This window comes from Methylobacterium brachiatum, assembly GCF_020523825.1.
Classification (GTDB): Bacteria; Pseudomonadota; Alphaproteobacteria; order Rhizobiales; family Beijerinckiaceae; genus Methylobacterium; species Methylobacterium brachiatum.
Map to the genome: position 1 here is coordinate 111,934 of NZ_JAJALK010000001.1, position 112,870 is coordinate 224,803.

Consider the following 112,870-nt stretch of genomic DNA (forward strand, 5'->3'; position numbering starts at 1 on the left):
CCGCAGATGTCGGATCGGCCGCCGATGTCGAGGCCAGCGTCGCCGAGACCCGGGAGCGGTTCGGCATCCCGCACATCCTGGTCAACAATGCCGGCACCACGCACCGCAACAAGCCGCTGCTGGAGGTGACCGAGGGCGAGTTCGACCGGGTGTTCCGGGTGAACGTGAAGTCGATCTTCCACTACGTCCGGACGATCGCCCCGCTGATGCGCGACCAGGGCGGGGGCGTGATCCTCAACGTCAGCTCGACGGCGGCGCTCCGGCCGCGCCCGGGGCTGACCTGGTACAACGCCTCCAAGGGGGCGGCGAGCCTCGCCTCGAAGTCGCTGGCCCTCGAGCTGGCGCACTGGAAGATCCGGGTGAACGCGCTCTGCCCGGTGATGGGCGCGACCGCCCTGCTCGAGCATTTCATGGGCGTGCCCGACACCCCGGAGAACCGCGAAAGGTTCATCGCGACGATCCCCCTCGGGCGGATGTCGCGGGCCGAGGACATCGCCGCCGCGGCGCTGTTCCTGGCCTCCGACGAGGCCGAATTCATCACCGGCGTCGACCTGCCGGTCGATGGCGGCCGCACCGCCTGAGGCGCGCGATGGAAGCCTATACCGAGATCCGCGAGGCGGTTGCCAAGCTTTGCGCCGGGTTCCCCGGCCCGTACTGGCGCGCGCTCGACCGGGAGATGGCCTACCCGACCGAGTTCGTGAACGCGCTGACCGAAAGCGGCTACCTTTCGGTCCTGATCCCGGAGGAATATGGCGGCTCCGGCCTGCCGCTCTCGGCCGCCGCCGCGATCCTGGAGGAGGTCCAGCGGGCGGGCTGCAACGGCGGGGCCTGCCACGCGCAGATGTACACGATGGGCACGCTGCTCCGGCACGGCTCGGAGGCCCAGAAGGCGGCCTACTTGCCGGCCATCGCCGAGGGCCGCCTGCGCCTCCAGGCCTTCGGGGTGACAGAGCCGACCTCCGGCACCGATACCGGCAGCCTGAAGACCACCGCCCGGCGCGAGGGCGACCAGTACGTCGTCAACGGCCAGAAGATCTGGACCAGTCGCGCCGAGCATTCGGACCTGATGCTGCTCCTGGCCCGCACGACGCCCAGAGCCGAGGGCATGAAGCGCACCGACGGCCTGTCGGTGCTGCTCGTGGACATGCGGGAGGCGATCGGTAACGGCCTGACCATCCGGCCGATCCGCACCATGATGAACCACGCCACCACCGAGGTGTTCTTCGACAACCTCCGCGTCCCAGCCGAGAACCTGATCGGCGAGGAGGGCAGGGGCTTTCGCTACATCCTGTCCGGTATGAATGCCGAGCGGATTCTGATTGCCGCGGAATGCGTCGGCGACGCCAAATGGTTCATCGACAAGGCGAGGGCCTACGCGTCGGACCGCTCAGTGTTTGGCCGGCCGATCGGCGCCAACCAGGGCGTGCAATTCCCGATCGCCAAAGCCTACGCCAACATGCGCGCCGCCGAGCTGATGGTCCGGGAGGCCCTGACCCTCTACGAATCTGGCGCCAATCCGGGCGCGGAGGCCAACATGGCCAAGATGCTCGCCGCCGACGCCTCGTTCGAGGCGGCCAATGCCTGCATCCAGACCCATGGCGGGTTCGGCTTCGCCGAGGAATACGACATCGAGCGCAAGTTCCGCGAGACGCGGCTCTATCAGGTCGCGCCGATCTCCACGAACCTGATCCTCGCCTACCTGTCCGAGCACGTCCTCGGCCTGCCGCGGTCGTACTAACATGACCGCGCTCACCGACTGGATCGGCCGAAGCCGCGAGGCCTCGGACCTCGTCACGCCGCGGCTGCTGGCCGAGTTCCGCGCGACCTTCGCGCCGCATCTCGCGCCGAGCCCCGGGGGCACCGCGCCGCCGGCTCTGCACTGGTGCCTCGCCCCGGAGACGCCACCGGCCGACGCGCTGGGGCCGGACGGCCACGCCGCCAAGGGCGGGTTCCTGCCGCCGGTGCCGCTGCCGCGACGGATGTGGGCCGGCGGTCAGGTCGAGACCCTGTCGGAGTTGCGCGAGGGCGACCTCGTCACCCGCACCGAGACCGTGCGCGACGTGGCCTTCAAGGAGGGGCGCAGCGGCCGGCTCTGCTTCGTCACCGTCGAGCACGCGGTCGCCACGGCGCGCGGGCCGGCGATCCGGGAACGGCAGGACATCGTCTACCGGGAGGCCGCCGGGGCGCAGAGCGGCGCGGGGTCAGTGGCCGAGCGCGACGACGCGGCCGGCTACGAGCAGGTCTGGGCCGTGCCGGCGACGCCGACGCTGCTGTTCCGCTACTCGGCCATGACCTTCAACGGCCACCGTTTTCACTACGACCAGCCCTACGCGACCCAGGTGGAGGGCTACGCCGACCTCGTGGTCCACGGCCCGATCCAGGCGACGCTGCTGATGAACCTCGCCGCGACCCTGCAGGGGCAGGTGCCGCGGCGCTTCACGTATCGCGGCGTCTCGCCGATGACCGCGAACCAGATCTTCCGGGTCTGCGGGCGGCGGACAGGGGAGGGGTTCGAGGGCGTGACCCTGGATGAAGCCGGCCATGTCTGCATGCGGGCGCAGGCGACTTGAGAGCTTTTTTAAGACCGTCCACTTTTGGGGTCGAATCGCGTCGTCACCGCGAGCGTCGCGAAGCGACCCAGTGCAGCGCGCGATCTCGGACGGTAGCGCCTTCCTCGGTTGCTTCGCTGCGCTCGCAATGACGGGAAGGGCGCTGCCGACCCATAGATAACCCACCCGCGACCTCATCCTGAGGTGTCGCCGCCTGGTGGCGCCCTCGAAGGAGGGCTCCTTCGAGGCGCGCGTTTCGCGCGCGCACCTCAGGATGAGCGGGAGGGTTGGAGAAGGGCCGAAAGACGGCCCGGCTCAGGCGAGCTTCAGGCCGACATCGACGTTGCCGCGGGTGGCGTTCGAGTACGGGCAGACCTGGTGGGCGGCGTCCACGAGCTTCTGCGCGTCGGCGCGGTCGAGGCCGGGAAGGCTGATCGTCAGGTCGGCGGTGATGCCGAAGCCACCCTCGGAGCGCGGGCCGATGCCGACATCGGCGGTGACGCTGGTGTCGGCCGGAACCTTGAGCTGCAGGGAGGGGGCGACCGCCTTCATGGCGCCGAGGAAGCAGGCCGAGTAGCCGGAGGCGAAGAGCTGCTCCGGGTTCGCGCCCGGGCCGCCGGCGCCGCCGAGCTCCTTCGGGGTCGCGAGCTTCACCTCGAAGCTGCCGTCAGCGGTCTTGGCAGCGCCATCGCGGCCACCGGTGGCCGTCGCACTGGTGCGGTACTTCACGTCTACGGACATGGCGATCTCCGGTTACAAAAAGAGAGTCGGCATCTAGGGCCGGCGCACCCAACGCATAGTCCCGATGTAGATTGTGCGCAATCTATTTCACGGGTCGATCAGCGCGAAACGGTCGACATCCACAAGGCCCTTGTCGGTGATCTTCAGGTGCGGGATCACCGGCAGCGGCAGGAACGCCACCTGCAGGAACGGCTCGGGCAGGACCACGCCGAGGCCGCGCGCCGACGCCCGCAGGGTCACGAGCGCGGCGCGGATCGAATCGAACGGCAGCAGGCTCATCAGCCCGGCGACCGGCAGGGCGATCTCGGCGAGCACCCGGCCGCCCTCGACCACGACGAAGCCGCCCTCGATCTCGCCCAGCCGGTTCACCGCCACGGCCATGTCGGCATCGTCGGCGCCGACCACGGTGACGTTATGGCTGTCATGCCCGACCGAGGAGGCGATCGCTCCGCGCTTGAGGCCGAACCCCTTCACGAAGGCGACGCCGATGCCGCGCTCGCCCGGCGGGGTCTTCCCGTGGCGCTCGACCACCGCGACCTTGATGACATCCTGGTCGAGGTCGATCCGGCGCTCGCCGTTCGTATAGGGCAGCGACAGGTCGTGCCTCAGGGTGATGATCTTGCCCGGCATCACACCGATCACCGGCGTCGACGGCCCGGAGCCGGCGGCCGCGAAATCGGCCGCCGTCACCCGGCGCGCCCGCAGGCTCCCCCGGCCGATCGGCTGGATGGCCGGCCGATTCGCGAACAACGCTTCCTCCACGAGCCGCCCGGCGCTGAACACCTGCGCGACGCGACACTCCAAAAAATCGTCGAGCACGACGAGGTCGGCGCGCTGGCCCGGCGCCACGAGCCCGCGATCGTGCAGCCCGACCGCCCGGGCCGCCGACCACGACGCCGTCCGGTAGGCCGCAAGCGGCGGCGCGCCCAGCGCGATCGCCGTGCGGATGACGTAGTCGAGATGCCCCTCCTCTGCGATGTCGAGGGGGTTCCGGTCGTCGGTGCAGAAGGCCAGGAACGGCGCCGTGCGCTCGGTCAGGATCGGCGCCAGGGCGTGCAGGTCCTTGGAGACCGAGCCCTCGCGGATCAGCACGGTCATGCCCTTCGAGAGCTTCTCCATCGCCTCTTCGGGCGTGGTCGCCTCGTGCTCGGTGCGGATACCGGCCGCGATGTAGCCGTTGAGCGCGGTGCCGCGCAGCAGCGGCGCGTGGCCGTCGATCAGGCGGCCCTGGAACGCCGCGAGTTTTTCCAGGGCACCCGGGTCCCCGGCGAGCACGCCCGGAAAGTTCATGAATTCGGCGAGCCCGATCACCTTCGGATGGTCGGCGAAGGGCAGCAGGTCCGCTGCGCCGATCCGCGCGCCCGAGGTCTCGAGGTGGTCGGTGGCCGGCACGCAGGAGGAGAGCTGGACCCGCAAATCCATCGCCAGGGTCTCGGACGAGGCCAGGAACCACCGGAAGGCGTCGGTGCCGAGCACGTTGGCCATCTCGTGCGGGTCGCACAGACCGGTGGTGACGCCGTGGGGCAGGACGCAGCGCTCGAATTCCTGCGGCGGCATCAGCGAGGATTCGACGTGGAAGTGGGCGTCGATGAAGCCTGGCACCACGACCTTGCCGGAGACGTCCACCTCACGCCGGCCGCGATAGCCGCCGAAGGTCCCGACGATCCGGTCGCCGCAGATGGCGATGTCGGACGCGACGAGGTCGCCGGTGACGAGGTCGAGGAAGCGGCCGCCCTTGAGGACGAGATCCGCCTCGGTCCGGCCCTGGCCCTGGTCGATGGCCCGCCGCAGGAAATCCACTCGGTTCATCCTACGATTCGCCTCTCTCGCGTCCCGGTATCCGCCGGGAGCATGACACGGTCGCACCCGCTTGCGCGACGCTTGCAGCGGCGGCGCGGCGGGCGCAGAAGCCCCTACCTTTGAAAGATTCGCTTCTGAACCGATTGAACCGCGCGATGCCTGCCTATCGTTCCCGCACCACGACCCATGGCCGCAACATGGCCGGCGCCCGCGGCCTCTGGCGCGCCACCGGCATGAAGGACGGCGATTTCGGCAAGCCGATCATCGCCGTGGTCAACTCGTTCACCCAGTTCGTGCCCGGCCATGTCCACCTGAAGGATCTCGGCCAGCTGGTGGCCCGGGAGATCGAGAAGGCCGGAGGCGTCGCCAAGGAGTTCAACACCATCGCGGTCGATGACGGCATCGCGATGGGCCATGACGGCATGCTCTACTCGCTGCCGTCCCGGGAGCTGATCGCCGATTCCGTCGAGTACATGGTCAACGCGCACTGCGCCGATGCGATGGTGTGCATCTCGAATTGCGACAAGATCACCCCCGGCATGCTGATGGCCTGCCTGCGGCTGAACATCCCGACGGTGTTCGTCTCGGGCGGCCCGATGGAGGCCGGCAAGGTCCAGCTGCCCGGCATCGCTAAGAAGGTCGACCTGGTCGACGCGATGATCGCGGCCGCCGACGACCGGATCTCGGACGCCGATGTCGAGGTGATCGAGCGCTCGGCCTGCCCGACCTGCGGCTCCTGCTCGGGCATGTTCACCGCGAACTCGATGAACTGCCTGACCGAAGCCCTCGGGCTCGCCCTGCCGGGCAACGGCTCGGTGCTGGCGACCCATGCCGACCGCAAGCGCCTGTTCGTCGAGGCCGGCCACCTGATCGTGGACCTCGCCCGCCGCCATTACGAGCAGGACGATGCGAGCGTGCTGCCCCGCGCGGTGGCGAGCTTCACGGCCTTCGAGAACGCCATGACCCTCGACATCGCCATGGGCGGCTCGACCAACACGGTGCTGCACCTGCTGGCCGCCGCCCACGAGGGCGAGGTGGCGTTCACCATGGCCGATATCGACCGGCTGTCCCGGCGGGTGCCGGTCCTGTGCAAGGTCGCTCCGGCGGTGGCCAACGTCCACATGGAGGATGTCCATCGGGCCGGCGGGATCATGGCCATCCTGGGCGAGCTCGACCGGGCCGGACTGATCGACACCGAGACCGGCAATGTCTCGGCCGGGACCCTCGGCGCGGCGCTCGCCCGCTGGGACGTCCGCGGCGAACCGGCCGCCTCGGTCCAAAACTTCTACCGCGCCGCGCCTGGCGGCGTGCCGACCCAGGTGGCGTTCAGCCAGGAATCCCGCTTCGACGAACTCGATCTCGACCGGGAGGGCGGTGTGATCCGCGACGCCGCCCACGCCTATTCGCAGGATGGCGGCCTCGCGGTGCTGTACGGCAACCTTGCCGAGCAGGGCTGCATCGTGAAGACCGCGGGCGTCGACGCCTCGATCCTCACCTTCGAGGGGCGCGCCCGGGTGTTCGAGAGCCAGGACGCGGCGGTGGACGGCATCCTCAACGGCAAGGTCACGGCCGGCGAGGTCGTGCTGATCCGCTACGAGGGCCCGCGCGGTGGCCCCGGCATGCAGGAGATGCTCTATCCGACGAGCTACCTGAAATCGAAGGGCCTCGGCAAAGCCTGCGCGCTGGTCACCGACGGGCGCTTCTCGGGCGGCTCCTCCGGCCTGTCGATCGGCCACGTTTCTCCCGAAGCCGCGGAGGGCGGGCTGATCGGCCTCGTGCGCGACGGCGACACCATCGCCATCGACATCCCGGCCCGCAGCATCCGCCTCGACGTCGAGCCCGCCGAACTGGAGCAGCGGCGCGCCGAGCAGGATGCCGCCGGCTGGCAACCGGCGAGCCCGCGCAAGCGCAAGGTCAGCACGGCGCTGCGCGCCTACGCGATGCTGACCACCAGCGCGGCCCACGGGGCGGTGCGGCGGGTGTGATTGTTTGCCTGGCCGGACAATCCTGAAGGCAGCGGCCTTCGCTTAAAAAGCACTGTCATTCCGGGGCGCCGCAGGCGAGCCCGGAATCCAGAGCCGCGATCGGTGCAGGACTTGAGCCGTCGGCCGTTATGGATCCCGGGCTCCGCTTCGCGGCCCTGGAATGACGGGTTCGAAGCTTGAGCGGTGCTGCACTTTGCAGATGCGCGATCGGACCCGTTCTAGTCAGCGCAGCGCCAGCATGAGGGCCACGCCGGCGATTACGATGGCCGCCACGGTCGCCAGCATCGCAAGGCGTAGGCCTTTCAATCGCAGCAGCCTCCCACCGCCGGACGCCCGAGCCAAATCCACCGCCGGCGCCCGCCCCAGAGCCGACAGCATCAGCGGCTCGATCGCCTGGTAGCCGGCCGGGCTGAGATGCAGGCCGTCGGTGGTGTAGGCCCGGCGTAGCGCCCCGGATTCGTCGGCCAGCACCGCGTGATAGTCGATGAAGGTCGCGCCGTGCTCGTGGGCGTGGTCCCGCAGCCACGCGTTCACGGCGGCGATCATGGCCGGGGCATCCGGGACCTCCGGGTTCCAGGGGATCCGGGCGGCCGGCATGATCGACCCGACCCAGGCTTTCACGCCCATCGCTTGGGCCTCGTCGAGCATGCCGGCCAGCGTCCGTGCGATCTCGTCGGCGGGGACGAAGAAGCCCTCGTTGCGACCGATATCGTTGACCCCGCACAGGAGATGGACACCCTGCGCGCCGGTCTCCTCGAGGTCGCGGCGGAACCGCATGGTGATCCAGCGCGCCGTCTGGCCGGACCCGCCCCGCGGGATCAGGCCGTGGGCCGCGAAGGTCGCGGCGCGGTGGAAGCCCCAGGCCTCGGTGATCGAGTCCCCGATGAACACGATCGGCGTCACCAAGGCCTATCCCTCGGACGGAAGGCCGAGCACGTCCGCGACCTCCGCGGCCAAGCGGTCGGCCATCATCTGGCGGCCCTCGGAGGTGACGTGCACGATGTCGGTGAACAGGAAGCGGCTGTCGGATTCGAAGATCCGGCTGAGGTCGCGTGTCGTGAACAATCCCTGCGTCAGGCCATCCGCCTGGAGCCGGCCGAGCACCTGCTCGATCCGGGTGTATTGTCGGTCGAGATAGGCGAGGAATTCCCCCGAGGCGGCGCTCTGCTCGTCACCGATCCACTCGGTCTTGCGGACGACCGCCGGCTGCAGGAGGAACCGCACCGGCGCGCCGATGCCGCCGGAGAGGCGGGCGAGGCGCTTCAGCGCCAGCTCGAACTGGCGCACCACCTCCCATTCCCAGATGTCCGACTGCCAGTTCGTCAGCGCCCGCAGGTTGTCGAGCCGGCCGAAGATCAGCGCCTGAAGGCTGTCGTAGGACAGATCCTCGGCCTCCGCATTCACCTTCGTCGTGTTGAAGAAGTAGTCGTACAGGGTTTCCTGGGCGAAGTGATTGTACGGATAGCCGGCACGCGGATCGAAGCTCCACGGCTGGAAGATGTCCGTGGCGCCGCCCAGCACGAAGATCACGGCCGGCTGAAGGTCCATCAGCCGGGTGGTGATCAGCGCAATCATCTGGTTCAGGCAGGCCGAGGTCGCGCCGAAATTGTAGACCCGGGCGCCCTCGCCGTGGAGGCGCTTCAGCCCGGTCTCCAGGCGGCCCGGAATGGTGTCGGCGAAGACCTGGCCGTCGACCAGCGTGCTGTCGCCGACGACGAAGACGCGCAGGGTCTCGGAGGCGGGGCGCGCCTCGGGATGGCTGTCGTTCCGGTAGCCGAGCGCGTCGTACCGCCAGCCCTGTCCCGCCGCCGACGCGAGCGGCTTGCCGGCGAACTGGGTGTAGGGCGCCGGGAAGCGAATGTTCGAATCGAACGTGTGGAAGTCGCGCAGGAACTTGCGCCGTCGCGCCTGCTCGGCTTCGTCAGGGGCCCGCGGGGCCATGCTGGTTCTCCTGCCCGATTGGGATGTCGCGCCGTGGCCGTGATCAGCCGCGCAGCGTGGCGTGGTTCTCGAGGAACCAGCCATAGGTCTGGCGCAGCCCCTGCTCCAGGCCGATCTCCGGCTGCCAGCCCATGGCGCGCAGCCGCGACACGTCCATCAGCTTGCGCGGCGTGCCGTCCGGCTTGGTCGCGTCGAACTCGAGCCGGCCCTCGTAGCCGATCACCCGCGCCAGGGCCTCGGCCAGCTGGCGGATGGTGCAATCCGCGCCGGTGCCGACATTGATGTGCGACAAGTCCGGCCGGGTGTTGGCCGCGTAGACCGCGTCGTCCAGCTCCATCACGAACACGCCGGCACGGGCCATGTCGTCGACATGCAGGAACTCGCGCATCGCCCGACCCGTGCCCCAGACCGTGACGGAGGGGCGGCCCTCCTGCCTCGCCTCGTGCAGGCGCCGCATCAGCGCCGGCAGGACGTGGGCGTTCTGCGGGTGGAAGTTGTCGTTGGGCCCGTACAGGTTGGTCGGCATCACGCTGCGGTAGCGCCGCCCGTATTGGCGGTTGTAGCTCTCGCACATCTTGATCCCGGCGATCTTGGCGATCGCGTAGGGCTCGTTGGTCGGCTCCAGCAGCCCGGTCAGCAGCGCGTCCTCGCGCATCGGCTGCTCCGCGTGCTTCGGGTAGATGCAGGAGGAGCCCAGGAACAGCAGCCGGTCGACGTCGCTCGTGTGTGCGGCGTGGATGAGGTTCGACTGGATCAGCAGGTTCTCGTGGATGAACTCGGCCGGGTAGGTGTTGTTGGCGTGGATGCCGCCGACCTTGGCGGCGGCGAAGTAGACCTGGTCGATCCGGTGCGTGGCGAAGAAGGCCCGGACCGCGGCCTGATCGAGCAGATCCAACGCCTGCCGGTCCGCCGTGAGAATCCGCGTGTAGCCCAGCTCGCGCAGCCGGCGCACGATCGCCGACCCCACCATCCCGCGGTGCCCCGCAACGAAGATGGTCCTGTCCCGCCCGTCCATCACGCGTCCATTCTCTCCGGCCGGCGCTCGCTCGGCCCCTATACCCCCGGTCGGAGCCGATATCGCTGCGAAAAGGCGCGTTTTCTGAGGCGGGCGGACCCGCCGCCGCAGCGCGGCAGGAGATGCAGCGCGAGACGCGAAATTGCGATTACAAATACAACCGAAAGTTGGTGTTAAGCATTCTACCAGAAGCTGTGTCTGTACCAGCCTAGCGCCCGCCGGACTTCAGGACCGCGGCGGGATCTGCAGGGCCGCACGGCAATGGAGTCTCCAGATGCGTAAACTGACCGACGCCCTGACGGGGCAGCGGATCTCAAATGCTATCCTGCCCTGGTCGGCCGGCCGCATCGCCCCCCTGCTCGCCAGCACGTTGTTCGCGCTTCCGATGGTTGCGCCGGCACAGGCACAACTTCTCCGAGGTGCCCTCGATACAACCGGAGGCGGTATTCTGGGAACCGGCATCTCGGTCGGCACCACCAATCCCGGGACGGGCATCCTCGGCACCGGCCTGAACGTCGGTACCACCGGCGGCGGTGTTCTTGGGACCGGGGTGACCGTCGGCACCACTAATCCCGGCACCGGCGTCCTCGGCACGGGCTTGAATGTCGGCAGCACCAGCGGCGGCGTCCTTGGGACCGGCCTTCTGGTCGGAACCACGGGTCCCGGTGAGGGCCTGCTCGGGACCGGCCTGTACCTCGGCTCAGTTGGCGGAAGCGCCGGCGGCGGTGGCGGTGGCGGCACCGGCGGTGGCGGTACCGGCGGAGCAGGCGGTGCTGGGGGTGCGGGTGGCGCCGGCGGGGCCGGTGGCGCGGGCGGGACTGCTGGCGGTGGCAGCGGCGGCAACGGCCAAGGCATCTATATCGTGACCGGCAACGTCACGCAGTCCCAGGGCCAGACCTTAATTGCCGATCTGCGCCTTTCCCAGCTCTCCAGCGCCACGGGTGTCGCTGCCAACAACACCAGCGGTCAGGCCGCACCGAGCGCCGTGGGGGCCGACGCCCTCGCGGTGGGCTTCGGATCGAGCGCAGCCGGGACGGCTTCGACCGCCGTCGGCACCGGGGCGGCCGCGGTCAATACCGGCAGCGTCGCCGTCGGCTACGCGGCGAGCGCCCAGGGGCTCGGCGGCACGGCGGTCGGTACGGCCTCGGCGGCGTCAGGAGCCGGCAGCACGGCGCTCGGCTTCGTCGCGGGCGCCACGGGCACGGGATCCACGGCGATTGGTGCGGCGGCCTCGGCCGCCGGCAACAACAGCGTGGCGCTCGGCAATGGCGCGGCGGCCAACCAGGCGAACACCATCGCCATCGGCGCCAACGTCAAGACGACCCAGGCCAACCAGGTGGCGATCGGCAATGCCGCCAACACCTACACCCTGGCGGGCGTCGCCTCGCAGGCGAGCGCCGCGGCCCAGAGCGGTGCGACCAACTTCGTGACCACCGACGCCGCCGGCAATCTCGCCGCCTCGGCCTATGGCCCCTCCACCATCGCCGGCCTCGGCAACCGGATCGATTCGGTCCAAGCCCAGGTGAATAACTTGGAGGCCAAGACCGACACGATGCAGCGCTACGCGGTCCAGACCCGTAAGGAAGCCCGTCAGGGCGTGGCCATGGCGATCGCGATGGCGACCGCGCCGATGCCGTCCGCTCCCGGCAAGACCACCTGGGCGACCAACGGCGCGACCTATCGCGGGGAATGGGCCGGCGGCGTCGCCGTCGCGCACCGTCTGCCGACCTGCTGTGTGCCGATCGCCGTGACCGCCGGTGTCGCCTACGCGGGCGAGAGCAATGTCGGCGTCCGGGCCGGTCTAGCCGGCGAATTCTGAGGCTGAGACATCGGCGGGGGCGGATCGACGTTTCGCCCTTGCTTACGGAGAAATCCCCGGCATAGTGTCAAATTATGTTGACACTCGCGGTCGAGCAGTCGGAACGGCAGGAGACGGATCGGCGGCCCCACGCGGTCGTCGTCGGCTCCGGCTTCGGCGGCTTGGCCGCTGCCGTTCGGCTCGGGGCCCGGGGCTACCGGGTCACCGTGCTGGAGCGTTTGGAGCAGCCGGGCGGCCGCGCCAGGGTGCACCGGCAGGACGGCTTCACGTTTGACGCAGGGCCGACCATCGTCACCGCGCCGCAGCTCTTCGAGGAGTTGTGGCAGCTCGCCGGCCGCCGCCTGCCCGACGACGTCACGCTGGTCCCGATCGATCCGTTCTACCGGATCCGCTTCGCCGACGGCGCAACCTTCGAGTATAGCGGCGATCCCGAGCGGATGCGCGCCGAGGTGGCGCGCTTCGCCCCCGACGACGTCGCCGGCTACGACCGGTTCATGGCGCATAGCCGCGCGGTCTGCCGGATCGGCTTCGAGCAGCTCGGCCACGTTCCGTTCGGCAGCGTCGGCTCGATGCTGAAGATCGCCCCGGACCTGCTGCGCCTGTCGGGCCACCGCTCGGTCCATGCCGTGGTGGCGCGCTTCATCCGCGACGAGCGGCTGCGCACCGTGTTCAGCTTCCACCCGCTCCTGATCGGCGGCAACCCGTTCCGGGCGAGCGCGATCTACTGCCTGATCGCGGATCTCGAGCGGCGCTGGGGCGTCCATTTCGCCATGGGCGGGACCGGGAAACTGGTCGAGGGGCTGGTCCGGCTGATCCGCAGCCAGAACGGACGGGTCCGGCTGGGCGTCGACGTCGCCCGTATCCGGGTCGAGAACGGGAGCGCGACCGGGGTCGAACTCGCGGGCGGCGAGACGATCGCGGCCGACCTCGTGGTCTCGAACGCTGATTCGGCGGTGACCCATGCGCGGCTGCTGCCAAAACCCCGGCGCTGGAGCCCCGGGCGGCTCCGGCGGGCGCGCTCCTCCATGGGCCTGTTCGTCTGGTACTTCGGCACGAAGCGGCGCTACCCGGATGTCGCCCACCACATGATCCTGCTCGGGCCGCGCTATCGCGGGCTGCTCGCCGATATCTTCGACCGTAAGGTCCTGGCCGAGGATGCGAGCCTCTACCTGCACCGGCCCACCGCCACGGATCCGAGCTTGGCGCCGCCCGGCTGCGACGCCTTCTACGTGCTGGCCCCGGTGCCGAACCTGGCCGGCGGCCAGGATTGGCGCGCCCTCGCCGAGCCGTACCGGCGCCGGATCGCCGAGATGCTCGAATCGAGCGTCCTCCCCGGCCTGTCGGACGCCATCGTCACCTCGAAGGTGACGACGCCCCGGGAATTCCAGGACGATTTCCAGAGCTATCGCGGGTCGGGCTTCGGCCTCGAGCCGGTGCTGACCCAATCCGCGTGGTTCCGGCCGCACAACCGGTCGAGCGACGTGCGCAACCTGTACCTCGTCGGGGCCGGCACGCATCCCGGGGCCGGTCTGCCCGGCGTGCTCTCCTCCGCCCGAATCCTCGATCTGGTGGTTCCGGATGCCCGCGTTTCCGCCTGAATTCGCCAGAGCCGCGGATCGCACCGCCTGTCGGGTTGCGATCCGCGCCGGCTCGAAGAGTTTCTTCGCTGCCGGGAAGCTGCTGCCCGGCGAGGTGCGCGAGGCGGCCTACGGGCTCTACGCCTTCTGCCGCCTCTCCGACGATCTCGTCGACGAGGCGCCCAACGCCTCCGACCGACGCGACGCGGTCGCGCGCCTCGGCCGCCGAGTCGCACTGGCCTATGCGGGCGCACCCGCCGATACGCCGGCCGACCGGGCCTTCTCGGAGATCGTCGGCCAATATGCGATCCCGGAAGCGCTGCCCTACGCCCTGATCGAGGGGTTCGCCTGGGACGCGGAGGGGCGGCGCTACGCGGACCTGGCCGCGCTGCACGGCTACGCCGCCCGGGTCGCGGGCTCGGTCGGGGCCATGATGGCGCTGATCATGGGCGCGCGCGCCCCGGATGCGCTCGCCCGCGCCTGCGATCTCGGCGCCGCCATGCAGCTCACCAACATCGCCCGCGATGTCGGCGAGGATGCAAGGATGGGCCGGCTCTACCTGCCCCTCGACTGGATGGTCGCGGCCGGGCTCGACCCCGACGCATTCCTCGCCGATCCGCGGCCGAGCCCGGCGCTGGCGGGCGTCGTCGCCCGGCTGCTTGCCGAGGCGGATGGGCTCTACCGGCGAGCGGAGGCCGGCATCGCGGCGCTGCCGGCGCCCTGCCGCCCGGCGATCCGCGCGGCGGCGCTGATCTATGCCGAGATCGGCCGGGTCGTGGCCCGGCAGGACCACGATTCCGTCTCGAACCGCGCCCGGGTCCGGACCACCCGCAAGCTCGCCCTGATCGCCCGCGCCCTGCGCTCCGGTGCTGCGACGCCGGGCCTCGCGGCACCGCCCCTGCCGGAAGTGGCGTTCCTGATCGACGCGGTGATGGCGCATGTGCCGGTTCCCGACCGCAGGCGGACGGCGCTCCGGCCCTGGTGGGACGTGGGCGGCCGGGTGGTGCACGTGCTGGACCTGATCGAGCGGATGCGCGAGCGCGAGGCCTTCGGCCGCTCCGCACCGTCCTGAGGCCGGCACGTGAGCGACGGCCTGTTCGCGGCTTTCGATATCGGGCTGGTCTTCGCCCTGGCCCTCGGGATCGGCCTCTGGCAGCTCATCGCCGTCCGACGCAGCATCCGCCGGGATCGCGCTCAGGGTGACGATCGGGAGTGATCTCGTCGCGATAGCGAGACGGTCGCGATTGGCCCACGCATTCAGGCCTGGGCCTGATGCACCTCAGCAAGCGCCACGTCGCCGGCGAGCAGGCACCCAATAGCGCGGCCGTCCGCGAAGCCCAGGCGCACCCGGATCTCGGACAGGCGGCCCATGGCTCGGCCCTGGAAGATCCGGATCGGCCGGTCGTCCGGTGCAATCAGCCCATCCTGCAGCAGCCCGAAAGCCAGGGCGGCCGCCGCGATGCCGGTTGCGGCATCCTCGGGGTAGCCGGAGGAACGAGGGAATTGCCGCGCCTCGAACGTTCGGGCATCGCGGTCGAGCACTGCGTAGGGGTAGAGGCCGGTGGATCCGATCCGCGTGCACGCGGCCTCCACCGCGGCTTGGTCCGGTGCCAGGGCGTTCAGCGCGGTTTGATCGCGCATCGGCACCAGGGTCTTCACCCGGGATGTCACGGCGTTGTGGATCGGCCGGTCGGCGAGGGCGTTCCGGTTCAGGCCAAACGCCGCCAGCACCGCCGCTTCCGGCTCGGGCGCGAGCGGGGTCACCCGCCCCGCCGGCTGGGTAATCTCCACCGTCCACTGGCCGTCCGCGCGCGGCGCGACGAAGCCGGTAACCGAGCCGCTGCCGGTGGCGATCCGCACGGTCTCGCCCGATAAGCGGCCCTCCCGGGCCAGCACCCAGAGCGCGCCGATCGTCGCGTGCGCACACATCTCCATCTCGTGGTTCGGTACGAAGAAGCGCAAGCGCAGATCGTGCGCGGCATCCTCCGCCGGGAGCGCGAAGCCGGATTCGTGGCCGTAGCGCCCGGCCACCGCCCGCATGGCGTCGGCATCGAGATCCCGCGCATCCGCGATCACCGGGCAGGGATTCCCGCCCCGTCCGTCATGCGTGAACACGTCGACCAGGGTCACCGCCGGCATCAGCCGCTCCTCACTGCAGATGGCGCGTGTAGGTCTCTCCGGCCGCCTCCTTCAGCACGGCGCCGGCCTCGCGGCCGATGCGCTCGGCCTCCGCCGCCGGGCCCTGCCGGGAGACGGCCCAGTGCCGGCTGCCGTCGGGCAGGAACAGCAGCCCGTCGAGCTTGAGCTGGTCGCCGTCGATCTGCGCCAGGGCTGCGATCGGCGTCCGGCAGGAGCCGTCGAGTTCGGCGAGCAGCGCGCGTTCCGCAGCGATCGCAGTGGTGGTGCGGGCGCAGGCGATCGGCGCCAGCAGGTCGCGGATCGCGGCGTCGTCGGCCCGGCACTCGATCCCGAGTGCGCCCTGCGCCACCGCGGGCAGCATCTCGTCCACCGACAGGATGCTGCGGGCCATGTCCTGCAGGCCAAGGCGCTGCAGCCCGGCGAGCGCCAGCAGGGTCGCGTCGCATTCGCCGGATTCGAGCTTGCGCATCCGCGTGTTGGCGTTGCCGCGCAGGGGCACGACCTTCAGGTCCGGCCGGTGCATCAGAACCTGCGCCCCGCGCCGGAGAGACGAGGTCCCGACCCGGGCACCTTCCGGCAGGCCCGCGAGCCCGTCCGCGTGCGGCGACAGGAAGGCGTCGCGCGGGTCGTCGCGCTCCAGGATGCAGGCGATGGCCAACCCGTCCGGCAGCCAGGTCTCCACGTCCTTCATGGAATGGACCGCGACATCGACCTCGTCGGAAAACAACGCCTGCTCGAGTTCCTTGGTGAACAGGCCCTTGCCGCCGATCTCCGAGAGCGGGCGATCGAGGATCTTGTCGGCCACCGTGGTCACCACCACCAGCTCGGTCTCGAGCCCCGGATTGGCCGCCACGATCTTGTCGCGCACCATCCCGGTCTGGGCGAGCGCCATCGGGCTGCCGCGGGTGCCGATGCGCAGGGGGCGGTTCAACATGGGGGTCCGGACGTTTCTTGCGGCGTTGTCCGAGCGTTATAGCCCGCCCGCGGCCGCAGGCCATCGCCGGGTGCGGGATTCAGACTCGCTGAAGCGTCCGCATGTCAGGCTGGTGCCGCCCCGGTTTCGCCGGACTGCGCGCTTAGCGCCGTGCAGGTCACTTCGAGAGCTTCTGGACGCCCCATGCTGATCGTGCCGAGCCGACGGCAGTTCCTCACCGGACTCGGGGCCGGCGCCGGCCTCGTGGCGGCGACGGGGGTCTACGCCGTCGATGTCGAGCCGCTGCACCGGCTGGTGGTGACGCATTACGCGCCGACGCTGCCGCGCTGGGACCCGGCCCTACGGCTGCGCGTGGCCGTGCTCGCCGATTTCCACATCTGCGAGCCGTACATGCCGTTCGATCGGGTGGCCGAGATCATCGACGCCACCAACGCCTTGAAGCCCGACCTCGTGCTGATGCTGGGCGATTACCCGGCCGGCAAGATCGCCTGGCGCAAGCTGCCCCTCGAGCAATTCGCCCGGATGGTCGAGGGCCTGAAGGCGCCGCTCGGCACCCACGCGATCCTGGGCAATCACGATTGGTGGGACGACCATGCCGTCCAGCGCTCCCGGCGCGGCTCGCCGGCGGTCAAGCACCTGCTGGAGGCACGCGGCATCCCGGTGATGGAGAACGAGGCCGTGCGGCTGGTGAAGGACGGGCGGCCCTTCTGGCTCGCCGGGCTCGCCGACCAGCAGCCCTATTTCAACAGCTGGGACCAGGGGCTCGACGACCTGCCCGCGACCCTCGGCACGATCACCGACGAGGCGCCGGTGATCCTCATGGCCCACGAGCCCGACATCTTCGCCGACGTGCCCGACCGGGTCTCCCTGACGCTCGCCGGCCATACCCATGGCGGGCAGGTCAGGCTGTTCGGGCACTCGCCCGCGATCCGGCGGGTCCGCGGCCACGATTACGCCTACGGCCACGTCATCCAGGACGGGCGCCACCTGATCGTGTCCGGCGGCTTCGGCATGAGCCGGATCCCGGTGCGGTTCGGCGTGCCGCCGGAGATCGTTCTGTTGGAACTGGGCGGATCGGGCCCGGACGGCGCCGCCGCCTGAGCGGCCAGTGATCCGTCTGTCCGGCCTCATCCGTCGGCGATCCGCTAAGCGCGGCCGTCCCACGGATTGATCGTTTGAACACCGGCGGCCTCGAATGGACTGAGGTCCCGCGTGGCGACCATCATGTTCCGAGACGCGGCGGTGGCGGCGATATAACCGTCCGCCATGCCGATCGCGCGTCCTTGCGTCTTGGCGCGCGCCATCAGCTCCGCATAAGCCTCTGACGCGTTCAGATCGAATGCCAGGATGCGATCTGCGAAGGCCGGCACGACCTCGTTTTCCAAGCGCTCTTGATAGGTCGTACGCCGCCGACCTTTCGGCATGATCGCCAGGCCAAGCCGCAGTTCCGCAATCGTCACGACCGATAGATAGAGCGTCTCGATGACTTGAGCATCGGTCCAGACGAGCACCTTCGGTTCAGGATCGCGCCTCCACAGCTCCGAGATGACGTTGGTGTCGAGGAGGATCATTCGAAGCGGATCGGTTCCGCCGCACGCGTGTCGCGCAGATCGTTGATCTGCTCTACCTCGGCATCGCTCAGCTCGCCCGCATCGCGTGCGATGGATGTCAGGAGCGAACCCAGCGCCACGCGGCCTTCAGGCTGCGCGGCCTGTTCCAGGATGGCGCGAATCTCGGCTTCGGCACTGCGGCCATGCCGCGCCGCTCTGACCTTCAATGCACGATGAACGGCGTCGGGGACATTGCGGATGGTGATCGACGCCATGGTCCTTCCCTCCGTCTGATTCCGGGACGATGGCAGTCCGGCCATCCGCGATCAATATCCCCCGCGAGCCGCCCCGCGCCTGAACGCCGCGCCGCTCGTTTTCGCGTCGCCCGGCGCTACCTCGCCGGGATGCGTGCACTCCTCCCCGTCCTCACCCTGGCCGTCCTCAGCGCCGGATCACATTCCGCCTGGGCGCAATCCTGCGACACGTTGATCGACAAGGTCACCGCGGAGACGGCCGCGAAGGCGACCGAGCGGCGCAGCGATTACGCCAACTTCACCGCCGGCCCCGACATGACCCTGAGCCTCGCCTGCGGTGCGCCGGACCTGTCCTCGGTGGGGGCCCAGTATCGCGGCGCCAGCCCGCCGGACGTCTACTACGAGACCTTCGGCCGGGCCGGGCACGCCGTGACCGGCATCGATGCGGCGACCATCACGGAGGCGGCGCGCAAGGCCCAGGCCGCGGCCGTCCGGCTGCGGCACAGCAACGTCGATCTCGGCGGCGCCCGGATCACCTGCTCGGCGATGGTCTCGCCCGACAAGGGGCCGCTGACCCTCTGCGCGGTGATCGAGCACAGCGACCGGAGCTGAAGCGCGACGGGTCCTCCACAAGGCTGGCTCAGACGCGACGCGCGCCCTCTCGTGCATGGGAGAGGGCGCGCGCTCGGTCGGGACATGTGCGGACCCGTTGAGGTCCGCCCGTATCCCCGCCTCAGAGCGGGATGTTGTCGTGCTTCTTCCAGGGCTGCTCCATCTCCTTGGTGCGGAGCATGCCGAGCGCCCGGGCGATCCGGCGGCGGGTCGAGTGCGGCATGATCACCTCGTCGATGTAGCCGCGCTCGGCCGCCACGAAGGGGGACAGGAACCGGTCCTCGTACTCGCCGGTCCGCGCCGCGATCTTCTCCGGGTCGCCGAGCTCGCTGCGGAAGATGATCTCCACCGCGCCCTTGGCGCCCATGACGGCGATCTGGGCGGTGGGCCAGGCGTAGTTGAGGTCGGCGCCGACATGCTTCGAGGCCATCACGTCGTAGGCGCCGCCGAAGGCCTTGCGGGTGATGATCGTCACCAGCGGCACCGTCGCCTGCGAATAGGCGAAGAGCAGCTTCGCGCCGTGCTTGATCAGGCCGCCATATTCCTGCGCGGTGCCCGGCAGGAAGCCCGGCACGTCCACGAAGGTGACGATCGGGATCGCGAAGGCGTCGCAGAAGCGCACGAAGCGCGCCGCCTTGCGCGAGGCGTCCGAATCGAGCACCCCGGCCAGCACCATCGGCTGGTTGGCGACGAACCCGACGGTCCGGCCCTCGATCCGGCCGAACCCGGTCATGATGTTGCGGGCATAGGCCGCCTGGATCTCGAAGAAATCGCCCTCGTCGACCACCCGGCGGATCAGTTCGCCCATGTCGTAGGGCTTGTTCGGGTTGTCGGGGATCAGGGTGTCGAGCGACATGTCGAGCCGATCGACATCGTCGAAGCTCTCGATCTCGGGCACGCCCTCGATGTTGTTGGCCGGCAGGAAGTCGAGCAGGCGACGGATCTGGAGGATCGCCTCGACGTCGTTCTCGAACGAGCCGTCGGCGATGGAGGATTTCGTGGTGTGGACCTTGGCGCCGCCGAGTTCCTCCGCGGTCACGACCTCGTTGGTCACGGTCTTCACCACGTCCGGGCCGGTCACGAACATGTAGCTCGTGTCCCGGACCATGAAGATGAAGTCGGTCATGGCCGGCGAGTAGACGTCGCCGCCCGCGCAGGGGCCCATGATCACCGAAATCTGCGGGATCACGCCCGAGGCCATCACGTTCCGGCGAAAGACCTCGCCGTAGCCGCCGAGCGCCGCGACGCCCTCCTGGATGCGGGCTCCGCCGGCGTCGAAGATGCCGATGATCGGGGCGCGCATCTTCAGCGCCATGTCCTGGACCTTCACGATTTTCTGGGCGTGGGCCTCCGACAGGGAGCCGCCGAACACCGTGAAGTCCTTCGAGAACAGGAAGACCGTGCGGCCGTTGATCGTGCCCCAGCCGGTGACCACGCCGTCGCCGGGGATCTTCTGCTTCTCCATGCCGAAATCGGTGGAGCGGTGCTGCACGAACATGTCGAATTCCTCGAACGACCCGTGGTCGAGGAGGAGTTCGATCCGCTCGCGCGCCGTGAGCTTGCCGCGCTTGTGCTGGGCCTCGACGCGCTTCTCGCCGCCGCCCAGGCGCGCCTGGGCCCGTCGCTCCGCGAGCTTGTCGAGGATGTCCTTCATGGCTGTTCCCGCCCTTACCCTGCTCGTGCCGCCCTAGCCCGGTTGATGCCGGGTCGAAGCTTGTGCGTTCACCGATCACGCGGCCTTAGCACGGGCGTTTCGGGTGGCAAACCGACGCAAATGTCTCGCGCGTCGGACCTTCGGGGGGAGGGAGGAGAATGGTGGACGGTGCAGGGATCGAACCTGCGACCTTTCCCGTGTGAAGGGAACGCACTACCGCTGTGCTAACCGTCCGTGCCGCCAAGGGTCGAGACCCGGGGGCGGAACCAACGCGGTCGGCGACGCCTGGAGCAGGCGGCGACCGGATGCCGGGCCTTCTAGGGCGTGCCGACCCGAAACGTCAAGCACTGCTTGCGAGGTTGACAAGAACCGCGCCGCAATGCGCTGTGGCCGCATGCACGAGGAGCACGCGGCCGTGCGGCCCGACAGCGACGTGACGGGGGAGGGCGCGGCGCGCACGGCACGGCCGCGCGTCGCGATCACCTACTGCACCCAGTGCAACTGGCTGCTGCGCTCCGCCTGGATGGCGCAGGAGCTGCTCTCGACCTTCCGCGACGACCTTGGCGAAGTCGCCCTCGTGCCCGCCACCGGCGGCGCGTTCCGCATCGAGATCGCGGGCGTGCTGCTGTGGGAGCGGGTCCGCGACGGCGGGTTTCCGGATGTGAAGGCCCTCAAGCAGAGGGTGCGCGACCACCTCGACCCGGAGCGCGATCTCGGCCATATCGACCGGTCATGAAGCGAGGGAACGGCGAGGAGCCCGCGGGGCACCGCGTGCCGGGGACGGGCGCCGCTTGAGCCCGGAGCAGGAGGCCGAGGGTGTGAACGTCCCGGCGATCCAACCCGCACGCCGATCATGGCTGGCACGCCGGCTCTACCGGTTCGGCCGCAACGGCTTCTCGACCCAGGTCTACCTGATCGCCCTGGTGATCGCCCTGATCGGGCCGGGCCTGCTGTTCACCGGCATCCTGCTGATGCGCTACGCCTCGGCCGAGCGCGCCCGCTTCGAGCAGGATGCCCGCGAGAATGTCCGCGGCATCGGCCTGTCTCTGGATCGCGACACCGCCGGCCTGGTCTCGGTGCTGCAGACGCTGGCGACCTCGCCGCGGATCCGCCAGGGCGATTTCGAGGCGTTCGACGCGCAGGCCCGCCTGGTGCGCGAGTCGATCGACCTCGACGTGCTGCTGCGGCGGCCGAACGGGCAGGAGGTGGTCAATACCGGCGTGCCCCGCGGCGCGCCGATGCCGATGATGCCGCTGCCGTTCGACACCGACCTGTCCAAGGGCGCCCAGCGCGCCATGGTCAGCGGCTACATCCCGGGCCCGACCCCAGCCGAGGCGACCTACGCGGTCGGCGTGCCCGTGATGGTCGAGGGCGAGGTCGCCTACATCCTGAGCTTCACCGTGCCGCTGTCGCGGCTCCAGGGCATCCTGTCCCGGGAGGTGGTACCCGGCTGGACTACTGGCATCTCGGACCGAAACGGGATCGTCCTCGCCCGCCTGCCGGACCCGGATTCCGTGGTCGGCAAGCCCCGCCTCGCGAGCCTGCGCCAGGTCCAGACGGCGACGCCGGGGGTCTGGGAGGGGCAGGACCGCCAGCACAAGCCGGTGGTGGTGATCGAGGCGCGCTCGCGGCTGACCGGCTGGATGGTCGCCACCAGCATCCCGCAGGCGTTGGTCGATGCCCGGGTGCGCCGGTGGGTCTGGGCCTTCGCGGGGTTCGGCCTGCTGGTGCTCGCCACCTCGTCGGTGCTGGCGGTGAACCTCTGGTCCCGCGTCTCGCGCCCGCTGCGGCTGCTGGCGGCCTCCGGGCCGGCGCTGTCGCGGGGCGAGGCGATCCCCCGGGTGCCGTCGCCGGTCCACGAGATTCAGCGGCTCGGGGCGGTTCTGTCCGACGCGTCGCTGCGGTTGCGCACCCGCGAGGCGGAGCGCGACCGGGCGCTCGCCGACACCCGTCGCGGGCTCACGGCGCTCAGCGAGAGCGAGGCCCGGTTCCGGCACATGGCCGATTCCGCGCCGGCACTGATCTGGATGACCGACGAGAGCGGCGGCGTCAGCTTCGCCAACCTCCATTTCGAGCACATGTTCGGGATCCCGGCGGCGGATCTCACCAACGAGGGCTGGGAGCGGATCGTCCATGCGGACGACCTCGAGAGCTTCCGCGCGGCCTTCGCCGAGGCGTTCGAGGCACGGGCGCCGTTCCGCACCGAGGTCCGGGTGATCGACCGGGGCGGGGCCGTGCGCTGGCTTCGCTGCGAGGGCGTGCCGCGCCTCGACGACGACCAGAACTTCCTCGGCTATACCGGCTGCAACATCGACATCACCGACGCGAAGTTCGCCGAGGAGCACCTGCTGCTCCTGATTCACGAATTGAACCACCGGGTGAAGAACACCCTGGCCACGGTCCAGTCGATCGCCGGCCAGTCCCTGCGCAACCTCGAAGGCCCGGAGGCCGACGCCGCCCGGGCGGCGTTCGAGGCGCGGCTCCTGGCGCTCGCCCGTGTGCACGACGTGCTCACCCGGGAGAGCTGGGAGGGGGCGGAGCTGTCGGCCGTGGTGGCGGACGCGATCCGGCCGCTCGAATCCGGCGACGGTCACGAATCGCGCTTCTCGGTCGTCGGCCCGGCCTTGCGGCTCCCGCCGCGGCTCGCTCTGTCGATCGCCATGGCACTGCACGAGCTCGGCACCAACGCGGTGAAATACGGCGCCCTGTCGATCGAGGGCGGGACGGTGGAGATCTCCTGGACCGTGCGGCGCGAAGCCGAGATCCGCCTGTACCTGCGCTGGGCCGAGCGCGGTGGCCCGCCGGTCAAGAAGCCGACCCGTACCGGCTTCGGCTCCCGCCTGATCGAGCGCAGCCTCGCCCGCGAGCTGGCTGGCGAGGTGACGCTGACCTACGAGGAGACCGGCGTGATCTGCACGATCGACGCGCCCGTCCCGCCGCCGGGCCTGCTGGAGCGCAAGAGCGCCGCGGCGCCGGCCCGGATCGCGCCGCTGCCGCTGGCTGGGTAGGCCCGCGACCACGCCGCCGGCGTGGCACGAATCCCCTTTTCCGCTTTGGAGAGGGCGTCTTGACCCGGCGCGACGCGATGGGAAGACATCCGCGGGCTGCGCATAGGCGGCGTACCGAACCGCAGCAGGATTCGCGGAGGGAGGGGCGATCAGTGCCGATCGCCGCAGGGGGAGCTTTGCGCGGCTTGACTGGCATTCACACGGTCATTGCCTTCGCGCCACGTCCGTTCGCGATCGCGCTGTGCTTGCTCGCGCGCCAACGCAACCTGCTCCCGCTGGCTCGACGCGATGTCTTTCAAGACATTCAACTCACGCTCTCTATCGAAATCATATGCCAGCGCTGGAGCTGTTCCCGAAACGGCCGCAAGAGTCGCAACGATCAATGCGCGCATGGATGATCCCTCGTGATATGCTGAGATTCGTCAATCAAAAATCATTGGGAATGTCGAGAGAAGAAAGGTTCTCGAGATTTTGCTCGGCCGTCTCGGATATACCCAGCCTTTCGAATTGATTTAAGGCTTCGCAACATGAATGGGATCTGACGGATCGTATGTTTGTTGGGTTCAGTCTTCCTCGGCAGCGTCCGTTGTACGGGCGCTGACCTGCCGGTCCGGAATAACCGGGAGGACGATTCGCGGCCCCGGGATTTTCAATCACCGGGCACGCCGGGATGAAGGTGTGGATGGGATCGGCGTTCCAAACCCGATACCGCTCGCTAGTGATACGGATCCGCCGCGTCCCGCAGGCCGTCGCCCATGAAATTGAAGGCGAGCACCGTCACCAGCACCGGCAGGACCGGCAGCAGCAGCCAGGGATAGAGCTGCACCGCCGCCAGGTTCTGCGCCTCGTTAAGCAGCACGCCCCAGCTCGTCACCGGCGGGCGCAGGCCCAGGCCGAGGAAGGAGAGGGCGGTCTCGCCCAGGATCATCGTCGGGATCGACAGGGTCGCCGAGGCGATCAGGTGGCTCATGAAGTTCGGGATCAGGTGGCGGCCGATCACCCGGGCCGGCGAGGCGCCCATCAGCTCGGCCGCCTGGACGAAATCCTCCTCCCGCAGGGCCAACAGCTTGCCGCGCACCGCCCGGGCGAGCCCCGGCCAGTCGAGCAGGCCGAGGATCACGGTGATGCCGAGGAAGACCAGCAGCGGGCTCCAGTTCGGCGGCAGGGCCGCCGACAGCGCCAGCCAGAGCGGCAGCTCGGGCAGGGAGCGCACCACCTCGATCAGGCGCTGGACGCCGGCATCGACGATCCCGCCGAAATAGCCGGCGATCCCGCCGAACAGCATGCCCAGCGTGAATGAGATTGCCACACCGACCAGGCCGATGGTGAGCGAGACCCGCGCCCCGTAGATCATCCGCGAGAACAGGTCGCGCCCGAGCCGATCGGTGCCGAGCAGGAACAGGGTGCCGTCCTTCGGCGGGCAGACGAGGTGCAGGTCGGTGGGGATCAGGCCGAGCCAGACATAGCCGTCGCCGCGGCAGAGGAAGCGCAGGGGCTGCGGCTTGCCGGCATCGACCACGTAGTCGCGCCGGAACGTGTCGAGGTCGAGCTGCGCCCGGTAGGGATAGACGAACGGCCCGAGGAAGCGCCCATCGTGAAACAGGTGCACGCCCTGGGGCGGTGCGTGAAGGAAGTCGCCGTTGCGCCGCGCCTGCCCGTAGGGTGCGAGCATCTCGACGAACGGCACCGTGGCGTAGAGCGCGAGCAGGATCAGCGCCGAGGCCACGGCGATCCGGTGGCGCAGGAATTTCCGAACGATCAGCCGCCACGCCGAGGCGCTGCCGGCGGGGTTCTCGCCGAGCGCCTGCGGCTCGAACGGCGTCGGATCGACGAAGTGGCCGCGGGCCGTCTCTGGCATGATCGGTCCCGTCACCGCGCGCCCATGCGGATGCGCGGATCGAGCCAGACCAGGATCAGGTCGGAGATCAGCATGCCGACCAGCGTGAGGCCCGCGACGAACATCAGGATGAACCCGGCCATGAACTGATCCTGGCTGCGCAGGGCCTCGAGCAGCAGCGGGCCGACCGTCGGCAGGCTGAGCACGAGCGAGACCAGAACCGAGCCCGAGACGAGGTGCGGCAGCAGGTTGCCGATATCCGCCACGAACGGGTTCAACGACATCCGGAACGGGTATTTCAGCAGTGCCCGCATCGGCGGCAGGCCCTTGGCCCGGGCGGTGACCGTGTAGGGCTTTGCCAGCTCGTCGAGGAGGTTGGCCCGCATCCGCCGGATCATGGCGGCGGTGCCGCCGAGCCCGATCACCAGGGTCGGCACCACGAGATGCGCCAGGAGCGAGCGGATCTTGGTCCAGTCCCAGGGCTGGTTGGTGAGCGCCGAATCGTAGAGGCCCCCGATCGACAGGCCGAACCAGCGATTGGCGTAGAACAGCAGGATCAGCGCCAGCAGGAAGCCGGGCACGGCGAGGCCGACATAGCCCAGCAGGGTCACCACCGCGTCCCCGAATGTGTGCCGGTGGGTCGCCGAATAGATCGCCGCCGGGATCGCCACCACGTGGACGAAGACCACGGCCGTGAGGTTGATCAGCAGGGTCAGCCACAGGGCGTCGCCGACCACGTCGGCCACGGGCTTGTCGTACTCGAAGGACCAGCCCCAATCGCCCTGGAGGAGCCCCGAGAACCCGACCGGGCCGGGCATCAGGCCGATCCACATCAGGTATTGCTGCCAGACCGGCCGGTCGAGGCCGTATTGGCGGATGAGCAGCTCGGCCTTCGCCACCGAGCCCGCCTCGCCGCTGGCGCGCAGCTCCATGATCCGGTTGGTCAGGTAGTCGCCCGGCGGCAGCTTGATGATGAAGAACACCAAGGCCGAGATGACGAGCAGCGTCAGCGCCATCGTGACGACGCGCCGGAGGATCTGGACGATCACCGGACCTCCGCGCGCGTGTCGGCAGCCTTGTCCCAGAACACCTCGTCGAGGCGCTGCACGCCGATCAACGCCGTGGGATCCCAGGAATACAGGGCGCGCTTGGGGAGGTTGACGAGGCGGTCGGCTCCGACCACCGGCTGGAGCGCGCCCGCCACCGTGCCGATCACCCAGGTGTTCTGCGCATGGTTCATCAGCATCTCGCGCCAGATCGCCGCCTGTTTCTCCGCATCGTCGGTGTCGCGCCATTGACGGTCGAGGTCGAGCAGGCGCTGGACCTCCGGGATGTCGCAGCGTTCGCCGGACTTGCCCCGGCTCTCCACGTTGGCGCTCCAGAGCGGCCAGGTGTAGTGCTCGGGCTGGGCCGGGCTCAGCTCGGTTGGCGGCATGATCGCGGTCGGCACCGCGAGGTCGAGGCCTTGCGCGGCGACCATCACGGTCATGCCACCCACCGAGCGGCGGTGCAGGTTGGTCCGCTCCTGCGGCTTGGTCACCAGGCGGATGCCGATCTCGCGCCAGAACTCGGTGATCAGGAGCAGGGCGTCGAGCACCATCTCGGCCTCGCCGTCGCTGTCGACCACCAGCTCCATGGCGCGACCGTCGCGCATCAGGCGGATGCCGGAGCCGTCGCGGCCGGTCAGGCCGATCTCGTCCAGCAGATGCGAGGCCCTGGCCGGATCGTAGCCGGCATTGAGCGTGCGCAGCTCCGGCGCGTAGAGCGGGCTGTCGGACACGATCGTGTCGTTGCCCTCGGTGCCCAGGCCGAAGAGCAGCGTGTTGTTGAGCGTGCGCCGGTCGATGGCGAGCGATAGGGCGTGGCGGTAGCGCACGTCCCGGTTCAGCGCCCGCCAGCCGGAATCCTGCGTGGTCAGGTTCGGGTAGAGGGCGATCTCGGAGCCGCGGGCCACGGGCCACAGGTTGGTGCGGTACTGGTGGGCCTTCTCGCCCTCCTTGAGGCTCGGGATGTCGGGCATCGACAGGCCGCGGAACATCAGGTCGGCCTCGCCGGCATTGGTCTTGGCGACCAGCAGCCCCTGCGAGGCGACATCCATCACGATCGTGTCGACATAGGGCAGCTGCGTGCCGGCGGTGTCGACCCGGTGGTAGCTGCGGTTGCGCTCGAACCGGAACCGCGTCGCCGGCGAGCGGGTGCGCGGCACCCAGCCCTGCAGGGTCGGGCAATCCGGGTTGTTCAACTCGTAATTGTCGTCGAGCCGGTTGTGCAGGGCCGCCCAGCCGCGCAGCTTCAACGCCTTGGCCTTGGCGTCCGCCGCCTCCTTGCCGAGATAGCGGGCGTGGACGGTCTTCAGGTAATGCGCCGGCCGGTAGATCAGCGGATCGCGCGGCGCGGCCAGCGCCGGCAGGAACATCGGGTTCGGCCGGTCCCAGCTGTAGCGGATCGTCACCGGGTCGAGGAAGTCGACCTGAGGCGGCTTGCCGTCCACCAGAAAGAAGGCCGGCGGCCCCTCGGGGCTCAGCGCCTTCTCGTTGGCGACGTCCTCCCAGTAGTAGCGGAAATCCTCGCTCGTGAACGGGTGCCCGTCCGACCAGCGGTGGCCCTGGCGCAGCGTGAAGGTGAAGCGCCCGCCCTCGACATCGACCCGCTCGAGCAGGTCCGGCCGCAGCTGCAGGTCGGCATCGTAGCCGACCAGCCGCGTATAGCCGTAGACCGAGAGGTAGCGGACATCCCGGGCCTTCGCGATCAGCGTCCGGATCGTCCCGCCGGCGGTGCCGGTGCGGCGGCCCCGGGCGGCGAGGTCGATCACGAACGGTTTTTCGGGCGGGGCGGGGGCGTCCGCGGGCGGCGTGTCGGCGCGGGCATGGCGCGGGCGGGAGAGCAGCGCGGCGGCGCCGAGGCCGGCGATCAGGGCGCGGCGGGAGATGCCGGTTTCCCGCCCCACATCGGGATCGCAATTCGGGTGAAGCTGACCGCGACGGGCTCCCTCTCCCGTGCGGGAGAGGGTTGGGGTGAGGGACCAGGGTCTTCCGGAAAAGTTGTACCCCTCACCCTGTCCCTCTCCCGCACGGGAGAGGGGACCCGCGCCTCGTTCGCCGAGGTTTTCGGGCGATCCCGGCCTCAGAAACGAAGGCAAGTCGCCACGGGTCTCGAAATCGCTCACGACCCGCCCCCCGCCGGATGCAGCGCTACATAGGTCAGCCGTGCCGGCGAATACCCGGTGGCCCGGTGGAGATCGTCGAAGGCGTGGGCGCGGGCGATCAGCCCGGCGGCCTGACGCACCAGCGCGTCGTTGGCCGGCTGCTCGAAGTGGCGGCCGTTGCGGGTCCAGCGGATCGGCTCCGGGCTGTGCGCGGGGCCGGTGATCATCGCGATGGTCGGATGCGCCGGGCCGCCATGGGCGTGGATCCGGTGGCCGGCGGCGTCGTCGTCGAACAGCAGCCGGGTCAGGCCGCGGGCATGGGCCTCCACGACCCGGCGCCCCTGCGCGACGTGGTCGTCGAAGAACGCCACCGTTCGGGCCGGATCGATCCCGGACCAGTCGGCCGTGGACCAGTCGGCGGTGCTGTAGCGGGCCTGGGGATCGCGGTAGTGCAGGCCGGACAGGTCCGGATCGTGGCAGAAGATTTGTGCCGAGGGTCGCGCCATGCGGATCACCCAGGTGGTGAGCCCGCGGAACACACCGGATTCGATCACAAAATCCGGCTTCAGCGCCCGCATCGCCACGTAGAGCTGCAGCGCGCCGTTGAAGCCGCTGCCGCCCCGTCGCTGCCGGACCGGGGCGGTGGGGATCAGATCCCAGAAGGCCCGGACGCTGTCGAGGAGATCGCCATCCGGCACGATGCCGGACGCAGCGAAGTCGCGCTCCAGGATCGCGGCGGCGGATTCCAGCAGCGTGGCGACCTCCCGCGGCGAGGTCGGGCGGTGGCTCCAGTCGGGCGCGGCCGGCACGAGGTCGTAGCCGAGGCGGTCGAACAGGGGCGACAGCACCTTGCGGCGCAGGCGTTCCAGCATCACGGGGGGGCGCGGCTGCATCAGGCGGCCTCCGCGTCCTGCGCGGCGGAGAACCGGACCCGGTGGCCCGGCTCGATCGCCCGCATGGCGCCGGCCTCGTCGGGGCCGAGCCGGTAGGGCGCCGCCCAGCGGGTCGGATCGTTCTGGTCGCCGGTGATCGCGGCGAAATCGAGCGGATGGTCGAGGCTCGGATCCGGCACGGCGGCGAGCAGCGCGCGCGTGTAGGGATGGACCGGGCGGCGGAACAGGGCGGCGCGGGGCGCCTCCTCGACGATCCGGCCCCGGCACATCACGCTGATCGTATCCGCCATGTAGTCGATCACTGCCAGGTTGTGGGAGACGATCAGGTAGGACAGGCCGAGGGCCGCTTGCAAATCCTTGAGCAGGTTCAGGATCTGCGCCTGGACCGAGACGTCCAGCGCCGAGACCGGCTCGTCGAGCACCAGCAGCCGCGGCCGTGGCGCCAGGGCCCGGGCGATGCCGATCCGCTGGCGCTGGCCGCCCGAGAAGGCGTGCGGGTAGCGGCCCAGCCCGCTGGCCTCCAGCCCGACCATCGCCATCAGTTCCCGGCAGCGGGCGCGCCGCTCGGCCGCCGGCACGCCGTGGATCTCCATGGGCTCGGACAGGATCTGGCGCACGGTCATGCGCGGATCGAGCGACGCGTAAGGGTCCTGGAACACGAACTGGACGGTGCGCCGGTAGGCGAACAGAGCGTCGCCCGAGAGCCCGTGGACGTCCCGCGGGCCCCTGCCGTCGTCGAACAGGATCCGGCCGGAATCGGGCTCTAGCGCCCGCATCACCATCTTCGAGACCGTGGTCTTGCCCGAGCCGGATTCCCCGACGAGGCCGAGCGTTTCCCCGGCCGCGAGGCTCAGGGACACGTCGGAGACGGCCTGGACGATCCGCGGCTTCTGCCAGAAGCGGCCGGACCGGAGCGTGTAGCTCTTGCTGACGCCCTCGACCCGCAGCAGCGGCCCGGCGGGCTTCGCCTGGGGCTGGACCGGCGGGATCTCGGCCCGGGCCGGGCGGATCGGCGTCAGGCGCTCGCCCGGCGCCATGTCGAACCGCGGCACCGCGTGCAGCAGCGCCCGGAGATAGGCGTGGCCCGGCGCGCGCATCACCGTATCGCGGGGCCCGGCCTCGACCAGCCGGCCCCGGTAGAGCACGGCGACGTCGTGGGCGATGTTGGCGACGACGCCCAGATCGTGAGTGATCAGCAGGATCGCCATGCCGGTCTCGTCCTGGAGCCGGGCCAGCAGGGCGAGGATCTGCGCCTGGGTGGTCACGTCGAGCGCCGTGGTCGGCTCGTCGGCGACCAGCAGGGCCGGCTTCAAAATCAGCGCCATGGCGATCATGGCGCGCTGGCGCAGGCCGCCGGACAGCTCGAACGGGTAGGTCTTCAGGGCGCGCTTCGGGTCGGGGAACCCGACCCGGGCCAGGGCCTCCTGGGTGCGGGCATCGGCCTCCTTCCGGTCGGCGCCGGTATGGATCCGCAGGGCCTCGCCGATCTGGTCGCCGACCGTGTGGAGCGGCGACAAGCAGGTCATCGGCTCTTGGAAGATCATCGCGATCCGCTGGCCGCGGATCGCCCGCATGGCCGCGCCCTCGGTATCCAGCCGGGCGATGTCGGTCTCGGCAGGGCCGTCGCGGAACAGGATCTGCCCGCGGGTGATCGCGGCTGATTTCGGCAGGATGCCCATGATCGCCTGGGCGGTGACCGACTTGCCCGAGCCGGATTCGCCGACCAGCGCCAGGGTCCGCCCGCGCATCACGTCGAGCGACAACCCGTGCAACGCCTCGAACGGTCCGGTCTCCGTGCGGAACGCGACCGCGAGGTCGCGGATGGACAGGAGGGAACTCAACCATTCCTCACAGCGGATGAGCCGGGAAGAGTAGATGCCGCCGCGCCGGAGTCCACTGCGGCAGCGGAAAATAGAGTTTGCGGATCGACAAGCGTCACGGCCGGATGGGCGACGAGGATCGACAGCAGATCGCCGATGAAGGACCAGATCGCGTCGTCGTGGACGCGGTGGTGGGTCAGCAATCCGATCGGGCGCGCGGGGTCGGACGCGAGGTCGGCGGCGACGTCCCGGAGCAGCACCTCGGCATCGCGGAGCGACCGGGTGCCGCGCCAGTCGATCGGGTCGAGGGTCGCGTCGGCGCGGGCGAGGCCGGGGATCGCCGGCCCGGGCACCGACGACAGGCCGCGATAGCCGAGGCCCGGCAGGGCGGCGGCGAGATCCGGAGCGAGCCGGTTCCAGGGCGGCACGAAGACCGGCAGCAGCGCTGATCCGGGCAGGCGCTCCCGGGCGATCCGCAGGCCCGCGGCGGCATCGTCGCGCAGCGCGTCGAGCGGGCGATGCGGGCCGAACTCCGCCTGTTTCTCGCCCGGTGGGGCGTGGTTGTGGTGGGCCAGGCCGTGGACGGCGATGCGCACGGCTTTTGCGGACGCCAGGCGGGCGCCGAGGGACGGCTCAATCCCGGCCGGGATGGCCGCGAGCAGGATCGGCACGCGATGGGCCTCGGCGAGACCGATCAGCCGGTCGAGGGCCGGGGACGCCGCGACGGCATCGTCGTCCCGCCACCAGAACCGCACGCGCTGGAAGCGGGTGCCGGCTTCGTCGAGGGCGTTGCGGAGGAGGCCGAAAGCGGGATGCGCACGCTCCCGCACGGGAGAGGGCACCCGCGCCCGATCCGGCGGCATGCGGCTCTGCACGAAAAGATCCTCGACGATCGCGACCGTCCGCGCTGCCCCGCCCAGATCGATCCCGTGCGGCGCCGGCGGCGCGGCCTGGAGCTGGGCGTCCACCGCTTGCAGGAGTGATGCCGCGGTCAGCTCCGCCTCCGGAAGCACCCGGGCGAGGCCGCGCCCGGCGAGGCATTCGGCGCGCAGCCGCTGCTCGGTCTCGCCGCCAGCTTCGAACGGCACGAGCACGGCCGGGGTCGCGCTCGCCAGGAGATCGATGGCGGTGTTGTAGCCGCATTGGCTCACCGACAGGGCCGCGCCGGCGAGCAGGGCGCGGTAATCGGGGCGGGCCCGCTCGATCGTGCCGTCCGGCAGGTCGTGGCCGATGGCGGCCAGGTCAGCCTCGGGCACGCCGTGCCCTGCCAGGATCCGCCAGCCGAGCCCCGGCTGGAGCCGGGCCGCCTCCGCTGCGGCCCGCAGCAGGCCGAGCCCCGCCGGCCCGGACCCGGCCGCGACCAGCACGCCGCTTCGCACCGACTTCGGAACGGCCGCCATGCCCTCGTCGACATAGCCGGTGTAGCGGAGCTTTTGCGCGGTTTTGGCGTCGAGGGGCCAGGAGGCGTCCAGCGGCACCAGGGCCGGGTCGCCGTGGACGAGCACGGCATCGTAGAGCTGCGCCACCCGCGCATGCGCCTGCGCGATCCGCTCCGGCTTGGCGGACGCGACCAGGATGTCGCGCACGGAGGCCAGGACCAGCGGGCGTGGCCCGCGTGCCTGCGCCGCCTCGACGAGGGCCAGGAACTCGGTGGCCAGCGCCCGGCGGCCGAACGGGAACAGCTCGGTAATCACGGCGTCGGGGGCGAAATCCGCCAGGGCGTCCAGAAGCAGGGCGCGGCGCTGCGCGAACAGGGCCGCATCGGCCGGGCCACCGTCCGGTCCCAAAGGCCGCGCGAAATCGGTGCCGGCGACATGGAGCGGCGGCAGCTGCACCCAGCGCAGGCCTTCCGCCCGCACCATCGGGGCCGGCCTTCCGCCCGAGACGAGCAGAGCCTCGTGGCCCGCGGCTGCGAAAGCCCGTGCCAGGGCGGCGGCGCGGGTGAGATGGCCGGCTCCGAGGAGATGCGTGACCGCGATCAGGACGCGCACGCGGCCAGCTCCGGTTCCGTGGCCACGACCGGCGGCGGGAGGCCGGCCGAGGCGCGCAAGGCCTCCGCGATCAGCGCGACGGCGGCGGCTTCGGAAAAATCCTCGACCAGGCGCACCCGCGCCGCCGCGCCGAGGCGCAGGCGCAGGGCCGGATCGGCGGCGAGGCGGGCCAGCGCAGCCGCGAGCGCGGCCGGATCGCCCGGGGCGACGAGGATGCCGTGGGTGCCGTCGGTGATGAATTCCGGCGTGCCCGCGAAGGCGGTGGCCAGGATCGGCAGGGCCTGGCTCGCGGCCTCCATCAGCACGTTGGGCAGCCCGTCGCGGTCGCCCCCCGGGGCGGGCTTGGTCGGCAGCACGAACAGGTCGGACGCGCGCATCGCCGCGATCACGGCCGGCTGCGCCAGGGCGCCCCGGAACGTCACGCGTTCGGACAGGCCCCGATCGCGGATCCGGGCTTCGAGGGCGCCGCGGAGCTCGCCGCCGCCGATCAGCTCGAGGCGCCAGTGCAGGCCCGGGGGCAGGGCGGCGAGGGCGTCGATCAGGTCGTCATGGCCCTTCTTGGCGACAAGCCGGCCGACGCAGACGAGCCGCAGCGGCGCGTTCGGATCGGTCCCGTCCCGGGGCTCGCGCGGCGGGGGCGGGGCCGGGAAACGGGCGAGGTCGAGACCGTGATAGGCGAGCCGTGTCCGGCCCGGCGCCAGGGATTCGAGCCGGGCGAGCCCGTCTCGGGTGCAGGTCACCCCCCAGGCCGCGTCGCGCAGCTTCTCGGTGAGCTCCCAGGCGGGCGTGGTCCAGATGTCCTTGGCGTGGGCGGAGAAACTCCAGCGCCGCCGGGTCAGCAGCGCGGCGTAGCGGGCGACGCTGGCTGGCGTGTGCAGGAAATGCACGTGGATATGGGCGACCTCGGCCGGCAGCTCGCGCGCGAGGACCAGCGCCTGACCCAGCCGGCGCAGGCGCGAGGCCGAGGGATCGCGCCAAAGGTCGCGGGCGAACAGGGCGAGCAGCGCCGGCAGGCGCGGCCGCGTCAGCGCGGCGGCGAGGCCGCGCAGCACCCGCAGCGGCGCCTCGTGCAGGTATTCGGGCAGATAGGCGGCCGGCGCCCGGATCGCCGCGTGCATCGGGTGGCGGGCGCGGTCGGTGGGCCGGCGCAGGGACCAGATCTCCAGGGGCAGGCCGCACCGCTCGAGCGCCAGCAGCTCCTGGGCGATGAAGGTCTCGGACAGGCGCGGGTAGCCCTTCAGCACCACCGCGATCCGCTTGCCCGTCACGGGCATGTCCGTCACGAGAAGGCCCGGGCGCGGGCGCCCATCGTCCCCGCGGCGGACAGCGCCCGCACCCGGCGGCCGACCGCGTCGAGCCCGTCGAGCAGGCCCGGCACCAGCACCCGGGACGGCTCGCTCTGGCCTGGCAGGGCGCGGAGCGCCGCCGCCATGCGCTCGGGCGCGCGGCCGTCGGCCTCCAGCAGGACCCGGGCGAGGCCCAGCTGCTCGGCCGCCAGCGCCCGGATCGCCTGCTCCCGGCGCGGCTCGGTGCGCGGCACCAGGATCGCCCGCAGGTCGAAGGACAGGATCTCGCAGAAGGTGTTGTAGCCGCCCATCGCCACGACCCCGGCCGCCTTGCGCATGAGGAACTCGATCTGGCTGTCGAAGGTGATCGCCGCGATCCTGCCGCCCAGCCGGTCGATCCGCGCGGCGAAGCCGTCCCGGGTCGCCCCGTCGAGGAACGGCCCGAAGGCGATCAGGGAGGGCAGGGGAATGCCCGGATCGGTCTCGTAGGCGGCGATCACCCAGTCGATCAGGGCGGCGCCGTCGCCGCCGCCGCCGGGCGTGACCAGCACGAACGGCCCCCGGGCGATGGCCGGCTCCTCACGGCCGGCGGACATCTCCGGCACCTCCCGGCGGAGATAGCCGGTGTAGATCAGCCGCCCGGCGATCCGCGCCGCCATCTCGGGCTCCATCGGCAGGGCCGCGAGGGGCTCGTGAATGCGGCTGAGGCCGTAGACCCAGATCTCGTCGTAGAACCGCGCCATGGTCTCGGCCGCGCCCTTGCGCTCCCATTCGGGCACGAGCCGGTCGGCATCGTCGAGCACGTCGCGCAGGCCGAGCACCAGGCGTGTGCCCCGGGCCGAGGCGGATTCGAGCACCGGCATCAGCTCGCCATGGAAGCCCGCCGGCTCCTTGTCGACCAGGATCAGGTCGGGGGCGAAGCTGGCATCGGTCCGGGCGATGATCGCTGCCCGGCGCTCCACCGTGTGGGCCAGCGGCGTGGTGCCGTCGAGGCTCGCATAATTGCCGTCGGCGAACTTGGTCACCGGCGGCAACCGCACGGTGTAGACCCCGGGCGCGAAAGCGTAGCGGTCGATCACCGGCGAACCGGAGATGATCATCGCCCGCGCGCCGCGGTTGCAGGCCACGATCGCGTTGGCGATCGCCCGCGAGCGGCGCAGATGGCCGAGCCCGAACGTGTCGTGGCTGTAGATCAGGATACGGGGCGCGGGGGAGACCTCGTCCGCTCGCATCGTCATCGCCGCCCCCGTTGACGGCGCGAATGTCGCAGCCGCGCCCCTCTCGCACAAGCCGCGCCGTTGGGCAAACCCCACGTTAACGGCGCCGGAACCGGCCTCGCCTAGGCTGAAACGGCACCGCATCGCCGAAAGCCGCCATGTCCGCGCCCATCCCGATCGAAGCGCCGGCCTCCCGCCCCACCGCGCTCTGGGCGGACCTGAAGGACCTCGCCGGCAGCGATGCCCGGCTGTTCGCCTTCGCCAAGCTGGCCGCCTGGGTGCTGGTGCCGCTGACCCTCGCCGTCGTCGCGGTGGTGTTCGGCACCGGCCCGGAGCCGCGCCGGAACTGGTACGGCGACATGCTCGGCAACGATTTCAGCCAGATCTGGGTGGCCGGTCTGGCGGCGCTAGAAGGGCGCGGCGGCGAGCCCTACGATCTGCCCGTCCATCTCGCGAACCTGAAGGCCGCCTTCGGGCCGGATTGCCGCTTCGCCTGGCACTACCCGCCGGTCTTCCTGATGCCGGCCGCCGCCTTCGCGAGCCTGGAGCCGCAGCCGGCCTTCTGGCTCTGGACCGCCCTGTCGCTCGCGGTCTTCGCCGGGGCGATGCGCTTCGCCGCCGGCCGGGGCGACGCGGCCTGGATCGCGCTCGCCCATCCGCTGGTGTTCTGCAACCTGACCTACGGCCAGAACGGCCTCTTCACCGCCGCGCTCCTGACGTTCGGGGCGCTCCTGGTCGACCGCCGGCCCTGGCTCGCCGGCCTGTGCTTCGGCCTGCTCGCCTACAAGCCGCATTTCGCCGCCCTGGCGCCGCTGCTCCTGCTGATCACCGGCCGGAGAGCCTGCCTGGCCTCCTGCCTCGCGACCGTTCTCGGCCTGTGCGGGGCCTCGCTGGTCCTGTTCGGCACCGCGCCCTGGCTCGGCTTCCTCGGCACGTTGGGCGAGACCAACCGGATCATCCTGGAGAACGCCGCGGCCGGGCTCGAACTCAATGCCAGCGCCTTCGGGGCCGTGCGTTTGCTCGGCGGCCCGATCGCAGCGGCCTGGGCGCTCCAGGCCCTCGTCGCCGCTCTGGCCCTCGCCGTCGCCATCCGCGCCTGGACGCGGCCCGCCGCGCCCGCCCTGCGCGCCGCAGCCCTGCTGACCGCCGCGCCGCTGCTCTCGCCCTACCTGCCGGTCTACGATCTCGTCCCGCTCGTCCCGGCGACGCTGCTGCTGGTGCTTACGGCCCAAAGCGCCGGCGGCCTGCGCCGCCATGAGCGCGCGCTTCTGCTGGCGACACCCCTGTTCGCGCTCCTGCGCGAGGGCGCCGGCCTCACGGGTTTCCCGCTCGGGCTGATGCTGGGCCTCGCCACCCTGGCCTGCATCGTCGACCGGATCCAACCCCTGGGGTTTTGTCGCCGGCGGCAATCGATCCCGGCGTGAGGCTGCGTTCGAGAGAACGCCCCGGCCATTCTGCGCCGCCGCAGCTGAGCCCGGACCCGAAGGGGCCGCCAGAGGCGGCAATCCGGAAACGCCGTCGGTGGACGAGCCTATCGCGTCGGGGGTTCTGGATCACGGGCGCCACTGCGCGGATCCGGGGATAGCAGGGCGTGCCCGTATCGGTCTTGCCTTCGCTTCCAGACAAAGCGTTGGCCTCCCGCGACCGGGAGCGATGAAGGGTCCGACCTGTTTTGCCCGTAGCAAGCACGGTGAAGCGGTGAGGGGCGCTTTGCTTGACACCGACGCCACGTCATGGCCGGATGTCAGCCAGTTTACGGGGCCAGATCGGCGTACATCCGTTTCAATTGCAAATTTTATCTTAGATTACTCATTGAATACGGACGCAAAATAATCGCGGCGCCGGCATATTTTTAGTCCAAGCATCATCGACGGGGAATCGGCATGTTCTCGGCATTCGTGAAATACGTCGGCAGATCCTATCATTCCCACGCGGAGGCGACGAGATCGGCGGCCGCGTCGATCTCGGATCGGTCCGGCCGGGCGACATCCACGGGGTCGGCCGCCACCGCGGATGCGGACAAGAAGTCGTTCTCCCAGGTGGCGGTCGACACCCGGAAGTTCCTGGATGCCGCCTACCAGAAGCTCGGAAAGGTCGCCGATGCCGGCACCTCCGACCAGGAATGGCACGGCGCCATCCGGATCCAGACGCTGGACCGCCGGGCGCTCTACGCCATCACCACCAATCACGGCGGCCTGTTCTCGGCGACCGAGGTCAAGGCGGCCAAGGCCGAGGTGGCGTCGATCGAGGCGCGCGCGTCCCGGGCCGCCAACCCGCGCGGCACCGATGCGGCGGGGGCGGCCAAGGCGACGATCACCGTGCTGGACGGCGCCGGCCCGGAGGAGAAAGCCTCCCTGGACTGGGCACAGAAACGTGCCGCCGCGCAGGTCCAGTATCAGGGCCTCGCCAAGGAGCGGCACCAGGGACGGGCGGCCGTGAGCGCCGAGACCGACAATCCCGTCGTCAACCACTTCGTCAAAGCCTACGGCGAGGCCGAGAAGGCGAAGCGCTACGCCCAGGACGGCGCATCGATCCGTGTCGAGGACATGCCGTCCTGGTCCAAGGGCGTCTCCCTGTGGAATAGCCTCCACGAGCCGCAGGCGAAGGTTCTGGGTCACCTGTGACGGGATTGGGATGAGGCGACGGCGCATCCGAGCGGTGTATGGCGATGTCCTGGCAAGTACATTGGCTTGAGGCCTCGGGCGATCTGCGGCCCTGGCGCGAGACGATTGCGGCGGAGATCGCCATCGCCCGCGACGCCATCGCCCGCGTCCTGCCCCCGCCGGCCCTGGACATCGTGGTGGATCGCAATTCCGACGCGGTCATCCCGGAGATCGGCACGGCGGCCCAGGCCCATCGTCCGACCGTCGTCTGGCTGACCCTGGATCCCGACAACGCCAACTTCGCAACGTCCCTGCGCACGGGAGACATTCGCCGGACGATGGTGCACGAGGTGCATCACTGCCTGCGCATGACCGGGCCGGGTTACGGCACGACGCTCGGCGAAACCCTGGTCAGCGAGGGCCTGGCCGGCCGGTTCGCCAGCCACCTATTCGGCACGCCGCTCGAACCGTGGGAATGCGCCGTCTCCGACGCCGTGCTGGCGGCCAACCGTCCCGATGCCGCTGCGCTGGCGGCGACGGATTACGATCATGCCGCGTGGTTCTACGGGACAGGCGGGCGCTACCCGCGCTGGCTCGGCTACACGCTCGGATACCGGATCGTCGGGGATTGGCTCGCGGCGGGTCCGGCGCCCGATGGGGACTTGTGGGTGAACGTCCCGGCCGACACCGTGCTGGCGGCGGCGCGGGGGCGCACGTTGGCGGCATGACCGGCGCGCCTTTCGCCGTGATGCGCCTGAGCGGTGCAGACGCGACCGATTTTCGTGAGCTTCGGCTGGACGGTCTGCGCAGGCATCCCGAAGCCTTCGGGGCGTCTTACGAGGAAGAGGTGCGTCAAACGCTCGACGATTCGCGGCGTCGCTTGGAGAACGGCATCGTCTTCGGCGCGCGCCGAAATAACTTACCCCCTCTCGACGGCATCGCCGGGCTGTTCATTCCGGAGGGGATCAAAACCCGGCACAAGGGTGTGCTCTGGGGCATGTATGTCCGGCCCGAAGCTCGCGACTTGGGCCTCGGGTCGGCGCTCCTGGCCCGGGTTATCGAGCACGCCGGCGGTGTGGTGGAGGAACTGACCTTGGCGGTCGAAGCGTCTAACGATCAGGCGCTTAGTCTCTACAGACGTGCCGGCTTTGAAGAATATGGACTGGAAGAGCGAGCACTGAAAGTCGCGGACCGGTACTACGGTGAAATTTTGATGCGCCTGATGTTAGTATCGTAAGCCGCTGTATTTTCGAACTTGCTCGGAAATTCAACGCAGAGTCCAACCCCCGCCCCCATCCTGAGGCCTTCGCGTCGCCGCGGCACCTGGGGATGAGGTGGAGGGTGGGAGGTTCGAAGCCGATGGGCTGCGCCTGAGCGACGACGAACCCGGACAACGCAGGGACGGCGACAGGCTGTTCCAAACCCAAAACCTCACCCCGCATAGGGCCGCGGCATGCGGAACGGCAGCATCAGCTGCACCAGCGGGTTGCGGAAGCGATCGAGCGACAGGCTCTCATGCACCGCCCGCACCGGCTCGCCGGCGAGCGTCGAGGCGAGCAGGGAGCGGGAATAGAACGGCGTGTCTTCGAAGGTGGTGAGCACCCGGGCGCGGCCGTCGTCGCTGCGGGTCTCCCGGGGCATGCGCCAGAACGATGTGGACGGCAGGGGGGCAGCCAGCGGCGGGCGGATCTCCCGGCGGTTGCCGTCGTGAGAGAAGCGCAGCGACAGGTTCTGGCCGCCGCCGTCGCGGTGGCGCACGTCGTACAGAATTGCGGCGCCGTCCGGCAGGTCGGCCCGGCACCAGGTCCAGCGGGTGAAGGCCGCGGCCAGCGGCTCGTCGCCGTCATTGGTGTCGAAATAGCCGCTGCCGGTCCAGCGGAGGTTCGGCTGGTCGAGCTCGACTTCGACGCGGGAGGACGGCGCCATCGGCCACCAGCGGTGCCGGCCGTTCGGGTCGAGCTGGAACGGGCCGGAGGTGAAGCCGCGCGGGGTGAGCCGCACCGTGCCGCGCACCCGCCGGGGGAGGGGGGCGCCGCGCTCGTCGATCTGGATCGTCAGCGTCGTGCCGTCCCACGCCATGGCACTCGGACCGATGGCGATGGAATGCCGGCTTCGGGACAAGCTGGCGGCGCCGCGCTCGGTCATGGCGAAGCGTGTCCGGTCGCCGTAGAGCACGACGTTCATCGCGCAATGCGCGAACGGGTCCTTGTCGGCGCGCCAGCCGTAATAGGGCGAGAACACGCTGCCGATGAAGGCGATGATCGTCAGCCCCTGGCGGCCGTCGTCGCTCACCGCATCGACGTACCACCACGCGTAGCCGTTCTGCGCGACCGGGCCGTCGAATCGCGGTCCTGCAGGATCGCCGCCGCCGCCAGCCGGCCCGATTGCGCCGCCATCGGCACGCCCGGGCCGGGATGGATCGAGCCCCCCGCCAGGTACAGGCCGGGCAGGGCGGTCCGGGCCCCCGCGCGCTTGAAGGTCGACGCCCAGCCCTGCGGCGCCCTCCCGTAGAGCGCTCCCGCGCTCCCGGGAAACCGGCTCTCGAACCCCGCCGGATCGGTCAAGACCGGGGGCGAGGCCATCGCCAAGGTCAGACCGCAGGCTTCCAGGCGGCGGCTCAGATTCGTCGCGCATGTCTCGATCTCCGAGGGCGTCGGCGGGCGGTCCCGGCCGTCGGCCGGGGCGTTGACGAGCAGGAGCAGGCGCTCCGGCCCGGTGGGCTCCGCACCGGACTCGGTCCGGTCCTGGGCGCAGAGGTAGACCGTGGGGTCGTCGGGCAGGCGCCGCCGGCGCAGGATCGTGTCGAACTCGGCCCGGTAATCGCCCGAGAAGAACACGTTGTGATGGGCCAGCGGAAAGCCGCTGGGCTTCGCGACGGCCGCGAGGGTCAGCGCGGAGAGCGAGCGCTCGGAAGGCGCCAGGCGTTCGCCCATCGGCGCCGCCTCCTGGCCGAACAGACCGGTGCCCAAAGCCGATGCATCGGCGTTGCAGACGACGCAGTCGGCGGAGATCGTCTCGCCATCCGCCAGGATCACGCCCGAGACCCGACCGCCCGCGGTGACGATCCGGTCCACATGCGCGCCGTAGCGGAACGTCGCCCCGCGCTGCGCCGCCAGGTCGGCCACCGACTTGGCGAGGGCGCTCATGCCGCCCGCCACCGTCCAGATTCCGGCCTGCTCGACATGGGCCACCAGCATCAGGGTCGCCGGCGCGGTGAACGGCGAGGCGCCGCAATAGGTGGCGTAGCGCCCGAACAGTTGCAGTAACCGGGGATCGCGGAAGAACGTGCCGAGCGCCGACCACAGGGTGGCGAAGGGCTGGATCCGCCACAAATCGCCCAGCCCCGAGATCCCGACTCGCTGGGCCAGCCCGGTGGGACTGGTGCGACCCTCGCGAATGAACGGCCCCTCCAGGGTCCGGTAGACCTCGGCGGAGCGGGCGCAGAACCGGCGGTATCCCTCGGCCTCCCGGGACCCGGCAAAGGCCTCGATCGCGGCCGCCGAGGTGTCGAGATCGGCGGACAGGTCCAGGCGCTCGTCGCGCGTCCAGGCGTGGCGGGCCAGGAGTCCGGCGGGCGCTAGCGTCGCGTGCTCCTCGAAGGCAGCGCCGGATTCGGCGAACAATTCCTCGAAGACCCAGCGCATCGTGAACACGGTCGGGCCGGTTTCGACGCGGGAATCGCCCACCCGGACGCTCGCCATCTTGCCGCCCGGCCGCGCGGCCCGCTCAACCACCGTTACGTCCAGCCCGGCATGGGCCAACCGTAAGGCGGCGGCCAGACCGCCGATCCCGGCCCCGATCACGACGACGCGTTCCTGCGCCACGCTGAACCCCGCCTCCAACCGCACCATCGGGATTGATCTGCGGCCCGACAAGTGTCAATAAGAAATGACACTTGTCGCTGACAACCGATGATAACACGGGAGGCGCGTCATGGAGTCGGGCCGGCGGATCGAACAGGCGCTGGACCGCGCCGTGGCCTATGCCGAGGCGCCGGGCGCGCCGCCCCTGCTGGCCGAGGCCCTGCGCTACGCCGTCTTCCCCGGCGGGCACCGTATCCGGCCCCGCCTCTGCCTGTCGGTCGCCCGGGCCTGCGGCGACGACGACCCGGCCTCCTCAGAGGCCGCCGCCGCCGCGATCGAGCTGCTGCACTGCGCCTCCCTGGTCCACGACGACCTGCCCTGCTTCGACGACGCCCCCCTGCGCCGCCAGAAGCCGACGGTCCACGTCGCCTACGGCGAGCCGATCGCGGTGCTCGCCGGCGATGCCCTGATCGTCCTGGCCTTCGAGACCCTGGCCCGCGCCGCCGGACCCTATCCGGTCAGGCTCGGGCGCCTTGTCAGCCTTCTCGGCCGCGCCGCCGGCTCGCCCAGCGGGATCGCGGCCGGGCAGGCCTGGGAATCGGAGGCCCATATCAGCCTCAGCGACTACCAGCAGGCCAAGACCGGCGCCTTGTTCGCCGCCGCCACCGTGCTGGGGGCCGCCGCCGCCGGATCCGATCCGGAGCCCTGGCGCCGCCTCGGTGAGTGCCTGGGCGAGGCCTATCAGGTCGCCGACGACCTGCGCGACGTCGCCTGCCGCCAGGAGGAGATCGGCAAGCCCGCCGGCCGGGACGCCACCCTCGGGCGCCCCAACGCCGCCGCCCTGCTCGGCACCGACGGCGCCCTCGACCGCCTGGCCCGGCTCACCCGCGACGCGGTGGCGGCGATCCCGGCCTGCCCGGGCTTGGCGCAGCTCAAGGCCGAGATCGAGGCGCAGGCGCGGCTGTTCCTGCCGGCGAGCCTGCGCGCGGTGGCGGCCTGACCGCCGGCTCGGTTCCCCGCTCCGGCGCGACCTTGGCCGCGCCGGCCTCGCTGCGCGACCGCTGGCTCGGCTGGCGCAACCGCCTCGTGGCGAGCCCGCGTTTCCAGCGCTGGGCGGCGGGTTTCCCGCTGACCCGGGGCATCGCCCGGAAGAACACGCGGGCTTTGTTCGATCTCTGCGCCGGCTTCGTCTACGCCCAGGTGCTGACCGCCTGCATCCGGCTCGACCTGTTCCGGATCCTCAGCGAGGGGCCGCTGCCCCTCGAGGTGCTGGCCCGCCGGCTCGATCTCCCGCTCGAGAACGCGCGCTGCCTGCTGCGCGCCGCGGCTTCGCTGGATCTCGTCCGGGCGCTGCCCGGCGACCGCTTCGGCCTCGCCGATCTCGGCGCCGCGCTCACCGGCAATCCCGGGATCGCCGCGATGGTCGAGCACCACGCGCTGCTCTATGCCGATCTCGCCGATCCGGTCGCGCTGCTGCGCGGCGCGGCGGGACCGACCCGGCTGGCGGGCTACTGGCCTTACGCGTCCGGCGCGATCGGCGATGCCGCGTCGGTCGCCCCCTATGGCGGCCTGATGGGCGCCTCGCAGGCGCTGATCGCGGACGACGTGCTCGATGCCTGCGACCTGTCCCGCAGCCGGCACCTCATGGATGTCGGCGGCGGCGAGGGCGCCTTCCTGCAGGCCGTCGCGGCCCGTCACGCCGCGTTGGGCCTCACGCTCTTCGATCTCCCGGCGGTCGCGGACCGCGCCGCCGAGCGACTCGCGCAGATCGGGCTGGCCGAGCGGATCGCCTGCCGCGGCGGAAGCTTCCACGATGGCCTGCCCACAGGCGCCGACACGATCACGCTGATCCGCATCCTCCACGATCACGACGACGCCCCGGCCCAGGCCCTCCTCGCGGCCGCGCACGCGGCACTGCCCCCCGGCGGCACGCTGATCCTCGCCGAGCCGATGGCCGGCACGCCCGGCGCCGAGCCGGTCGGCGATGCGTATTTCGGCTTCTACCTCCTGGCCATGGGATCGGGCCGGCCGCGTCGCGCCGAGGAACTGCACGAGATGCTGCGCCAGGCCGGTTTCACCGCGTCCAAGGAGCGGCCGACGCGCAGACCGCTCCTGACCCGCCTGATCGTCACGCAGAAAGACGCCCGCTAGTGTAAGAATAACTTGACGCAGGTTTGTGTCTATCTAGGATGACACAAGGCGGCCCCAGAGCGGCGAGAGTCGCGAGACACAGGGCGGAACATTCCAGTCATGGACGCTCTTGCCGTCATCCTCGAACGTCCGGAAAGCTTGGCGCTCAACCGCCTGCCCTTGACGCCGCCCGCCGCCGCCGACGCCGTCGTGGCGATTGCCTGGAGCGGGATCAGCACCGGGACCGAGCGTCTCCTCTGGTCCGGCCGCATGCCGCCCTTTCCCGGGATGGGCTACCCGTTGGTCCCCGGCTACGAGTCCGTCGGCACGGTGGTCGAGGCCGGCGCCGATGCTGCGGTTTGGGTCGGCCAGACTGTCTTCGTCCCCGGCGCGCGCTGCTTCGGCGCTGTCCGCGGCCTGTTCGGCGGCGCCGCCTCGCACCTCGTCGCCCCGGCGGCCCGCCTCGTGCCCGTGGATGCCGCGCTCGGCGACCGCGCCTGCCTGATCGCCCTCGCCGCCACCGCCTACCGGGCGCTCGGCGGCCTTCGTCCCGGGGCGACGCCGCTCATCGTCGGGCACGGGGTGCTCGGGCGGCTCCTCGCGCGTCTCACCGTGGCGGCCGGCGCCGAGCCGACCGTCTGGGAGCGGGACCCCGCCCGGCGGGAGGGTGACCCCAGCTACACGGTTCTGGCGCCCGAGGAGGATGCCCGGCGCGACTACGCGGTCATCACCGATGTCAGCGGCGACGCCTCCGGCCTCGACGGCCTGATCGCCCGCCTGGCGCCCGGCGGCGAGATCGTGCTCGCCGGCTTCTACGAGGCGCCCCTGTTCTTCGCCTTCCCGCCCGCCTTCATGCGCGAGGCGCGAATCCGGATCTCGGCCGAGTTCCGCCCCGACGATCTCGCCGCCGTCACGGCTCTGATCGAGGGCGGCCGGCTCTCCCTCGACGGGCTGATCACCCACCGCGTCCCGGCGGCGCAAGCCCAGGACGCCTACCGCACCGCCTTCGCCGATCCCGCCTGCCTGAAGATGATTCTCGACTGGAGGGACGCCGCGTGAACGTGCAGCTCAGCAAGGCCGCCCTCGACCAGGCCACCCAGCTCCGCGCCGAGGCGGCGATCGAGCCGGATGCGGTCGCGACCGCCCCGGTGACGAAAGAGACGCAGATCATCGCGATCTACGGCAAGGGCGGCATCGGCAAGTCGTTCACGCTCGCCAATCTCAGCTACATGATGGCCCAGCAGGGCAAGAAGGTCTTGCTGATCGGCTGCGACCCGAAGAGCGACACGACCTCGCTGCTGTTCGGCGGCAAGGCCTGCCCGACGATCATTGAGACCTCGACCCGGAAGAAGCTCGCCGGCGAGCCGGTGGCGATCGGCGATGTCTGCTTCAAGCGCGATGGCGTCTACGCCATGGAGCTCGGCGGGCCCGAGGTCGGGCGCGGCTGCGGCGGGCGGGGCATCATTCACGGCTTCGAGCTGCTGGAGAAGCTCGGCTTCCATGAATGGGGCTTCGACTTCGTCCTGCTCGATTTCCTGGGCGACGTGGTCTGCGGCGGCTTCGGCCTGCCGATCGCCCGGGACATGTGCCAGAAGGTCATCGTCGTCGGCTCGAACGACCTGCAATCGCTCTACGTCGCCAACAACGTCTGCTCGGCGGTGGAGTATTTCCGCAAGCTCGGCGGCAATGTCGGCGTCGGCGGCCTGGTGATCAACAAGGATGACGGCACTGGGGAGGCCGAGGCCTTCGCGTCCGCCGCCGGCATCCCGGTCCTGGCCTCGATCCCGGCCGACGACGACATCCGCCGCAAGAGCGCCAATTACGAGATCATCGGTCGGCCAGAGAGCCGCTGGGGCAGCCTGTTCTCGGACCTGGCGGCCAATGTCGCCGAGGCGGCCCCGCACCGGCCGACGCCGCTGACGCAGGACGGGCTGCTCGGCCTGTTCTCCAGCGACGTGACCGGCCGCGACGTGGTCCTGGTCCCGGCGACCCACGAGGACATGTGCGGCGTCGCGCACGTGGCCAAGCCGTCCCTCGAAGTCGTCTACGACGAGGTCTAGGGCATGGCCGTCTCCCTCGACATCGCCGATCTGCGGGCTCGCCAGGCGGCCACGCCCGTCGACCTCGCCGCCACCAAGGGCGACGGGCTCGGCTGCCATGCCGGCAAGGACGCGATGCGGGCCGCCGCCGAGGCGGCCGGCATGTCGGAGACCCTGGCGCAGCTGCGCAGCGACTACCCGCAGGGGCCGCACGACCAGCCGCAGAGCATGTGCCCGGCCTTCGGCTCGCTGCGGGTCGGCCTGCGCATGCGCCGGACCGCCACGATCCTCTCGGGGAGCGCCTGCTGCGTCTACGGCCTGACCTTCACATCGCATTTCTACGGCGCAAGGCGCAGCGTCGGCTACGTGCCGTTCAATTCGGAGACGCTGGTCACCGGCAAGCTGTTCGAGGACATCCGCGAGGCGGTCCACGCAACCGCGAAGCCGGAAGATTACGACGCCGTCGTCGTCATCAATCTCTGCGTGCCAACCGCTTCGGGCGTCCCGCTCCGCCTGCTCCCCAAGGAGATCGACGGCGTCCGGGTGATCGGCATCGACGTACCCGGGTTCGGCGTGCCGACCCATGCCGAGGCCAAGGACGTCCTGGCCGGCGCCATGCTCAAGGTCGCCCGCACCGAAGCCGAGCAGGGCCCGGTCGCGACCCCGCGCGGCGGCCGGTCGGAACGCCCGAGCGTGGCGCTGCTCGGCGAGATCTTCCCGGCCGATCCGGTTGTGATCGGCGCTTTGCTGGAACCGCTGGGCCTCGCTGCCGGGCCGGTTGTGCCGACCCGCGAATGGCGCGAGCTCTACGCCGCCCTGGATTGCGCCGCGGTGGCGGCGATCCACCCGTTCTACACCGCCGCGATCCGTGAGTTCGAGGCGGCGGGCCGTCCCGTGCTGGGCTCCGCCCCCGTGGGCGTCGACGGCACAGCGGATTGGCTCGGCCGGATCGGCGAGGCCTGCGGCGTCGCGCGAGCCACCGTCGAGGCGGCCAAGAACCGGCTTCTGCCCGGTATCCGCGGGGCGCTCGCCGCCATGCCGATCAAGGGCCGGATCACGCTCTCGGGTTACGAGGGCTCGGAATTGCTGGTGGCGCGCCTGCTGGTCGAGAGCGGCGCCGAGGTGCCGTATGTCGGCACCGCCTGCCCGCGCACGCCGTGGTCCGAGGCGGACCGCGACTGGCTCGAGGCCCGCGGGACGCAGGTGCAGTACCGCGCCTCGCTGGAGGACGACCTCTACGCGCTGGATTCTCTGAAGCCGGATCTCGCCATCGGCACGACGCCGGTGGTGCAGCGGGCCAAGGAGCGCGGAACGCCCGCCCTCTACTTCACCAACCTGATCTCGGCGCGCCCGCTCATGGGCGCGGCCGGCGCCGGCTCCCTGGCGCGGGTGATCAACGGCGCGCTGGCCAACAAGCCCCGCTTCGACGCCATGCGCGACTTCTTCGAGGGTGTCGGCACCGGCCACGCCGCCGGCGTCTGGCAGGACACGCCGCAGCGGCGGCAGGGCCCGAAGATCGAGGGCCCGAAGAAGCCGATCGGGGAGATGGCGTGATGCTGATCCTCGATCACGACAGGGCCGGGGGCTACTGGGGCGCCGTCTACGTCTTCACGGCGATCAAGGGGCTGCAGGTCGTCATCGACGGCCCGGTCGGCTGCGAGAACCTGCCGGTCACCTCGGTGCTGCACTATACCGACGCGCTGCCGCCGCACGAGCTGCCGATCGTCGTCACCGGGCTGGCCGAGGAGGAGCTCGGCCGCCACGGCACCGAGGGCGCGATGAAGCGCGCCCATGCCACCCTCGATCCGGGCCTGCCCAGCGTGGTGGTGACCGGCTCGATCGCCGAGATGATCGGCGGCGGCGTGACGCCCGAGGGCACTGGCCTGCAGCGCTTCCTGCCGCGCACCATCGACGAGGATCAGTGGCAAGCCGCCGACCGCGCGATGCGCTGGCTCTGGCAGGAATACGGGGCGCGAAAGTTCGCCAAGACAGGCATCCCTACCCGGCCCGAGAAGAAGCCCGGCGAGAAGCCGCGGGTCAACATCATCGGGCCGGCCTACGGCACCTTCAACATGCCCTCGGACCTCGCCGAGATCCGGCGGCTGGTCGAGGGGATCGGCGCCGAGGTCAACCTGACCTTCCCGCTGGGCTCGCACCTCGCGGACGTGCCCAAGCTCGTTAACGCCGACGCCAATATCTGCCTCTACCGGGAGTTCGGGCGCCTGCTCTGCGAGGCGCTGGAGCGGCCCTACCTGCAGGCGCCGATCGGCGTGCTCTCGACCACCAAGTTCCTGCGCTCCCTCGGCGAGATCCTGGGCCTCGATCCGGAGCCGTTCATCGAGCGCGAGCGCCACACCACGATCAAGCCGGTCTGGGACCTCTGGCGCTCGGTCACGCAGGATTTCTTCGGGACCGCCAGCTTCGGGATCGTCGCGACCGAGACCTACGCCCGCGGCGTCCGGCACTTCCTCGAAGACGAAATGGGCCTGCCCTGCACCTTCGCGTTCAGCCGGTCGGCCGGGCAGAAGCCCGACAACGACGCCGTCCGCAGGGCCGTCGCCGAGAAGCCGCCGCTGGTCCTGTTCGGCTCGTTCAACGAGCGGATGTACCTCGCCGAGTGTGGGGCCCGGGCGACCTACATCCCGGCCTCGTTCCCCGGTGCGATCATCCGGCGCCACACCGGCACGCCGTTCATGGGGTTCGCGGGCGCGACCTACCTGGTCCAGGAAGTCTGCAACGCCCTGTTCGACACGCTCTTCCACATCCTGCCGCTCGCCCGCGACATGGACGCGGTCGAGGCCACCCCGGCGCGCCACCACCGCGAGTTGCCCTGGGACGAGGCCGCGCGCGCGGCCCTCGACGAGCTGGTCGAGGCGCAGCCGGTGCTGGCCCGGATCTCCGCCGCCAAGCGCCTGCGCGACGCCGCCGAGCGCGCCGCTCGCTCAGCCGAAGCCGCCGCCGTGGCCACCGCCCATGTGGCCCGCGCTCGCGCCGATCTCGCCGGCGGGATCCCCGCATGAGCCGCCTTTCCGTTCCCCCCAGAGGAGACCTGCCGATGCGCACGATGGTCCCGACCGCCCGCCTGCACCAGGAAGCCCTTCAGTTCCGGCTGATCCTGGCTGCCACCTACCCGTGCTTCCTGGCCGCCGCCGCCTTCGCCCGGTTCAAGCCGGCCCGGGATGCGTCCCGCTCCGGCCTCGCGCCGGCGCGCCGCTCGGTGTTCGGCGAGGCCCGGGCCATGGCGGTCCAGGCGATCCCCTTCGCCTTCATGGGCTGAACGCCCTGATCGAGACGCTTCCGTCCGGTGACGCGGGGGAAGTCAAGCCGTGACCGCCGCGCGCGCCACGGCAGAACCCGTCGCGCTTCCTCCGGGGGCGCGGCCAACACACGGAGGTCTGAACGATGGCCGGTGGACCCGTTGCAACAGAAAGACCGAGCAGCCTGTCCGGGCTGACGGAACCGGAAGCCAAGGAGTTCCACGCGATCTTCCTGACGAGCTTCCTGATCTTCACCGCGATCGCCGTGGTCGCCCACATCCTCGTCTGGCTGTGGCGTCCGTGGCTTCCCGGACCGCAGGGCTACGCCTCCCTCGAGGGCGTCGGCGATGCGGCCCGCGCCGTCGTCACGCTGATCGGCTGAGGAGGATCGGATGCACAAGGTCTGGTTACTGTTCGATCCGCGGCGCACTCTGGTGGCTCTGTTCACCTTCCTCTTCATCCTGGCGCTGCTGATCCACTTCATCCTGCTCTCGACCGACCGGTTCAACTGGCTGGAAGGTCCGCGGCAGAACAAGGCCGCGAGCAACATCACGCTCGCGCTGCCGAGCATGCCCGCCTGATCCAGGCCGGCCGGGACCGCGGCACGCGACGGCCGCGGTCCCAAAACCACAAACCGTTCCGGCCGGGCTGAGGAGTGTCCGCCATGGCGATGCTGAGCTTCGAGCGAAAGTACAGGATCCGCGGCGGCACGCTGCTGGGCGGCGACCTGTTCGACTTCTGGGTCGGACCGTTCTTCGTCGGATTCTTCGGCGTCACCGGTCTGTTCTTCACCGTGCTCGGCACCGCGCTGGTGATCTACGGGGCGGCGATCGGGCCGACCTGGAACATCTGGCAGATCAACATCGCGCCCCCCGACATCACCTACGGGCTGAAGCTCGCGCCGCTCAAGGAGGGCGGGCTCTGGCAGATCATCACGATGTGCGCGCTCGGCTCGTTCCTGTCGTGGATGATGCGCGAGGTCGAGATCTGCCGGAAGCTCGGCATCGGCTACCACGTGCCCTTCGCTTTCGGGGTGGCGATCTTCGCCTATTTCACCCTGGTGGTGATCCGGCCGTTCCTGATGGGCGCCTGGGGTTACGGGTTCCCGTACGGCATCCTCAGTCACCTCGATTGGGTGTCGAACACCGGATACCAATACCTACACTTCCACTACAATCCGGCGCACATGCTGGCCGTGACGTTCTTCTTCACGACGACCCTGGCGCTGGCGATGCACGGCGGCCTGATCCTCTCGGCGACCAACCCGAAGCCGGGCGAGACGGTGAAGACCCCCGAGCACGAGGACACCTTCTTCCGCGACACGATCGGCTACTCGATCGGCACGCTCGGCATCCACCGGCTCGGCCTGTTCCTGGCCCTGTCGGCGGGCTTCTGGAGCGCCGTCTGCATCGTGATCAGCGGGCCGTTCTGGACGCAGGGCTGGCCGCAATGGTGGGGCTGGTGGCTGAACCTGCCGGTCTGGCGCTGAGACACCCGTCGCCCGCCGAGAATCGGGCGAAGCGACACCAATGATCCAAGCCGGCGCCGCACGACGCGTGCGGCACGCCGCGGGGAGGGCGGGCGATGGCCTATTACCAGAACATCTTCACCCAGGTTCAGGTCCGCCCGCTGGAGCCGGAGCACGGCATCCCGGTGAGCTCGAACGACCGGGTCGGCCGGCCGTTCAACAGCTACCTGTTCGGCCTGCTGGGCAACAGCCAGGTCGGCCCGATCTACATCGGCTACGTCGCCGCCCTGTCGATGGTCTGCGGCCTGATCGCCTTCGAGATCATCGGGCTCAATATGTGGGCCTCGGTGAACTGGGATCCGGTGCAGTTCGCCCGGCAATTGCCCTGGCTCGCCCTGGAGCCGCCCCTGCCGAAATACGGGCTGAAGGTCCTGCCGCCGCTCAACGAGGGCGGCTGGTGGCTGATCGCCGGCTTCTTCCTGACGGCCTCGATCCTGCTCTGGTGGGTCCACCTCTACCGCCGGGCCCGGGCGCTCGGGCTGGGCACCCACGTGCCCTGGGCCTTCGCGTCGGCGATCTGGCTCTACCTCGTCCTCGGCTTCATCCGGCCGCTGATGATGGGCTCGTGGTCGGAAGCGGTGCCGTTCGGCATCTTCCCGCATCTCGATTGGACCGCGGCGTTCTCGCTCCGCTACGGCAACCTGTTCTACAACCCGTTCCACATGCTCTCGATCACGTTCCTGTACGGATCGACGCTGCTGTTCGCGATGCACGGGGGCACCATCCTGGCCTGCTCCCGCTACGGCGCCGACCGCGAGATCGACCAGATCGTCGACCGCGGCACCGCCACCGAGCGCGCCGCCCTGTTCTGGCGCTGGACCATGGGCTTCAACGCCACGATGGAATCCATCCACCGCTGGGCCTGGTGGTTCGCGGTGCTCACGACGCTGACCGGCGGCATCGGCATCCTGCTCACCGGCACCGTGGTCGACAACTGGTACCTCTGGGCGGTCAAGCACGGCGTCGCCCCGTCCTATCCGCAGGTCTACGGCCCGATCGTCGACCCCGCCCATCTCGCACCCGGCATGAAGCCGTGAGGAGGCCGTCATGAAGACGATTCTGGCGGTGGTCGGCGGGGCGCTCGCCCTGTTCCTCACCATCGCGATGTTCGGGGGTGCGGGCTGGACCCATCCCCCCATGGCGGCCAAGCAGACCGGCTTTCGCGGCACCGGCATGGACCTGATCCGGACCCGGTCCGGCAACGCGGCGCTGGCGGCGGCCAACGTCGCCCCGGCCCCCGCCGACCCGGCCGAGGCCGGCGGCGAGAAGGCCTCGGCGGTCTACGAGAACGTGCAGGTTCTGGGAGACCTCTCGGCCGAGCAGTTCAACCGGCTGATGGTGTCGATCACCGAGTGGGTGGCGCCCCAGCAGGGCTGCACCTACTGCCACAGCACCGAGAACATGGCCTCCGACGAGCTGTACCAGAAGCGGGTCGCCCGGCGGATGCTGCAGATGACCCAGACGATCAACGCGTCCTGGAAGGAGAACCACGTCCACGAGGCGGGCGTGACCTGCTACACCTGCCACCGGGGCAATCCGGTGCCGGCCAACATCTGGTTCGACCGGCCCATCCAGGGCGAGGGTCGGTTCATCCCGCGCAACAACAGCCAGAACGTGGCGTCCGCGGAGGTCGGCAACACCTCGCTGCCCTACGACGTCTACCAGGCCTTCTACCAGCACAAGGACACGCCGGAGGACGCGGTGCGGGTCAACGCGACCACGGTGCTGCCCGAGACCAAGGGCAAGCCGATCCAGGATGCGGAGAAGACCTTCGCGATCATGATCAGCATGTCGCAATCGCTCGGGGTGAACTGCACCTTCTGCCACAACACCCGGTCGGTGGCGCAATGGGACACCAGCACGCCCAACCGGGTCCATGCCTGGTACGGCATCCGCATGGTGCGCGACCTGAATCAGGACTTCATGGAGCCGCTCACCTCGACCTTCCCGCGCAACCGGCTCGGGGCGATGGGCGACGTGCCGAAGATCAACTGCGCCACCTGCCACAACGGCGCGAACAAGCCGCTCAACGGCGCCAACGTGATCGGCCCCTATCCGGAGCTCGCCCACCCGACCATCGAGGCGAGCCTGCCGACCGGCGAGGCGAAGGATCCGATCCCCGGCACCACCATGCCGGCCCTCAAGCCGTCGAAGCCGTGAGGTGATTCTGTGAAGCGCCGGAGCGATCCGGCGCTTCGTCATGCGCCAGCTACAGGGAACCGCGATACGCTACGGGCGTCGACCGTCAACGGCCGAGCTCGGCCCTGGAGGCGCCCGTGACCATCACCATCTCGAACCTGCAGCCGCTCATCGCGATCCTGGCCGGGATCCTGATCCTGATCGCGCCCCGTCTGCTCAACTACATCGTGGCGATCTACCTGATCGTGGTCGGCGTGATCGGTCTCGGGCTGCTGCGCGGCCTTACCTAAAGTCGATTCACCGGCGCGAATCCTGACAGACTGCGCTGCGCGTCAGCCGCGTGCGCACAAGCCCGCAATGCGTTCATCTTGCGTTGCGTTGCGGGATGGTCCAACCCGCGCCCATCAGCTCGGCCTGTGCCGGGCATCAGATACGGACGGGTTCGATATGGCGACCGGCAGCGCGAAGTGGGTCTATGCCTTCGGCGACGGCAAAGCGGAGGGCAAGTCGCAGATGCGCGACCTCCTCGGCGGCAAGGGGGCCAACCTGGCCGAGATGTGCAACCTCGGCCTTCCGGTGCCGCCCGGCTTCACCATCACCACCGAGGTCTGCACCTACTATTACGATCACGGCAAGGCCTACCCGCCGGAGCTGAAGGACCAGGTCGCCGCCGCGCTGACCCAGATCGGCAACCTCACCGGCCGCAAGTTCGGCGATGCGTCGAACCCGCTGCTGGTCTCGGTCCGCTCGGGCGCCCGGGCGTCGATGCCGGGCATGATGGATACGGTGCTGAACCTCGGCCTCAACGACCAGACCGTTCTGGCGCTGGCCAAGGAGGCCGACGACGAGCGCTTCGCCTACGATTCCTACCGCCGGTTCATCACCATGTACTCGAACGTGGTGCTGGGCGTTGAGCACCACGCCTTCGAGGAGGCGCTGGAGCACTACAAGGAAGGCAAGGGCTACGACCTCGACACCGAACTCGGGGCCGAGGATTGGAAGACCCTGATCCAGACCTACAAGAAGATCGTCCGCGACGAGCACGGCTCGGACTTCCCGCAGGTCGCGGAAGACCAGCTCTGGGGCGCGATCAGCGCCGTTTTCAATTCCTGGATGATCCCGCGGGCCAAGAAGTACCGCGAGTTGAACAGCATCCCGGAGAGCTGGGGCACTGCCGTCAACGTCCAGGCCATGGTGTTCGGCAATATGGGCGACACGTCGGCGACCGGCGTCGCCTTCACCCGCAACCCCTCCACCGGCGAGAAGGCGCTCTACGGCGAGTTCCTGATCAACGCCCAGGGCGAGGACGTGGTGGCGGGTATCCGCACGCCGCAGAACATCACGGAAAAGGCCCGGCTCGAGGCCGAGAGCGACAAGCCTTCCATGGAGAAGGCCATGCCCGAGAGCTACGCGGAGCTGACCCGGATCTACGGGATCCTGGAAGCGCATTACCGCGACATGCAGGACATGGAGTTCACCATCGAGAAGGGTAAGCTCTGGATGCTCCAGACCCGCAACGGCAAGCGCACGGCCAAGGCGGCCCTGCGCATCGCCGTGGATCTGGCCGGCGAGGGGCTGATCTCCCGCGAGGAGGCGATCGGCCGGGTCGAGCCCTCGGCCCTCGACCAGCTCTTGCACCCGACGATCGACCCGAAGGCGGACCGCAAGGTCATCGCCTCCGGACTCCCGGCCTCCCCGGGGGCGGCGACCGGCGAGATCGTGTTCAATTCCGAGGATGCCGAGGCGCTGCGCAAGGCCGAGCGCAAGTGCATCCTGGTGCGGATCGAGACCTCGCCCGAGGACATCCACGGCATGCACGCCGCCGAGGGCATCCTGACCACCCGCGGCGGCATGACCAGCCACGCGGCCGTGGTCGCCCGCGGCATGGGCAAGCCCTGCGTCTCCGGCGTCGGCTCGATCCGGATCGACTACAAGGCGCAGACCCTGAAGGTCGGCGACGCCACCCTGAAGGCCGGCGACCGGATCACCATCGACGGCTCGACCGGTCAGGTGATCCAGGGCGAGGTGAAGATGCTCGAGCCCGAGCTGTCGGGCGACTTCGCGACGCTGATGGAATGGGCCGACCAGTTCCGCGGCATGAAGGTGCGGGCCAACGCCGACACCCCGACCGACGCCCGCACCGCGCGGAATTTCGGCGCCGAGGGCATCGGCCTGTGCCGCACCGAGCACATGTTCTTCGAGGGTGACCGCATCATCGCGGTCCGCGAGATGATCCTGGCCGACGACGCCGAGGGCCGCCGCGCGGCGCTGGCGAAGATCCTGCCCTATCAGCGGCAGGACTTCGTCGAGCTGTTCACGATCATGTCCGGCCTGCCGGTGACGATCCGCCTGCTCGATCCGCCGCTTCACGAGTTCCTGCCGCACACCGATGCCGAGGTGGCCGAGGTCGTGAAGGCCACCGGCGTCTCGGAGGACAAGATCCGCCACCGGATGCGGGAATTGTCCGAGCACAACCCGATGCTCGGCTTCCGCGGCTGCCGCCTGGCGATCGCCTTCCCGGAGATCGCCGAGATGCAGGCCCGGGCGATCTTCGAGGCCGCCGTCCAGGCCGCCGCCGATACCGGCAGCCCGGTCACCCCCGAGGTGATGGTGCCGCTGGTCTTCACCCGCACCGAGTTCGACATCGTCAAGGCGCGGATCGACGCCATGGCCAAGGCGGTGTCCGAGGAGAAGGGCGCCACCCTGAATTACCAGGTCGGCACCATGATCGAGCTGCCGCGGGCGGCGCTGAAGGCCGGCGAGATCGCGCAGACCGCCGAGTTCTTCTCGTTCGGCACCAACGACCTTACGCAGACGGCGCTCGGCATCTCCCGCGACGACGCCGCGACCTTCCTAGGGCCCTACACCCAGAAGGGCATCCTGGCGGCCGACCCGTTCATCACCATCGACCAGGAGGGCGTGGGTGAGCTGGTCCGCATCGGCGTCGAGCGCGGCCGGGCCACCCGTCCGGACATCAAGCTCGGCATCTGCGGCGAGCATGGCGGCGACCCGGCCTCGATCGGGTTCTGCCAGGAGGTCGGGCTCGATTACGTGTCCTGCTCGCCCTACCGCGTGCCGATCGCCCGCCTCGCGGCGGCCCAGGCCGCGCTCGGCAAGGTGCTCGGCAAGGAAGGCTGAGCCGACCGGATGCACGGATATCGGGGGCGGTTTCCCGCCCCCGATACCGTCAATCAACCAAGCCTAGACGAAAGGCCGTTGATAATTGCTGTCGACGGTTGAACTCGGTCCACAGCTGCACGTTTATTGATCGAGCCGACAGGCGGCGTGCGGTGCCCATCGCTCCGTCCCGGGCCCAGCGTCAGGCGCCAGAATCACCGGCCATGATTCCACGCAGCTCCGCTCCGCTCTATGCCGGCACCGCCAACGCGGCCCCCGTTCCGCGCGCCGCCTTGCGGGCCTATCTCGCAACGGTCGCGGGCCTCGGCGCGATGGTGACCGCCGTGATGCTGATGATGTCGGTGGCGGCCAATAGCGGCGGCGAGGCCGAGCGCATCGCCGACACGCAGGATGACGGCTACGCGGCGACCCTGGTCTCCGCCCTGGCGATCAACCTGTCCAAGCCGCTTCGCTAAGCGCGGCCTCTTCCCACCTTCAACGCGTCCCGCGCGTCGCCGAGCCGGTGAAGCGGGCGGCGGTGAGCTCGTCGCCGGGGCTCTTCGCGCTGAACCGGGTCGCGACCGGTCCGGGCTTCGCCGCCACGACCGCGTCCGGGGCCGCTTCGCGGATACGGGTGGCCGCGACCCGTACCGGCACGCCCCGGCCGGCCGGAGCCGCCCCAGGGCCGGCGGAGGCGGCCTCGAACAGGGAGCGCAATTGCGCTTTCGCGTCGGCATCGGCGGCCACCAGCGGACGCCGCGGCGCCGGCTCGGCAGGCACGTCGCGGATGAGCGCGCGGCCTGCGCCCGGCGCGGCCAGGTTGGCCATCCCGCCATCGAGCGCGGCGAACTGGACCGGACGCGGCGGCGGCAGCGGCATGGTGATGGCGGCGGCCGCGACCGCGCTGAAATCGGAGGGCCGACGGGGCGGCAGGGGCGCCAGGACCGCGGACGCGACCTCGTCCGCGGCGGCCTTCTCGACGGTGAGCAGGGCGCGCGCATCGACCGGCTGGCTCGCGCCGGCATTGGCCTGATCGGGGCGGGCGAGGGTGTTGCGCAGCGTGTCGTCGGCGGTCGGCGCCGCGTAGGCCAGGGCGGCGCGGGTGCCGACCGGATCCTGCGGATCGGCGCTCGCCACGGCGACCACTGGGGCCTGCCGGCCGCGCTTCGCCACCGGCGCGGGCGGCGGTGCCGCGGCCGGCTCGGGTGCCGAGGAGCCGCCGCCGAACAGGCTCGCCAGGAACCCGAACAGGCCGGGCCCGTCCTCCTCCTCGCCGCTCGCCATCTGGGTGGTGAGGCCGGCCACGGTGCCGCCCCGGGCCAGGATCTCGGCCTTCGCCTCCTCGTAGCGGGGGAAGGGGCGGTTGTCGCTCGCCAGGTGGACCGTCTTGCCGTCCGGGAACAGGCGGGCGAGCTGGTCGTGGGTCATGCGCGGCCACATCCGCACCGAGCCGACATCGAGATGGACGAAGGGCGTGCCGGCATGCGGGTACCAGCCCACGCCGCCGCGCTGCATCTGGAGCCCGACCTCACGGATCCGGTCGATCGAGACCTCCGGCAGATAGAAGTCCATCGCCTTGCCGAGCATGTGCTGGCTGAACTCGGCGACCATCCGCGACCGCCGCCGCAGCATCGCGTTGGTGCCGGGCGAGCGATAGGCCGAGACCACGTGGATCGGCTGGGTCGCGCCGACCTGCCGGTAGGCCTCCCAGACCGTGTCGAACAGGCGCGGGTCCATCTTGATCGGCTCGTTCACCCGCCAATCGCGCAGCAGCCAGTTCAGCTGCTCGAGCGCCGCACGGTCGTAGCGGCCATCGCGCTTGAACGTGATGGTCGCGCTTTCCTTGGTGTGGGTGTGGAAGATCGTGAGCGAGCGGGTATCGCCGTTGGCCACCGCGTTCTCGGTCTCGGCCGCGCCGGCAATCAGGCCGAGCGTCGCGCCGCACAGGGCGAGGACGAGGTGTCGGGCGGTTCTGCGCAGGCTCGGCACGATGGTCCTGATCCTCTCCCGAACCCGCGAAGGGCATGCGGCGGATATGCGGTCGAGGCGGTCGGCCCGCGGGGCCGAAGCCATGTCCCTTCGCCGAATGTGCGAGGGAAACGGCTAAGGCTGGACCGTGGCGAAATCGTGCCCGGCTGTGCGCCTGCGCACCCGAGAGTTGAGGGCGCAGGCTTCGAGTGAACCTACCACCAGCCCCGCGAGACCGGCGCCGGCGCGGGCGTCCACAGACCGGGCTCGCCGTATTCCGGCGCGCTGTCGGCGCGGGCCGCCCGGCGGACGTGACGACCCGGCGAGTCGTAATCGTCGTAGCGCGCGCTCGGCTCCGGCTCGGCGTAACGGCGTGGACGTGCGGCCTCGCGGCGGGGCGCCGGACGGGCCTGGGCCACCGGCGCAGCGTCGGGCTTGCGGCGCGCCTTCTCCTCCGGGAGCTTGGCGATCGCCGGCCCGCCACCGCCGGGGAGGCCCAGCGCCGCGCGCATCGGGGCGTCGTAGCCGTAGAGGTCCGGCAGGGTGCGGAACGTGCCGCCATCGTCCACGTAGGCGGTGAAATAAGCGAGGTGCACCGGCAGCTTGGCCGGCAGCCGGATCGTGCGCTCGCCCTTGCCGATCAGCTTCTTCAGACGCGCCTCGGACCAGTCCGGCAGGACCGCGTCGGCGAGGCGGAACGGATCGTCGACGCGGACGCAGCCATGGCTGAAGTCGCGCTTGGCCGCTGAGAACAGCGAGCGGTTCGGCGTATCGTGCAGATAGACCGCGTGCTGGTTCGGGAACATGAACTTGATGAAGCCGAGCGCGTTGCGCTCCCCCGGCGGCTGGCGCAACGAGACGTGGCCGCCGCGGCGCACCACCTCGTAGCCGCCCCAGGTCTTGCCGCCGTAGCCCGCGAGCTTCGGCGCCATGGTCTTGAGGATGGAGGGCGGCACGTACCAGGACGGGTTGACCACCGCGTATTCCATCAGCCCCGAGAAGAGCGGCGTGCGCGATTCCGGCTTGCCGACGATCACCCGGGCCTCGTCGCGCAGGCTGCCGCCGCGATAGGCGCGCAGGCGGTATTCCGGGACGTTGACCAGGATGTAGTCCGATCCGAGGTCTCCCGGCAGCCAGCGCCAGCGTTCCATGTTGACGATCAGCTCGGCCTCGCTGCCGCTCGCCCGCGCTGGGCGGCCGGCATCGGCGAGGGCCAGGACGGTCTGGACGTTGAGCACGCCGTTTCCGGGCAGACCGCGGCCGCGCTGGAACTTGGCGACCGCGTCGGACACGACGGAATCGTACTCCTCCGGCTCGCCCGGCGGGCGGTCGAGGGTGCCGGCCGGGCGCGTCTCGAGGCCGAAATGCGCGCGCAGCAGCGGCACGCGCGGATCGCGCATGCCCACCCGCAGCGCGGGACCCGAGGGCAGGCGCAGGGGCTTCACGGCGGCGGCAGGCGCCGGCCCGCGCAAGCTCGCGAGCCGCGCCTTGAGGGCCAGATAGCCGGCCGTGGCCGGGTTGTAGCCCTGCAAGGCGTCGCCCGCCTTCGCGCCGGCATCAGCGAGCTTGGTCAGCACCGCGTCGGCATTCGGCAGGTCGAGCTGCGGGGTGATGAGACGGGAGATCGACGCGAGGTTGACCCGGCCGCCGCGGGCGTCCCGGGCGTAGACCAGGGCCGCCGCCGAGAAGCGGAGATCGGCATCGGCCACGGCCTTCTCGTCGGGTTTCTCGGCGAGGTTCGGGACCGCATAGGCCCGGGCATCGAGCCCATCCTCGCCGGCGGCGGCCAGGCGCGCCGAAACCGATTTGGCGGCTTCCGTCCAGGCCCCGTCGGCGATCCAGAGCGGCTTGTAGGCGCGGGCCTCATAGAAGGCCCGGATCCCGTCGCGGTCCTTGCCGGTGAGCCGCAGCAGCAGCGGCGCGGATTCGCCGAACCGCGCCAAGACGGCCGCGGCCAGGGGATCGGTGGGAACGACCGGTGTCGTCGCCACCGGGGCCGGGGCCGGCTCGGCCTTCGGCGCCTCTGGCTTGTAGTCGGGCAGCGCGGTCGAGACCGGATCGGCCCCGGCCGGCTCCGGCTGCGGAGCCGGCTGCGAGGCCGGTACAGGCGCGGGCTCGGGCGGGCTCGCCGGGGTGCCGAGGGTCGCCGGATCGAGCGCCGCCGTTTCGGCGCTGAGCGCGCCTGCCGAGGCCAGCGTTCCGGTCATAAGGGCGGCCAGCGCGACGAGGCTGGAGCGCGGGACGCGCATCGTGATCTCCCGGGACGCGGCGGCAGAGCCGCACGCTCAGATTGTGATTATCCGCTCAAGCGTGGCGTTGAGCAACTGCAGTCTTCGTCAGGTTAAATTCAGTTCTGATGTTGTGACATCTCATGGAAATGCCACACGAAGCGTAATGGATTGGTCGTGGCCGCGAGATCGGCAGATCCGCGGAGGTGTTCCGAACGCCATCGCGTCCCGAACGGCACGGTGCGCTAGCACACCCGGCCGCTCAGGCGACGTCCTCGGTCTTCTCGTCGCCCTCCAGACCGAGGTCCTTCAGCTTGCGGTAGAGGGTGGATCGGCCGATTCCGAGGCGGCGCGACACCTCCGACATGCGTTGCCGGTAGAATTGCAGCGCGAAGCGGATGATCTCCGCTTCCAGCACATCCATGGTCTTCATCTCGCCGGTCTCCTCGGTGACCAGCGACATGGCGTGGGGATCGCGAACCTCGACGCGGACGATCTCGCGCACCGGTTCCGGTGCGTAGGCCGGCATCTGCGGTTGGGTGGGCGCCGCCGGAATGCGGACATCGAAGCCATCGACCTGGGCGGCGATCTGCGGAAACTCGGCCACGGTCAGCTCGTCGCAATCGGCGAGCACGACGGCGCGGAACAGGGCGTTCTCCAGCTGGCGGACATTGCCCGGCCAGGGATAGCGCGTCAGCAGGGCCATCGCCTCCGGGGCGATCGCCCGCACCCGCTTGCCTTCCTCGGCGGAGAACCGGGCGCAGAAGGAGCGCACCAGATCCGGGATGTCCTCCCGGCGGGCGCGCAGGGGCGGCAGGGTCATGGGGAAGACGTTGAGGCGATAATACAGGTCCTCGCGGAATTTGCCTTCCTTCACGAGGTCGAGGAGCGACCGGTTCGTGGCCGAGATCAGCCGGATATCGACCCGGACCGAGCGCTTGCCGCCGACCGGATCGACCTCGCCCTCCTGGAGCGCGCGCAGCAGCTTCACCTGGGCGTCGAGGGGCAGCTCGCCGATCTCGTCCAGGAACAGGGTGCCGCCCGAGGCCTCGACGAACTTGCCGGCGTGTTTCTCGGTGGCGCCGGTGAACGCCCCCTTCTCGTGGCCGAACAGGGTCGACTCGACGAGGTTCTCCGGGATCGCCCCGCAATTGACCGTGACGAACGGCTTGCCGCGCCGGTCGCCGGAGCCCTGGATCGCGCGTGCCAGCACCTCCTTGCCGACGCCGGACTCGCCCTCGATCAGCACCGGGATGTTGGATTTGGCCGCCCGCTCGGCGAGGCGGATCACCCGCTCCATGTCCGGGCTCTTGGAGGTCAGGTCCTTGAAGGTCAGCGCCCCGGAGGCGCGGCGGCGCATGCGGCGCACCTCCTCCTCCAGCACGTCCACCCGCAGCGCGTTCTTGATCGAGACCTGCAGGCGCTCGGCGCCGGCCGGCTTGACCACGAAATCGACGGCCCCCGCCCGCATGGCGGTGACCACGGCGTCGATCGAGCCGTTCGAGGTCTGGACGATCACCGGGGTGTCGAGGCCGCCGCTGCGCATCTCGGCCAGCACCCCGAGCCCGTCGAGGCCCGGCATCACCAAGTCGAGAAGCACCACGTCCGCGCCCTCGGTCTTCAGCACCGTCAGGGCCTCCGCCCCGGTCTCCACAACCCGCGCGTTGAAGCCGAACCGGCGCACCGCCGCCTCGGCGAGGCGACGCTGAACCGGATCGTCGTCCACGATGAGGATTGTGGTGGACATGGCGGCTCCCTGCACGGCGCGTCAGGCCCGATACGGCGCGGGACCGGCCCGCGCCGCACCGCCTGAGTCGGCGAGTGTTTCGTTTCGAACCGTAGGGTGACCCAGAGACGTAAAGTGGCGCTTAACGACGTTTGCGCCGTGTCGTCACCGCGCCGGATGCGTCCGGGCGACCGGCCACGTTGAACGCGTGGCCGCGCGAGCGATATCAGGGTACGGGTCTGACACCCCCCAAAAGGATCGCGAGACATGATGCCGAGCACCACCGCTTCGCCGGTGAACGTCCGTCTGCCGGAGGGCGTGAGCGCCGCACGCGCCGCCGCCAAGGCCGTCGACCTCGGCCATCTTCCGGAATGGGATCTGTCCGACCTCTATCCCGGCATCGAGGCGCCGGAATTTGCCGCCGACATGACCCGGGCCGAGGAGGAATGCCGGCGCTTCTCCGAGACCTATGCCGGCCGCATCGCCGCGCTGGCCTCCGCGCCGGACGCGTCGGAGCGTCTCGCCGAGGCGGTCCGCGCCTATGAGGGGATCGAGGATCTGCTCGGCAAGCTGATGTCGTTCGCCGGTCTGGTCTATTCCGGGGATACCACGGACGAGGCCCGGGCCAAGTTCTACGGCGACACCCGCGAGCGCCTGACCGACGCCTCGGCCGACCTGCTGTTCTTCGCCCTCGAGCTGAACCGGATCGATGACGCCGTGATGGATGCGGCGATGGCCCAGGGACCGCTTGCCCATTACGCGCCCTGGATCGAGGACCTGCGCCGCGAGAAGCCCCATCAGCTCGACGACCGCACCGAGAAGCTGTTCCTCGAAAAATCCGTCACCGCGAACGCGGCCTGGGACCGGCTGTTCAACGAGACGATCGCGGGCCTGCGCTTCACGGTCCAGGGCGAGCAGATGCCCCTCGAGCCGACCCTGAACAAGCTGCAGGACCCGGACGGCGCCGTCCGCAAGGAGGCGGCCGGGGCGATCAGCGAGGTTCTACGCAGCAATCTGCGCGTGTTCACGCTGATCACCAACACCCTGGCCAAGGACAAGGAAATCTCGGACCGCTGGCGCGGCTTCAAGGATGTCGCCGACGCGCGCCATCTCGCCAACCGGGTCGAGCCGGGGGTGGTGGCGGCCCTGGTGGATGCCGTGCGGGAGGCCTATCCGCGGCTCTCGCACCGCTATTACCGGTTGAAGGCGAAATGGTTCGGGCAGGACGCGCTGCCCTACTGGGACCGGAACGCGCCGCTGCCGAAGGTCGAGCAGCGCACCATTCCCTGGACCGAGGCCCGCGATACGGTCCTGTCGGCCTACGATGCCTTCTCGCCGAAGATGGCCGGCATCGCGAAGCGCTTCTTCGACGAGAGCTGGATCGACGCGCCGACCCGGCCCGGCAAGGCGCCGGGCGCCTTCGCGCACCCGACCGTGCCGTCGGTCCATCCCTACGTGCTGGTCAATTACCAGGGCAAGCCGCGGGACGTGATGACGCTCGCCCACGAGCTGGGCCACGGCGTCCACCAGGTGCTGGCCGGACCGAACGGCGCCCTGATGGCGCCGACGCCCCTGACCCTGGCCGAGACCGCCAGCGTGTTCGGCGAGATGCTGACCTTCCGCAAGCTGCTCGCGGCGACCACGGACACGACCCAGCGCCGGGCCATGCTCGCCGCCAAGGTCGAGGACATGATCAACACGGTGGTGCGCCAGATCGCGTTCTACTCGTTCGAACGGAAGGTCCACCTGGCCCGCGCCAAGGGTGAGTTGACCAGCGACCAGATCAACGCCCTGTGGCTGTCGGTCCAGGCCGAATCCCTGGGGCCGGCCATCACGCTGGATGCGGGTTACGAGCCGTTCTGGGCCTATATCCCGCACTTCATCCACTCGCCGTTCTACGTCTACGCCTACGCGTTCGGCGATTGCCTGGTGAACTCGCTCTACGGTGTCTACGCGCAGGCGGAGCCGGGCTTCGTCGATCGCTACTTCGCCCTGCTCGCGGCGGGCGGCTCGAAGCCCTACGGGGAGTTGCTCGCCCCGTTCGGGCTCGACGCGAAGGACCCGGGCTTCTGGCAGATCGGCCTCGGGATGATCGAGGGGATGATCGTCGAGCTGGAGGGGATGGAATAGTTCCAACCGCGAATTGTCAACGTTGCATTGTGCAACGTTGACAATTCCGACGGAGGCGATACATGGGAGTGGAGGAGAATCCCATGAATGCGAGCCACGCTGCCTTCTTCGAGCGGCCTGAAGCTGCCGCGCTCAAGCAGATCCTCACACAACCGGAGAAAATCCCACAATACGAGCTTCTGAGCCGCCTGGAGATCCCGGCAGTACAGGCCGTGATCTGGGATATCGAGCCGATCATCGAAGGGTTCGATCCGGCGATGCGCAATCATGCGATTCAGTCAACAGGCGCGCTGATCGGTGATCTGCTGACGGCACGCGGCTTCAGGGTCGCCCGCGACGCCCGTGGCGAGAAGCGTCGCGGCCGTGTGCGGAAGGCCAAGTTCGTCAAATCGGGTACGATCTGGGAATTGCCCGCGGAGCCGAACAACGGGCATGCCGAGAAGGTCGCGTCCATTATGGACGGTATCATCAATCGGTATCGACATACGCTTGCCGAGTTGGCGAAATGACGGATGACGAATCTGCGGACGAACCGGAATGGTTGACTGTCGCTGACGTCGTCGATGCACATGCCAAGCAGCTTCGTATCTTCGGCGGAGCCCCTGGGCTCCGGGATCCGGGCGCGCTCGAATCCGCTCTGGGTCGCCCGATCAACCGCTGGCGATACGAAGGTGCCGAGCTTCCCGAGCTCGCGGCGGCCTATGCCTTCGGCATCGTCCGCAATCACCTGTTTATGGACGGGAACAAGCGGGCGGGCTTCCTGGCCATGCTCGGTTTCCTGATCCTGAATGGCGTCCCCTTCGCTCCGGACCAAGCCGAGGCGACCGCGGTCATCCTCGGCCTCGCCGCCGGCGAGATCGACGAATCCGGCCTGACCCGGTGGATCCGGGACAACTGGCCCGCCGGCTGAGCTGCCGCGGCGCAGCGACCCGGCGGTCTGGTACGCCGACCGCAGACGCTTATGTCCGGACCAGCATCGAGGAAGATCCTGGACAATGGCCGAGACCGATCGCGAAGCCAATCGCTTCTCCGCGCGCGCGGGGCGCTACGCCAGCGTGGGCGCCAATGTCGGCGGCGTCGCCGCCCGCATGGCCATGTCCCGGCTGTTCGGCAAAGAGGGCACGACCAGCGCCGCCGCCCTGGCGCAGGCGCTCGGCGGCCTGAAAGGACCGATCATGAAGGTGGCGCAGCTGCTCGCCACGATCCCGGACCTGCTGCCGCCCGAATATGCCGCCGAGCTCCAGAAGCTGCAGGCCGATGCGCCGCCCATGGGCGCGGCCTTCGTCAAGCGGCGGATGCAATCCGAGTTGGGACTGGGCTGGCAGGGCCGGTTCGGCAGCTTCGACCTGAAACCCGCCGCCGCGGCCTCGCTCGGCCAGGTCCATCGCGCCTCCACCAAGGAGGGCGAGCGGCTGGCGTGCAAGCTCCAGTACCCGGACATGCAATCGGCCGTGGAGGCCGACCTCAAGCAGCTGGAGATCGCCTTCGCGCTTCATCGCCGGATGAACAGCTGGCTCGACACCCGTGAGATCGCCAAGGAGATCGGCGCGCGGGTGCGCGAGGAGCTGGATTACGAGCGCGAGGCCAAGCATGCGAGCCTCTACGGCGAGGTGCTCAAGGATATCGATGCGGTGCGGGTGCCGCGGGTCTTTCCCGATCTGTCGACCAAGCGTCTGCTGACCCTCGGCTGGCTCGACGGCGACAAGATCCTGGGCTTCGCCGAGGAGCCGGTGGAGGTGCGCAACCGCATCGCGCAGGCGATGTTCAAGGCGTGGTGGCACCCGTTCAGCCGCGCCGCCGTCATCCACGGCGACCCGCATCTCGGCAACTACACCGTCTTCTCGGAGGGCGGCGAGGCGGCCGGCATCAACCTGCTGGATTACGGCTGCGTGCGGATCTTCCATCCCCGCTTCGTCGGCGGCGTGGTCGACCTGTATCGCGGCCTGCTGGAGGAGGACGCGGCCAGAATCGTCCATGCCTACGAGGTCTGGGGCTTCAAGAATCTCGACAAGGAGAAGATCGAGATCCTGAACATCTGGGCGCGCTTCATCTACGGGCCGCTCCTGGAGGATCGCACCCGCACCGTGGCGGACGGGGTCAAGCCCGGTGAATATGGCCGGCGCCAGGCGTTCCAGGTGCACCAGGCTCTGAAGGAGCGCGGCCCGGTGACCGTGCCGCAGGAATTCGTGTTCATGGATCGCGCCGCCGTCGGCCTCGGCGCCGTGTTCCTGCATCTGCGCTCGGAGCTGAACTACCACCGCCTGTTCGAGGCCGAGATCGAGCATTTTTCGCTGGAGACGCTGGGCGAGCGGCAAAGCCAGATCCTGGCCCAGGCCGGATTGCCGAAACCGGCGTAATCGCCCCCCGGAAGTCCACCGAGAGGGCGATCAACTTGCGTGCGTCCGATTGCGGCAGGAAAACGCTTGAGCTACATCCCGGGGTGACCACAAGAAGTCGCATCCAAGGGAAACGAGCGCACGATGGCCGACAGTGAGACGGTGGCCGGGCACACCTACAGCCCGGCGATGGACGCCAACACCCACGAGCAGACCTACCGCGGCTTCGTTCGCTTCGTCGAGATCGGCACGGGCGTCGTCATTTGCTGGGTCCTGGCGCTGGCCGTGGGCGGTATCCGCGAAGCCTGGCTGCTCGCGATTCTCAGCGTGATCGTATCGGGTGCGGCCGGCGCCGTCGGCGCCCTGGCCCCGGCCATCGGCTGGCGCGGCCCCCTCGTGGTCGGGATCCTGCTCTTCCTCTATCTCGCCTTCGCCTGAGGCCGCGGGACCGGCCGCTCGCCCCTGGCCCTCCTCCGGAAAGGCGGTTGCCGGCTTTCAGGGCGCGATGCGGCGCCCGGCGGTCGAGCGGTCCGATGACGCATTGAAGCGTGGCAGTCTGAGCGACGTGCCACGGGTTACATTCGCTCTGGTTCCATCAGCGCAACCTTCATTCGCGTCTCGAAAAGCCGTGCCGGTTCGCGCATTCGAGAGGCCAAGCTTATTCAGGGGAAGCCTCGCATGCGCATCGCTGTGCTGTCCGAGACGGACTCTGCGGAATCGCGGGTCGCTGCGGTTCCGGAGACCGTCAAGAAGTTCAAGGGGCTCGGCGCCGACATCACCGTGCAGGCGGGCGCCGGGCTGAAGGCCGGGATCCTCGATAGCGAGTACGAAGCGGCCGGGGCCGAGATCGCCGGCAGCGCCGCCGATGCGGCGCGCGATGCCGATCTCGTCCTCAAGGTCCGCCGCCCGGCGGGCGAGGAGCTGTCGCTGCTCAAGCGCGGCGCCACCGTGATCGCGATCATGGATCCCTACGGCAACGAGGCCGCGCTGAAGGCCATGGCCGAGGCCGGGGTTTCGGGCTTCGCCATGGAGCTGATGCCGCGCATCACCCGCGCCCAGGTGATGGACGTCCTGTCCTCGCAGGCGAACCTGGCCGGCTATCGAGCCGTCGTCGACGGTGCCGCCGAGTACGGACGGGCCATGCCGATGATGATGACCGCCGCCGGCACCGTGCCGGCCGCCCGCGTCTTCATCATGGGCGTCGGCGTCGCCGGCCTCCAGGCCATCGCCACCGCCCGGCGCCTCGGCGCGGTCGTGACCGCCACGGACGTGCGCCCCGCCACCAAGGAACAGGTCGAATCGCTCGGCGCGAAGTTCGTCGCCGTCGAGGATGACGAGTTCAAGCAGGCCGAGACCGCGGGCGGCTACGCCAAGGAGATGTCCGCCGGCTATCAGGCCAAGCAGGCCGAGCTGGTGAAGGGCCACATCGCCAAGCAGGACATCGTTATCACGACGGCGCTGATCCCCGGCCGCCCGGCGCCCAAGCTCGTCTCCGAGGAGATGGTCGCCTCGATGAAGCCGGGCTCGGTCCTGGTCGATCTCGCGGTCGAGCGCGGCGGCAACGTCGCCGGCGCCAAGCCGGGCGAGGTCGTGGTGACCGATCGCGGCGTGAAGATCGTCGGCCACACCAACGTCCCGGGGCGCCTGGCCGCCACGGCCTCGAGCCTCTACGCGCGCAACCTCTACGCCTTCGTCGAGACGCTGTTCGACAAGGAGACCAAGGCGCTGGCGATCAACTGGGACGACGAGCTGGTGAAGGCGACCAACCTGACCCGCGACGGCTCCGTGGTTCACGCCTCCTTCCAGGCGAAGACCGATGGCCCGGCCTCGGAAGCCGCAGCGGTCGGCCTGGCGAAGTCGGAGACCGGCAAGGCCGAGGCCGCCCCGGCCCCGTCGGGCGCGCACTGAAGATCGGTCGAGAGGAGAAGCAGAATGGCAAACGTCGTCGTCCCTCCCGATCAGGCGGCTGATCAGACCCGCGTGCTGGCCGATGCCGCGCGTGCCGCGGCCGAGGTCGCACGCAACGCCGCCGACCAGGCCCAGGCGATCGCCGCCGGCATGGGCCACGGGCTGAGCGCCGCCACCGGCGGCGCCGTCGATCCGTTCGTCTTCCAGCTGGCGATCTTCGTGCTGGCGATCTTCGTCGGCTACTACGTGGTCTGGTCGGTCACCCCGGCCCTGCACACCCCGCTGATGTCGGTGACCAATGCTATCTCGTCGGTGATCATCGTGGGCGCGCTCCTGGCGGCCGGCGTTCCGCTGCTGGAGAAGGGCACCGGCTGGGCCCGCGCCTTCGGCTTCCTCGGCATCGTGCTCGCCAGCGTGAACATCTTCGGGGGCTTCCTCGTCACCCAGCGCATGCTCGGCATGTACAAGAAGAAGGCCTGAGACGATGTCCCAGAACGTCTCCGCCCTTCTCTACATCGTCGCCGGCGTCCTCTTCATCATGGCGTTGCGGGGGCTGTCGCACCCGACCACGTCGCGCCAGGGCAACCTCTACGGCATGATCGGCATGGCTCTGGCCGTGCTCACCACCCTGGTCGGCCATCCGCCCGCCGGGTTCGGCGCCTGGATCCTGGTGATCCTCGGCATCGGGATCGGCGGCGGCGCCGGTGCGGTCATCGCTAAGCGCGTGCCGATGACGGCGATGCCGCAGCTCGTGGCCGCCTTCCACTCGCTGGTCGGCCTGGCGGCCGTGGCCGGCGCCGCGGCGACGCTCTACGCCCCGCAGGCGGTGGGCATCCTCGAGAACGGCCACATCCACAAGCAGTCGCTGTTCGAGATGGCGCTCGGCGCGGCCATCGGCGCGATCACCTTCACCGGTTCGGTCATCGCCTTCGCCAAGCTCGACGGGCGGATGTCCGGCAAGCCGATCATGCTGCCGCAGCGGCACCTCATCAATATCGGCCTCGCGGTCGCCCTGGTTCTGCTGCTCGTCCTGTTCATCGGCAACGAGAGCAAGGCGATCTTCTGGCTGATCGTGCTGCTGTCCTTCGCGCTGGGCGGCCTGCTGATCATCCCGATCGGCGGCGCCGACATGCCCGTCGTCGTGTCGATGCTGAACTCGTATTCGGGTTGGGCCGCGGCCGGCATCGGCTTCACCCTGGGCAACCTCGCGCTGATCATCACCGGCGCCCTGGTCGGCTCCTCGGGCGCGATCCTGTCCTACATCATGTGCCACGCGATGAACCGGTCGTTCGTCTCGGTGATCCTGGGCGGGTTCGGTGGCGACCCCGCCGCGGCCGGCCCGGGCCAGGTCGAGACGCGCCCGGTCAAGCAGGGCTCGGCCGACGACGCGGCCTACATCATGAAGAACGCCGAGCGCGTGATCATCGTCCCGGGCTACGGCATGGCGGTGGCGCAGGCGCAACACAGCCTGCGCGAGATGGCCGACCTCCTGAAGAAGGAGGGTGTCGACGTGAAATACGCCATTCATCCGGTGGCGGGCCGCATGCCGGGCCACATGAACGTCCTGCTCGCCGAAGCGAACGTGCCCTACGACGAGGTGTTCGAGCTGGAGGACATCAACGGCGAGTTCCCGCAGGCCGACGTGGCCTTCGTGATCGGCGCCAACGACGTCACCAACCCGGCCGCCAAGACCGACAAGGCCTCGCCGATCTACGGCATGCCGATCCTCGACGTGGAGCGGGCCAAGACCGTGCTGTTCATCAAGCGTGGCATGGGCTCGGGCTATGCCGGCGTCGAGAACGAGGTGTTCTTCCGCGACAACACCATGATGCTGTTCGGCGATGCCAAGAAGGTTGTCGACAACATCCTCAAGGCGTTCTGAGACCAGTCGAAAATCGGATGGGGCAGGGGGCGGGCAGCGATGCCCGCCCTTTTGTTTTGCCGGCCCCGCGTCGAGCGCCGCCGTTGTTGCCGTGGCGCCCGCGATTCTGCCGCCGACCCGGTGTAGAGTGCCGCCCGTGTCCGCCGCCGCCGCCTCGTTGCTCGCCGATCCGCCGCCGTTCCTGGGCGTCGCCGCCTCCGTGACCGGCCGGCGGTGGCAGGAGCGCTGCGCCGGCATGGCGGTGCAGAATCACATCGCCAAGATGGTCCAGGCGCACGGCCTGCCGGAATTGCTGGCGCGCGTGCTGGCCGGCCGGCAGGTGGCGCCGGACGAGGCGGCTCGCCATCTGGCGCCGCGGCTGCGCGATCTGATGCCGGATCCAGACACGCTGCTCGACATGGATGCGGCGGTGCGCCGGCTGGTCCGCGCGATCCGCCGCGGCGAGGTGGTCGCGGTGTTCGGCGATTACGACGTCGACGGCGCGGCCAGCGCCGCGATGCTCGCCGGTTATCTCCGTCAGCTCGGCCTCCGGGCGCCGATCCACATCCCCGATCGGATCACCGAGGGCTACGGCCCCAACATCGCGGCGATCACCGCTTTGGCGGCCGAGGGCGCGACCCTGCTGGTCTGCGTCGATTGCGGCACGAGCGGCCACGGTCCGCTGGAGGAGGCTGAGAAGCTGGGGCTCGACGTGATCGTCCTCGATCACCACGCGGCCGCCGAGCTCCTGCCCCCGGCCCGGGCCGTAGTGAATCCCAATCGGCTCGACGACCTGTCGGGGCTCGGGCATCTCTGCGCCGCGGGCGTCGTGTTCCTCACGCTGGCCGCCCTCAACCGCACTTTGCGCCGGGAGGGCTTTTTCGGGCCGGATCGCCCGGAGCCGCCCCTGACCGACGCCCTCGACCTCGTCGCCCTGGCGACGGTGGCCGACGTGGTGCCGCTGATCGGCCTGAACCGCGCCTTCGTGACCCAGGGCCTGACGGTGATGCGCCACCGTGGGCGCACCGGTCTGGCCGCCCTGCTCGACGCCGCCTCGCTCAGCGAGCCCCCCGAGGCGTGGCATCTGGGCTTCGTGCTCGGGCCGCGGATCAATGCGGGTGGGCGGATCGGCGATTCGGCCCTCGGCGCGCGCCTGCTCACCACGGCGGATCCGGTCGAGGCGACCCGGATCGCGGCCGATCTCGACCGTCTCAACCGCGAGCGCCAGGCGATCGAGGCCCATGCTGTGTCCGAGGCCGAGGCCGAGATGGACCGCGCCCTGACGCTCGACCCCGCGCGGGCCGTGCTGGTGACCGGCAATGCCGAATGGCATCCCGGCATCGTCGGGCTGATCGCGGCGCGGCTCAAGGAGCGTTTCAACCGGCCGGCCTTCGCTTTTGCGATCCGGCCGGATGGCACCGCCACCGGCTCGGGCCGCTCGATCCCCGGCGCCGATCTCGGCCTCGCGGTCCGTGCCTGCGTCGAGGCCGGGCTCGCCAGCAAGGGCGGCGGCCACGCCATGGCGGCGGGCGTCACCCTGTGGGCCGATGACATCCCGCGTTTCGAGACGCATCTCGCCGCTTTGCTCGGCGCCAGCGTCGCGGTCTCGCGGGCGGCCGACGCCCTGATGATCGACGGCGGCCTCAGCGCCGGCGGCGCAACCGCCGAGACCGTCCGGCTGCTGCAGCGGGCCGGCCCGTTCGGGCAGGGGGCGCCGGAGCCGGTCTTCGCGCTGGGCCGGCACCGGCTGGTCGATGCCGCGGTGGTCGGGTCGAGCCATGTGCGTGCTCGGCTGCGCAGCCGCGACGGTCAGGCCGTCGGCGCGATCTGCTTCCGGGCGGCCGAACGGCCGCTCGGGCAGGCTCTTCTCAAAGGGATCGGCCAGGAGATGCATGTGGCCGGCACGCTGTCCTGCGACCGCTGGCGCGGTGCCGAGCGGGCGCAACTGCGGATCATCGATCTGGCGCCGGCCGAGGGCTGACCGCTCAGCCGCCGGCCATGACCAGCGCCCAGAACCGTTTGTAGCGAGTATTCGGGGCATCGACGCGGGCGATGCCGATCCGCCGGATCTGCGGAAGCAGCATATTCTTGTTATGCTCGGGGCTGGCCTTCCAGCGGGCAAGCACCTGCTCGAAGGTTTCGGAGCCGGCGCTGAGGTTCTCGGCGGCGTAGGACCGCGCCAGGCCAGCCGAGGCCATGCGTGACGTGAAGCTGCCGCCGACATCGTGGCTGAGCTGTCCGTGCCGGGCATTGTTGCCGGCCTGGAAGGCGGCGGCCTTCACCAGGCCGGTATCGACGATGACCGGGCTCAGCCCGTGCTGGACCCGGTAGGCCGAGATCGCGGCCGCGGCGGCGACCTCGTCGAGGATCGCGGTATGGGTCGCGTTCTCCACGGTCGGTTCGGGCGTGAAGGACAGGCCGCCGCAACCGGCGAGCGACAGCGACAGGGCGGCGGCGAGGGCGGGGAGGATTTTCGACACGGGGACAGGGATTCCGGAGGGGATGGGTCTCCCTCCGGCTCGGTTGCGGCGAAACCGCGGCGCCGGTGGTGGCTCCGGTGCCGCGACGCCGGACCGTGGCGCCGCGGCCACGGCGCTTACGCCGCCAGAGCGTCGCCCCCGAGCATGACCGGCGCGAAGACCCGCAGGAGGTCGGGGTCGAGATGGCCCACCCCGTCGGTCATGATCGCCAGGGCCTCGGCGGGGCTCGCGGGCTTCCGGTAGGCGCGGCGCTCGGTCAGAGCCGAGAACACGTCGCAGATCGCCACGATCCGCACGAGATCGGAGATCGCCCGGCCGGAGAGCCGATCCGGGTATCCGGTCCCGTCGAGACGCTCGTGATGATGCAGGACGACGTCGATGACCTCGTCCTCGAACGTGCCCTGCGCCCGAAGCAGGTCGGCCCCGATGACGGGATGGCGCTGCATGAGCCGCAACTCCTCGGGATCGAGATGGCCGGGCTTGTTCAGGATCTCGCCCGGGATGCGGCACTTGCCGATATCGTGGAGGAGGGCGGCGCGGACCACCCGCCCGAGATCGACCCGGCCCAGCCCGATCTGCGCACCGAAGCTCGCAGCGTGGCCGGCGACCCCGAGCGTGTGCTGGTAGACCCCGACGTCGTGGCGCCAGACTTCGGCGAGCCACGCCGTGATCCCGGCTTCGGAGACGGCGGCGAGCACCAGATCGGTTCCGCGCTCGACATCGGCACGCTGCAAGCCGGCAGCGAGGGCCGCGCTGTCGAACAGCTCGGACACGATCGCGGTGGCATCCGAGACCTGCCCGACGAGCTTCTGCCGGCGCGTCTCCGCCGAGCGGGTGACCGCCTCGATCATCGCGAAGACGTTGGCCAGCACCACCTGGCGCGGGGCCGCGGCGGGCAGCTGGCGCAGGTGTGGGGCCGGTTTGGCGGGCTCGCCGCGGACAAGCACGAGGCGCGGGACCGGAAGCCCGCGATGGGTCAGCGCCGGCTCGAGGGCCGCGGCCTGGGCCGGATGCAGATCCAGGACGATGAGATGGGGGCGGCCCTGTGGAAGCGCCGCATTTGCCGGGACAGCCCGGCAGTCCATCACCAGAGCGATGGCCCGTTCCAGGGCGGCCCGTTCCGTGGGGCGATCCGAGATCAGCAGGACGAACGGACCATTCGTGGTCCGCGAAGAGGTGCCGAGGGCCAACGCGGTTGCTCCCTCGCCCGCATGGTCAACGATCCGTTGACCTTAGCGGGAACCTTTGAGGAAAGCGTTAACCCTACGCAGTTTGCCAGCGTATAGACGCCGGAATAGCAATCTTCAGGCGAGGCTGACGGCGCCGTCCTGACGGGTCTGCTGCGTGGCGACCTTGCCGGCATCGGAGGCGGGGCTCAGGACGTCGGCCAGCTTGACGGCCAGCAGGGCCTGGCAGGCGGCGAGGGCGACGAACACGACGAGGAAGCTGGCGATCATGGTGAGGCTCCGGTGCGGCCCGAATGGCCACGCGATGTTGCGATGCCAGAGATGCCATCTCGCACTGCAAACTGGTATACCAGATGCCGAATGCCACTCATGTTTCGGACGCATAAGCGACGGGAACCATGGGCGAAAGCCCGGCCTCGGTGCCCGACCCTGGCCCGAAACCCGATTGCCGCCTGCACAAAACGGTTAGTAGCCTCGCCGGCCTATGGTGCGCTGCAAGCGCGGCCGTGCACGCGCCGTATCGGCGTCGCCGGCGGTGCATCCGGGGTTCGACGCAGAAGGCTCCGGCCGGGCGCGGTGCTCAGTCCAAGTAGTCGCCGTAGGTGTCCACGTGCTGAGCCAGGCCGAGGCCGTGTTCGCGCACCAGCCGCTCGGCCTTGTCGGCGTCCCGCGCTTCCAGGGCCGCGATGATCGCCACGTGCTCGCGGATCGACCGCTCGGCCCGATCGCCCTGGCGGAGCGCGGTGCTGCGGATCCCCCGCACATGCATCAGCAGGTTGCTGGTGAGCTCGGCGATCGGCTCGCAATGGCCCAGCGCGATGATCCGCTGATGGAAACGGATATTGGCGTCCGAATACTCGTCGATGTGCTCGGCCGGTTGCCCCTCGTAGAATTCGGGGAACGACTCGCGCAGGGCGCGCAGCTGCGCGTCGGTGGCGCGGGTGCAGGCGAGGCGGGCCGCCATGCTCTCCAGCGCCGTCCAGGCGTGGATCATACCGACGATCTCGCGCTTGTTCTTCTTGATGACGAAAACGCCGCGCCGCGCTTCCGACCGGACGAACCCTTCCTGCTCCAACACGGTGAGCGCCTCGCGCACGGGCGTGCGGCTGACCCCGAGATCCTGCGACAGTTTCCGCTCGTCGAGCCGGACCTCGTCGGGCCGCCCGTAGATGTCCATGTTGGTAATAGCAGTCTTGAGCGCTTCATAAGCCAGGGTCCGTAAACTGGAGCTGGCCACGATCGGTTTAACGCTCAACGGTTCAGAGTTCGACATGCCTCGTCCAGTCGGCCCATGCCCATAATTTCTCGCACGTGTTGTCTGTCGTGCGCTCATAAAACGAACTAGCCCAAACCTTTTCCCGATCCTAGCCAAATGCGCGGCGACTCCACAGAGCGCTCGTCGGCAGGTTCCCGGACACGCCGACCATGATCGGCCCTTTCCGGAACGGTAATGCCGAAAACCCGCCCCACGTCTGACAAGACGCGGTAATCCTGCGGCGTATTCGTGTATTTTTGTGCAGGATCGATTGACAGACTCGCCGGACCTCAGCACCATTCTGCTGGCATACCGTAGACCAGCGGGGTGCAAGAGAGACCTTTCGGCGGTGAAGGGCGGAACCGCCGAGACTTCATTTGTCCGCCAGACAAGAATTTTTCAAAGCACGTCGCGCGCTTTGTACTGCCAAGGGCGGCTCCGCCGCGCCATAAACACAGCCGGCGTTCGAGAGAAAATAATAAATCCAATCTGGAGGGAAGCGTATGTCCGAAACCACCAAACCGGTTGGGCGGGGCCGATGGCTCCAGCTGACATTCGGCGTCGTCTGCATGTGCATGATCGCCAACATGCAGTACGGCTGGACGTTCTTCGTGAACCCGATGCAGGAGCGGCACGGCTGGGACCGCGCCGCGATCCAGGTCGCCTTCACGCTGTTCGTGGTCACCGAGACCTGGCTCGTGCCGATCGAGGGCTGGTTCGTCGATAAGTACGGCCCGCGGATCGTCACCCTGTTCGGCGGCCTGCTCTGCGGCATCGCCTGGGTGATGAACTCCTACGCGGAATCGCTCACGATGCTGTACGTGGCCGCGGCCATCGGCGGCACCGGCGCGGGCGCAGTCTACGGGACCTGCGTGGGCAACTCCCTCAAGTGGTTCCCGGACCGGCGCGGTCTGGCGGCCGGCATCACCGCGATGGGCTTCGGCGCCGGCTCGGCGCTCACGGTTGTGCCGATCCAGGCGATGATCAAGTCTCAGGGCTACGAGGCCGCGTTCTTCTACTTCGGCATCGGCCAGGGCCTGATCGTGATGCTGATCGCCCTGTTCCTGCGCTCGCCGGTCAAGGGCCAAGTCCCGGATGTCGCCCGGGTCAGCCAGTCCAAGCGCGACTTCAAGCCGGGCGAGATGGTGCGCACCCCGATCTTCTGGGTGATGTACGCGATGTTCGTCATGATGGCCGCCGGCGGCCTGATGGCGACTGCGCAGCTCGGGCCGATCGCGAAGGACTTCAAGATCGCCGACGTCCCGGTCTCGCTGCTTGGGATCACGCTGCCGGCGCTCACCTTCGCGGCGACGCTGGACCGGGTGCTCAACGGCGTGACGCGGCCGTTCTTCGGCTGGGTCTCGGATCATATCGGCCGCGAGAACACGATGTTCATCTCCTTCGCCATCGAAGGCCTGGGCATCTACGCGCTGAGCCAGTTCGGCGAGAACCCGATCGCCTTCGTGCTGCTCACCGGCCTGGTGTTCTTCGCCTGGGGTGAGATCTACTCGCTGTTCCCGGCGACCTGCGGCGACACGTTCGGCTCGAAATACGCGGCGACCAATGCCGGCCTGCTGTACACGGCCAAGGGGACCGCGGCGCTGATCGTGCCCTATACCAGCGTGCTCACCACGATGACCGGCAGCTGGCACACGGTGTTCCTGGTGGCGGCCGGGCTCAACATCCTGGCGGCGTTCCTGGCCCTGTTCGTGCTCAAGCCGATGCGGGCGGCCTACACCAAGGCGCCGCAGACGAACCTCGCGCCGGTGCTCGCCCAGTAAGGCGCATCCGAGCGATCGACAGGAGGCCCGGCGCCGGCTTTACGGCGCCGGGCCTTCGTGCGTACCCGGTACCGGGTTCATCCGAGGATCGGGCATGGATACGGACGAGCGGAACGCACGCGCGAGCGTCGTGGCGGCGGCGCGGGATCTCGACGCGCAGGGGTTGAACCGCGGGACCTCGGGCAACGTCTCGGTGCGGTTCCGCGACGGCCTCCTGATCACGCCCTCGGGGCTGCCCACGGCGCGCATGCGCCCGGAGGACATCGTGCCCCTGGCCTTCGACGGGACCCACCCGGCAGGGCTCAAGCCGTCCTCGGAATGGCGCTTCCACCGGGACATCCTGGCGGCGCGACCCGAGATGGGCGCCGTCGTCCACGCCCACCCGATCCATAGTACCGCCTTCGCCCTGTGCGGCCGGGAGATCCCGGCGGTGCATTACATGATCGCGGCCTTCGGCGGCCCGAACGTGCGCTGCGCGCCCTACGCGCCCTACGGCACGGCCGAGCTATCCGAACTCGCTCTGGTGGCGCTGAAGGACCGGAACGTCTGCCTGCTCGCCAATCACGGCATGATCGCCGCCGGGGAGAGCCTGGAGAAGGCGCTGTGGCTCGCCGTCGAGCTCGAGACTTTGTGCTGGCATTACGCCGTGGCGCTCCAGGTCGGCGCCCCGAACATCCTGTCCGACCATGAGATCAACAGCACCGTGGAGCGCTTCCGCGGCTACGGGCTGAACGCCGCCGACAAAGGCTGAACCGCCGCCCGGACGACCTGCAACGTTCACGCAACGGCCCGTCCAAAGCGTGACGCGCTCTCCTCCCCCTCATGGCTACGGGCTACACAGGTTTCGACCGGAACCGTGATCAACCCGTCGGCGCAGAAGGCGCGGGTCCCCTCTCCCGTGCGGGAGAGGGACAGAGTGAGGGACCAGGCTTTTCCGGAGAGGTCGCATCCCTCACCCCAACCCTCTCCCGTTCGGGAGAGGGGGCACGTCGCAGCCTACAACAGCGCTTGTGCTTCAGACCTGTGTAGCCCGTAGCCCTTATGGGGCGGGGAACACGCGAATCCGCCCCGCTCAGCGGCCGAGGACCTGCCCGAGCGCGATGCCGCCGGAGGCCGCGAACTCGGCGGCCGCGATCTTCTTGCCGTCCTCCGGCTTGACCTTGCGGATCTCGATCCGGCCGCCCTGCGCGCAGACGCTGAACCCGTCCGCATCCACGGCGATGACCTCGCCGGGCTTGCCCTTCACGTCGCCGAGGCGGCGCACCGGGTGCAGGCGCGCGTCGAAGATCTGGAGCTTCTTGCCGTCGAGCGTGGTCCAGGCCCCGGGGGCCGGGTTAGCTGCGCGGATCAGGTTGTAGATCTGATCGGCATGGGCCGACCAGCGGATCTCGGCTTCCGCGGCCCGGAACCAGCCCTCGTAGCTCGCCGCGTCCTCGTCCTGGTCGATCTCGATATGCTCACCGGCGACGACCAGATCGGCCGCCTCCAGCATCGCCTCGACGCCCATCGGGAACAGGTTATTGAAATAGATGTCGCCCAGCGTCGCGTCGGCGCCGATCTCGCAGGTCTTCTGCAGGATCACCGGGCCCTCATCGAGACCGTCCGTGGGGCGGAAGATCGTGAGCCCGGTCTGCAGGTCGCCCTTGGCGATCGGCCAGTTGATCGAGGACGGGCCGCGATAGCGCGGCAGCAGGCTCGGATGGTACTGGATCGTGCCGTGCTTCGGGATGGTGACGAAGCTCTGCGGGGCGAATTGCAGCACGTAGGCCATGATGCCGAGATCGGCATTCAGGTCACGCATCGCGGCCTCGGCTTCGGGGCTCTTCAGGCTCGGGAACTGGAAGACCGGGAGGCCCTTCTCAAGGGCGGCGGTCTTCAGGACGTCCGGCTTGGCGCCGGCCTTCTCGGGCGCGCAGAACACCCCCGCCACGGTATCCCCGCGCGTCAGGAACGCGTCCAGGACGGCCTTGCCGAAATCCTGCTGACCGATGACGGCGATGCGCATGGGAAATCCCTGGCGTCGTCCGGCCCCGAAGCGGGGACGGATTCGTTCTGGTTGGACGGCGTGGTCGTGCAGATCGGTTGCGGCGATCCCGGACGCGTGGCCCGGGATCGCCCGTCGGCGTCACTCGGCGGCGATCTTCTGGACGGCGCCGATCGCGCCGGACCCGGCGATCTCCTCGACCTCCTCGGCCGAGTACTTGAGCACGTCGCGCAGGATCTCGTCGTTATGCTCGCCTAGCAGGGGCGAGCGCGCGACCTCGGTCGGGCTCGCCGACAGCTTGATCGGGTTGCCCACCGAGAGGTAGCGGCCGCGGGTCGGGTGATCGACCTCGACGATCGTGCCGGTCGCCCGCAGCGCCTCGTCCGCGGCGATCTCCTTCATGGACAGGATCGGGCCGCACGGGATGTCGTGGCCGTTGAGGGTGTCCATGGCCTCGAACTTGGACATCTTCATCGTCCAGGCTTCGATGCGGGTGAAGATCTCGTTGAGATGCGGCAGCCGCGCCTTCGGGGAGGCGTAGTTCGGATCGGTCTTCCAGTCCGGCTCGCCGATGATGTCGCAGATCGGCTCCCAGACCGCGGCCTGCGTGATCACGTAGATGTAGGCGTTCGGGTCCTGTTCCCAGCCCTTGCAGCGCAGGATCCGGCCCGGCTGTCCGCCGCCGGAATCGTTGCCGGCGCGCGGCACGGCCTCGCCGAAGGGGATCCCTTCGCCGAACTGGCTGTATTCCTTCAGCGGGCCGTGCTCGAGGCGCTGCTGGTCGCGCAGCTTCACGCGGCAGAGGTTGAGCACGCCGTCCTGCATGGCGCAGTCGACCTTCTGGCCGAGCCCGGTCTGCGTGCGGTGGTAGAGCGCCGTCACGATGCCGAGCGCCAGGTGGAGGCCGGTGCCGGAATCACCGATCTGGGCGCCGGTCACCATCGGGATGCCGTCCCGGAAACCGGTGGTGGAGGCCGAGCCGCCGGCGCATTGCGCGACGTTCTCGTAGACCTTGCATTCCTCGTAGCGGCCGGGCCCGAACCCCTTGACCGAAGCCAGGATCATGCGGGGGTTCTTGGCGTGGATCTTCTCCCAGGTCAGACCCATCCGGGCCAGCGCCCCGGGGGCGAAGTTCTCGACGAGGACGTCGCATTCCTCGATCAGGCGCCAGAGCACCTCCTTGCCCTTCGGGTTCTTCGAATCGAGCGTCAGCGAGCGCTTGTTGTGGTTCAGCATCGTGAAATAGAGGCTGTCCACATCCGGAATGTCCTGGAGCTGCTGGCGGGTGGCGTCGCCGACCCCGGGCCGCTCGACCTTGATCACGTCCGCTCCGAACCAGGCCAGGAGCTGGGTGCAGGTCGGGCCGGACTGAACGTGGGTGAAGTCCAGGATGCGGACGCCTTCAAGGGCCTTGCTCATGGTCGGTCTCGGATCTCGGGTCGGGTTTCGGGATTCAGGGTCGGGAGGCGGTTCAGGTCGGTCTCACGGGCGCCGCGCCACCCTGGGGCCTGCGCGGCGCTTCGACCGAGGACGCGCGTCTGGTGTTTGCGGACGGACCATGCCGACACTCTCTCCCGATACGCGGCCCCGTTGAATCGCGGTTCCGTCACCTTGGCCCGGTCAGGCGGGCCTTCCTGTTTGTATACCACATGCCATTAGCGGGAAGCGAGTACAAAGAAACTCTCGCGAAGGTTGTGGTCAGCGCGTCAGCTTAGACCCAAGAGTTTTATGGCTCAACGCGGATGGGCCAGAGCACAGGGGGAACCGGGTCCCGCCCCCTTGGCATACGTCTCAAGGCAGTCCATCATTCCGCCAAAATCGGTACTCCGCGACGCGGAAGACCGCGCAACAACGCTGAACGAGGAACGCCCATGCTCGCCAGCACTAGCCTGATCAAGTCCTCCTGGATCGCCGTCGATGTCGATCGCGACCGGGCGGAGCGCGTGCTCGTGGTCGAGACCTACATCGCCGTGAGCCCGCTGGAGCCGAACTTCGACGCCGCGCAGTACGACCGCGTGCTGTGCTGCGTGCAGAAGGTCCTGAAGGCGCATCCCGAGATCGACCGGGCCTCGATTCTCAGCATGCATCGCGGCTCGGGCTGCACGGCCCTGTTCCGGGAGCCGCCCGCGGATGCGGCGCGGCCGGCTGCAGCGTGAATCCCGTTTTTCGGCGGTTGCGCCGCGCCTGAAGGGTGCGGGCGCATCCTGCCGCGTGTTCGAGGGCTGGCCGATCGCGAGCTGATTCAGGAACGGTCCGGTTCGGCCTTGGCCGGCGGCTCTATCGCTTCCAGCGCGACCCGGGCGGCGTGGAACCACCAGAGCGGGATGTCGCGGTTGGCCTTCGTCAATTCCGACGCCCAGCCCTCCTTCGGCATCACCTCGGCCCGGTCCGCGAACAGGCGAAGCGCGCTCTCGGCCCGCTCCCGCCGGCACCGCTCGCGGATCGCGGTGCGTTCGGCCTCCGCCCGGGCATCGGTCTGCTCGATCAGCCGCCGGGTCGCCAATTCGTCGGCGTCGAAGGCGAAATGCTGCCAAAACGCCTCCGCCTCCCGGGCGACGTCCCGTTCCCGCTGCGCGACGGCGAGAGCCGCCTCGGCAGCCTCCTGGGCAGCCTCCGCAGCATGGGCGCGTGCCAGGAGGCGGTTGTTGGCCTCGAGCAACTCGCGCTCGCGCTCCGGCGCCATGCGCTGACGCCGCAGGACACGCAGTTCCTCGTCGCGCGCCGCGCGATCGTCCGCGGCGGCGATCAGTCCCGCGAGGGGCCCGTCCGCCAGGGCGTCGGCGAGGTGGAGATAGCGTTCGCGCAATCCCGGATGGTCCCTGTCCAGGGCCGGACCATCCCAGGCCGGATGGTCGGCGATCCCGGATCCGTCATGTTCGTAGAGCGACCGAGCCACCGCACGGCGCAGGTCGTCGGCAGGCGAAGTCGCGACGTGTTCATTCATGACGCTACGCTGGCGGCGAGTAACGGGACGGCAATCAACGCGCTTGTGCAGCCGGAGGAGCCATGGGCGCATGACGATCCGGTATCGAGGCGGGGGCCATCGTCACGCCCATGCATTCGTCCGATGGCCTGACGATCCGACACGCACGACTCTTACCGTGCGCGGTCGTTCCGGCCATCCTGTAAAGACGCCGTCGCAGGCTTTACGCACCGGTCGCTGTCGATCCATCGCGACATCTTCGCCGATCCCGCTGCCGGTGCGGAAGGTCCATCGGGTCTTGAGAGCCGACGCGACTTTCGGTGGCTCGGACTTACCCTTCAGACTTCCGGGCGATCCGCTCCAGCGCCTCGAACATCGGCTCCAACTCAGCTTTGTCCAATTGGTGGAAGCCGAGGGTCCGGCCCATGATCACGCCCAGGATCGCGAAGAAGAGGATCGAACCCTCGCCCGGGCAGGCGCTGTTCATCCCGGCGAGCCGCTCGAGCTGGCCCGTCACGAAGGCACGGTAATCGTTCAGGGCCTCGGGATACTCGATCGAGGCGAGGAGCAGGGCGCGCGAGGATTCGTCCTCGTCGCAATAATGCTTCCGGACATGCTCGACCATGGCCAGCGGAAGCTGCGCCGGTCCGGGCTGGATGGCCGCCTCGCAGGCGGCGATATCCGCGCGCATCGCGGCAAGCTTGCGGGCGACGAGCGCCAGGATCAGCGCATCCTTCGAGGCGAAGTGATGCAGCACCCCGCCCTTGCTCAACCCGGCCTCGGCCGCGACGGCGTCGATCGTCAGCGCCCGCGCGCCGCCCTTGCGCAGCACCGCGTCGGCCGCCTCCAGGATGATCTCCGGCCGTTCAGCCAGCCGCTGGCGTTTGACACGCATGGGTCACCAAATTAAAAACCGACTGGACGGTATGTAAGCGATGAAGTAGGAGGACGTCACGCCGGTGGCCCGATTTTGCCGCGACGGCTGACGGCAAGATTCTCATGATCGTTCCTCGATACACAGCCCTGCTGCTCGCGACGATCACCTTCGCGTCCGCGGCGCGGGCCGCCGAACCGGCGGACGAGCCCGATTCGTCCCTGGCCCGGGTCCGAATCGTCGAGGCGCGGCGCACCTCTGTCGCGTCCGAGGTCGTCCTGACCGGCGATATTCAGGCCCAGGCCCAGGTCAACGTGTCGTTCCGGACGAACGGCAAGGTCGCCGAGCGGCGGGTCGAGGTCGGCGACCATGTCGAGGCCGACCAGGTGCTGGCCGTGCTGGAGCCGCTCACCCAGCGGGCCAATCTCGACAACGCCAAAGCCGCCCTGGTGTCGGCCGAAGCGCTGCTGACCCAGGCTAAGATGGCCTACGAGCGCCAGAAGCAGCTCCTGGCCGGCGGCTACACCACGCGGCCGAGCTACGACAATGCCGAGCAGGAAGTCCGGACCACGCAGGCCGCGGTCGATTCCGCCAAGGCCGCCCTCGGGACCGCCCAGGAGCAGTTTTCCTACACGGAGCTGCGCGCCGGCGTCGCGGGGATCGTGACGAGCCGGAGCTTCGAGGTCGGCCAGGTGGTCCAGTCCGGCCAGACCGTCCTGGTCATCGCGCAGGACGGACCGCGGGACGCGGTGTTCAACGTCTACGAATCGCTGACCGCGCGACCGCCGGGGGACAAGACCATTACGGTCTCGCTGCAGGCGAATCCGGCGATCACGGTCCGCGGGACCGTGCGCGAGATCTCGCCGACCGTGGACGCGTCGAGCGGAACGGTGCGGGTGAAGATCGGTCTGGAGAACACCCCGCCCGCCATGGGGTTGGGCGCCGTGGTCATCGGGCATGGTCGCTTCGCCCCCCACGACGCGGTGATCCTGCCCTGGTCGGCGCTGTATCGCTACGACGGGCACCCGGCGGTCTGGATCTACGATACCGGCCGCCGGACGGTCGCGGTCCGCCCCGTGGACATCGACCGGTACGGGCCGGATGTCATCGCCCTCAGGGGCGGCGTCGAGCCGGGCGAGCGCGTCGTCATCGCGGGCATTCAATTTCTGCGTCCCGGGCAGGAGGTTGCGGCCGCCCTCGTCGAGAGCAACCCATGAAGACGCGCGCGGTTCTGATCCTGGCCGCCTGCGCGGCTTTCCTCGGCGGCTGCGGCGGCCACGACGACGCGCCCAAGGATGCCGCGGCGCCGGTGCGCCCGGTGCTCACGCAGGTCGCCGTGCCGGGCGACACGATCACGTTCGGGCCCTTCGCCGGCACGGTCGAGCCGCGCTACCAGTCCCAGCTCGGGTTCCAGATTCCCGGCCGCATGGTCGCGCGGGACGTGACCGTCGGCGACATCGTCAAGAAGGGCCAGCGCCTGGCCGCCCTCGACACCGTGGTCACGCGGTTCGACCTGACGCGGGCCGAGGCCGATTTCGCCGATGCGCGCGCGCAGGCCGAGAACGCGGAGGCCGCCGAGGCCCGCAGCCGCCGCCTGATGTCGGGCAACAACGTCTCGCAGGCGACCCTCGATCAGGCGGTCGCCAAGCGCGACACCGCCCGGGCGCGTGTCGATCAGGCCGCCGCGAGCCTCCAGAAGGCCCGGGATCAGATGGGCTACACCGAGCTCAAGGCCGAGTTCGACGGCGTCGTCACCCAACGCCTGGCCGAAGTCGGGCAGGTGCTGAGCGCCGGACAGGGCGTCGTCACCGTCGCCCGGCCGGAGATCCGCGAGGCCGTCGTGGACGTGCCGGAGCAATATGTCGGCGCGCTGCCGGCCGACGGGGTGTTCACGGTCTCGCTCCAGAGCGCGCCGGAATTGACCGCCCGGGGCCGCGTCCGCGAGATCGCGCCCCTCGCCGAGACCGGGACGCGCTCGCGGCGCATCCGGATCACCCTGGACAATCCGGGCCCCGCTTTCCGGCTCGGTGCGACCATCGACGTGTCGCTCACGCGCAAGGTCCCCCGCCGCTTCCTCCTGCCCGAATCCGCTTTGCTCGTGGAGGGTGAGCGCCGTTCGGTCTGGATCGTCACGCCGGACGGCAAGTCGGTGACGCGCCGAGACGTGACTGTGGCCTCCGCCCCGGAGACGGTCGAGGGCGGGCGCGTCGCCATCCGTGACGGCATCGAGCCGGGCGAGCGGGTCGTCGTCGCGGGGGTCCATGCCCTGCGCGAGGGCCAGGCCGTGCGCCTGACCGACGATGCCCGTTGAGCCGGTCGAACGAGAGTTTCCCGTGAAGGATTTCAACCTCTCCGACTGGGCGCTCGGGCATCGCTCGTTCATCTGGTTCCTGATGGCGGTCTCGCTCGTCGCAGGCGTGATGGCCTATAGCCGCCTCGGCCGCGAGGAGGATCCGCCGTTCACGATCAAGACCATGGTCGTGCAGACGACCTGGCCGGGCGCGACGATCAAGGACACGCTCGATCAGGTCACCGACCGGGTCGAGAAGGAATTGCAGCAGCTCAACGCGCTGGATTACGTCCGCAGCTACACCACGCCGGGCTCGTCCACGGTCTTCGTGCAGTTCCGCGACACGCTGAAGAAGTCCGAGGTCCAGCCGGCCTTCTATCAGGTCCGCAAGCGGCTCGGCGACATCAAGGGCCAGTTCCCGGACGGCGTGCAGGGGCCGTTCTTCAACGACGAGTTCGGCGATGTCTACGGCAACATCTACGCCTTCACGGCCGACGGCCTGACCTACCGGCAGCTGCGCGACTACGTCGAGGGCATCCGCACCGAGGTCCTGCGGGTGCCCGATATCGGCAAGACCCAGCTGATCGGGACCCAGGCCGAGACGATCTATCTCGACTTCTCGACCCGCAAGCTCGCCGGCTACGGCATCGATTTCCAGGCCCTGATCAAGGCGCTCCAGGCCCAGAACGCGGTCTCGGCCTCCGGCGTGGTTCAGGCCGGACCGGAGCGCGTGTCGCTGCGGGTCACGGGCTCCTTCACCTCGGAGGCCTCGCTCCAGGACGTGAACCTGCGGGTCAACGACCGCTTCTTCCGGCTCGCCGACATCGCCGAGATCAGCCGCGGCTACGAGGATCCGCCGGCGCCGATGTTCCGGGTCGACGGCAAGCCCGCGATCGGTCTCGCCATCGCCATGCGGCCCGGCGCCAACCTGCTGCATTTCGGCGAGGCCCTGAAGGGCGAGATGCGCCGGATCGAGGCGACGCTGCCGGTGGGCGTCGGCGTCCACCTGGTCTCCGATCAGCCCAAGCAGGTGGAGCACGCGGTCGGCGGCTTCACCGAGGCGCTGGTGGAGGCCGTGGTGATCGTGCTGGCGGTCAGCTTCGTCAGCCTCGGCGTACGGGCCGGGCTGGTGGTCTCCGTGTCGATCCCGCTCGTGCTCGCGATCGTCTTCGTCGTCATGCAGATGATGGACGTGACGCTGCAGCGCATCTCGCTCGGCGCGCTGATCATCGCGCTGGGCCTGCTGGTCGACGACGCCATGATCACAGTCGAGATGATGGTCGCCCGGCTGGAGCGGGGCGACACTCTGCGCAAGGCCGCGACCTTCGCCTACACCTCCACGGCCTTCCCGATGCTGACCGGTACCCTGGTAACGGTGGCGGGCTTCCTGCCGATCGGCTTCAACGGCTCGGGGGCGGGCGAGTACACCTATTCGCTGTTCGTCGTGCTGGCGGCCTCGCTGCTGGTCTCCTGGGTGGTGGCCGTGCTGTTCGCCCCGCTCATCGGCGTCGCCCTGCTGCCGAAGACCGTGAAGCACCATGCGGAGAAGCGCGGCTTCCTGACCCGGCTGTTCCTGGCCATGCTCCGGCTCGCGATGGCCTGGCGCTGGACCACGGTCGTGCTCTGCCTGGGGCTGATGGCGGTGGCGATCGTCGGGATGGGCCATGTCCAGCAGCAATTCTTCCCGTCCTCCGACCGCTCCGAATTGCTGGTCGACCTTACCCTTCCGCAGAACGCGACCATCGCCGAGACCAAGGCGCAGATGGACCGGTTCGAGGCTAAGCTGAAGGACGATCCGGACGTGACGAGCTGGTCGTCCTATGTCGGCCAGGGCGCGGTGCGCTTCTACCTGCCCCTCGATCAGCAGCTCTCCAACGCGTTCTACGGGCAGATCGTGGTCGTCACGAAATCCCTGGAGACCCGCGACCAAGTGATGGCGCGGCTCCAGGCGATCGGGCGGCGCGACTTCGTCGGCACCGACGTGCTCGTCCAGCCGCTCAGCCTCGGGCCGCCGGTCGGGCGCCCGGTCCAGTACCGGCTCAGCGGGCCGGATATGGAGACGGTGCGCCGCCTCGCCCTCGACCTCGGGAACGTCGTCGCCGCCGACCGCCGCCTCGACGTGCCGACCTTCGACTGGAACGAGCCCGGCAAGGTGCTGCGGGTCGAGATCCTCCAGGACAAGGCGCGCCAGCTCGGCGTGACCAGCCAGGACATCGCCGGCATCCTCAACGGCATCGAGGGCGGCCAGGCGATCACGCAGGTGCGCGATTCGATCTACCTCGTGAACGTGGTCGGCCGGGCGCGGGCCGCCGAGCGCTCCTCGCTCGACACCCTGCAATCCCTGCAGGTCGGCCTTGCCAACGGCTCTGTCGTGCCGCTGCTCTCCTTCGCGCGGATCGGCTACGACCTCGAGCAGCCGATCGTCTGGCGCCGGAACCGGCTGGCGACCGTGACGGTGCGGGCGACGATCCGCGACACCACGCAGCCCGCCACCATCGTCACTGGGCTGCAGCCCGGGATCGACGCCTTCGCGAAGGCGCTGCCCGAGGGCTACAGCCTGGAGACCGGCGGTGCCGTCGAGGAATCGGCCAAGGGCCAGGGCCCGATCGCGGCGGTCGTCCCGGTGATGCTGCTCACCATGGCGCTGCTGCTGATGGTCCAGCTCCAGAGCGTCGGCCGGATGCTGCTGGTCTTCACGGTGGCGCCCCTCGGCCTGATCGGCGTCGTGCCGGCGTTGCTGCTGTTCGACAAGCCGATGGGCTTCGTGGCGATCCTGGGCATCCTGGCCCTGATCGGCATTATCATCCGCAACGCCGTGATCCTGGTGAGCCAGATCGAGGAGTTCCGGGCCGAGGGCATGGCGCCCTGGGATGCCGTCTACGAGGCCACGCACCACCGGATGCGGCCGATCCTGCTGACCGCCGCGGCGGCGAGCCTGGGCCTGATCCCGATCGCCCGGGAGGTGTTCTGGGGGCCCATGGCCTTCGCGATGATCGGCGGCATCCTGGCGGCGACCTTCCTGACGCTGCTGTTCCTGCCCGCCCTCTATGTCGGCTGCTACCGGATCCGACCGGAGAGCCGTGACCGGGCTCCGGCGCAAGCCGCCTGAGCGACCGGCGACACCGATCGCAGCGTGGCCCCACGCTGCGGTGAGCGGTCGGCCCGCCCCTCCGCCCCCTCAGGGCGGGCCGACCGTGATTCGTTTCGCAGGATGCTGGCGGAAACTCCGGACCGTCCCCGCACGTAAGCGGGACGAGAACCGAGGAACCCCACCCGCATGAACGCCTTCATCGCCGTCGTCCTGGTCTGCGCCAACGGTCTCGCCCAGGAGGCCTGCACCGATGCCGAGGCGTTGGAAGTGCGCAAGGTCCGGGTCGCCAACGAGCTCGGCTGCGCCACAGGCTGGCAGGAGATCATCGCCCGCACCGAGCGGCGCGAGGAGATCGGCAAGTCCGCCTATCTCAAGACCGCGTGCCGCCGGGTGAAGGAACCGCAGTGACCGGGCGCGCCCGGCTACTTGTCGTACTTGATGTAGGCGAAGCGCGGGTCGGCCGGGGTTCCCTCCAGACCCTGTCCGTCGAGAGCCGGCTGCCAGGACACGACCTCCTCGATCTTCTTGGCGAGCGCGAAGTCCTTCTCGGTGATTCCCTTGGCCGCATGGTTCATCAGCCGCACCTCCACCCAGGCATAGGATGCCGTCAGGTCGGGGTGGTGCCAGGCGGCCTCGGCGAGGTGGCCCACGGTGTTGATGACCATGAGCGTGCCCTTCCAGCCCGCCGTCTTGTAGGTCCGCCGGATCCAGCCGTCCTCGAGCCGCCAATGCGGCAGCTCGGCCTTCAGCCGGGCCTCCACGGTCGCCTCGTCCAGAACGCCCTCGCGCCGCTCGCTCATCCGCCTCATCCTTCTCGGTTCGTATCAGAGGGCGAGGGTGCCCGTGGCACCGGCGCCGCGCAAGCGCACAAGGGAATTCGCCGCGGTGGACGGCGTGCCATGCGGGCCCTATGACCATTTTCCAATGGCGGCAGGACAAGTCCACGCCCAAGTCTGCGATCTCTCAAGACCGCGCAATACGATGGGAGAAGGCGTGATGCTGTCACGGCGCGCAATGCTCGCCGGCGGCCTGCTCGGCGGCCTCGGCCTGCGGGCGGCGCGAGCGGACGTGCCGGTGATCCGCCTCGGGAGCCTGCCGTTCGGCACCTCCACCTGGGAGGCGGCGGTGATCAAGGCCCGCGGCCTCGATACCGCCAACGGCTTCCAGCTCGACGCGGTCAAGCTCGCCGGCAACGACGCGGCGCGGATCAGCTTCATTGGCGGGCAGGTCGACACGATCATCGGCGACCTCCTGTGGGCCGCTCGCCTCGGCAATGACGGCCAGGCGGTGCGCTTCATCCCGTACTCGACCTCGGAGGGCGCCGTGATGGTGCCGGCCGACAGCCCGATCAAGAGCCTGAAGGACCTCGACGGCAAGCGCTTCGGCGTCGCCGGCGGGCCGCTCGACAAGAACTGGCTCCTGCTGCGGGCGCAGGCCAAGGACGCCGCCGGAATCGATCTCGAGCACGCCGCCGAGATCGCCTACGGCGCCCCGCCGCTGATCACCCTGAAGCTGGAACAGGGTGCCCTGGACGCGGCCCTGACCTACTGGACCTATTGCGCTCGGCTCGAGGCCAAGGGCTTCCGCCGGCTCGTCGGCGCCGAGGACATCATGCACGCGCTCGGCGTCGCCGGCGACGTCTCCCTGATTGGCTACCTGTTCCAGGACACGACCGTGAAGGAGAAGCCCGAGGCGGTGGCCGGATTCGCCCGGGCGTCGCGCGCCGCCAAGGAGATGCTGGCGGCCGATCCCACGACCTGGGAGGTCGTGCGCCCGCTGATGGCGGCGGAGAACGACGCCACCTTCGAGGCGCTCAAGCGCGACTTCCTCTCCGGCATCCCGCGCCGCCCGGTGGCGGCCGAGCGCACCGATGCCGAGAAGCTCTACGCCGTCATGTCGCGCCTCGGCGGCCCGCGCCTGGTCGGCAAGGGCGCCGGGCTGCCGCCGGATCTCTACTACGACGCCGGCCGCAATGGCTGAGCGGCCCGTCTGGCTGGTCCCCGCATCCGGGATCGCGATCGCCGGGACCGCATGGGCGCGCTGACCCGCATCGCGTCGCTCGCCGTGCTCGTCGCCGCCTGGCAGTTCGCTGCGCTGGAGGCCGGCTCGCGGCTGTTGCCGGCCCCGATGGCGGTGCTGCGCTTCATCCTTGAGGAGGCCGAGCGCGGCGACCTCGCGCACAATGTCGGGGTCACCCTGCTGCGGGTGGCGATCTCCTTCGCGGTGGCGATGGTGCTGGGGATCCTGCTGGGCGTCGCCCTCGGGCGCTCGAAGGCCGCCGACCTGACCCTCGACACGCCGCTCCTCGTCCTGCTCAACACCCCGGCCCTGGTGATCACCGTGCTGGCCTATGTCTGGGTCGGGCTGACCGAGACGGCCGCGATCCTGGCGGTGGTGCTCAACAAGCTGCCGAACGTCGCGGTGATCGTGCGCGAGGGCGCGCGCAACCTCGATCCGGGCCTCGACGAGATGGCCCGCGCCTATCGGTTCGACCGGCGCACCTGGGCGATGGACGTGCTGGTGCCGCAGCTCCAGCCCTACGTGGTCACGGCGGCCCGCTCGGGCCTGTCGCTCGCCTGGAAGATCGTGCTGGTGGTCGAGCTGCTCGGCCGCCCCGACGGCGTCGGCTTCGCGATCAACTACTACTTCGTCCAGAGCACCGATGTCGCCGCCATCATCGGCTACAGCCTCGTGTTCATGACCGTGATGATCGGCATCGACGTCCTCCTCTTGCAGCGGCTCGAAGCGCATGTCCGCCGCTGGCGCTGAACCCGTTCTCCAGGTCGCGATCGCCGCCAAGCGCTATCGGTCCAGGGGCGCCGAGCCGGTCGAGGCGGTCCGCGATCTCAGCTTCGGCGTCGGCGCCGGCGAGATCGTCTGCCTGATCGGCCCGTCGGGTGCCGGCAAGACCACGACCCTGCGGATCCTGCTCGGCCTCGATACGGATTTCGAGGGCCGCGTTTCCGGGGCCGATCAGGCCGGCATGGTGTTCCAGGAGCCGCGGCTGCTGCCCTGGCGCAGCGTCGAGCACAATGTCCGGCTGGGTCTGCCGCGGGCGCGGCGCGGACGCGATCTCGACGGCCTGTTCGCCCAGCTCGGCCTCACGCCCTGGCGCGGCAGCTACCCGAAGGCGCTGTCGCTCGGGATGCAGCGGCGGGTGGCGCTCGCCCGCGCGCTCGCCGATGCGCCGCGGGTGCTGGTGCTCGACGAGCCCTTCGTCTCCCTGGACGACAATGCCGCCGCCGAGCTGCGCGGCCTGGTCGTCGACACGGTCGAGTCCGCCGGCATGAGCGTCCTGATGGTGACCCACAACGTCGCCGAGGCGATCGGGATCGCCGACCGGCTGCTGCTGGTGTCGAAGCGACCGGCCACCCTGATGGCCGATGTACCGCTCGACCGTCCCCGCGGGCAGCGCGACCGCGCCTGGGCCGAGGCGACGCGGGCCGCCCTGGCCGCCCGTCATCCCGGCATCATCGCGGAATAGACGGCGGCGCCGCGTGAGAGGGTTAGGCCGGGCTCAGTTCGCCTTGGCCTCGACATCGAGGCGGTCGAGCAAGGCCGCCGGCGAGCGGGCCGCACCGATATCGATGAAGCCGATGCCGGCCGGCTCCTTCGACTTCGCGTGGAGCACGAGCTTGCCCGGCTTCATCACGAACTGCCCCATCGCGGCGCCGATGCCCTTGGCGGCCGCGGTATTGCCCAGGATCACCGGGACGCCGAGTAGGCTGGCGGTGACGTATTCCTTGCGCAATTCGTCGGGCTTGAGGCTCAAATCCTTGGATTGCGCTGTCAGGAAACGCTCGAACAGCCCGGCATTCTCGATCGTGAGGTCGAGGCTCTTGGCGCTGCCGGAGAACATCAGCATCGTGGCGGCCGGCAGGGTCCCGTTGAACAATTCGGGCCCGATGCCGCCCAGGGTGCCGGTCAGCCGGACGGTCCCGATCTCGCGGCCGGTGACGGTGACGTCGCGCAGCGACAGATCGCGGGCCTTCCCGTCGAGCGCCGCATCGGCCACGACATCGAGGTCGAGCTCGCGATACCCGTAGGCCGGCAGCGCACCGATGATCGGGGCGCCGGCAACCAGGTCGGCCGGGAGGCTCAGGCCCGTGAGGGTCAGCCGGCTCGCGGTCGGGACGCCGTCCTGCGGCGGGCCGAAGGACAGGGCCGCCTCGCGCAGGGCGATGCGACGGGTGGGCGGCGGCGTGATGGTGACCGCGAGCGGGTCGCCGGGCTTCGCGTCGGGCGCCTTGGCATCCGCGGGCTTCGCTTCCGCGATCTTGCCCTCCACGATCTTGCCCTCTGTGGGCTTGGCCGAGCCCGGCCTGCCCGGCGCGGGACCGCGGGTCGCCGGCCGCGGATCCTGCGGGGCCGCCTTGGGCGGCTCCGGGTCCAGTGGCAGGTCGATGCTCAGGTCGGTGAGCGTCATCCCGCCCAGCGCCGGCGTCATGCTGCGCATCTCGGCGTCGCTGAATCCGGGCCGGTTCTCGGATCCGGCGGCGGCCTTGCGCAGGGCCTCGACCGTCGGACCGAGCGAGACGTTCGAGAGGGCCAGACGTCCGAGATGCGCGCGCAGGCTGCCGCGCGACACGGTCATGTTCTCCAGATTCGTGCCGGATTCCGACCCGGCGGCATAGGTGGCGCGCTCGATCTCGAACAGCACCGGACCTTGCGGGTCGGTGTTGCTGACACTCAGACCCTGCATGTCGAGGCTGCCCAGGGCCGTCGCCTCGATGAGGTCGGCGGCGGAGGCCGCGAAGGTCCGCCGGTCGTTGGGCCCCTGGAAGCCCGCGGCGACGATCTCGAACGCGCCGTTCCAGCCGTCCGGGATCTGCCGGCCGCCGAGGTCGCGCCCGTTCAGGTGCGCGATCTTCACGGTCGTGCCGCGCGCGTCGGAATAGGTCACGTCCGAGACCTGGATCGTGCCGTAGACCTTCTGCACCGGTCCCTTGCCATCGCCCGGGACGGTGTAGAGCCGGTTGAGCGCCGCCAGGTCGAGATCGGTCGCCCGGACCCGGCCATAGGTGCCGTAGCCGCGGTTCGGGCCGGTGACGGCGCTAACCGTCGCGCCGGCGGCGGTGAGCTCGCCGACGCGGCCGGCTTTCACGTCGCGGGCGACCACGTCCCGGTAGGTCACGGTCTGGCGGTCGTCGCCGGGGCCGGCGTGCTCGGAACTCAGAACCGGGATGGTCAGGCTCCCGGCATCGAGCCGGGCCAGCCGGGCCTCCCAGGGCTCGGAGGAATCCGACTTCAGGATCGCCGCGAGCTCATCCTTGGACAGGCGCGTGCCGCTGGCCGTCAGCTTCGGCGCCCGCAGCAGCGTGCCGCCGAGCGGCAGCATGACATCCGTGATCGTGACGTCCTGAACCGCCGCAGCGCCTTCCTGGGCCGCCAGCGGCGCGGGCGCCGCCGCGCCGGCGAGGCACAGGATGGCGCAGCTCGCGGCCAAAGCCGATCGCAGGCGGGATCGGACCTTCGGATGGATCATGGGAGGGTCCGGATCACGGCTCAGGCTGGCTAGCCGCATGGGTGCCGCGTTTTACCGGTCGAGGCAATCGCGCATGGGCTGCACGAGCCGTGAGCCGGCTCCAGTGTCGTACACGGGCAACGGCCCCGCCGAGGCGGCGGGCCGTCGCGCCCGGATCAGAGCGAGAACGACGTGCCGCAGCCGCAGGAGGCGGTCGCCAGCGGATTCTCGATCTTGAAGGACTGGCCGATCAGGTCGTTGACGAAGTCGATGGTCGAGCCGGACATGTATTCCAGCGAGACCGGATCGACGATCACGGTGGCGCCGTCGCGCTCGATCGCCACGTCCTGGGCTTCCCGGGACCGGGTGATGTCGAACGCGTAGGAGAATCCGGAGCAGCCGCCGCCGTTCACGCTGATGCGCAGCGACGAGCCCGGGGGCTCCGCGCCCATGATCTCGTTGATGCGCTTGGCGGCGCGGGGGGTCAGGGTGATCTCAGCCATCGTTAGCTCTGGCCACGCAAGTGTCCGGTGGATGGCGCCGCCCGGCCGTTGCCGAGCCCGCCTCGGCCCACAAGATATGGGCTCGAGGCCCGCGCCGCAACGCGCCGGGCGGGGAGGGGTCATGATCAGGCTGCGCGAGATCGAGAGCGGACGCCGTGCGGGCGAACGGTGAGCGCTGGCGGGCGGCCTACGCCACGGATCCGGCGCGCACGCGCGGTCGGCTGATCGCCGAGGCATCGTCGCCGACGCGCAGCGATTTCCAGCGCGACCGGGACCGGATCATCCATTCGACGGCGTTCCGCCGCCTGAAGCACAAGACCCAGGTCTTCGTGCATCACGAGGGCGACCATTACCGGACCCGGCTGACCCACACCCTGGAGGTCAGCCAGATCGCCCGGGCGCTCGCCCGCGCGCTGGGGCTCGACGAGGATCTGGCGGAGGCCTTGGCGCTGAGCCACGACCTCGGCCACACCTGCTTCGGCCATACCGGCGAAGAGGCGCTGGATTCCTGCATGGCGGCCCATGGCGGGTTCGACCACAATGCGCAGGCTCTGCGCATCGTGACCCGCCTGGAGCGGCGCTACGCCGGGTTCGACGGCTTGAACCTCGCCTGGGAGACGCTTGAAGGGCTGGTCAAGCACAACGGCCCCCTGCTCGACCGGGACGGGCAGCCGACCCCACGCTATGCCGAGCGCGGCATCCCGGCCGCGATCCTCGAATACGATGCTCTGAACCCGCTCGACCTGTGGAGCCAGGCGGGTCCCGAGGCTCAGGCCGCCTCGCTGGCCGACGACATCGCCTACGCGGCGCACGACCTCGATGACGGCCTGCGGGCGGGCCTGTTCGAGATTCCGGAGCTGCGCGCGGTCCCGTTCCTGGCCGATCTGCTCGACGAGATCGACCGGCTGCATCCAGGCCTCGAACCGTCCCGGGTGATCCACGAACTGGCCCGTCGGGTGATCACCCGGTTCGTGGAGGACGTGATCCGCGAGGGCGGCCGCCGGATCGCCGCGCTCGCGCCGCGCAGCGTCGCGGATATCCGGAACGCCGCCGAGCCGGTCATCGTGTTCTCGCGACCGATCGCGGAGGCGGATGCCGAGATCATGCGCTTCCTCTGGGCGCGGATGTACCGGCACCAGGGCGTCGTGGCCGTGCGCAAGAAGGCCGACGCCATCGTCAACGACCTGTTCACGGCCTTCACCGCCGCACCGTCCCGGATGCCGGACGAATGGAGTGCCGGGCTCGCCGATGCGACGGAGAGCCGGATCGCCCGGCGGGTCGCTGACTACATCGCCGGCATGACCGACACCTACGCGGTGCTGGCGCATCGCAAGCTCTACGCGACGACCCCCGACCTGTACTGGGAATTGCCGAGCCGGGGCCTGCCCCTCACCGACCCGTGAGAGCCGGAGAGGGGCGGTCCGCGATCAGCAGCCGCAGCCGCAGGTGAAGCTGCCGTAACAGCCGCCCGAGCCGTATCCGCCATAGGCGGCCGGATAGGCGTATTCGTAGCCGCCGTAGGCTGCGGGGTAGCCGTAGCCGTAGCCGCCGCCATAGCCGTAACCGCCGTACAGGCTGCCGGCCGCGAGCCCGAGGCCGAGGCCGATACCCGCCCCGGCCAGGCCGTAGCCCAGGCCGCGCCCGTAGCCGCCGCGATAGCCGTAGCCGCGACCGTAGCCGTAGCCGCGGCCGTAGACGCCCCGCCCGGCGAAGCCGCCGTAATGGCCGCCATACCCGCCGTGATACCCGCCGCCCCGGAAGCCGCGGGCCTCGGCGCCCGGCACCGTCAGGACCAGCGCGCCGAGAGCCGCGCCCACCATCATCAAGGTCTTCATCAAGATCTCCGGACTCGAGAATTTTGCGATCCGGTCGATCACATAGATACACGCGGGCCAAGACAAGATGCGTAGCGGCGCATCGGTAGTCGTCGCATGGGGATAAACTGCGCTCGCCTGCCCGAATGCCAGGTTGTTTCGGCCACGCGGTTAACGGCGGCTTGCGGCGCGGGGGCGCCGCGAATCGCCGCCGCCGTGACACCCTCCCGCCCCCTTGCTAGACGGCTCCGAGCGGGCGCAGGCCGAGACGGCCGGGCGGAAGCAAACCCGCGCGAGCGAGATCGAGACCGATGAACATCTTCGCCCTGTTCGAGGCGCGTGTGCGCGAGGCCGTGGAGGCGCTGACCCGCGCCGGCCAGCTGCCGGAGGGCCTCGACCTCGTACGGGTCGTCGTCGAGCCGCCGCGCGACACCACGCATGGCGATCTCGCCACCAATGCCGCTCTGGTCCTCGCCAAGGAGGCGCGCGCCAACCCGAAGGCCCTGGGCGAGGCGCTGGCGGCGGAGCTGCGCACGGATCCTCGCATCCTGGAGGCGAGCGTCGCCGGTCCCGGCTTCATCAACCTGCGCCTCGCGCCCGAAATCTTCCACGATGTGGTCCGCAGCGCGCTCTCCGACCCGGAGACGTTCGGCCGCGCCCGGCTGCAGGGCGGTCCGATCAACGTCGAGTACGTCTCGGCCAATCCGACCGGGCCGATGCATGTGGGCCATGGCCGCGGCGCCGTGTTCGGCGATGCCCTGTGCAACCTCCTGGTGGCGGCCGGCCGCCAGGTGACGCGCGAATATTACATCAACGATGCAGGCGCCCAGGTCGACGTGCTGGCCCGCTCCGCCTACCAGCGCTACCGCGAGGCTCTGGGCGAGCCGTTCGCGATCGCCGAGGGGCTCTATCCGGGCGACTACCTCAAGCCGGTGGGCACCAAGCTCGCCGAGGCCCATGGCCGGGCGCTTCTCGACCAGTCGGAGGCTGATTGGCTGCCGGTGGTGCGCGAAGTTGCGCTCGGCATGATGATGGACATGATCCGGGCCGATCTCGGGGCGATCGGCATCCGCCACGACGTGTTCTTCTCGGAAAGGACGCTCCTGCAGAGCGGCGCCGTGAAGGCGCTGCTCCAGGAGCTGCGCGAGCGGGGGCTCGTCTACGAAGGCCGCCTGCCGCCGCCCAAGGGCCAGCTGCCCGAGGATTGGGAGGACCGCGAGCAGACGCTGTTCCGCACCAAGGATTTCGGCGACGACACCGACCGGCCGCTGCTCAAGTCGGACGGCTCCTACACCTACTTCGCCTCGGACATCGCCTATCACCGGGCGAAGTACCTCGCGGGCGCCACCGAGCTGATCGACGTGCTCGGCGCCGACCACGGCGGCTACGTCAAGCGGATGCAGGCGGCCGTGAAGGCGGTCAGCGGCGGCAAGGCGACGCTCGACGTGAAGCTCTGCCAGCTGGTGCGGCTGTTGCGCGCGGGCGAGCCCGTGAAGATGTCGAAGCGAGCCGGCGAGTTCGTGACCCTGCGCGACGTGATCGACGAGGTCGGCCGCGACGCGATCCGGTTCATGATGCTCTACCGGAAGAACGACGCGACGCTCGATTTCGACCTCGCCAAGGTGGTCGAGCAGTCGAAGGACAACCCGGTCTTCTACGTCCAGTACGCCCATGCCCGGGTCCGCTCGGTACAGCGGCAGGCCCGCGAGGCCTTCCCGGACGCGGACCTCTCCGCCGAAGCCCTGCTGCGCGAGGCCGCGTTCGACGTCCTGACCGATCCGGGCGAGATCGAGATGATGCGCCTGATCGCTCAATACCCGCGGATCCTCGAATCCGCGGCGCTGGCGCACGAGCCGCACCGAATCGCGTTCCACCTCTATGAACTGGCCTCGGCACTTCATAGTTTCTGGAACAAGGGCAAAGACTTGCCGCAATTACGGTTTGTTAATGCAACCGACCGAAAGTCGTCCTGGGCGCGGCTGGCGCTCGTCGAGGCTCTTCGGAGTACCCTCGCGGCCGGCCTCGCGGTTCTCGGTGTGACCGCGCCGGACGAGATGCGATAGGCTCGATATGCATCGGGCCGGTGACCGGCCCTGATGTGAGGATGCTGCCATGACGAACGCTTCGCGCGCTCAGGTCGATTTGGACGCCCTCGCGCGCGATCTGCGTCACGAGCAGGGTCGCGGCACGCAGGGCGGCAGCAAGCCCGACCCCCTGGCCGAGCTCGCGCGGATCGTCGGTCAGGATGACCCCTTCCGGGCGCTGCTCGCGGCGCGTGACGAGATGCGCGGCGCGGCCACGGCGCAGCCGGAGCCCAGCTGGGATCATCGGGTCGAGCCGAGCTTCGCGCCCGAGCCGCCGAAATCCACGCCGGCCGACGCCTTCGACCAATATCTCGCCTCGGTGGAGCGCGACACGCACGAGGAGCCGGTGCCCTACGGCGCGGAAGCGGCGGGCACCCAGGAAGCCGCCGGCCCGGATTACGCCGATGGCCGCTCGCTGCGCCGGGTGAACCCGCGCCGCCGCCTGGCCTCGGTCGGCGCCGGCATCGCGATCGTCGCCGTCGCCGTGACCGGCGCGCTCACCTACAAGGGTCTTCACGGCTCGAGCAGCGGCGGCGGCGTCCCCGTCGTCCAGGCCGATTCAACGCCCCTGAAGGTCGCCCCGAAGGTCGCCGACGGCGTCGAGATCCCGGACCAGAACCGGCAGATCTACGACACCAAGGGCAAGGCCAAGGAAGGCCAGATCAAGATCGTGAACCGCGAGGAGCAGCCGATCGACGTGGCCGAGGCGGCCCGCGCGGCGCAGGGCACCGGCCCGGCCGGCGGCGCACAGAGCGGCACAACGCCAGGCAACGGCCCGTTCGAGGCGTTCGGCGAACCGCGCCGGGTCCGCACCGTGGCGGTGAAGCCGGAAGCCCCGCCCGCACCGGTCCAGCGCGAGGCGCAGGCCGAGGGCGCGCCGGCCCCGATCCCGACCATGGTCCTGCCCACCGACGAGCCGCCGCAGCAGGCGAAGCCGAAGCCCGGCCGTCAGGCGGCCGCGTCCCTGCCGGCGCCCACACCGGAGCCGGTCCAGGCGCCGCCGCCGCCCACCCCGGCCGAAGCCGCCCCGCCGAAGCCCGTCGCCGTGAAGCCGCCGCCGAAGGCCGCCCAGCGGGTCGCCTCCCTGGCCGCCCCAGCCGCGGACGCGCCGGAGGCCGTCGACGACACCGTGAAGACCGGCTCGGTCGGCGGGTTCTCGGTCCAGCTCGGGGTGCGCGGCAGCGCCGCCGAGGCGAAGGCCGCCCTCAAGCAGATGCAGGCGAAGTATAGCCAGCTCGCCGGCAAGCCCGAGCTGATCCGCCAGGCCGAGGTCAACGGCAAGACGATCTACCGCGTCCGCGTCGGGCCGCTGGCCAAGAACGAGGCGGCCAGCCTGTGCAGCGCCCTGCAGGGCGAGGGCGGTCAGTGCTTCGTGGCGAAGAACTGAGCCATCGATCATCCGGTCTCGTCCTGAAGCAGGGGGAGGGCGGATCCGCCTCGAACGCGAGTCCGCCCCGCAACACCCGGCCCCCGTCGACACGCCGAACGGGGCGGGCACGCGGTTTCGCCTTGCCGGCTCCCTGTTCCCGCCCGACTCTGCCGGCATCGAGTCGCCGTTTCCTCCGCCGCACCCGCGCGGCCATCGAGAAGCCCGCATGACCGCCCGTGCCCTGATCCTCGGCTGCGCCGGCAAGACGCTCTCCGCCGAGGAGGCCGCCTTCTTCCGCGACGTGCGGCCGTGGGGCTTCATCCTGTTCAAGCGCAACATCGGCACGCCCGACGAGGTGCGCGCTCTGACGGCCGCGCTGCGGGACTGCCTGGGCTCGGACACGGCGCCGATCCTGATCGATCAGGAAGGCGGCCGGGTCCAGCGCATGGGGCCGCCGCACTGGCCGTCCTATCCGGCGGGCGGGCGCTATGGGCGTCTGAACGGCAGCGCCACCGCGATCGCCCGGCTCGGCGCCCGGCTGATGGCGCACGATCTCGCGGAGGTCGGCATCAACGTCGATTGCGCGCCCGTGCTCGACGTGCCGGCACCGGGATCGCACGACATCATCGGCGACCGGGCCTACGGTTCGAATCCCGATTCGGTGGCCGAGATCGGTCGCGCCGTCGCCGAGGGCCTGATGGCCGGCGGCGTCCTGCCGGTGATGAAGCACGTCCCCGGCCACGGCCGCGCCGCCTGCGACAGCCATCACGGGCTGCCGGTCGTCGAAGCGACGCTCGAAGCGCTCGCAGCGCAGGATTTCCGGCCGTTCCAGATGCTCGCCGACCTGCCGATGGCGATGAGCGCCCACGTGGTCTTCACAGCCATCGATCCCGATCGTCCGGCCACCCAGTCGGCGCGCGTCATCCGCGATGTGATCCGCGGCGCCATCGGCTTCGACGGGCTGCTGATGACCGACGACCTGTCGATGCACGCACTCACCGGCACGTTCCGCGACCGGACACAGGCCGCCTTCGCGGCGGGCGTCGATGTCGGGCTGCATTGCAACGGCGCCATGGACGAGATGCGGGCCGTCGCCGAGGCGGCCCCGTTCCTGACGGGCGCGGCTGCCCGGCGGGCCGCCGCCGCGCTCGCACGCCTGGATAGGGCGGGCGATGCGCTGGATCTGTCCGAGGCTCGGGCCCGGTTCGCGGCGGCGATGGCCAGTGCGGCCTGACCCGCGGCCTTCCACCGCGGGCATCCACCGTCCCTGAAGCCGCCTCTGCTTGTGTTCGGGCGGTGCGATCCCTAGGTTCGCCCGGAAATCTTCAACCGGTCGTAGCGTCACGCTCCCACAGGTGGGCGCAGGCAGGTGGACGCACGCAGGAGGTTGCCATGGGCAGCATGAGTATCTGGCACTGGGTCATCGTTGCCGTCATCGTCATGCTGCTGTTCGGCCGCGGCAAGGTCTCGGACCTGATGGGCGACGTCGCCAAGGGCATCAAGGCGTTCAAGAAGGGCATGGCCGAGGACGAGACGCCGCCGGCGAGCCAGCCGGTCGCGCCGAGCGAGCCGGTCCGCACCATCCCCCACACCGCCGAGACGAGCCCCGGCACCGCGGTCCCGGCGAGCCATCTGCCGGGCGGCGAGCGCAAGCCGGTCTGAGAGCCTGTCAGGGCGCGCGCTGTGGTGTAGAGCCTGACGGGGGCTCGGACTTAGGTCCGGCTCCCAGGGCAGCAGGACCGTCGACGACATGCTGGACATGAGCTGGGGCGAGGTGATGCTGATCGGCGGCGTCGCCCTCATCGTCATCGGGCCGAAGGATCTCCCGAAGGCGCTGCGCACCGTCGGGCAGATCACGACGAAGCTGCGCCGGATGGCCGGCGAGTTTCAGATGCAGTTCAACGAGGCGATCCGCGAGGCCGAGCTCGACGAGGTCCGCAAAGAGGTCGACGGCATCCGCAACACCGTCCGGTCCGCGGGCTCCGGCTTCAACCCGGTCCAGACGATCCGGGACGAGTTGAAGGGTGCGGTCGAGGGCCGGGTCGCCGCGCGGCAGGGCACCGAGCCGCTGGGTCCCGAGAAGCCGGCCGCGGATACGCGCTCGCTGGCCGATGCCACGGCGCAGCTCAAGGCCGAGCAGGACGCGACTGCGCCGGCGGGCCCCGAGCCGTCGCCCGTCGCGACCGATCACGCGGCGCATGCCGATCCGCTCGAGCACGCCGCCCCGCCCGACGCGCCGCTCCCGATCCCCGGCTCGGTCGACGATCCCTACGGGCCGCCGCCGGAGCCCAAGACCGCGCACGACACCCCCATGGACCCGAAGAACGGCGCCACAGCCCGATGATCAGCGACGCCGACGAGGCCGAGATCGAAGCGTCCCGGGCGCCGCTGCTCGAACATCTGATCGAATTGCGGTCGCGGCTGATCAAGTCGCTGATCGCCTTCGTGGCGATGTTCTTCTGCTGCTTCTTCTTCTCGCGCGATATCTACAACATCCTGGTCTATCCCTACGTCTCGATCGTGGGCGCGCAGAATGCCGAGCTGATCGCGACGCATTTCCTCGAGCAGGTTTTCACCAACATCAAGCTTAGCGTCTTCGGCGCCGCGTTCCTGGCCTTCCCGGTGATCGCGACGCAGATCTACGCCTTCGTGGCGCCGGGCCTCTACCGCAACGAGCGCAAGGCCTTCCTGCCCTACCTGGTCGCGACGCCGATCTTCTTCGTGCTGGGCGCCCTGGTGGTGTTCTTCCTGGCGATGCCGCTGCTGATCAAGTTCTCGGTCTCGCTCCAGCAGGTCGGCGTGGCCGGCGAGCCGACCATCAAGCTGCTGCCCAAGGTCGACGAGTACCTCTCGCTGATCATGACGCTGATCTTCGCTTTCGGCATCGCGTTCCAGCTGCCGGTGATCCTGACCCTTCTCGGCCAGATCGGCATCATCGACGCGGCCTTCCTGCGCGAGAAGCGGCGCTACGCGATCGTGCTGGTCTTCGTCGTGGCCGCGGTTCTGACGCCGCCGGACGTCATCTCCCAGCTCTCGCTCGCCCTGCCGATGCTGATCCTCTACGAGGCCTCGGTCTTCTCCGTGGCGCGCGTGGAGAAGATGCGCGCGGCCCGACGGGCGGCGGAAGGGCTGGATCCGTAAGGACCGGACGGACGAGGTCGGGTTTCAAAAGGTCTCGGACCTTTTGCGGGTCCAGGGTGGAGCCCTGGCAAATTGGGGCTGCGCGCCCCGAACCCCGCCAAAGGGCCGGAGGCCTTTTGGGAACCCGGTCGGGCGCTACGCCGTCCGCAGCAGCACGTGCCGCTTCTTGCCGAAGGACAGCTTGATCACCCCGTCCTGGGTCAGGTCCGCGGGCGTGAGCATCGCCTTCTCGTCCGTCACGGCCGCATCATTGACCCGGAGACCGCCGCCCTTGATCTGGCGGCGCGCCTCGCTGGTCGAGGGCACGAGCTTGGCGATCTCGGGGCCGAATGCGGTGAGCACGCCGAGCCCGGCTTCGAGTGTCGCGGCGGGAACGGTGACGGTCGGCAGGTCGGCGGCGAGCGTCCCTTCCACGAAGGTCTTCCGCGCGGTCTCGGCGGCGGCCTCGGCCACCTCGCGGCCGTGCATCAGGGCCGTGGCCTCCGTGGCGAGCACCATCTTGGCCGCGTTGATCTCGGAGCCGGCGAGCGCCGCGAGCCGCGCGATCTCGTCCATCGGCAGGAGCGTGAACAGCTTGAGGAAGCGGGCCACGTCCGCATCCTCGGTGTTCCGCCAGAACTGCCAGTAATCGTACGGCTTGAGCATGTCCGGGTTGAGCCAGACGGCGCCGGCCGCGGTCTTGCCCATCTTGGCGCCGGAGGACGTGGTCAGCAGCGGGCAGGTCAGGGCGTAGAGCTGGGGCGTGCCCATGCGCCGGCCCAGATCGATGCCGTTGACGATGTTGCCCCACTGATCCGAGCCGCCCATCTGCAGGATGCAGCCGTAGCGGCGGTTCAGCTCGACGTAGTCGTAGGATTGCAGGATCATGTAGTTGAATTCCAGGAACGAGAGTTCCTGGTCGCGCTCCAGGCGCAGGCGCACGCTGTCCATCGACAGCATGCGGTTCACCGAGAAATGGCGGCCGATGTCGCGCAGCATCTCGATGTAGTTGAGCTTGGTCAGCCACTCGGCATTGTCGACCATCACGGCGTCGCCGGCGCCTTCGCCGAAGCGCAGGAACCGGTCGAAGGTCTTGCGGATCTCGGCCTTATTGGCGTCGATCTGCTCGACCGTGAGGATCTTGCGGGTCTCGTCGCGGCCGGACGGGTCGCCGACCCGCGTGGTGCCGCCACCCATCAGGGCGATCGGCTTGCCGCCGGTCGCCTGCAGCCAGTGCAGCATCATGATCGAGAGCAGGTGCCCGACATGGAGCGAGGGCGCCGTGCAGTCGTAGCCGACATAGGTCGTCAGCCGCCCTTCGGAGGCCGCGGCGTCGATCCCGGCGAGGTCCGAGGTCTGGTGGATGTAGCCGCGCTCGGTCAGGATCCGCAGGAAGTCGGATTTCGGCGCGAAGCTCTCGGCGGTCATGGCTGCGGTCTCGGATCGCGAGCCGGCGCGACAGGCCGAGGCTCTGCGTGCTAGCTCGCGCTGGGGTTCAGGATACGGCGCGCTCTTAGCAGGGCGTTCGCCGAAAGGCACGGGGTCAGGCGGAATGGCGATGATGCGCGCGATCGGGCTGATGAGCGGCACCTCGCTGGACGGCGTCGACATCGCGCTGATCGAGACCGACGGCGAGCGGGTCCACGTGGTCAAGGGCCAGAACAACTTTCTCGAGCCGCTGGGGCCGACCGGCTATCGCGGCTATTCGGACGAGGAGAAGGTGCTTCTGCGGGTCGCCACGAAGGATGCCGAGTCGGTGCTCCATCCGGGCGACCGCCCCGGGCGCTTGCCCGAGGCCGAAGCGTTCGTCACCCAGGCCCATGCCGAGGCCGTGGAGCGCTTCCTCGCCGAGAACGGCCTGAGCGCCGACGCCATCGACGTGATCGGTTTCCACGGCCAGACCGTGATCCATCGGCCGGACCAGCGCATCTCGATCCAGATCGGCGACGGGCAGGCCTTGGCGAGCCGGCTCGGCATCCCGGTGGTCTCGGATCTGCGGCGGGCCGATATCGAGGCCGGGGGCCAGGGCGCGCCGCTGGTGCCGGTGTTCCACAAGGCCCTGGCCGAGGCCTCGGGCTTCGACGGCCCGTTCGGCATCCTGAATATCGGCGGCGTCGCCAACGCCACGCTGATCGACTCGAAGGGCGGGGTGATCGCGTTCGATACCGGCCCCGGCAACGCGCTCATCGACGAGTGGATGCAGGAGCGCGAGGGCAAGAACCTCGACGATGGCGGGCGTACCGCCGCCCGTGGCCGCCCGGACGAGCCGCTGCTCGCCTGGCTGCTGACGCATCCGTTTTTCTTCCGCCGGCCGCCGAAATCCCTCGACCGGAACTGGTTCTCGCACAAGCTCGCCGGCCAGCTCTCGACGGAGGACGGTGCCGCCACGCTGACGGCCTTCACGGCCCGCGCCGTCGCCCGGGCCCTGGACCACGCCCCCGAGATCCCGACCCGCTGGATCGTGGCCGGCGGCGGCGCGCGCAACGGCGAGCTGGTGCGGCTGCTGAACTACCATCTGCGGTCCGAGATCACGACCGCGGACGCCATCGGCTGGTCCTCGGCCTATCTTGAGGCGCAGGCCTTCGCGTATCTTGCGGTGCGCTCGCTCCGGGGCCTGCCGATCACGTTCCCGTCCACCACGGGGGTGCGCGAGCCGATGGCCGGCGGCGTGCTGGCGCGACCGAATGCCTGATCCCCGATCGGCAACCGGCGGACGGCTTGCCGGTTGGCTCCGTTCGGATCGCGATCGGAATTGATACCTTGGCCGAGACCTACCTGCGCTACCACGACGGCGTCGAGACGCCGGCCCCGGATGAAGCCGAGACGATCGACGCGATCATCGCGTCGATGACCCGCGAGAGCGAGACCACGGCCAAGCGCTACGGCCACGCGGTGCGCGCGTCGCACGCGAAAATCAGCGGCGTGGTGACGGGCGAGCTTCAGGTGCCGGACGACCTCCCGCGCGAACTGAAGCAGGGCCTGTTCGCCAGGGGTGGGACCTATCCGGTGATCGTGCGCTTCGCGCAGGGGCCGGGTGAACGCCTGAAGGACAGCGTCTCCACCCATCGCGGCATGGCGATCAAGGTTTTGGGTGTCGCCGGCGAGAAGCTGCAGGGCCACGGCGCGGAGACCCAGGATTTCGTGCTCGCCACCGGGCCGGTCTTTCCGAACCCGGACGCCAAGGGCTTCCTGGGCAGCATGAAGCAGCTGGAGGCCGGCACGAAGGCCCCCGAGGCGCTCAAGGCCGCCGTCTCACGGACGGCACGCGCGGCTGATACGATCGTCAAGGCCGTGACCGGCGAGAGCTCGCCGCTCCTCGACTTCTTCGGCCACGCGCCGCTGCACCCGCTGGCCGAGCCGTATTATTCGCAGGCCGCGCTCCGCTACGGCGACCACATCGCCAAGATCGCCGCCTTTCCGACCGGCGCGAAACAGGTCGCGCTGGCCGGTGAGGATCTGCATCCCGGCGAGGATCCCGACGCGTTCCGGCACGCGGTGGCCGCCTACTTCACCGGCGACGCGGCGATGTTCGAGATTCGCGTGCAGCTCTGCACCAATCTCGACGACATGCCGGTCGAGGATGCCTCGAAGCGCTGGGACGAGGCGGCGAGCCCCTATCGCACCGTCGCCCGCCTGGTCCTGCCGGCGCAGGATTCCCAGTCCGAGGCCCGGACCCGCTACGCCGACGACGTCCTGTCCTTCCGGCCCGCCCATAGCCTGGCGGCGCACCGCCCACTCGGCTCGCTGATGCGGGCGCGGCTCAAGACCTACCAGGCCCTTTCCAGCTTCCGTCACGGCCGCAACCAGACGCCCGAGACGGAGCCGACCGCCATCGAGCAGGTGCCGGCCTAAGGGTGAGCCTTGGCCACGCCCTGCGCCGGATCGTCGAGGAATACCCGCTCGCCCGGCTCGACCCGCCGGCCGGGCATCCCCTGGCGGCGGTGATCCGGCGCGGCGCGCCGGATGAGCTGCGCGCTGCCCTGGAATCCGAAGAGGGCTCGTTCCTGGTGAAGGGCAGCCCAGGCCGCGGCAGCCATTGGGCGGCGGTGCCCTGGCTTGCCGTGTTCGACCCCGCAATCACCACCAGCGCGACCCGCGGTTATTACCTTGTCTACCTGTTTCCGGCCGATCGCGAGGTCGTCCATCTGTCGCTGGCCCAGGGAACGGTCGCGGCGATCCGCGCGCACGGGCCGAACGCCGAAGCTTATCTGCGCAGCAGCGGGGATGCGTTGCGGTCGCGTCTGTCCGATTTCGCAGGGCGCCTCCCGAACAAGTCCATCACCCTCGGGAGCGCAGGCGAATTGCCGGAGGGCTACGAGGCGGCGCATATCCTTGGCCTGACCTACGATCTGGATGCTCTCGGCGATGAGCGCCGCCTGCGCGCCGACCTTTCCGTCGGGGTGGCGGCTTACCGGGCGCTGAAAGCGCGGGGTGGGCTGACTGTTTCGACAGGACATGTGGAGGCGATTAAGTAGCTTTTAAGCTACGGGCGCACCATGCTCACCATACGTCAGACCACCATCTACGAAGCATGGTTTGCTGGATTGCGCGACGAGCGTGCGCGGGCTCGTATCGACGTTCGCATCAAGCGCCTTGCCCTGGGTAACGCGGGGGACGTGAAGCCCGTCGGTGAAGGGGTCAGCGAACTTCGGATCGATTACGGACCGGGCTATCGCGTTTATTTCGCGCAACGCGGCAGCGAGATCGTGTTGCTCCTGTGTGGCGGCGATAAACGCAGGCAAGATCGAGACATCCGCGAGGCCCAGTCGCTCAACCGGCAGGAGAAACAGCGATGACCGTCGAAACCCGGTCCTGGGATGTTGCTGAACACCTCGATACGCCCGAACGCATCGCACTGTATATCGAGGCCGTGCTCGAGGATGGCGATCCCGCCCTCATTGCGGCGGCCATCGGTGACGTGGCCCGCGCGCACGGCATGGCGCAGATCGCGGCCGAGACGGGACGATCACGCGAGAGCCTGTATCGCGCACTATCCGACAAGGGAAATCCGCAACTCGACACCTTGATCGGAGTCCTGAAAGCGATCGGGCTGAGGCTCAGCGTGCAGCCGATCGCCGGCTCGGAGCCGGCATAGGATCTGACGGAGGAAGACGGTTTGTGCCTCCGGCGCTCCCGCGCTAGACGGGCCGGGTCATGTCTCACAACACGTTCGGCCATCTCTTCCGCGTCACGACCTTCGGCGAGAGCCACGGGGTCGCGCTCGGCTGCGTTGTCGATGGCTGTCCGCCCGGGCTGGCGCTGGAGGCCGAGGAGATCCAGGCGGAACTCGACCGGCGCAAGCCGGGCCAGTCGCGCTTCACAACCCAGCGGCGCGAGCCGGATCAGGTGAAGATCCTGTCGGGGGTGTTTTCTGACGACCGCACCGGTGGCCGCCAGTTCACCACCGGCACCCCGATCGCGCTGATGATCGAGAACACCGACCAGCGCTCGAAGGATTACTCCGAGATCCGCGACAGCTATCGGCCGGGCCACGCCGACTACACCTACGACGCCAAGTATGGGATCCGCGATTATCGCGGCGGCGGCCGGTCCTCGGCCCGGGAGACCGCGGCGCGCGTCGCTGCCGGCGCGGTGGCGCGCAAGGTGATCCCAGGCGTCACCATTCGTGCCGCGCTCGTCCAGATGGGACCGCACGCCATCGACCGGACCCGCTGGGACTGGGCCGAGACCGGCAACAACCCGTTCTTCTGCCCCGACCCGGAGGCGGCCGCGCTCTACGAGCGCTATCTCGATGAGATCCGCAAGGACGGCTCCTCCGTCGGCGCCGTCATCGAGGTGGTGGCCGAGGGCGTGCCGCCGGGCCTCGGCGCTCCGATCTACGGCAAGCTCGATGCGGATCTCGCCGCCGCGATGATGTCGATCAATGCCGTGAAGGGCGTGGAGATCGGCGACGGGTTCGCGGCCGCGGCTTTGCGCGGCGAGGACAATGCCGACGAGATGCGGGCCGGCAATGACGGGCGCCCGCGCTTCCTGGCGAACCATGCCGGCGGCATTCTGGGCGGCATCTCCAACGGCGAGCCGGTGGTGGTGCGCTTCGCCGTGAAGCCGACCTCGTCGATCCTGACCCCGCGCCGCTCGGTCACCCGCGACGGTGCCGAGGTCGACCTGATCACCAAGGGCCGCCACGATCCTTGCGTCGGCATCCGTGCCGTGCCGGTGGCGGAAGCCATGATGGCCTGCGTGCTGGCCGATCACTATCTACGCCATCGCGGGCAGGTGGGCGTGGCCTGACCCGCCGGAGCGGGAGCCGATCGCGGTCGGCCCAACTCCGGGACCAGAGATTTTCACAGGCTCGCTCATACCGGACCATTCTCCGTCCGGTGCTGAGCGAGCCGCCCCCTTCCTCCCTCGCGGGGTGGGGGATGCGAGACGAGAGAGCGATCCGTGCCCCATTGCACCGTCACAGAGGCCATCTCGGCCTTCGCCCGCGGCGAGATCGTGGTCGTCACCGACGATGACGATCGTGAGAACGAGGGTGACCTCGTCGTCGCGGCTTCGCTCTGCACGCCGGAAAAGATGGCGTTCATCATCCGCAACACCTGCGGCATCGTCTGCGCGCCGATCACCCAGGACGAGGCGCGGCGGCTGCATCTCGACCCAATGGTGGCCTCGAACGACGCGCCGCTCGGCACCGCGTTCACGGTCACGGTCGACGTCAAGCACGGGCTGACCACCGGCATCTCGGCGGAGCAGCGCTGCAACACCGTGCGGGCGCTCGCCAACGGCAATATGGGCGCGGGCGATTTCGTCCGCCCCGGCCACGTCTTCCCGCTGATCGCCCGCAATGGCGGCGTGCTGATGCGGTCGGGCCATACCGAGGCCGCGGTCGATCTGTGCAAGCTGGCCGAGCTGCCGCCGGTCGGCGTGATCTGCGAGCTCGCCAACGACGACGGCACCGTGATGAAGGGGCCGCAGATCGAGGCGTTTTCCGAGAAGCACGGGCTGAAGCGCGTCTCGGTGGCCGATCTGATTGCCTATCGGCAGGCCCGGGACCGGCTGGTGGAGCGGGTCGGGCACTTCACCGTCCAGTCCAGCCACGGGGATGTCACGGCCTACGCCTTCTCGACCCCGTTCGAGGCAATCCAGCAATTCGCCTTCGTGATGGGCGAGATCGGCGATGGCCGGGACGTGCTGGTGCGCCTCCATCGCTCCAACGTCGCGGCCGACGTGATCGGCGGCGGCAAGCAGATCGACGCCGTTCTCAAGCGCTTCGCATCCGAGGGGCGCGGCGTGCTGGTGTATCTCCGGGACGGGACTGCGGGCGTTCCGCTGAAGAGCGCCCTGGAGGAGGGGACGGAGGCGCTGCGCGCCCGCCAGTGGCGCGAGGTCGGCCTGGGCGCCCAGATCCTGCGCGACCTCGGCGTCGTCTCGATCCGCAACCTCGCGACCTCGGCCCGCTCCTATGTCGGCCTCTCCGGCTTCGGCATCGAGCTTCTGGGCGACGTGCCCTTGGAGGGCTGACCCGTCAGGCGCGGCGCGCGACGGTCCAGATCGCCGCGCCGGCCATGATGGCGGCGGCGCTCCGGTTCAGCCGGGCGCGGAACACGGGTTTGCGCAAAGACTCCCGTGCCCGCGCCGCCAGGGCGGCGTAGGGCGTCACCACCCCCGCGAGCACCAGCGCCGTCAGTCCGACCAGGATACCGAAATCGCCCGCCGTGACCGTCCGCAGGTCGACGATCGTGGGCAAGATGGCGAGGTAGAAGACGATCGTCTTGGGGTTGGCCAGGGTGATGGTGATCCCCGCGATGAAGCTGGATAGGGTGCGGTCCGCGGGGCCGCCCTCGATCCGGTCCGTCTGTCCGGCCGCGCGCCAGAGGCGCACCGCCAGGTAGGCGAGATACAGGCCGGCGCAGAGCCGGACGACGACGAAGACCTCGCCCAACGTCTCCGCGATCAGGGCCAGTCCGAAGACGGCCGCGGACAGGAAGGTCAGATCGCCGAGGATCAGCCCCGCCGAGAAGGCCATGGCGGCCCGGAAGCCCGAACTGAGCGCCCGCGCCACCAGGGCGACGACACCCGGGCCGGGCACGGTGGCGGCGACGCAGAGGGCCAGCGCGTAGGTGAGAAAGCCGGCGAGCGTCATCGACCACCCCCGGACTGGACCGAAGGCGCGACCGTCTCAGAGAGACGCATCCACGGGGGCGGGGCGCAGCGTTTCACCGGCGGCCTGAATCCGATGGATTCGCAATCGGTCGATCATGCCGGGCGTCGCGGTGCCCGCAAGCCGAAACCGATCGCCTCGCTCACCGTCCCATCAGCGCGTCCACATGGGCCGATACGGATTTCGCCAGCCCCTCCAGGCTGTAGCCGCCCTCCAGCACCGACACGATCCGGCCGCCGGCGCAACGCTCGGCCAAGTCCATCAGCTTGCGGGTCGCCCAGCCGAAATCCTCCGCCTCCAGACGGAGGTTCGCCAGCGGATCGAGGCGGTGGGCGTCGAAACCCGCCGAGATCACGATGACGTCGGGCCGGAAGGTCTCCAGCCGCGCCAGGATGCCGGCCTCGAACGCCTCGCGGAACACCTCGCCGTCGTCGTTGGGCCGCAGCGGCACGTTGACGATCGTGTCCTTCTCGCCGCGCTCCGAGGCGGCGCCGCTGCCCGGAAACAGCGGCATCTGGTGTGTCGAGGCGTAGAGCACGCTCGCATCGTCCCAGAAGATGTCCTGGCTGCCGTTGCCGTGGTGGACGTCCCAATCGACCAAAGCCACGCGCTCGGCCCCGTGTTTCTGCTGGGCGTAGCGGGCGGCGATCGCGGCGTGATTGAACAGGCAGAAGCCCATGGACCGGGTCCGTTCGGCATGGTGGCCGGGCGGGCGCATCGCCACGAACGCGTTGCGGCATTCGCCCGCCATCACAGCGTCGAGGGCGTGGTTGGCGCCCCCGATCGCTCGCAGCGTCGCCTCCAGGCTGCCGGCGGACAGGATCGTGTCGGCGTCGATCCCGACCATGCCGTGCTCCGGCACGGCAGCGACCAGTGCATCGACGTATTCGCGGGGATGGGTCAGGGTCGCGACCTCGATCTCCGCCCGCGGCGCGGCCACCCGCACAAGGCCGGCGAAGCGCTCGTCTTCCAAGGCACGCTCGATGGCCCGCATTCGCGCCGCGCGCTCCGGATGGCCCTCCGGCACCTCGTGGTCGAAACTCGCCGGATGGCTCACGTAGAGGGTGGTCACGACGATCGCTCCCGGGTGCGGTCCTGTCGCGGACCTGCAACAGGAGCCGGCAATGTGCCACGGGCGGAACGCGCGGACTACGGCGGGGTGCCAGGCCTCGTTATAGTTGCTCAAATCTTCCACGGGACGAGTCCCGAACGGGTCGCATGTCCGGGCGCGCGGAAGACGTCCGAGGACCGGCGCATGCGCATCATCCCCGTCATCGCCTGCGCCGCATGGCTCGCAGGCTGTACGTTCAAGGCCGTCCCCGACCCGAAGGTCTCGGCCCGCGATGCCGCGTTCATGGCGCTGGTGCCCGAGGCCGAGTTCGATCCGCACTTCGCCCGATACCAGGTGAGCGATCCGACCGGGCAGCCCCCGGGCACCATCGTGGTCGAGACCAAGGAGCGCCAGCTCTACCTCGTGCTGCCGGACGGCAAGGCGATCCGGTACGGCGTTTCCGTGGGCGATGAGGCCTTCGGCTGGACGGGCACAGCCACGATCGACCGAAAGGCCGAATGGCCCGCCTGGAACCCGCCGGCCGAGATGATCAAGCGCTGGCCCCACGTCCACGCCATGCAGGGCGGCCCGATGAATCCGCTCGGCGCCCGGGCCCTCTACCTGGCCGATCACGGCCGGGACACGCTCTACCGGATCCACGGCACCAACGAGCCGGAGAAGATCGGCCAGGCGGTCTCCTCCGGGTGCATCCGCATGCGCAACATCGACGTGGTGGACCTGTTCGAGCGCGTGCCCGTCGGGGCCACGGTCATCGTCCGGTAACGCAACTGATCAACGTCCCAATAAGCCTGCTTGCTCGGTCCGTGTTTACCTGAACTTCCGTTCAGATCTTGCCGTTAACTTCCGGCAGGGGAGCCGTCCCGTAAGTTCAAATCACACCGGGACAAGCACCGACCGCAGCAAAGGTCGGAGGAGCA

General features: G+C 69.8%; 104 protein-coding genes and 1 tRNA gene (1 of these 105 cut by a window edge). 65 read left to right on the forward strand and 40 right to left on the reverse strand.

Translation table 11 applies throughout. The features are described 5' to 3' along the window. The 3 genes in view from LGR69_RS00515 to LGR69_RS00525 are tightly spaced (at most 8 nt apart) and all read left to right on the forward strand, a layout consistent with a single transcriptional unit that may run on beyond the window. A protein-coding gene (locus LGR69_RS00515; protein WP_230364860.1) for a glucose 1-dehydrogenase crosses the window boundary here: on the forward strand, positions 1–581 show its 3' portion. The gene continues 169 nt to the left of window position 1, outside the view; only the last 581 of its 750 coding nucleotides appear in the window; the start codon falls outside the window, past its left edge; the stop codon is at positions 579–581. A gap of 8 nt (positions 582–589) precedes the next feature. After that, positions 590–1,738, forward strand: a complete 1,149-nt coding sequence (locus tag LGR69_RS00520) for an acyl-CoA dehydrogenase family protein (protein ID WP_230364861.1) — start codon at positions 590–592, stop codon at positions 1,736–1,738. Between the two features lies 1 nt (position 1,739). Beyond that, the gene (locus LGR69_RS00525; RefSeq protein WP_230364862.1) at positions 1,740–2,570 is read left to right on the forward strand and encodes an HTD2 family dehydratase; all 831 of its coding nucleotides are present in this window, start codon (positions 1,740–1,742) and stop codon (positions 2,568–2,570) included. Between the two features lie 294 nt (positions 2,571–2,864). Here the strand turns inward: LGR69_RS00525 and LGR69_RS00530 are convergent, their stop codons facing one another. Together LGR69_RS00530 and ade are read right to left on the reverse strand one after the other, a co-directional pair. Beyond that, positions 2,865–3,290 carry an organic hydroperoxide resistance protein gene (locus LGR69_RS00530; RefSeq protein WP_007562189.1) on the reverse strand — a complete coding sequence of 142 codons (426 nt, stop codon included), beginning with the start codon at positions 3,288–3,290 and terminating at the stop codon, positions 2,865–2,867. 87 nt (positions 3,291–3,377) lie between these two features. Next, positions 3,378–5,099, reverse strand: a complete 1,722-nt coding sequence (gene ade / locus LGR69_RS00535) for an adenine deaminase (RefSeq protein ID WP_230364863.1) — start codon at positions 5,097–5,099, stop codon at positions 3,378–3,380. A gap of 146 nt (positions 5,100–5,245) precedes the next feature. Here ade and ilvD point away from each other — a divergent pair, with 146 nt between their 5' ends. Next, positions 5,246–7,075, forward strand: coding sequence for a dihydroxy-acid dehydratase (gene ilvD / locus LGR69_RS00540; protein ID WP_230364864.1), 1,830 nt, complete (start codon positions 5,246–5,248; stop codon positions 7,073–7,075). A 222-nt stretch (positions 7,076–7,297) separates the two neighbouring features. On the opposite strand, the gene LGR69_RS00545 is transcribed toward ilvD, so the two are convergent. From LGR69_RS00545 to fcl, 3 genes are read right to left on the reverse strand one after another with little or no spacing between them, the layout of a single operon-like run. Continuing rightward, positions 7,298–7,978 (reverse strand): GDSL-type esterase/lipase family protein, encoded by a 681-nt coding sequence (locus tag LGR69_RS00545; RefSeq protein WP_230365204.1) that lies wholly within the window; start codon positions 7,976–7,978, stop codon positions 7,298–7,300. 6 nt (positions 7,979–7,984) lie between these two features. After that, complete coding sequence (locus LGR69_RS00550) at positions 7,985–9,016, reverse strand: SGNH/GDSL hydrolase family protein (RefSeq protein ID WP_230364865.1); 1,032 nt, start codon at positions 9,014–9,016, stop codon at positions 7,985–7,987. Positions 9,017–9,059: 43 nt separating this feature from the next. Then, a complete protein-coding gene (fcl, locus tag LGR69_RS00555; protein ID WP_230364866.1) occupies positions 9,060–10,031 on the reverse strand; it encodes a GDP-L-fucose synthase in 972 nt (323 codons plus the stop codon). 274 nt (positions 10,032–10,305) lie between these two features. Here fcl and LGR69_RS00560 point away from each other — a divergent pair, with 274 nt between their 5' ends. The 4 genes from LGR69_RS00560 (at position 10,306) to LGR69_RS31750 (ending at position 14,643) form a co-directional block, all read left to right on the forward strand. After that, complete coding sequence (locus LGR69_RS00560) at positions 10,306–11,850, forward strand: hypothetical protein (RefSeq protein ID WP_230364867.1); 1,545 nt, start codon at positions 10,306–10,308, stop codon at positions 11,848–11,850. 74 nt (positions 11,851–11,924) lie between these two features. Next, complete coding sequence (locus LGR69_RS00565; RefSeq protein ID WP_230364868.1) at positions 11,925–13,448, forward strand: phytoene desaturase; 1,524 nt, start codon at positions 11,925–11,927, stop codon at positions 13,446–13,448. Then, on the forward strand, positions 13,429–14,499 hold the full coding sequence (locus LGR69_RS00570) for a phytoene/squalene synthase family protein (protein WP_230364869.1): 1,071 nt from the start codon (positions 13,429–13,431) through the stop codon (positions 14,497–14,499). Before LGR69_RS00565 ends, LGR69_RS00570 begins: the two co-directional genes overlap by 20 nt. 9 nt (positions 14,500–14,508) lie before the next feature. Further along, entirely contained in the window at positions 14,509–14,643 is a 135-nt protein-coding gene (locus tag LGR69_RS31750; RefSeq protein ID WP_007563601.1) for a hypothetical protein, read from the forward strand. A gap of 41 nt (positions 14,644–14,684) precedes the next feature. On the opposite strand, the gene LGR69_RS00575 is transcribed toward LGR69_RS31750, so the two are convergent. Together LGR69_RS00575 and hemC are read right to left on the reverse strand one after the other, a co-directional pair. Beyond that, entirely contained in the window at positions 14,685–15,566 is an 882-nt protein-coding gene (locus LGR69_RS00575) for a PhzF family phenazine biosynthesis protein (protein ID WP_007563603.1), read from the reverse strand. Between the two features lie 10 nt (positions 15,567–15,576). Continuing rightward, positions 15,577–16,500, reverse strand: coding sequence for a hydroxymethylbilane synthase (hemC, locus tag LGR69_RS00580; RefSeq protein WP_007563605.1), 924 nt, complete (start codon positions 16,498–16,500; stop codon positions 15,577–15,579). Positions 16,501–16,683: 183 nt separating this feature from the next. Between hemC and LGR69_RS00585 the strand changes: the two genes are divergently transcribed. Continuing rightward, positions 16,684–17,601 (forward strand): metallophosphoesterase, encoded by a 918-nt coding sequence (locus tag LGR69_RS00585; RefSeq protein WP_230364870.1) that lies wholly within the window; start codon positions 16,684–16,686, stop codon positions 17,599–17,601. A gap of 44 nt (positions 17,602–17,645) precedes the next feature. Here LGR69_RS00585 and LGR69_RS00590 read toward each other — a convergent pair whose 3' ends face one another. Both LGR69_RS00590 and LGR69_RS00595 read right to left on the reverse strand, forming a co-directional pair. Then, complete coding sequence (locus LGR69_RS00590; RefSeq protein WP_230364871.1) at positions 17,646–18,071, reverse strand: type II toxin-antitoxin system VapC family toxin; 426 nt, start codon at positions 18,069–18,071, stop codon at positions 17,646–17,648. After that, on the reverse strand, positions 18,068–18,325 hold the full coding sequence (locus LGR69_RS00595; protein WP_230364872.1) for a FitA-like ribbon-helix-helix domain-containing protein: 258 nt from the start codon (positions 18,323–18,325) through the stop codon (positions 18,068–18,070). The genes LGR69_RS00590 and LGR69_RS00595 overlap by 4 nt, the downstream gene beginning before the upstream one ends. A 129-nt stretch (positions 18,326–18,454) precedes the next feature. Here LGR69_RS00595 and LGR69_RS00600 point away from each other — a divergent pair, with 129 nt between their 5' ends. Continuing rightward, on the forward strand, positions 18,455–18,916 hold the full coding sequence (locus tag LGR69_RS00600; protein WP_230364873.1) for an ABC transporter ATPase: 462 nt from the start codon (positions 18,455–18,457) through the stop codon (positions 18,914–18,916). Positions 18,917–19,037: 121 nt separating this feature from the next. Here the strand turns inward: LGR69_RS00600 and LGR69_RS00605 are convergent, their stop codons facing one another. Together LGR69_RS00605 and LGR69_RS00610 are read right to left on the reverse strand one after the other, a co-directional pair. Continuing rightward, complete coding sequence (locus LGR69_RS00605) at positions 19,038–20,570, reverse strand: acyl-CoA carboxylase subunit beta (RefSeq protein WP_007563612.1); 1,533 nt, start codon at positions 20,568–20,570, stop codon at positions 19,038–19,040. A 159-nt stretch (positions 20,571–20,729) separates the two neighbouring features. After that, a tRNA-Val gene (locus LGR69_RS00610) sits at positions 20,730–20,804 on the reverse strand. Positions 20,805–20,964: 160 nt separating this feature from the next. On the opposite strand from LGR69_RS00610, the gene LGR69_RS00615 reads away from it, so the two are divergent. After that, positions 20,965–21,306 (forward strand): Rdx family protein, encoded by a 342-nt coding sequence (locus LGR69_RS00615; protein WP_007563614.1) that lies wholly within the window; start codon positions 20,965–20,967, stop codon positions 21,304–21,306. A gap of 55 nt (positions 21,307–21,361) precedes the next feature. Then, positions 21,362–23,578 carry a sensor histidine kinase gene (locus LGR69_RS00620; protein ID WP_081496980.1) on the forward strand — a complete coding sequence of 739 codons (2,217 nt, stop codon included), beginning with the start codon at positions 21,362–21,364 and terminating at the stop codon, positions 23,576–23,578. A 149-nt stretch (positions 23,579–23,727) separates the two neighbouring features. Here the strand turns inward: LGR69_RS00620 and LGR69_RS00625 are convergent, their stop codons facing one another. From LGR69_RS00625 to LGR69_RS00665, 9 genes are all read right to left on the reverse strand, one after another. Continuing rightward, complete coding sequence (locus LGR69_RS00625; protein ID WP_230364875.1) at positions 23,728–23,970, reverse strand: hypothetical protein; 243 nt, start codon at positions 23,968–23,970, stop codon at positions 23,728–23,730. Between the two features lie 323 nt (positions 23,971–24,293). Further along, positions 24,294–25,436, reverse strand: coding sequence for an ABC transporter permease (locus LGR69_RS00630; RefSeq protein ID WP_230364876.1), 1,143 nt, complete (start codon positions 25,434–25,436; stop codon positions 24,294–24,296). Between the two features lie 11 nt (positions 25,437–25,447). Beyond that, positions 25,448–26,464, reverse strand: a complete 1,017-nt coding sequence (locus tag LGR69_RS00635) for an ABC transporter permease (protein WP_230364877.1) — start codon at positions 26,462–26,464, stop codon at positions 25,448–25,450. After that, complete coding sequence (locus LGR69_RS00640) at positions 26,461–28,581, reverse strand: ABC transporter substrate-binding protein (RefSeq protein WP_370881343.1); 2,121 nt, start codon at positions 28,579–28,581, stop codon at positions 26,461–26,463. The genes LGR69_RS00635 and LGR69_RS00640 overlap by 4 nt, the downstream gene beginning before the upstream one ends. Then, positions 28,578–29,453: a hypothetical protein gene (locus LGR69_RS00645; RefSeq protein WP_230364879.1), complete on the reverse strand. Its 876-nt coding sequence runs from the start codon at positions 29,451–29,453 to the stop codon at positions 28,578–28,580. The genes LGR69_RS00640 and LGR69_RS00645 overlap by 4 nt, the downstream gene beginning before the upstream one ends. Further along, positions 29,453–31,294, reverse strand: a complete 1,842-nt coding sequence (locus tag LGR69_RS00650) for an ABC transporter ATP-binding protein (RefSeq protein WP_230364880.1) — start codon at positions 31,292–31,294, stop codon at positions 29,453–29,455. Before LGR69_RS00650 ends, LGR69_RS00645 begins: the two co-directional genes overlap by 1 nt. After that, positions 31,291–33,264, reverse strand: coding sequence for a glycosyltransferase (locus LGR69_RS00655; protein ID WP_230364881.1), 1,974 nt, complete (start codon positions 33,262–33,264; stop codon positions 31,291–31,293). Before LGR69_RS00655 ends, LGR69_RS00650 begins: the two co-directional genes overlap by 4 nt. Next, a complete protein-coding gene (locus tag LGR69_RS00660) occupies positions 33,252–34,538 on the reverse strand; it encodes a glycosyltransferase (protein ID WP_230365205.1) in 1,287 nt (428 codons plus the stop codon). The genes LGR69_RS00655 and LGR69_RS00660 overlap by 13 nt, the downstream gene beginning before the upstream one ends. Positions 34,539–34,543: 5 nt before the next feature. Beyond that, positions 34,544–35,782: a glycosyltransferase family protein gene (locus LGR69_RS00665; RefSeq protein ID WP_307354611.1), complete on the reverse strand. Its 1,239-nt coding sequence runs from the start codon at positions 35,780–35,782 to the stop codon at positions 34,544–34,546. Between the two features lie 143 nt (positions 35,783–35,925). On the opposite strand from LGR69_RS00665, the gene LGR69_RS00670 reads away from it, so the two are divergent. From LGR69_RS00670 to LGR69_RS00685, 4 genes are all read left to right on the forward strand, one after another. Beyond that, positions 35,926–37,191 (forward strand): glycosyltransferase family 87 protein, encoded by a 1,266-nt coding sequence (locus LGR69_RS00670; RefSeq protein WP_230364883.1) that lies wholly within the window; start codon positions 35,926–35,928, stop codon positions 37,189–37,191. A gap of 459 nt (positions 37,192–37,650) precedes the next feature. Beyond that, positions 37,651–38,391: a hypothetical protein gene (locus LGR69_RS00675; protein WP_230364884.1), complete on the forward strand. Its 741-nt coding sequence runs from the start codon at positions 37,651–37,653 to the stop codon at positions 38,389–38,391. 38 nt (positions 38,392–38,429) lie between these two features. Next, entirely contained in the window at positions 38,430–39,098 is a 669-nt protein-coding gene (locus LGR69_RS00680; protein ID WP_230364885.1) for a DUF2268 domain-containing putative Zn-dependent protease, read from the forward strand. After that, a complete protein-coding gene (locus LGR69_RS00685; RefSeq protein WP_230364886.1) occupies positions 39,095–39,607 on the forward strand; it encodes a GNAT family N-acetyltransferase in 513 nt (170 codons plus the stop codon). The genes LGR69_RS00680 and LGR69_RS00685 overlap by 4 nt, the downstream gene beginning before the upstream one ends. A gap of 194 nt (positions 39,608–39,801) precedes the next feature. Here LGR69_RS00685 and LGR69_RS00690 read toward each other — a convergent pair whose 3' ends face one another. Continuing rightward, a complete protein-coding gene (locus tag LGR69_RS00690) occupies positions 39,802–40,662 on the reverse strand; it encodes a carotenoid 1,2-hydratase (protein WP_230364887.1) in 861 nt (286 codons plus the stop codon). Beyond that, a complete protein-coding gene (crtD, locus tag LGR69_RS00695) occupies positions 40,659–42,221 on the reverse strand; it encodes a 1-hydroxycarotenoid 3,4-desaturase CrtD (protein WP_230364888.1) in 1,563 nt (520 codons plus the stop codon). The genes LGR69_RS00690 and crtD overlap by 4 nt, the downstream gene beginning before the upstream one ends. Before the next feature lie 82 nt (positions 42,222–42,303). On the opposite strand from crtD, the gene LGR69_RS00700 reads away from it, so the two are divergent. The 15 genes from LGR69_RS00700 to LGR69_RS00770 all read left to right on the forward strand — a co-directional run bounded on the left by LGR69_RS00700 (position 42,304) and on the right by LGR69_RS00770 (position 56,859). Beyond that, positions 42,304–43,173, forward strand: a complete 870-nt coding sequence (locus LGR69_RS00700) for a polyprenyl synthetase family protein (protein WP_230364889.1) — start codon at positions 42,304–42,306, stop codon at positions 43,171–43,173. Between the two features lie 32 nt (positions 43,174–43,205). After that, the gene (locus LGR69_RS00705; protein WP_230364890.1) at positions 43,206–44,324 is read left to right on the forward strand and encodes an acetylserotonin O-methyltransferase; all 1,119 of its coding nucleotides are present in this window, start codon (positions 43,206–43,208) and stop codon (positions 44,322–44,324) included. A 99-nt stretch (positions 44,325–44,423) separates the two neighbouring features. Continuing rightward, positions 44,424–45,362, forward strand: coding sequence for a chlorophyll synthesis pathway protein BchC (gene bchC, locus LGR69_RS00710; RefSeq protein ID WP_230364891.1), 939 nt, complete (start codon positions 44,424–44,426; stop codon positions 45,360–45,362). Beyond that, positions 45,359–46,363: a chlorophyllide a reductase iron protein subunit X gene (locus tag LGR69_RS00715; RefSeq protein WP_230364892.1), complete on the forward strand. Its 1,005-nt coding sequence runs from the start codon at positions 45,359–45,361 to the stop codon at positions 46,361–46,363. The genes bchC and LGR69_RS00715 overlap by 4 nt, the downstream gene beginning before the upstream one ends. A 3-nt stretch (positions 46,364–46,366) precedes the next feature. Then, positions 46,367–47,896, forward strand: a complete 1,530-nt coding sequence (bchY, locus tag LGR69_RS00720) for a chlorophyllide a reductase subunit Y (RefSeq protein ID WP_230364893.1) — start codon at positions 46,367–46,369, stop codon at positions 47,894–47,896. Continuing rightward, complete coding sequence (bchZ, locus tag LGR69_RS00725; RefSeq protein WP_230364894.1) at positions 47,896–49,362, forward strand: chlorophyllide a reductase subunit Z; 1,467 nt, start codon at positions 47,896–47,898, stop codon at positions 49,360–49,362. The genes bchY and bchZ overlap by 1 nt, the downstream gene beginning before the upstream one ends. A gap of 35 nt (positions 49,363–49,397) precedes the next feature. Continuing rightward, on the forward strand, positions 49,398–49,619 hold the full coding sequence (locus LGR69_RS00730) for a hypothetical protein (RefSeq protein ID WP_200905612.1): 222 nt from the start codon (positions 49,398–49,400) through the stop codon (positions 49,617–49,619). 125 nt (positions 49,620–49,744) lie between these two features. Next, complete coding sequence (pufB, locus tag LGR69_RS00735) at positions 49,745–49,981, forward strand: light-harvesting antenna LH1, beta subunit (protein ID WP_091861799.1); 237 nt, start codon at positions 49,745–49,747, stop codon at positions 49,979–49,981. Between the two features lie 10 nt (positions 49,982–49,991). After that, complete coding sequence (gene pufA, locus LGR69_RS00740) at positions 49,992–50,180, forward strand: light-harvesting antenna LH1, alpha subunit (RefSeq protein ID WP_007563662.1); 189 nt, start codon at positions 49,992–49,994, stop codon at positions 50,178–50,180. Between the two features lie 83 nt (positions 50,181–50,263). Continuing rightward, positions 50,264–51,088 (forward strand): photosynthetic reaction center subunit L, encoded by an 825-nt coding sequence (gene pufL / locus LGR69_RS00745; RefSeq protein ID WP_007563664.1) that lies wholly within the window; start codon positions 50,264–50,266, stop codon positions 51,086–51,088. Between the two features lie 95 nt (positions 51,089–51,183). Next, on the forward strand, positions 51,184–52,164 hold the full coding sequence (pufM, locus tag LGR69_RS00750; RefSeq protein WP_007563666.1) for a photosynthetic reaction center subunit M: 981 nt from the start codon (positions 51,184–51,186) through the stop codon (positions 52,162–52,164). Between the two features lie 10 nt (positions 52,165–52,174). Beyond that, positions 52,175–53,287 carry a photosynthetic reaction center cytochrome PufC gene (gene pufC, locus LGR69_RS00755; RefSeq protein ID WP_230364895.1) on the forward strand — a complete coding sequence of 371 codons (1,113 nt, stop codon included), beginning with the start codon at positions 52,175–52,177 and terminating at the stop codon, positions 53,285–53,287. Positions 53,288–53,403: 116 nt separating this feature from the next. Next, positions 53,404–53,556, forward strand: coding sequence for a DUF3096 domain-containing protein (locus LGR69_RS00760; RefSeq protein WP_007563670.1), 153 nt, complete (start codon positions 53,404–53,406; stop codon positions 53,554–53,556). A gap of 157 nt (positions 53,557–53,713) precedes the next feature. Continuing rightward, a complete protein-coding gene (gene ppdK / locus LGR69_RS00765) occupies positions 53,714–56,404 on the forward strand; it encodes a pyruvate, phosphate dikinase (protein WP_230364896.1) in 2,691 nt (896 codons plus the stop codon). 203 nt (positions 56,405–56,607) lie between these two features. Then, positions 56,608–56,859 carry a hypothetical protein gene (locus LGR69_RS00770; protein WP_230364897.1) on the forward strand — a complete coding sequence of 84 codons (252 nt, stop codon included), beginning with the start codon at positions 56,608–56,610 and terminating at the stop codon, positions 56,857–56,859. Positions 56,860–56,878: 19 nt separating this feature from the next. Here the strand turns inward: LGR69_RS00770 and LGR69_RS00775 are convergent, their stop codons facing one another. The 3 genes from LGR69_RS00775 to LGR69_RS00785 form a co-directional block, all read right to left on the reverse strand. Then, positions 56,879–58,372: a DUF882 domain-containing protein gene (locus LGR69_RS00775; protein WP_230364898.1), complete on the reverse strand. Its 1,494-nt coding sequence runs from the start codon at positions 58,370–58,372 to the stop codon at positions 56,879–56,881. Between the two features lie 194 nt (positions 58,373–58,566). Beyond that, positions 58,567–60,600, reverse strand: coding sequence for a L,D-transpeptidase scaffold domain-containing protein (locus tag LGR69_RS00780; protein WP_230364899.1), 2,034 nt, complete (start codon positions 60,598–60,600; stop codon positions 58,567–58,569). Positions 60,601–60,841: 241 nt separating this feature from the next. After that, positions 60,842–62,326: a sigma-54-dependent transcriptional regulator gene (locus tag LGR69_RS00785; protein ID WP_230364900.1), complete on the reverse strand. Its 1,485-nt coding sequence runs from the start codon at positions 62,324–62,326 to the stop codon at positions 60,842–60,844. A gap of 246 nt (positions 62,327–62,572) precedes the next feature. Between LGR69_RS00785 and LGR69_RS00790 the strand changes: the two genes are divergently transcribed. The 9 genes from LGR69_RS00790 (at position 62,573) to recJ (ending at position 72,521) form a co-directional block, all read left to right on the forward strand. Then, positions 62,573–64,435: a M3 family oligoendopeptidase gene (locus LGR69_RS00790; protein WP_230364901.1), complete on the forward strand. Its 1,863-nt coding sequence runs from the start codon at positions 62,573–62,575 to the stop codon at positions 64,433–64,435. Between the two features lie 83 nt (positions 64,436–64,518). Continuing rightward, positions 64,519–64,944 carry a hypothetical protein gene (locus LGR69_RS00795; RefSeq protein WP_230364902.1) on the forward strand — a complete coding sequence of 142 codons (426 nt, stop codon included), beginning with the start codon at positions 64,519–64,521 and terminating at the stop codon, positions 64,942–64,944. Further along, entirely contained in the window at positions 64,941–65,345 is a 405-nt protein-coding gene (locus tag LGR69_RS00800; RefSeq protein WP_230364903.1) for a type II toxin-antitoxin system death-on-curing family toxin, read from the forward strand. The genes LGR69_RS00795 and LGR69_RS00800 overlap by 4 nt, the downstream gene beginning before the upstream one ends. 85 nt (positions 65,346–65,430) lie before the next feature. Then, entirely contained in the window at positions 65,431–66,792 is a 1,362-nt protein-coding gene (locus tag LGR69_RS00805; RefSeq protein WP_007563691.1) for an ABC1 kinase family protein, read from the forward strand. 123 nt (positions 66,793–66,915) lie between these two features. Beyond that, a complete protein-coding gene (locus tag LGR69_RS00810; protein ID WP_007563693.1) occupies positions 66,916–67,209 on the forward strand; it encodes an aa3-type cytochrome c oxidase subunit IV in 294 nt (97 codons plus the stop codon). Positions 67,210–67,449: 240 nt separating this feature from the next. Beyond that, positions 67,450–68,679, forward strand: a complete 1,230-nt coding sequence (locus LGR69_RS00815) for a Re/Si-specific NAD(P)(+) transhydrogenase subunit alpha (protein WP_230364904.1) — start codon at positions 67,450–67,452, stop codon at positions 68,677–68,679. A 24-nt stretch (positions 68,680–68,703) separates the two neighbouring features. After that, positions 68,704–69,159 (forward strand): NAD(P) transhydrogenase subunit alpha part 2, encoded by a 456-nt coding sequence (locus LGR69_RS00820; RefSeq protein WP_007563697.1) that lies wholly within the window; start codon positions 68,704–68,706, stop codon positions 69,157–69,159. A 4-nt stretch (positions 69,160–69,163) separates the two neighbouring features. Beyond that, complete coding sequence (locus LGR69_RS00825) at positions 69,164–70,561, forward strand: NAD(P)(+) transhydrogenase (Re/Si-specific) subunit beta (RefSeq protein WP_230364905.1); 1,398 nt, start codon at positions 69,164–69,166, stop codon at positions 70,559–70,561. Between the two features lie 235 nt (positions 70,562–70,796). Then, positions 70,797–72,521, forward strand: a complete 1,725-nt coding sequence (gene recJ / locus LGR69_RS00830) for a single-stranded-DNA-specific exonuclease RecJ (RefSeq protein WP_230365206.1) — start codon at positions 70,797–70,799, stop codon at positions 72,519–72,521. Between the two features lie 4 nt (positions 72,522–72,525). Here the strand turns inward: recJ and LGR69_RS00835 are convergent, their stop codons facing one another. The 4 genes from LGR69_RS00835 to LGR69_RS00850 all read right to left on the reverse strand — a co-directional run bounded on the left by LGR69_RS00835 (position 72,526) and on the right by LGR69_RS00850 (position 75,480). Next, a complete protein-coding gene (locus LGR69_RS00835; RefSeq protein WP_050733414.1) occupies positions 72,526–73,020 on the reverse strand; it encodes a CAP domain-containing protein in 495 nt (164 codons plus the stop codon). A gap of 116 nt (positions 73,021–73,136) precedes the next feature. Beyond that, positions 73,137–74,210, reverse strand: coding sequence for an HD-GYP domain-containing protein (locus tag LGR69_RS00840; RefSeq protein WP_230364906.1), 1,074 nt, complete (start codon positions 74,208–74,210; stop codon positions 73,137–73,139). Between the two features lie 114 nt (positions 74,211–74,324). After that, complete coding sequence (locus LGR69_RS00845) at positions 74,325–74,477, reverse strand: hypothetical protein (protein ID WP_007563707.1); 153 nt, start codon at positions 74,475–74,477, stop codon at positions 74,325–74,327. Between the two features lie 310 nt (positions 74,478–74,787). Continuing rightward, on the reverse strand, positions 74,788–75,480 hold the full coding sequence (locus tag LGR69_RS00850; RefSeq protein ID WP_007563709.1) for a GntR family transcriptional regulator: 693 nt from the start codon (positions 75,478–75,480) through the stop codon (positions 74,788–74,790). A gap of 485 nt (positions 75,481–75,965) precedes the next feature. Between LGR69_RS00850 and oxlT the strand changes: the two genes are divergently transcribed. After that, positions 75,966–77,243 carry an oxalate/formate MFS antiporter gene (gene oxlT, locus LGR69_RS00855; protein ID WP_007563711.1) on the forward strand — a complete coding sequence of 426 codons (1,278 nt, stop codon included), beginning with the start codon at positions 75,966–75,968 and terminating at the stop codon, positions 77,241–77,243. A gap of 94 nt (positions 77,244–77,337) precedes the next feature. Beyond that, entirely contained in the window at positions 77,338–77,994 is a 657-nt protein-coding gene (locus tag LGR69_RS00860) for a class II aldolase/adducin family protein (RefSeq protein ID WP_230364907.1), read from the forward strand. Positions 77,995–78,315: 321 nt separating this feature from the next. Here LGR69_RS00860 and LGR69_RS00865 read toward each other — a convergent pair whose 3' ends face one another. Together LGR69_RS00865 and frc are read right to left on the reverse strand one after the other, a co-directional pair. Then, the gene (locus LGR69_RS00865) at positions 78,316–79,248 is read right to left on the reverse strand and encodes a methionyl-tRNA formyltransferase (protein WP_230364908.1); all 933 of its coding nucleotides are present in this window, start codon (positions 79,246–79,248) and stop codon (positions 78,316–78,318) included. Positions 79,249–79,368: 120 nt separating this feature from the next. After that, entirely contained in the window at positions 79,369–80,646 is a 1,278-nt protein-coding gene (gene frc, locus LGR69_RS00870; protein ID WP_230364909.1) for a formyl-CoA transferase, read from the reverse strand. Between the two features lie 452 nt (positions 80,647–81,098). Between frc and LGR69_RS00875 the strand changes: the two genes are divergently transcribed. Further along, positions 81,099–81,383 (forward strand): hypothetical protein, encoded by a 285-nt coding sequence (locus tag LGR69_RS00875; protein WP_007563721.1) that lies wholly within the window; start codon positions 81,099–81,101, stop codon positions 81,381–81,383. An 86-nt stretch (positions 81,384–81,469) separates the two neighbouring features. On the opposite strand, the gene LGR69_RS00880 is transcribed toward LGR69_RS00875, so the two are convergent. Further along, the gene (locus tag LGR69_RS00880; RefSeq protein WP_230364910.1) at positions 81,470–82,171 is read right to left on the reverse strand and encodes a hypothetical protein; all 702 of its coding nucleotides are present in this window, start codon (positions 82,169–82,171) and stop codon (positions 81,470–81,472) included. A 310-nt stretch (positions 82,172–82,481) separates the two neighbouring features. Beyond that, on the reverse strand, positions 82,482–83,045 hold the full coding sequence (locus LGR69_RS00885; RefSeq protein WP_230364911.1) for a TetR/AcrR family transcriptional regulator: 564 nt from the start codon (positions 83,043–83,045) through the stop codon (positions 82,482–82,484). 104 nt (positions 83,046–83,149) lie between these two features. Between LGR69_RS00885 and LGR69_RS00890 the strand changes: the two genes are divergently transcribed. The 4 genes from LGR69_RS00890 to LGR69_RS00905 all read left to right on the forward strand — a co-directional run bounded on the left by LGR69_RS00890 (position 83,150) and on the right by LGR69_RS00905 (position 88,813). After that, positions 83,150–84,241, forward strand: a complete 1,092-nt coding sequence (locus LGR69_RS00890) for an efflux RND transporter periplasmic adaptor subunit (protein ID WP_230364912.1) — start codon at positions 83,150–83,152, stop codon at positions 84,239–84,241. After that, entirely contained in the window at positions 84,238–85,335 is a 1,098-nt protein-coding gene (locus LGR69_RS00895; protein ID WP_230364913.1) for an efflux RND transporter periplasmic adaptor subunit, read from the forward strand. The genes LGR69_RS00890 and LGR69_RS00895 overlap by 4 nt, the downstream gene beginning before the upstream one ends. Before the next feature lie 22 nt (positions 85,336–85,357). Beyond that, entirely contained in the window at positions 85,358–88,423 is a 3,066-nt protein-coding gene (locus tag LGR69_RS00900; RefSeq protein ID WP_230364914.1) for an efflux RND transporter permease subunit, read from the forward strand. Between the two features lie 168 nt (positions 88,424–88,591). Next, positions 88,592–88,813, forward strand: a complete 222-nt coding sequence (locus LGR69_RS00905) for a hypothetical protein (RefSeq protein WP_007563733.1) — start codon at positions 88,592–88,594, stop codon at positions 88,811–88,813. Positions 88,814–88,827: 14 nt separating this feature from the next. Here the strand turns inward: LGR69_RS00905 and LGR69_RS00910 are convergent, their stop codons facing one another. After that, positions 88,828–89,205: a 4a-hydroxytetrahydrobiopterin dehydratase gene (locus tag LGR69_RS00910; protein ID WP_230364915.1), complete on the reverse strand. Its 378-nt coding sequence runs from the start codon at positions 89,203–89,205 to the stop codon at positions 88,828–88,830. Between the two features lie 196 nt (positions 89,206–89,401). Between LGR69_RS00910 and LGR69_RS00915 the strand changes: the two genes are divergently transcribed. The 3 genes from LGR69_RS00915 to LGR69_RS00925 are packed head-to-tail and all read left to right on the forward strand — an operon-like array spanning position 89,402 to position 91,889. Next, positions 89,402–90,385 carry an ABC transporter substrate-binding protein gene (locus tag LGR69_RS00915; RefSeq protein ID WP_007563738.1) on the forward strand — a complete coding sequence of 328 codons (984 nt, stop codon included), beginning with the start codon at positions 89,402–89,404 and terminating at the stop codon, positions 90,383–90,385. Between the two features lie 51 nt (positions 90,386–90,436). Continuing rightward, positions 90,437–91,174, forward strand: coding sequence for an ABC transporter permease (locus tag LGR69_RS00920; protein ID WP_007563740.1), 738 nt, complete (start codon positions 90,437–90,439; stop codon positions 91,172–91,174). Beyond that, positions 91,155–91,889 (forward strand): ABC transporter ATP-binding protein, encoded by a 735-nt coding sequence (locus LGR69_RS00925; RefSeq protein WP_230364916.1) that lies wholly within the window; start codon positions 91,155–91,157, stop codon positions 91,887–91,889. Before LGR69_RS00920 ends, LGR69_RS00925 begins: the two co-directional genes overlap by 20 nt. Before the next feature lie 33 nt (positions 91,890–91,922). Here the strand turns inward: LGR69_RS00925 and LGR69_RS00930 are convergent, their stop codons facing one another. Both LGR69_RS00930 and LGR69_RS00935 read right to left on the reverse strand, forming a co-directional pair. Beyond that, the gene (locus LGR69_RS00930; protein WP_230364917.1) at positions 91,923–93,890 is read right to left on the reverse strand and encodes a hypothetical protein; all 1,968 of its coding nucleotides are present in this window, start codon (positions 93,888–93,890) and stop codon (positions 91,923–91,925) included. A gap of 155 nt (positions 93,891–94,045) precedes the next feature. Beyond that, the gene (locus LGR69_RS00935; protein ID WP_007563746.1) at positions 94,046–94,372 is read right to left on the reverse strand and encodes a HesB/IscA family protein; all 327 of its coding nucleotides are present in this window, start codon (positions 94,370–94,372) and stop codon (positions 94,046–94,048) included. 155 nt (positions 94,373–94,527) lie between these two features. Between LGR69_RS00935 and LGR69_RS00940 the strand changes: the two genes are divergently transcribed. Then, complete coding sequence (locus tag LGR69_RS00940; protein ID WP_230364918.1) at positions 94,528–95,775, forward strand: deoxyguanosinetriphosphate triphosphohydrolase; 1,248 nt, start codon at positions 94,528–94,530, stop codon at positions 95,773–95,775. A 24-nt stretch (positions 95,776–95,799) separates the two neighbouring features. Here the strand turns inward: LGR69_RS00940 and LGR69_RS00945 are convergent, their stop codons facing one another. Beyond that, positions 95,800–96,207: a hypothetical protein gene (locus LGR69_RS00945; protein ID WP_230364919.1), complete on the reverse strand. Its 408-nt coding sequence runs from the start codon at positions 96,205–96,207 to the stop codon at positions 95,800–95,802. 290 nt (positions 96,208–96,497) lie between these two features. Between LGR69_RS00945 and argS the strand changes: the two genes are divergently transcribed. From argS to tatC, 6 genes are all read left to right on the forward strand, one after another. Beyond that, positions 96,498–98,249 carry an arginine--tRNA ligase gene (argS, locus tag LGR69_RS00950; protein WP_230364920.1) on the forward strand — a complete coding sequence of 584 codons (1,752 nt, stop codon included), beginning with the start codon at positions 96,498–96,500 and terminating at the stop codon, positions 98,247–98,249. 49 nt (positions 98,250–98,298) lie between these two features. Then, the gene (locus LGR69_RS00955; RefSeq protein ID WP_007563753.1) at positions 98,299–99,657 is read left to right on the forward strand and encodes an SPOR domain-containing protein; all 1,359 of its coding nucleotides are present in this window, start codon (positions 98,299–98,301) and stop codon (positions 99,655–99,657) included. 208 nt (positions 99,658–99,865) lie between these two features. Then, positions 99,866–100,873, forward strand: coding sequence for a beta-N-acetylhexosaminidase (gene nagZ / locus LGR69_RS00960; protein WP_230364921.1), 1,008 nt, complete (start codon positions 99,866–99,868; stop codon positions 100,871–100,873). 158 nt (positions 100,874–101,031) lie between these two features. Continuing rightward, positions 101,032–101,301 carry a twin-arginine translocase TatA/TatE family subunit gene (locus LGR69_RS00965; RefSeq protein WP_050733437.1) on the forward strand — a complete coding sequence of 90 codons (270 nt, stop codon included), beginning with the start codon at positions 101,032–101,034 and terminating at the stop codon, positions 101,299–101,301. A gap of 88 nt (positions 101,302–101,389) precedes the next feature. Beyond that, positions 101,390–101,983, forward strand: a complete 594-nt coding sequence (gene tatB / locus LGR69_RS00970; protein ID WP_230364922.1) for a Sec-independent protein translocase protein TatB — start codon at positions 101,390–101,392, stop codon at positions 101,981–101,983. Further along, entirely contained in the window at positions 101,980–102,780 is an 801-nt protein-coding gene (tatC, locus tag LGR69_RS00975) for a twin-arginine translocase subunit TatC (RefSeq protein ID WP_230364923.1), read from the forward strand. The genes tatB and tatC overlap by 4 nt, the downstream gene beginning before the upstream one ends. A gap of 135 nt (positions 102,781–102,915) precedes the next feature. Here the strand turns inward: tatC and tyrS are convergent, their stop codons facing one another. Beyond that, on the reverse strand, positions 102,916–104,187 hold the full coding sequence (gene tyrS, locus LGR69_RS00980) for a tyrosine--tRNA ligase (RefSeq protein ID WP_007563764.1): 1,272 nt from the start codon (positions 104,185–104,187) through the stop codon (positions 102,916–102,918). Positions 104,188–104,311: 124 nt separating this feature from the next. On the opposite strand from tyrS, the gene LGR69_RS00985 reads away from it, so the two are divergent. The 7 genes from LGR69_RS00985 (at position 104,312) to ribB (ending at position 110,241) form a co-directional block, all read left to right on the forward strand. After that, positions 104,312–105,451: an anhydro-N-acetylmuramic acid kinase gene (locus LGR69_RS00985; RefSeq protein ID WP_230364924.1), complete on the forward strand. Its 1,140-nt coding sequence runs from the start codon at positions 104,312–104,314 to the stop codon at positions 105,449–105,451. A 68-nt stretch (positions 105,452–105,519) separates the two neighbouring features. Continuing rightward, entirely contained in the window at positions 105,520–106,611 is a 1,092-nt protein-coding gene (locus tag LGR69_RS00990; protein ID WP_230364925.1) for a catalase family protein, read from the forward strand. 2 nt (positions 106,612–106,613) lie between these two features. Next, positions 106,614–107,234, forward strand: a complete 621-nt coding sequence (locus tag LGR69_RS00995) for a DUF3578 domain-containing protein (RefSeq protein WP_230364926.1) — start codon at positions 106,614–106,616, stop codon at positions 107,232–107,234. Positions 107,235–107,255: 21 nt separating this feature from the next. Further along, positions 107,256–107,555: a type II toxin-antitoxin system RelE/ParE family toxin gene (locus LGR69_RS01000; RefSeq protein WP_230364927.1), complete on the forward strand. Its 300-nt coding sequence runs from the start codon at positions 107,256–107,258 to the stop codon at positions 107,553–107,555. Next, entirely contained in the window at positions 107,552–107,854 is a 303-nt protein-coding gene (locus LGR69_RS01005) for an addiction module antidote protein (protein WP_230364928.1), read from the forward strand. The genes LGR69_RS01000 and LGR69_RS01005 overlap by 4 nt, the downstream gene beginning before the upstream one ends. Before the next feature lie 59 nt (positions 107,855–107,913). Beyond that, positions 107,914–109,011: a chorismate synthase gene (gene aroC / locus LGR69_RS01010; RefSeq protein ID WP_230364929.1), complete on the forward strand. Its 1,098-nt coding sequence runs from the start codon at positions 107,914–107,916 to the stop codon at positions 109,009–109,011. Between the two features lie 153 nt (positions 109,012–109,164). Further along, entirely contained in the window at positions 109,165–110,241 is a 1,077-nt protein-coding gene (ribB, locus tag LGR69_RS01015; RefSeq protein WP_007563776.1) for a 3,4-dihydroxy-2-butanone-4-phosphate synthase, read from the forward strand. Positions 110,242–110,245: 4 nt separating this feature from the next. Here ribB and LGR69_RS01020 read toward each other — a convergent pair whose 3' ends face one another. Then, positions 110,246–110,863 (reverse strand): LysE family translocator, encoded by a 618-nt coding sequence (locus LGR69_RS01020; protein ID WP_230364930.1) that lies wholly within the window; start codon positions 110,861–110,863, stop codon positions 110,246–110,248. A 160-nt stretch (positions 110,864–111,023) separates the two neighbouring features. Then, on the reverse strand, positions 111,024–111,953 hold the full coding sequence (locus LGR69_RS01025; protein WP_230364931.1) for a histone deacetylase family protein: 930 nt from the start codon (positions 111,951–111,953) through the stop codon (positions 111,024–111,026). A gap of 183 nt (positions 111,954–112,136) precedes the next feature. Here LGR69_RS01025 and LGR69_RS01030 point away from each other — a divergent pair, with 183 nt between their 5' ends. Further along, on the forward strand, positions 112,137–112,715 hold the full coding sequence (locus LGR69_RS01030; protein ID WP_230364932.1) for a L,D-transpeptidase: 579 nt from the start codon (positions 112,137–112,139) through the stop codon (positions 112,713–112,715). Positions 112,716–112,870: the final 155 nt, after the last annotated feature.

What these genes read in the sequence shown, in the direction of transcription:
- LGR69_RS00575 (WP_007563603.1), bottom strand. Translation starts at nt 15,566, where the DNA reads ATGCCGGCGGTGACCCTGGTCGACGTGTTCACGCATGACGGACGGGGC.
- LGR69_RS00700 (WP_230364889.1), top strand. Translation starts at nt 42,304, where the DNA reads ATGGAGTCGGGCCGGCGGATCGAACAGGCGCTGGACCGCGCCGTGGCC.
- LGR69_RS00670 (WP_230364883.1), top strand. Translation starts at nt 35,926, where the DNA reads ATGTCCGCGCCCATCCCGATCGAAGCGCCGGCCTCCCGCCCCACCGCG.
- LGR69_RS00925 (WP_230364916.1), top strand. Translation starts at nt 91,155, where the DNA reads ATGTCCGCCGCTGGCGCTGAACCCGTTCTCCAGGTCGCGATCGCCGCC.
- LGR69_RS00885 (WP_230364911.1), bottom strand. Translation starts at nt 83,045, where the DNA reads ATGCGTGTCAAACGCCAGCGGCTGGCTGAACGGCCGGAGATCATCCTG.
- LGR69_RS00560 (WP_230364867.1), top strand. Translation starts at nt 10,306, where the DNA reads ATGCGTAAACTGACCGACGCCCTGACGGGGCAGCGGATCTCAAATGCT.
- LGR69_RS00520 (WP_230364861.1), top strand. Translation starts at nt 590, where the DNA reads ATGGAAGCCTATACCGAGATCCGCGAGGCGGTTGCCAAGCTTTGCGCC.
- LGR69_RS00905 (WP_007563733.1), top strand. Translation starts at nt 88,592, where the DNA reads ATGAACGCCTTCATCGCCGTCGTCCTGGTCTGCGCCAACGGTCTCGCC.
- tatC (WP_230364923.1), top strand. Translation starts at nt 101,980, where the DNA reads ATGATCAGCGACGCCGACGAGGCCGAGATCGAAGCGTCCCGGGCGCCG.
- LGR69_RS00675 (WP_230364884.1), top strand. Translation starts at nt 37,651, where the DNA reads ATGTTCTCGGCATTCGTGAAATACGTCGGCAGATCCTATCATTCCCAC.
- LGR69_RS00730 (WP_200905612.1), top strand. Translation starts at nt 49,398, where the DNA reads ATGCGCACGATGGTCCCGACCGCCCGCCTGCACCAGGAAGCCCTTCAG.
- LGR69_RS00930 (WP_230364917.1), bottom strand. Translation starts at nt 93,890, where the DNA reads ATGATCCATCCGAAGGTCCGATCCCGCCTGCGATCGGCTTTGGCCGCG.
- LGR69_RS00815 (WP_230364904.1), top strand. Translation starts at nt 67,450, where the DNA reads ATGCGCATCGCTGTGCTGTCCGAGACGGACTCTGCGGAATCGCGGGTC.
- tyrS (WP_007563764.1), bottom strand. Translation starts at nt 104,187, where the DNA reads ATGACCGCCGAGAGCTTCGCGCCGAAATCCGACTTCCTGCGGATCCTG.
- LGR69_RS00825 (WP_230364905.1), top strand. Translation starts at nt 69,164, where the DNA reads ATGTCCCAGAACGTCTCCGCCCTTCTCTACATCGTCGCCGGCGTCCTC.
- tatB (WP_230364922.1), top strand. Translation starts at nt 101,390, where the DNA reads ATGCTGGACATGAGCTGGGGCGAGGTGATGCTGATCGGCGGCGTCGCC.
- bchC (WP_230364891.1), top strand. Translation starts at nt 44,424, where the DNA reads ATGGACGCTCTTGCCGTCATCCTCGAACGTCCGGAAAGCTTGGCGCTC.
- LGR69_RS00525 (WP_230364862.1), top strand. Translation starts at nt 1,740, where the DNA reads ATGACCGCGCTCACCGACTGGATCGGCCGAAGCCGCGAGGCCTCGGAC.
- pufB (WP_091861799.1), top strand. Translation starts at nt 49,745, where the DNA reads ATGGCCGGTGGACCCGTTGCAACAGAAAGACCGAGCAGCCTGTCCGGG.
- bchY (WP_230364893.1), top strand. Translation starts at nt 46,367, where the DNA reads ATGGCCGTCTCCCTCGACATCGCCGATCTGCGGGCTCGCCAGGCGGCC.
- LGR69_RS00630 (WP_230364876.1), bottom strand. Translation starts at nt 25,436, where the DNA reads ATGCCAGAGACGGCCCGCGGCCACTTCGTCGATCCGACGCCGTTCGAG.
- LGR69_RS01000 (WP_230364927.1), top strand. Translation starts at nt 107,256, where the DNA reads ATGCTCACCATACGTCAGACCACCATCTACGAAGCATGGTTTGCTGGA.
- LGR69_RS00910 (WP_230364915.1), bottom strand. Translation starts at nt 89,205, where the DNA reads ATGAGCGAGCGGCGCGAGGGCGTTCTGGACGAGGCGACCGTGGAGGCC.
- pufL (WP_007563664.1), top strand. Translation starts at nt 50,264, where the DNA reads ATGGCGATGCTGAGCTTCGAGCGAAAGTACAGGATCCGCGGCGGCACG.
- pufM (WP_007563666.1), top strand. Translation starts at nt 51,184, where the DNA reads ATGGCCTATTACCAGAACATCTTCACCCAGGTTCAGGTCCGCCCGCTG.
- LGR69_RS00565 (WP_230364868.1), top strand. Translation starts at nt 11,925, where the DNA reads ATGTTGACACTCGCGGTCGAGCAGTCGGAACGGCAGGAGACGGATCGG.
- LGR69_RS00615 (WP_007563614.1), top strand. Translation starts at nt 20,965, where the DNA reads ATGCACGAGGAGCACGCGGCCGTGCGGCCCGACAGCGACGTGACGGGG.
- ade (WP_230364863.1), bottom strand. Translation starts at nt 5,099, where the DNA reads ATGAACCGAGTGGATTTCCTGCGGCGGGCCATCGACCAGGGCCAGGGC.
- LGR69_RS00600 (WP_230364873.1), top strand. Translation starts at nt 18,455, where the DNA reads ATGCGTGCACTCCTCCCCGTCCTCACCCTGGCCGTCCTCAGCGCCGGA.
- LGR69_RS00780 (WP_230364899.1), bottom strand. Translation starts at nt 60,600, where the DNA reads ATGCGCGTCCCGCGCTCCAGCCTCGTCGCGCTGGCCGCCCTTATGACC.
- pufA (WP_007563662.1), top strand. Translation starts at nt 49,992, where the DNA reads ATGCACAAGGTCTGGTTACTGTTCGATCCGCGGCGCACTCTGGTGGCT.
- LGR69_RS01030 (WP_230364932.1), top strand. Translation starts at nt 112,137, where the DNA reads ATGCGCATCATCCCCGTCATCGCCTGCGCCGCATGGCTCGCAGGCTGT.
- LGR69_RS00685 (WP_230364886.1), top strand. Translation starts at nt 39,095, where the DNA reads ATGACCGGCGCGCCTTTCGCCGTGATGCGCCTGAGCGGTGCAGACGCG.
- LGR69_RS00790 (WP_230364901.1), top strand. Translation starts at nt 62,573, where the DNA reads ATGATGCCGAGCACCACCGCTTCGCCGGTGAACGTCCGTCTGCCGGAG.
- LGR69_RS01020 (WP_230364930.1), bottom strand. Translation starts at nt 110,863, where the DNA reads ATGACGCTCGCCGGCTTTCTCACCTACGCGCTGGCCCTCTGCGTCGCC.
- LGR69_RS00955 (WP_007563753.1), top strand. Translation starts at nt 98,299, where the DNA reads ATGACGAACGCTTCGCGCGCTCAGGTCGATTTGGACGCCCTCGCGCGC.
- LGR69_RS00660 (WP_230365205.1), bottom strand. Translation starts at nt 34,538, where the DNA reads ATGCCCGTGACGGGCAAGCGGATCGCGGTGGTGCTGAAGGGCTACCCG.
- LGR69_RS00805 (WP_007563691.1), top strand. Translation starts at nt 65,431, where the DNA reads ATGGCCGAGACCGATCGCGAAGCCAATCGCTTCTCCGCGCGCGCGGGG.
- ilvD (WP_230364864.1), top strand. Translation starts at nt 5,246, where the DNA reads ATGCCTGCCTATCGTTCCCGCACCACGACCCATGGCCGCAACATGGCC.
- LGR69_RS00680 (WP_230364885.1), top strand. Translation starts at nt 38,430, where the DNA reads ATGGCGATGTCCTGGCAAGTACATTGGCTTGAGGCCTCGGGCGATCTG.
- LGR69_RS00890 (WP_230364912.1), top strand. Translation starts at nt 83,150, where the DNA reads ATGATCGTTCCTCGATACACAGCCCTGCTGCTCGCGACGATCACCTTC.
- LGR69_RS00915 (WP_007563738.1), top strand. Translation starts at nt 89,402, where the DNA reads ATGCTGTCACGGCGCGCAATGCTCGCCGGCGGCCTGCTCGGCGGCCTC.
- LGR69_RS00605 (WP_007563612.1), bottom strand. Translation starts at nt 20,570, where the DNA reads ATGAAGGACATCCTCGACAAGCTCGCGGAGCGACGGGCCCAGGCGCGC.
- LGR69_RS00845 (WP_007563707.1), bottom strand. Translation starts at nt 74,477, where the DNA reads ATGATCGCCAGCTTCCTCGTCGTGTTCGTCGCCCTCGCCGCCTGCCAG.
- LGR69_RS00570 (WP_230364869.1), top strand. Translation starts at nt 13,429, where the DNA reads ATGCCCGCGTTTCCGCCTGAATTCGCCAGAGCCGCGGATCGCACCGCC.
- LGR69_RS00785 (WP_230364900.1), bottom strand. Translation starts at nt 62,326, where the DNA reads ATGTCCACCACAATCCTCATCGTGGACGACGATCCGGTTCAGCGTCGC.
- LGR69_RS00585 (WP_230364870.1), top strand. Translation starts at nt 16,684, where the DNA reads ATGCTGATCGTGCCGAGCCGACGGCAGTTCCTCACCGGACTCGGGGCC.
- LGR69_RS00935 (WP_007563746.1), bottom strand. Translation starts at nt 94,372, where the DNA reads ATGGCTGAGATCACCCTGACCCCCCGCGCCGCCAAGCGCATCAACGAG.
- crtD (WP_230364888.1), bottom strand. Translation starts at nt 42,221, where the DNA reads ATGGTGCGGTTGGAGGCGGGGTTCAGCGTGGCGCAGGAACGCGTCGTC.
- LGR69_RS00810 (WP_007563693.1), top strand. Translation starts at nt 66,916, where the DNA reads ATGGCCGACAGTGAGACGGTGGCCGGGCACACCTACAGCCCGGCGATG.
- LGR69_RS00595 (WP_230364872.1), bottom strand. Translation starts at nt 18,325, where the DNA reads ATGGCGTCGATCACCATCCGCAATGTCCCCGACGCCGTTCATCGTGCA.
- LGR69_RS00865 (WP_230364908.1), bottom strand. Translation starts at nt 79,248, where the DNA reads ATGCGCATCGCCGTCATCGGTCAGCAGGATTTCGGCAAGGCCGTCCTG.
- LGR69_RS01005 (WP_230364928.1), top strand. Translation starts at nt 107,552, where the DNA reads ATGACCGTCGAAACCCGGTCCTGGGATGTTGCTGAACACCTCGATACG.
- LGR69_RS00820 (WP_007563697.1), top strand. Translation starts at nt 68,704, where the DNA reads ATGGCAAACGTCGTCGTCCCTCCCGATCAGGCGGCTGATCAGACCCGC.
- oxlT (WP_007563711.1), top strand. Translation starts at nt 75,966, where the DNA reads ATGTCCGAAACCACCAAACCGGTTGGGCGGGGCCGATGGCTCCAGCTG.
- fcl (WP_230364866.1), bottom strand. Translation starts at nt 10,031, where the DNA reads ATGGACGGGCGGGACAGGACCATCTTCGTTGCGGGGCACCGCGGGATG.
- LGR69_RS00850 (WP_007563709.1), bottom strand. Translation starts at nt 75,480, where the DNA reads ATGTCGAACTCTGAACCGTTGAGCGTTAAACCGATCGTGGCCAGCTCC.
- LGR69_RS00860 (WP_230364907.1), top strand. Translation starts at nt 77,338, where the DNA reads ATGGATACGGACGAGCGGAACGCACGCGCGAGCGTCGTGGCGGCGGCG.
- nagZ (WP_230364921.1), top strand. Translation starts at nt 99,866, where the DNA reads ATGACCGCCCGTGCCCTGATCCTCGGCTGCGCCGGCAAGACGCTCTCC.
- LGR69_RS00590 (WP_230364871.1), bottom strand. Translation starts at nt 18,071, where the DNA reads ATGATCCTCCTCGACACCAACGTCATCTCGGAGCTGTGGAGGCGCGAT.
- LGR69_RS00550 (WP_230364865.1), bottom strand. Translation starts at nt 9,016, where the DNA reads ATGGCCCCGCGGGCCCCTGACGAAGCCGAGCAGGCGCGACGGCGCAAG.
- LGR69_RS00665 (WP_307354611.1), bottom strand. Translation starts at nt 35,782, where the DNA reads ATGCGAGCGGACGAGGTCTCCCCCGCGCCCCGTATCCTGATCTACAGC.
- hemC (WP_007563605.1), bottom strand. Translation starts at nt 16,500, where the DNA reads ATGTTGAACCGCCCCCTGCGCATCGGCACCCGCGGCAGCCCGATGGCG.
- LGR69_RS00530 (WP_007562189.1), bottom strand. Translation starts at nt 3,290, where the DNA reads ATGTCCGTAGACGTGAAGTACCGCACCAGTGCGACGGCCACCGGTGGC.
- LGR69_RS00965 (WP_050733437.1), top strand. Translation starts at nt 101,032, where the DNA reads ATGGGCAGCATGAGTATCTGGCACTGGGTCATCGTTGCCGTCATCGTC.
- LGR69_RS00875 (WP_007563721.1), top strand. Translation starts at nt 81,099, where the DNA reads ATGCTCGCCAGCACTAGCCTGATCAAGTCCTCCTGGATCGCCGTCGAT.
- argS (WP_230364920.1), top strand. Translation starts at nt 96,498, where the DNA reads ATGAACATCTTCGCCCTGTTCGAGGCGCGTGTGCGCGAGGCCGTGGAG.
- ppdK (WP_230364896.1), top strand. Translation starts at nt 53,714, where the DNA reads ATGGCGACCGGCAGCGCGAAGTGGGTCTATGCCTTCGGCGACGGCAAA.
- LGR69_RS00895 (WP_230364913.1), top strand. Translation starts at nt 84,238, where the DNA reads ATGAAGACGCGCGCGGTTCTGATCCTGGCCGCCTGCGCGGCTTTCCTC.
- LGR69_RS00920 (WP_007563740.1), top strand. Translation starts at nt 90,437, where the DNA reads ATGGGCGCGCTGACCCGCATCGCGTCGCTCGCCGTGCTCGTCGCCGCC.
- LGR69_RS00645 (WP_230364879.1), bottom strand. Translation starts at nt 29,453, where the DNA reads ATGCAGCCGCGCCCCCCCGTGATGCTGGAACGCCTGCGCCGCAAGGTG.
- pufC (WP_230364895.1), top strand. Translation starts at nt 52,175, where the DNA reads ATGAAGACGATTCTGGCGGTGGTCGGCGGGGCGCTCGCCCTGTTCCTC.
- LGR69_RS00945 (WP_230364919.1), bottom strand. Translation starts at nt 96,207, where the DNA reads ATGAAGACCTTGATGATGGTGGGCGCGGCTCTCGGCGCGCTGGTCCTG.
- LGR69_RS00625 (WP_230364875.1), bottom strand. Translation starts at nt 23,970, where the DNA reads ATGCGCGCATTGATCGTTGCGACTCTTGCGGCCGTTTCGGGAACAGCT.
- frc (WP_230364909.1), bottom strand. Translation starts at nt 80,646, where the DNA reads ATGAGCAAGGCCCTTGAAGGCGTCCGCATCCTGGACTTCACCCACGTT.
- LGR69_RS00770 (WP_230364897.1), top strand. Translation starts at nt 56,608, where the DNA reads ATGATTCCACGCAGCTCCGCTCCGCTCTATGCCGGCACCGCCAACGCG.
- recJ (WP_230365206.1), top strand. Translation starts at nt 70,797, where the DNA reads ATGGCGGTGCAGAATCACATCGCCAAGATGGTCCAGGCGCACGGCCTG.
- LGR69_RS00800 (WP_230364903.1), top strand. Translation starts at nt 64,941, where the DNA reads ATGACGGATGACGAATCTGCGGACGAACCGGAATGGTTGACTGTCGCT.
- aroC (WP_230364929.1), top strand. Translation starts at nt 107,914, where the DNA reads ATGTCTCACAACACGTTCGGCCATCTCTTCCGCGTCACGACCTTCGGC.
- LGR69_RS00880 (WP_230364910.1), bottom strand. Translation starts at nt 82,171, where the DNA reads ATGAATGAACACGTCGCGACTTCGCCTGCCGACGACCTGCGCCGTGCG.
- bchZ (WP_230364894.1), top strand. Translation starts at nt 47,896, where the DNA reads ATGCTGATCCTCGATCACGACAGGGCCGGGGGCTACTGGGGCGCCGTC.
- LGR69_RS00985 (WP_230364924.1), top strand. Translation starts at nt 104,312, where the DNA reads ATGGCGATGATGCGCGCGATCGGGCTGATGAGCGGCACCTCGCTGGAC.
- LGR69_RS00795 (WP_230364902.1), top strand. Translation starts at nt 64,519, where the DNA reads ATGAATGCGAGCCACGCTGCCTTCTTCGAGCGGCCTGAAGCTGCCGCG.